The organism is Enterovibrio norvegicus (genome assembly GCF_002876705.1).
In the GTDB taxonomy this organism is placed as follows: Bacteria; Pseudomonadota; Gammaproteobacteria; order Enterobacterales; family Vibrionaceae; genus Enterovibrio; species Enterovibrio norvegicus_B.
On record NZ_MDAG01000012.1, the window covers coordinates 75,627 to 156,963 of the forward strand.

At 47.6% G+C, this 81,337-nt stretch carries 54 protein-coding genes and 7 tRNA genes; 40 read left to right on the plus strand and 21 right to left on the minus strand.

The features are described 5' to 3' along the window. Window positions 1–79: 79 nt before the first annotated feature. Window positions 80–2,284 (minus strand): sensor domain-containing phosphodiesterase, encoded by a 2,205-nt coding sequence (locus BCT27_RS07315; protein WP_102319565.1) that lies wholly within the window; start codon window positions 2,282–2,284, stop codon window positions 80–82. Between the two features lie 480 nt (window positions 2,285–2,764). Between BCT27_RS07315 and BCT27_RS07320 the strand changes: the two genes are divergently transcribed. The 7 genes from BCT27_RS07320 (at window position 2,765) to BCT27_RS07350 (ending at window position 18,848) form a co-directional block, all read left to right on the plus strand. After that, window positions 2,765–3,061: a PTS fructose transporter subunit IIB gene (locus BCT27_RS07320; protein ID WP_017010983.1), complete on the plus strand. Its 297-nt coding sequence runs from the start codon at window positions 2,765–2,767 to the stop codon at window positions 3,059–3,061. 5 nt (window positions 3,062–3,066) lie between these two features. Further along, window positions 3,067–5,547: a phosphoenolpyruvate--protein phosphotransferase gene (gene ptsP, locus BCT27_RS07325; RefSeq protein WP_102395425.1), complete on the plus strand. Its 2,481-nt coding sequence runs from the start codon at window positions 3,067–3,069 to the stop codon at window positions 5,545–5,547. A 63-nt stretch (window positions 5,548–5,610) separates the two neighbouring features. Beyond that, a complete protein-coding gene (locus tag BCT27_RS07330; RefSeq protein ID WP_102395426.1) occupies window positions 5,611–8,016 on the plus strand; it encodes a GH92 family glycosyl hydrolase in 2,406 nt (801 codons plus the stop codon). A 257-nt stretch (window positions 8,017–8,273) separates the two neighbouring features. Further along, a complete protein-coding gene (locus BCT27_RS07335) occupies window positions 8,274–10,982 on the plus strand; it encodes a GH92 family glycosyl hydrolase (RefSeq protein WP_102395427.1) in 2,709 nt (902 codons plus the stop codon). 67 nt (window positions 10,983–11,049) lie between these two features. Further along, window positions 11,050–13,746: a GH92 family glycosyl hydrolase gene (locus BCT27_RS07340; protein ID WP_102395428.1), complete on the plus strand. Its 2,697-nt coding sequence runs from the start codon at window positions 11,050–11,052 to the stop codon at window positions 13,744–13,746. A gap of 86 nt (window positions 13,747–13,832) precedes the next feature. After that, window positions 13,833–16,295, plus strand: a complete 2,463-nt coding sequence (locus BCT27_RS07345; RefSeq protein WP_102395429.1) for a GH92 family glycosyl hydrolase — start codon at window positions 13,833–13,835, stop codon at window positions 16,293–16,295. 54 nt (window positions 16,296–16,349) lie between these two features. Beyond that, window positions 16,350–18,848 carry a GH92 family glycosyl hydrolase gene (locus BCT27_RS07350; protein ID WP_102395430.1) on the plus strand — a complete coding sequence of 833 codons (2,499 nt, stop codon included), beginning with the start codon at window positions 16,350–16,352 and terminating at the stop codon, window positions 18,846–18,848. A gap of 48 nt (window positions 18,849–18,896) precedes the next feature. On the opposite strand, the gene BCT27_RS07355 is transcribed toward BCT27_RS07350, so the two are convergent. The 4 genes from BCT27_RS07355 to BCT27_RS07370 all read right to left on the minus strand — a co-directional run bounded on the left by BCT27_RS07355 (window position 18,897) and on the right by BCT27_RS07370 (window position 22,280). Next, entirely contained in the window at window positions 18,897–19,691 is a 795-nt protein-coding gene (locus BCT27_RS07355) for a hypothetical protein (RefSeq protein WP_102395431.1), read from the minus strand. Between the two features lie 102 nt (window positions 19,692–19,793). After that, complete coding sequence (locus BCT27_RS07360) at window positions 19,794–20,618, minus strand: helix-turn-helix transcriptional regulator (protein ID WP_102391431.1); 825 nt, start codon at window positions 20,616–20,618, stop codon at window positions 19,794–19,796. 200 nt (window positions 20,619–20,818) lie between these two features. After that, on the minus strand, window positions 20,819–21,133 hold the full coding sequence (locus BCT27_RS07365; protein ID WP_017010978.1) for a PTS fructose-like transporter subunit IIB: 315 nt from the start codon (window positions 21,131–21,133) through the stop codon (window positions 20,819–20,821). 94 nt (window positions 21,134–21,227) lie between these two features. Then, window positions 21,228–22,280, minus strand: coding sequence for a PTS fructose transporter subunit EIIC (locus tag BCT27_RS07370; protein ID WP_017010977.1), 1,053 nt, complete (start codon window positions 22,278–22,280; stop codon window positions 21,228–21,230). A 513-nt stretch (window positions 22,281–22,793) separates the two neighbouring features. On the opposite strand from BCT27_RS07370, the gene kdgK reads away from it, so the two are divergent. After that, window positions 22,794–23,720, plus strand: a complete 927-nt coding sequence (kdgK, locus tag BCT27_RS07375; protein ID WP_102395432.1) for a 2-dehydro-3-deoxygluconokinase — start codon at window positions 22,794–22,796, stop codon at window positions 23,718–23,720. A 60-nt stretch (window positions 23,721–23,780) separates the two neighbouring features. Here the strand turns inward: kdgK and BCT27_RS07380 are convergent, their stop codons facing one another. The 3 genes from BCT27_RS07380 to BCT27_RS07390 all read right to left on the minus strand — a co-directional run bounded on the left by BCT27_RS07380 (window position 23,781) and on the right by BCT27_RS07390 (window position 27,615). After that, on the minus strand, window positions 23,781–24,938 hold the full coding sequence (locus BCT27_RS07380; RefSeq protein WP_102395433.1) for a MalY/PatB family protein: 1,158 nt from the start codon (window positions 24,936–24,938) through the stop codon (window positions 23,781–23,783). A 224-nt stretch (window positions 24,939–25,162) separates the two neighbouring features. Further along, on the minus strand, window positions 25,163–26,608 hold the full coding sequence (gene pyk, locus BCT27_RS07385; protein ID WP_102395434.1) for a pyruvate kinase: 1,446 nt from the start codon (window positions 26,606–26,608) through the stop codon (window positions 25,163–25,165). Window positions 26,609–26,760: 152 nt separating this feature from the next. Continuing rightward, window positions 26,761–27,615, minus strand: a complete 855-nt coding sequence (locus tag BCT27_RS07390; RefSeq protein WP_017010967.1) for a MurR/RpiR family transcriptional regulator — start codon at window positions 27,613–27,615, stop codon at window positions 26,761–26,763. Window positions 27,616–27,931: 316 nt separating this feature from the next. Between BCT27_RS07390 and BCT27_RS07395 the strand changes: the two genes are divergently transcribed. The 14 genes from BCT27_RS07395 (at window position 27,932) to BCT27_RS07460 (ending at window position 43,214) form a co-directional block, all read left to right on the plus strand. Next, window positions 27,932–28,774 carry an SDR family oxidoreductase gene (locus tag BCT27_RS07395; protein WP_102395435.1) on the plus strand — a complete coding sequence of 281 codons (843 nt, stop codon included), beginning with the start codon at window positions 27,932–27,934 and terminating at the stop codon, window positions 28,772–28,774. A 777-nt stretch (window positions 28,775–29,551) separates the two neighbouring features. Continuing rightward, the gene (psrA, locus tag BCT27_RS07400; RefSeq protein ID WP_102395458.1) at window positions 29,552–30,229 is read left to right on the plus strand and encodes a TetR family transcriptional repressor PsrA; all 678 of its coding nucleotides are present in this window, start codon (window positions 29,552–29,554) and stop codon (window positions 30,227–30,229) included. Window positions 30,230–30,280: 51 nt separating this feature from the next. Further along, window positions 30,281–32,575: an acyl-CoA dehydrogenase gene (locus BCT27_RS07405; RefSeq protein WP_102395436.1), complete on the plus strand. Its 2,295-nt coding sequence runs from the start codon at window positions 30,281–30,283 to the stop codon at window positions 32,573–32,575. Window positions 32,576–32,728: 153 nt separating this feature from the next. Then, entirely contained in the window at window positions 32,729–33,931 is a 1,203-nt protein-coding gene (fabV, locus tag BCT27_RS07410; RefSeq protein ID WP_102319577.1) for an enoyl-ACP reductase FabV, read from the plus strand. A gap of 283 nt (window positions 33,932–34,214) precedes the next feature. Then, window positions 34,215–34,288, plus strand: a tRNA-Cys gene (locus BCT27_RS07415). Window positions 34,289–34,291: 3 nt separating this feature from the next. Continuing rightward, a tRNA-Gly gene (locus BCT27_RS07420) sits at window positions 34,292–34,367 on the plus strand. 82 nt (window positions 34,368–34,449) lie between these two features. Beyond that, window positions 34,450–34,526 (plus strand) — tRNA-Met (locus BCT27_RS07425). 34 nt (window positions 34,527–34,560) lie between these two features. Next, a tRNA-Gly gene (locus BCT27_RS07430) sits at window positions 34,561–34,636 on the plus strand. A gap of 202 nt (window positions 34,637–34,838) precedes the next feature. Next, window positions 34,839–34,925, plus strand: a tRNA-Leu gene (locus tag BCT27_RS07435). 1,194 nt (window positions 34,926–36,119) lie between these two features. Further along, window positions 36,120–36,584: a RidA family protein gene (locus BCT27_RS07440; protein ID WP_017008306.1), complete on the plus strand. Its 465-nt coding sequence runs from the start codon at window positions 36,120–36,122 to the stop codon at window positions 36,582–36,584. Window positions 36,585–37,349: 765 nt separating this feature from the next. Further along, complete coding sequence (locus tag BCT27_RS07445) at window positions 37,350–40,265, plus strand: pyridoxal phosphate-dependent class III aminotransferase (RefSeq protein ID WP_102395437.1); 2,916 nt, start codon at window positions 37,350–37,352, stop codon at window positions 40,263–40,265. Window positions 40,266–40,354: 89 nt separating this feature from the next. Further along, window positions 40,355–41,599 carry a carboxynorspermidine synthase gene (locus BCT27_RS07450; RefSeq protein WP_102395438.1) on the plus strand — a complete coding sequence of 415 codons (1,245 nt, stop codon included), beginning with the start codon at window positions 40,355–40,357 and terminating at the stop codon, window positions 41,597–41,599. 66 nt (window positions 41,600–41,665) lie between these two features. After that, window positions 41,666–42,799 carry a carboxynorspermidine decarboxylase gene (gene nspC, locus BCT27_RS07455; RefSeq protein ID WP_102395439.1) on the plus strand — a complete coding sequence of 378 codons (1,134 nt, stop codon included), beginning with the start codon at window positions 41,666–41,668 and terminating at the stop codon, window positions 42,797–42,799. A gap of 181 nt (window positions 42,800–42,980) precedes the next feature. Further along, window positions 42,981–43,214 (plus strand): hypothetical protein, encoded by a 234-nt coding sequence (locus tag BCT27_RS07460; RefSeq protein ID WP_102395440.1) that lies wholly within the window; start codon window positions 42,981–42,983, stop codon window positions 43,212–43,214. Between the two features lie 18 nt (window positions 43,215–43,232). On the opposite strand, the gene BCT27_RS07465 is transcribed toward BCT27_RS07460, so the two are convergent. After that, the gene (locus tag BCT27_RS07465) at window positions 43,233–43,934 is read right to left on the minus strand and encodes a DNA alkylation repair protein (protein WP_102395441.1); all 702 of its coding nucleotides are present in this window, start codon (window positions 43,932–43,934) and stop codon (window positions 43,233–43,235) included. A 497-nt stretch (window positions 43,935–44,431) separates the two neighbouring features. Here BCT27_RS07465 and BCT27_RS07470 point away from each other — a divergent pair, with 497 nt between their 5' ends. The 3 genes from BCT27_RS07470 to BCT27_RS07485 all read left to right on the plus strand — a co-directional run bounded on the left by BCT27_RS07470 (window position 44,432) and on the right by BCT27_RS07485 (window position 49,568). After that, window positions 44,432–46,135 carry a chitinase gene (locus BCT27_RS07470; protein ID WP_102395442.1) on the plus strand — a complete coding sequence of 568 codons (1,704 nt, stop codon included), beginning with the start codon at window positions 44,432–44,434 and terminating at the stop codon, window positions 46,133–46,135. 534 nt (window positions 46,136–46,669) lie between these two features. Beyond that, a complete protein-coding gene (locus BCT27_RS07475) occupies window positions 46,670–48,136 on the plus strand; it encodes a chitinase (protein ID WP_102395443.1) in 1,467 nt (488 codons plus the stop codon). Window positions 48,137–48,524: 388 nt separating this feature from the next. After that, window positions 48,525–49,568, plus strand: coding sequence for a GMP reductase (locus BCT27_RS07485; protein WP_102317625.1), 1,044 nt, complete (start codon window positions 48,525–48,527; stop codon window positions 49,566–49,568). Between the two features lie 59 nt (window positions 49,569–49,627). Here the strand turns inward: BCT27_RS07485 and BCT27_RS07490 are convergent, their stop codons facing one another. Then, window positions 49,628–52,072: a calcium-binding protein gene (locus BCT27_RS07490; protein WP_102395445.1), complete on the minus strand. Its 2,445-nt coding sequence runs from the start codon at window positions 52,070–52,072 to the stop codon at window positions 49,628–49,630. A gap of 492 nt (window positions 52,073–52,564) precedes the next feature. Here BCT27_RS07490 and BCT27_RS07495 point away from each other — a divergent pair, with 492 nt between their 5' ends. Then, the gene (locus BCT27_RS07495; RefSeq protein WP_102317627.1) at window positions 52,565–53,296 is read left to right on the plus strand and encodes a helix-turn-helix domain-containing protein; all 732 of its coding nucleotides are present in this window, start codon (window positions 52,565–52,567) and stop codon (window positions 53,294–53,296) included. 78 nt (window positions 53,297–53,374) lie between these two features. Here the strand turns inward: BCT27_RS07495 and BCT27_RS07500 are convergent, their stop codons facing one another. Further along, window positions 53,375–53,866: a thioesterase family protein gene (locus tag BCT27_RS07500; RefSeq protein ID WP_102317628.1), complete on the minus strand. Its 492-nt coding sequence runs from the start codon at window positions 53,864–53,866 to the stop codon at window positions 53,375–53,377. A gap of 211 nt (window positions 53,867–54,077) precedes the next feature. Between BCT27_RS07500 and BCT27_RS07505 the strand changes: the two genes are divergently transcribed. From BCT27_RS07505 to BCT27_RS07525, 5 genes are all read left to right on the plus strand, one after another. Further along, window positions 54,078–54,950 (plus strand): GlxA family transcriptional regulator, encoded by an 873-nt coding sequence (locus BCT27_RS07505; protein ID WP_198597524.1) that lies wholly within the window; start codon window positions 54,078–54,080, stop codon window positions 54,948–54,950. 214 nt (window positions 54,951–55,164) lie between these two features. Next, window positions 55,165–56,055, plus strand: coding sequence for a beta-keto acid cleavage family enzyme (locus BCT27_RS07510; RefSeq protein WP_102317629.1), 891 nt, complete (start codon window positions 55,165–55,167; stop codon window positions 56,053–56,055). Window positions 56,056–56,065: 10 nt separating this feature from the next. After that, entirely contained in the window at window positions 56,066–57,034 is a 969-nt protein-coding gene (locus BCT27_RS07515) for a 3-hydroxyacyl-CoA dehydrogenase NAD-binding domain-containing protein (protein ID WP_198597525.1), read from the plus strand. 124 nt (window positions 57,035–57,158) lie between these two features. Continuing rightward, window positions 57,159–58,841, plus strand: coding sequence for a BCCT family transporter (locus tag BCT27_RS07520; protein ID WP_102395447.1), 1,683 nt, complete (start codon window positions 57,159–57,161; stop codon window positions 58,839–58,841). Between the two features lie 60 nt (window positions 58,842–58,901). After that, the gene (locus BCT27_RS07525) at window positions 58,902–59,912 is read left to right on the plus strand and encodes a GlxA family transcriptional regulator (protein ID WP_102391416.1); all 1,011 of its coding nucleotides are present in this window, start codon (window positions 58,902–58,904) and stop codon (window positions 59,910–59,912) included. A 16-nt stretch (window positions 59,913–59,928) separates the two neighbouring features. Here the strand turns inward: BCT27_RS07525 and BCT27_RS07530 are convergent, their stop codons facing one another. Continuing rightward, window positions 59,929–61,113, minus strand: a complete 1,185-nt coding sequence (locus BCT27_RS07530) for a TauD/TfdA family dioxygenase (RefSeq protein ID WP_102395448.1) — start codon at window positions 61,111–61,113, stop codon at window positions 59,929–59,931. A 369-nt stretch (window positions 61,114–61,482) separates the two neighbouring features. On the opposite strand from BCT27_RS07530, the gene BCT27_RS07535 reads away from it, so the two are divergent. Then, on the plus strand, window positions 61,483–63,576 hold the full coding sequence (locus tag BCT27_RS07535) for a VIT and vWA domain-containing protein (RefSeq protein WP_102395449.1): 2,094 nt from the start codon (window positions 61,483–61,485) through the stop codon (window positions 63,574–63,576). Between the two features lie 109 nt (window positions 63,577–63,685). Here the strand turns inward: BCT27_RS07535 and BCT27_RS07540 are convergent, their stop codons facing one another. The 4 genes from BCT27_RS07540 to BCT27_RS07555 all read right to left on the minus strand — a co-directional run bounded on the left by BCT27_RS07540 (window position 63,686) and on the right by BCT27_RS07555 (window position 67,399). After that, window positions 63,686–64,426 carry an SDR family NAD(P)-dependent oxidoreductase gene (locus BCT27_RS07540; protein WP_102317634.1) on the minus strand — a complete coding sequence of 247 codons (741 nt, stop codon included), beginning with the start codon at window positions 64,424–64,426 and terminating at the stop codon, window positions 63,686–63,688. A 27-nt stretch (window positions 64,427–64,453) separates the two neighbouring features. Next, window positions 64,454–65,143, minus strand: a complete 690-nt coding sequence (locus BCT27_RS07545) for a hypothetical protein (RefSeq protein WP_102395450.1) — start codon at window positions 65,141–65,143, stop codon at window positions 64,454–64,456. Between the two features lie 152 nt (window positions 65,144–65,295). Next, a complete protein-coding gene (locus BCT27_RS07550; RefSeq protein WP_102391412.1) occupies window positions 65,296–65,946 on the minus strand; it encodes a response regulator in 651 nt (216 codons plus the stop codon). 76 nt (window positions 65,947–66,022) lie between these two features. After that, on the minus strand, window positions 66,023–67,399 hold the full coding sequence (locus BCT27_RS07555; protein ID WP_241908527.1) for a cache domain-containing protein: 1,377 nt from the start codon (window positions 67,397–67,399) through the stop codon (window positions 66,023–66,025). Between the two features lie 358 nt (window positions 67,400–67,757). Between BCT27_RS07555 and BCT27_RS07560 the strand changes: the two genes are divergently transcribed. The 3 genes from BCT27_RS07560 (at window position 67,758) to BCT27_RS07570 (ending at window position 70,825) form a co-directional block, all read left to right on the plus strand. Continuing rightward, window positions 67,758–68,810, plus strand: a complete 1,053-nt coding sequence (locus BCT27_RS07560; protein ID WP_102395451.1) for a TRAP transporter substrate-binding protein — start codon at window positions 67,758–67,760, stop codon at window positions 68,808–68,810. Window positions 68,811–68,886: 76 nt separating this feature from the next. Further along, complete coding sequence (locus BCT27_RS07565) at window positions 68,887–69,453, plus strand: TRAP transporter small permease subunit (RefSeq protein WP_102395452.1); 567 nt, start codon at window positions 68,887–68,889, stop codon at window positions 69,451–69,453. Further along, on the plus strand, window positions 69,440–70,825 hold the full coding sequence (locus BCT27_RS07570) for a TRAP transporter large permease (RefSeq protein WP_102317639.1): 1,386 nt from the start codon (window positions 69,440–69,442) through the stop codon (window positions 70,823–70,825). The genes BCT27_RS07565 and BCT27_RS07570 overlap by 14 nt, the downstream gene beginning before the upstream one ends. A 137-nt stretch (window positions 70,826–70,962) precedes the next feature. Here BCT27_RS07570 and BCT27_RS07575 read toward each other — a convergent pair whose 3' ends face one another. The 4 genes from BCT27_RS07575 to ltaE all read right to left on the minus strand — a co-directional run bounded on the left by BCT27_RS07575 (window position 70,963) and on the right by ltaE (window position 76,505). After that, window positions 70,963–73,329 carry a Lon protease family protein gene (locus BCT27_RS07575; protein ID WP_102395453.1) on the minus strand — a complete coding sequence of 789 codons (2,367 nt, stop codon included), beginning with the start codon at window positions 73,327–73,329 and terminating at the stop codon, window positions 70,963–70,965. 224 nt (window positions 73,330–73,553) lie between these two features. Next, entirely contained in the window at window positions 73,554–74,321 is a 768-nt protein-coding gene (locus BCT27_RS07580; RefSeq protein ID WP_102317641.1) for a 3-hydroxybutyrate dehydrogenase, read from the minus strand. Between the two features lie 166 nt (window positions 74,322–74,487). After that, entirely contained in the window at window positions 74,488–75,411 is a 924-nt protein-coding gene (locus BCT27_RS07585; protein WP_102317642.1) for a DUF808 domain-containing protein, read from the minus strand. A gap of 83 nt (window positions 75,412–75,494) precedes the next feature. Beyond that, window positions 75,495–76,505, minus strand: a complete 1,011-nt coding sequence (ltaE, locus tag BCT27_RS07590; protein WP_102391407.1) for a low-specificity L-threonine aldolase — start codon at window positions 76,503–76,505, stop codon at window positions 75,495–75,497. A 173-nt stretch (window positions 76,506–76,678) separates the two neighbouring features. On the opposite strand from ltaE, the gene BCT27_RS07595 reads away from it, so the two are divergent. After that, the gene (locus BCT27_RS07595; protein WP_017008284.1) at window positions 76,679–77,410 is read left to right on the plus strand and encodes a sulfite exporter TauE/SafE family protein; all 732 of its coding nucleotides are present in this window, start codon (window positions 76,679–76,681) and stop codon (window positions 77,408–77,410) included. 109 nt (window positions 77,411–77,519) lie between these two features. Here the strand turns inward: BCT27_RS07595 and BCT27_RS07600 are convergent, their stop codons facing one another. After that, window positions 77,520–78,563 carry an ABC transporter substrate-binding protein gene (locus BCT27_RS07600; protein ID WP_102395454.1) on the minus strand — a complete coding sequence of 348 codons (1,044 nt, stop codon included), beginning with the start codon at window positions 78,561–78,563 and terminating at the stop codon, window positions 77,520–77,522. Window positions 78,564–78,780: 217 nt separating this feature from the next. Between BCT27_RS07600 and BCT27_RS07605 the strand changes: the two genes are divergently transcribed. The 4 genes from BCT27_RS07605 to BCT27_RS07620 all read left to right on the plus strand — a co-directional run bounded on the left by BCT27_RS07605 (window position 78,781) and on the right by BCT27_RS07620 (window position 81,221). Beyond that, on the plus strand, window positions 78,781–80,064 hold the full coding sequence (locus tag BCT27_RS07605; protein ID WP_102317644.1) for an NAD(P)/FAD-dependent oxidoreductase: 1,284 nt from the start codon (window positions 78,781–78,783) through the stop codon (window positions 80,062–80,064). Between the two features lie 234 nt (window positions 80,065–80,298). Further along, on the plus strand, window positions 80,299–80,898 hold the full coding sequence (locus tag BCT27_RS07610) for an alpha-ketoglutarate-dependent dioxygenase AlkB family protein (RefSeq protein ID WP_102395455.1): 600 nt from the start codon (window positions 80,299–80,301) through the stop codon (window positions 80,896–80,898). 170 nt (window positions 80,899–81,068) lie between these two features. Continuing rightward, window positions 81,069–81,142, plus strand: a tRNA-Cys gene (locus BCT27_RS07615). A 3-nt stretch (window positions 81,143–81,145) separates the two neighbouring features. Then, window positions 81,146–81,221: transfer RNA gene (locus tag BCT27_RS07620), tRNA-Gly, on the plus strand. Window positions 81,222–81,337 lie beyond the last annotated feature (116 nt).

Below are 81,337 nucleotides of genomic sequence, written 5' to 3' on the forward strand. Positions count from 1 at the left end.
CGCAATCTCGCAATCTCGCATCTAGGACCTAGGACCTTCCTTTCCGCTCTTTGTCTCTCCGCTCCTTCTTCCCCTCGCTCTATTCTCCATTCAACGCCCCAATATGTTCCCTCAACGGCCTTGGCTTGGCGATGCCAAATCCTTGTGCAAAATCTATCCCTAAATGCGTCAGAATGTGCGCGTGATTTTCGGTCTCGACGTATTCCGCTACCGTGGTCAATTGCATATTTTCAGCCAGCAATTGCACCGATTGAACGATCAATTGGTCGGCATCGTTTGTGGGGAGGTTACGCACAAATTCGCCATCAATTTTCAACACATTGATAGGGATGCGGCGAAGGTAAGAAAAGCTCGCATACCCTGTGCCGAAATCATCTAGCGCTATCTTGCAGCCCGCCTTTCTCAGAGCGTGTACGGTTTCTATGGTGAGCGTTTCATTTTCAATGGCGGAAGATTCGGTGATTTCAAAACACACCTTATAAAGCGGAATCGAAAACTCGTTGGCTTTTTGAATCACAAAATCGGATAACCCCTCGTCGCCTAACGATTTCGCCGTGAGATTGATGGCGCAGCGATCCACCAGGTTCCAATCATTCAGTTGGGTGGCGAGCATTTCAAAGGTGTGGGCGATAACCCATTTGTCTAACTGAGACTCTAATCCGAATTCGTTAATCATGGGGAAGAACTCGTCCGGTTCGAGGGGGTTGGCATTGTCCTGTTTTAAGCGCAATAGCACTTCAAAACTGCTGCTGATAGCGTCAGGATCTTTTAGGTTGCGGTAGGGCTGGCAATACAATTCAAACTGATTTTCTCGCAGTGCTCTTTGCACTGAATTAAGCCTTAGAAACTTATGGGATGACAAATCTGAGTCGTCAAACCAACGAATTTTATGGTCATGAAAAGTGGGTTGGTCGCAGAAGACAGAAATGGTTTCTTCCACCTTGTCTTTATTGCTGAGCTCGCAACAATGCAGCGTGTGAGAAAACAGTGAAATGGAGGTGCCTTGCCAAAAAAATTGAAAGCTATCGCACAGGTCACTAATAGCGACGAGGTCGTCATTCATGTCAGGTTTCAACGGCTCGACATAGATGAGTCCGACAGAAAACGGAGGGCGATAAAAGCGGAGAATACTCGGCTGTGCCGTAAAGAAATGCTTGGTTAATTGGCGCAGGAATTGTGCCTGCCCAGTGTGACCAATACCCGTCAGGTTGAGCATGGTGGTTTTTAAATCTAAATACACCAATACCGGCTCATCAATGTGTGACAGATCCTCTTTCAACTGCGCAAGATTATACAGCCCGGTATAGGGGTCAATTCTCTCCTTCCTTAATCGTTCCTGGTTGAGCATAAAGCTGCGAATGCTGTCGCTACCTTGTATGTAGGCAAGGATTGAAAACAGAATTAACACTTCCAATAAGCCAAGGAAGTTCTCATCTATATTATTGGTTTTGTTTACCCAAATAACCGCTTCGTATACCAACACCAAGGTGACGATGGCACCCACCACCATCGGACGCAAAATACCGAATCGGCCCAGCCCCATGAACACCAAAACCAACAAAAAAAAGCAGATTGAAAAGAGAAGCAGGGAATAAGGGATAAACATCGAAATTCCAACTAACCCCAATGAGAGCGTTAGCCAGAGATAGTAAGTCCATGCCGTGAGGTTTTTTTCGAACAGTTGTCTGTCTAGCCGCATATACGCGTCGGCGTGTTCCCTAAACACGTACACCAAGGCGACATACATTAATGGTGTGATCACCAAGTGTGTGAGTTCGATGCTGATGGATGAAAAGAAAATAAAGGGTGTATCCACCTGGATGAGCGCGGTGGAGGCGACCAAAAACAGCAGAGAAGCATTCAAGACGGGCAGTACGATGGCAAACAAGACGAAATAGATGCTCGCTTTCAGTGGCACGCTGCGTTGCTTGATGCGAAGTGTAATGTAGTTGTAGGCAAAGGTAATGAGTGCCGGGGCGATGGGGAGCATACAGGAAAAAAGTAACACTTCGTTCCAGCGCAAATCAGACGCAAACAGGCCATGAGTCAACATGGCTAAGAAAATGGCAGGGAGCGCAAAGGTGCCGCGGTGGAAGAGTGTTGCCACCATGAATGCATTCACAAAGGAAATGACAAAGAAGCCCGTTTCTTTGATTTCAAAAAAAGATGACAGGTAGTAGCTCGCCCATATCCCCAAAAAGATGATGCATTGAGAGACGAGCGGTTGGTGCAAGAAACGACGAATCATCTTTTCTGTATGAGGGAGTGGGGTGGAGACCAGCATTCGGAGACCTTATCCAAGTTCTATCTCTGCAGCGTAGCAGTTTCCTATGCGTAGATTTGGCTGTCAGCGTCGTTGAACTGAGTAAAATGCGGGGTTTCTTAGATGTGAAATTAGGTGCGTTGAATCCAGCAATAAAACAAACGAAATAGCATTATTTTTAAGACACTGTTTTCATTGCTCTACAGCCTTGTATGCGTGATAAATGGCGGAATGTTTGCATAGATAAACAGGCGTTTATATCGCGAACTCCCCGTGGTTTGCGGCTTTAATCCTTCGTGGCACAACAACCTCCCTATATGTGAACCAAGATCACAACCTTTATTTCTCAACAAGATAGTGAGTCAGTTTTGACTCGGTGACCGAATTCACACAATGAATTTACGGCTACTTTTGTCCAGTAAATGCGAGATATTTCATCTGTCTGGAATCTTGATACTCCCTTAGCATGAGCCTGTCTGAATCAAACGATAAGTAGAGCACATGAACGTCGTCGCTATCACTGCATGCCATACCGGAATTGCCCACTGTTACATGGCAGCAGATCGCCTCATTGAGGCAGCCAAAACGCTCTCCATCAACATCAAAGTTGAAACCCAAGGCGCGATGGGTATTGAGAACAAAATCTCCAAACGCGAGTTTGATTCTGCAGATTTTATATTGTTGGCCACTGAAATTAGCCCGGCAGAAAGCGATCGCTATGAAGGGAAAAATCCCACAATCGTTTCCGTGCAAGACGCCATCAATCACCCCCTATCTCTTTTGAAAAAATTTAAGTGAACACGATGAAAAAAGAAGTCGCATTTACCTGTGAACTGCCAAACGGTATTCACGCTCGCCCAGCAAATCATCTTGAAGCGGTTTGCCGTCAATTTAGCAGCGAAATCACGCTGAAAAACCTACGTAACGAGAACACAGGTTCAGCAAAAAGCGTGCTGTCGCTGGTGGGTACTGACACCCTGTTGAACGACCCGTGTTCATTGATCATCGAAGGTGATGACGCAGAAGCCGCATTTGATGTGCTGGCAACGTACCTGCGTGAAGAATTCCCACATTGTGATGAAGAGCTAGTGGTGATGGATGAGGGTGATGTGACCCTGCCACAATCACTGATGAACCATAACCCAACCCTTATCCGTGCGAAGCGTCTGTCTGCGGGTATCGCGAAGGGTAAACTGATTCGTTACAACGAAATCGAATTGTCAGTGTTCGAGCAAGAAACCGCGTCGCTGAACTTTGAGCAAGCGAAACAGCAAGTCACTGAAACCTTGATTGATAAGGCAGAGTTGGCGAGCGGCCAAGAAAAAGAAATCATCAAGGCGCATTTGGGTATCTTGAACGATGACACCCTGAATGAAAAAGTGTCGGGTTTTGTGTCGAACGGTGATTCTCTGGCGAAAGCGATTCTTCTGACCGTTGCTGCTATCACTGAAACCTTGATGCAATCATCTTCTGCATACCTAAAAGAGCGTGTGTTAGACATTAAAGACATCGCATTGCAATTGCTGATGACGGCGCACCCACACGTTGAAGTATCAACAGACTTCACCTTAACCGAACCGTCTATCGTGATTGCTAACGACCTGACCCCAAGTCAGTTCCTGGGTCTAGATCGTGAATTCCTGCAAGGTTTGATTCTGACGCAAGCAGGCTCAACGTCGCACACTGTGATTTTGGCACGTGCGTTCAACATCCCTGCTGTGTCTGGCGTTGAAATCGACGCATGTGCGAAGCATGAAGGCGAAACCTTGTTTGTCGATGGCGGTTTAGGTGTTGTTGCACTTGCGCCTTCAGAAGCCGTTTCAACCTACTTCGAGCGTGCAATGTGGATTGCTGAGCAAGTAAAAGCGTCTGAAAGCGAATACCTAAACCTGCAAGCGCAAACCAAAGACGGCCACCAGATTGAAATCGCGGCAAACATCGCGTGTACCGTAGAAGCGGAATCGGCGTTTGAGAAAGGCGCGGAAGGCATTGGTCTGTTCCGCACTGAAATGTTGTTCATGGATCGCAGCACGGCACCTGATGAGCAAGAGCAGTTTGATGCGTACAAGCAAGTGCTAGAAGCCGCAGGCGACAAAGCTGTGATCATCCGTACCATGGATATCGGTGGTGACAAGCCGCTGGATTACTTGAACCTGCCACACGAGCACAACCCGTTCTTGGGTTACCGCGCGGTGCGTATCTACCCACAATTCCTTGCGCTGTTCCACACTCAACTTCGTGCGATTTTGCGCGCTGCGCAATACGGTCATACCAAAGTGATGATCCCGATGATTCAAAGCATCGAGGAAATCCGTTGGGTGAAAGCACAGCTAGAGATCGTGAAAGCGGAATTGACGAGCGACAACACGCCATTTGGTGCGATTGAGCTTGGCATCATGGTAGAAATTCCATCGGTGGCGTTCATCATGGATCAGTTCTGCAAAGAAGTGGACTTCTTCAGCATTGGTTCAAACGACATGACCCAATACTTGCTAGCGGTCGATCGTGATAACGACAACGTTGCCAAGCTTTACAACAGCCTTGCACCGTCGTTCCTGCGTCTGCTTCGCGCTGTAGTGTCTGGCGCACAAGCGCACAACAAATGGGTTGGCCTGTGTGGCGAGCTAGGCGCGAACAAGAAAGTACTTCCATTGTTGGTGGGCGCTGGCTTGAACGAGCTAAGCATGGCTGCTCCAAGCATCGCACCAACCAAAGCGGCACTTCGCCAGTTCGACAGCGAAGCGTGTAAAGCGCTGTTCAATGCTGCGTGTGATTGCGCGACGATTGCAGACGTTGAAGTACTGCTAGATGTGTTTGCACAATCTCAAGAAGACAAGCCACTGCTAGACGTGGAATGTGTGCTGTTAGATTGTGACTTCAACAGCAAAGAAGAAGCGATTCAAACGCTGGTGGGCAACCTAGGTGTGCGTGGTCGTACTCACGTTGTGAACGAGCTAGAAGCCGATATCTGGGCACGTGAGTCTGTGTTCACCACAGGTCTTGGCAACGGTTTCGCGATTCCACACACCAAATCAGACAACATTGCGCATTCGTCTATCTCAATCGCTCGCTTGAACAAACCTGTGATTTGGAGTGACGACGAAGATGGTGCGGTCGAATTTGTCATCATGCTGACGCTAAATAAAAACCAAGGCGACCAGCACATGCGCATTTTCTCAGGCCTTGCGCGCAAACTTATCCACGAATCTTTCCGCAACACCCTAAAAACAATGACGACGGAAGCTGAAATCATCAGCTACCTGCAGTCTGAGCTCTCTTTGTAATACCCCATTACGATTTCAGGTGCTGCATCCCCCTGCGGCACCTTTTTTAAAAAAGGTAGAAGAATGAACATCAAGTTAGCGCCTTGTGCACTCGCTATAGCCCTTGCTTTGTCTGTTGTTGGCTGTAATTCGGATTCCAACACATCAGAACCTGGCATTTCTATTCCATCCGTGTCGATTATCGATAAAGCTGTTCTTAAATATGTTGATCCAATGATTGGTACCGCTGCATCGGGCCACACATTCCCAGGTGCGGTTGTTCCTGCGGGTATGGTTCAACTTTCGCCAGATACGTTTATTGGTTCGAAGGCTGACCACGAAGCGGGTCTGAATGATTGGCACTCAGCGTCGGGTTACTGGGATAAATCTGATTATTCCGAGAATGGAGAGATTTTTGATACCGACGTGCCAATTTACGGTTTCTCTCACACCCATTTATCAGGCACGGGCGCGACCGATCTTGGTGACATTCTTGTTCTGCCTTATTCAGACTTGAATGACCACGGAATCAATGCGTTTGATAAATCCAACGAAATCGCTACGGCAGGTTTTTACAAAACCAAACTCAACAACGGCAACATCGACGTCGAACTGACAACAACAAAGCGCGTTGGTTTGCACAAATACACCTTTGCGAAAGGTGCTGATCGCAACGTGAAGTTCGATTTAGGCCACACGCTGCAAAGTAATAACGGCAAATCGCTAAAGAACAAAATCGAAGTGATCGATGAATACACCATTCGCGGACGCAAGTCTTCGACGGGTTGGTTCCAAGGTCAAGATCACCAAGGTCAAGATATCTTCTTCTACGCGAAATTTAGCCAGCCAGTGGCAAGCGCAATGCTAGGCAAAGATGGCAAAGAGCCTGAGACTAACATGCGCCACAATGCGGTGTACCAAGGTGATGATTTAACCGCATTCCTAAACTTTGGCGCGGGTGAGGAAGCGATTGAAATTCGCGTCGGTATTTCTCCGGTGAACTGGCACGGTGCACAGAAGAACCTAGAAGCTGAAACACCGACGTTTGATTTTAACAAAGTGAAATCTGACGCGGAGTTTGCGTGGGCTGAGAAGCTAGCAAAAGTGAATGTAGAAGGTGGTTCTGACGCAGAGAAAACCAACTTCTATACCGGCATGTACCACATGATGATTGCGCCAATTGAATTCTATGACGTTGATGGTCGCTATGTGGATATGCTTGGCACCACTCGCACCTTGGAAGAAGGCGATACGCCGAACTACTCCATCTATTCAACGTGGGATACTTTCCGTGCGGTTCACCCGTTCTGGACCATCATCGACCCGAACCAAGCCACGCTCTACGTTGAAGATTTGATCCGTAAATCAAACGACGAATTCGGTATGTTGCCGAAGTGGGAAGGCCACGGCTCTGAAACGGGCACCATGATAGGTTACCCATCAACCGCCATCCTGGGCGATGCGGTGACCAAAGGCTTGGTTGACGCAGAAGAAGCGCTTGAAGCGTCTGTAAAATCTGCGCATTACCGCCCGCACGATTTCCCACAAATCAACGATGGCATTCTTGGCTCGTTGATGGCGGGTCAATTGAGCTACCACATTGGTGAAACTTGTGTACGCGCACCAAACTGGAACTCGGTGTCTTACTCCCTTGAATTCTCGTTCTACGACTGGACCATTGCCGAAATGGCGAAAGCGGCAGGCGACATGGAAACCTATGACGAGTTCAAAGCACGTTCATATAACTCGCTGACACATTGGGATTCAAGTGTTGGGTTCTTTGTGCCGACTGAACTGAAAGATGGCGATCCTTGTGCGTTTAAATACAGCACCGAAGCATTCAGCCCTTACAAAGCAGATGCGTTCTACTTCACTGAAGGTAACGCTTGGCAGTGGCAGTGGGCGTTCATGCAAGATCTCGACAAACTGACGGAGATCATGGGTGGCACAGAGGGCTTGAACGAGAAGCTAAACAACCTGTTCACTGCGAATGAAAACGAAGGTGATCAACACCAGGATATGACGGGTTACATCGGTCAGTACATTCACGGTAACGAACCATCGCACCACGTGATTTACCTGTATAACCGCACCGAAGAGTCTTACAAGGCGCAGGAATACTTGGATCAGGTTTACGACGAATTCTACAAACCAACGCCAGACGGCATCATTGGTAACGAAGACGTTGGCCAAATGTCAGCGTGGTATTTGATGTCGTCCCTTGGTTTTTACCAAATTTCACCGACTGACCCAACGTACAGCATCGGTCGCCCAATCTTCGACAAAGCTACCATGTCGATTGGCGATGGCAAGTTTACCGTTATTGCTGAAAACAACGGCCCGGACAACATGTACGTGAAATCCGTCACCATCAACGGCAAACCTTTGGATAAATTCAACACCTTTAAACACGAAGAGTTTAAAGCCGGTGGTGAACTTCGCTTTGTGATGACCGCTGATAAGTCAGAGGCCATGAAAGCGAATCTTTAATATTAATATCCCCCCCTAATTAAAATGAGGGGGATTAATTGAAAGCAACAGCTTTCAATTAAATAAAAGTAATACAAACCGCCCAAAAGATATTTAAGCAATGTGGACATGTTTAAGTGTCGGGCGGTTTTTTTATGAAAACGATTCACAAATAAATAATGAGAGCGCGATTCAAAAATTTTATGCCGGTATCGGCAGGGGTTCGATCACGCCAAAAACAATCATCCAATACGTTTCTAACACTATATAGGTCGAAAATGATAAACAAAAAGTCTGTGCTTTCTATGGCGATCGTTTTTGCGTTAGCGGGCTGCAATTCCAGTTCATCGGACAACAGTGGACATATAGGCACCTTGCCGCAGCCTGATCTTTCTGTACTGAATTATGTTGATACGCTTATCGGCACGAAAGGGTTGGGTAACGTGAACCCTTCACCTGTCATGCCGGAAGGCATGATCCAACCGTCACCAGACAACTTCGATCCTAACGGGTGGAATGGCAAAGGTTCTCCCTCTGAGTATGACCCAACCAATGCGCTGCTTTCTGGGTTCACCATGACCCACATTTCTGGTGCGGGTAAAGGCGACCTGAATGATTTCGCCTTCTTGCCATACACAGGCTTTAACACTGACGCACCAACCATCAATAAAGACACTGAAACCGCAGAAGTCGGTTACTACTCGGTGGAATTAAAAGAAACCGGCGTGAAAGCGGAACTGACGGCAACTGATCGCGTGGCGTTCCAGCGCTACACCTTCAAAAAAGGTGAAGACCGTAAAGTCCGTATCGATCTGCAACACGAGTTGCTGGAAACCTACGGCAACCACTCTCGCAACATTTACTACAAGCGTTTGAACGACACCACGGTGGTGGGCGCGCGTACATCAAACGAATGGGGACAATGGCAGACGGTTTTCTTCGTTGCTGAGTTCTCTGAATCTATCGTCGAAGAAAACCTTTACGCGAAACTGGCCTCTGAAAGCACGTTACGCCCAGTCGATGCGACAGAAGTAGGGTTGGCAGACTACCGTGGCTACGCAGAACATCAGCCAATGCCGGGCGAGCCTGAGCCAGATGCGGAGCGTCTCGCTAAGCGTGCAAACGATGTGATGACTCACCTGAACTTCGGTAAAGGTGATGCGCCAATCACGGTCAAAGTGGCGATTTCCGGCACCAGCGTAGAAGGTGCTATCAATAACTTGAACGCGGACACAAACGATTTCAACTTTGATGCTGTGGTAGAGAAAAACCGTATTGCATGGGCTGAAATTTTGGGTGAGTTTGAACTGGAAGGCGGCAAAGAAGCCGATAAAACCATGTTCTACACCTCGCTGTACCGCACCTATGTCGCGCCATTCGTTTACCAAGATGTAGATGGGAAATATCGCGGCATGGACGGCAAAGTGCATCAAGCAGAAGACGGTTTGGTGAACTACTCGGTGTATTCAATGTGGGATACGTTCCGCGCCGCGCACCCGCTAAAAACCATCATTGATAAATCACGTGCTGTGGAATATGCGCATGATTTGCTGAACAAATACAAAACGGGCGGCGTGCTGCCTAAATGGGAACTTCACTCGGATTACACCGGAGAAATGGTCGGGCATCCTGCTGTTTCTGTTATCGCTGACATCATGGTGAAACACCCTGAAGCCTTCACGCAAGATCATTTTGAACTGGCGATTCAAGCGGCGAACGACACCCTCAATTTCTCGTTAGACAAAACAGACAGTTGGGTGCCTTACAAAGATGCATGGTCTGGCGACAAGCGTTTTACCATTATGACGCGCCACAACAATTACCAAGAAGAACTCGGATACATTCCCGCTAATGCCAAATGGGCTGCGGATGCAGGTGACAAACCAGCATACGTGAACGGGATTTCTGAAGATAAATATGACGGGTTGGTGAACGAATCTGTGTCATATGGTTTGGAGAATGCTTACTACGACTGGACAGTCGCGCAGATCGCCAAACTGGCAGGTGATGACGCGTCATTTGAGCGTTATATGGCACGTTCTGAAGCGTTCAAAAACTACTTCGATTACAACCCCGAATTCTACGGCAAGCTCAAAGACAGCAAAGGCAATTCACTTGGCGCGACGGGCTTTATGCGTCCGGTCTACAACCAAAATGGTGAGAAGGTTTTCGCGAACAACCTCAAAGCAGATTGTGTGGATGAAAACCTCGCACTGTCTATCCCGCAAGGCTTGGATTACAACGCCTGCAAAGACCGCAAGAGCCTGACCGAAAACGATGTGTTCTGGCCTTACCGTGCTGAACACCGTGGTGAAGATTTCACGGAAGGTAACACGTGGCAGTGGACGTGGTTTGCACCGCACAGCATCAATGGCCTTGGCAATGTGATGGCAGGTCAGAACACCGTTCGTGCTGAATTCGACACACCAGAAGCGTTGACAGCGGAAGGTAAAGCGGCGCTATTGGCGAACTTGAATGCGCTGTTCAATGCCAACTCGAACGCAGACACCAGCCAGTCTCACGATATGTCCGGCTACATCGGCCAATTCGTGATGGGTAATGAACCTGACCACCACGTGCCAATGATTTACAACTGGACCGCGGAGCCTTGGAAAACGCAGGAAATCGTCGATCGTGCGATGAACGAGTTTTACCACCCAACGCTGGAAGGCCTGATTGGTAACGAAGACGTTGGCCAAATGTCAGCGTGGTACGTGATGAACGCATTGGGCTTCTACCAAGTGACGCCTGCAGATCCGTCTTACACCATCACGCGCCCAATCTTCGATAAAGCAGTGATCCCAGTTGATGGCGGTGCATTCACCATCACGACGGAAAATAACAGCGAAGAAAACATCTACGTGAAATCTGTTGCCATTAATGGCAAGCCTCTAAATAACAATTTCTCATTTAAACACTCAGATCTGAAAGCGGGCGGGCAATTAAGTTTTGTCATGACCGGAAATAAAGAAGACGCATTAAAGTAAAAATAAAAAATCAGGAGATCTATTCGTAGATCTCCTTTCCCTATTTTTAGTGAAATGAAGGTGTAACATGAAATTCAAAAAGAGTTTACTTTGTGTTGCGGTACTAGCAGGAATATTGGGGGCGACGGGTTGTACGACGCTGAACGTCTCTTCCACTGATCAACCTGTTATTGAAATGGGATTAAACGTGCCTGTGGCGTTTGATGACATGGACATTACGCGCTTTGTTAACCCATTTATTGGAACAGGTAACTTAGGTAACACGTATCCGGGGGCGACAACGCCACACGGTATGGTGCAACTGTCGCCGAACAACGGATCGAACGGCTGGGAATATACCTCTGGGTATTACTACAACGATAACCGCGTTTCAGGCTTCTCTCACACTCACCTTTCTGGCGCAGGCGCAGGGGATTTGAACGACATCCTTGTGATGCCAATCAACTCCCGCTCAGACTACATGCTTAACGAGGGCTCTCCGCAGCTGAACCTCGAAGCATCACGCTTTAAGCACCGCAACGAACAAGCCACCGCCGGTTACTATTCTGTTTTCCTCGATGACTATGACATCAAAGCTGAGCTGACCGCGTCAGATCGCGTGGGTGTTCACCGCTATACCTTCCCGCAAGATGAGAAATCCGAAATCATTGTGAATCTGGGTTTCAATATTAACTGGGACTACACGGCAGAATCGCATTTCGAGTGGGATAAAGACGCCAACACCTTATCGGGCCACCGTTTCTCAGACGGTTGGGCAGCGAGCCAAAAAGAATTCTTCGTGATGGAATTCGATAAGCCAATCAAATCGATTCGCTTTGAATATTTCGACCGCGACACCAAATCGTATGTGCCAGCAAAAGCGGGTACAACCGTGTTTACTAATCAATATGCCCGCGCTTATATCGAGTTTGATACGGCAGAATCAGGCCTAGTGGTTGAAGCCAAAGTGGCGCTTTCAAACACCGAAGTGGGCGAGAATGCACAAACGGGCGCGTCGCTGAACATGACGGAAGTGGCGGGTAAAACCTTTGACCAAGTGCGTCAAGACGCCACGGCGAAGTGGGAAGCCGAGCTGGGTAAAATCAAGGTAGAAGGGGATGTGGAATACAAGCAAACTTTCTACACCGCGATGTATCACGCCTTCTTGGGTCAAACCATTCACTCGGACCTTGATGGTCGTTACCGTCAAGTGATGCAAGGCCGTGGCGCATACACAGATGGCACCAATGCCAACGGCGATGTGGTCTCTGAGCCGCTGATCGAAAAAGTCCGTATTGCTGATGCGAACAACGATGGCAAAGCCGATTTCGTTCGCTACGACACCTTCTCTTTATGGGATACCTACCGCTCTGTTCAACCGCTTTCAAGCATCATTGAGCCAAACCGTTTGGCGGATGTCGTGCTTTCCATGCTGTCATATGCAGAAGAAAGCTGGGTCGACCACAACGGCAATACTCGTCATGGTCGTTTGCCGGAATGGACATTCAAGGGCAACGAAACAGGCATGATGATGGGCATGCACTCAACCCCTGTGATTGCAGATGTGTTGACCAAAGGCTCACTGGATGCGCGTATGGATGAGCTGGGATTTACCCAAGCGCAGCAAGACGACATCAAGCAGCGCCTGATCAGCGCCATGATCAAAGACGGTCGCAAGGGCAGTGCGGTTGATTCCATCGACGAGTACGTCACCAAGGGTTACAAAGCGTCGAAGATGCGCATCGGTAAAGGCGACCTATGGGCGCACTCACCGTTCGAAACCAGTTGGACGGCGTCTTACTCGCTAGAGTATGCCTACAACGACTGGACCATTGCGCAAGCAATCAAAACCGTATTGGGTGAAGACGCGCCGGAATACAAAGAATTCGCGGACCGTTCGAACAATTGGATGGCGCAATTCGATGTCAACGGCAAGAAATACAAAGGCTGGTTTAAAGCACGCGACACCAAAGGCAACTTCATTGATGCAGATTGGGTTGACCCTGCAACGGGCCTAGCGGTGGGTAAAGACTGGCGTCCAGACATGTTCAACTATGCGTTTGCAGAGTCGAACGGCTGGCAGTATTCGTTCAGTGTTCAGCATGACATTCATGGTCTGATTGACCTGATGACAGAGTTCGATAAAACCCAGAACCCAGATGCGAAACGCGGTGAGCTATTCACCAAACGCCTAGATGAATACTGGTCAACGTACCCAGACCGCAACGCGGGTGACAACCAGTTCCCAGTGTTTAACACGGGTAACGTAGGGCAGCACGTTCAAGGCAACGAGCCTGATCACCATGTGCCGTACCTGTACAACTATGTTGGGCAGCCATGGAAAGGACAAGCAGCCATCGCTGCAGCGACCAATGTCTGTTACGACAACACGCCTGACGGCATTTGTGGTAACGACGACTTTGGCACCATGTCAGCGTGGTTTGTGTTCCGTGCATTGGGCTTCTACCCAGTCAGTGCATCGACTGGCGTTTATGAAATTGGCACCCCGCTATTTGATAACGCCACCATCAATGTGGGCGAAGGCAAAACCTTCACCGTGACGGCGAAAGATGTCAGCCGCGAAAACATCTTCATTCAATCTGCAACATTGAATGGTGAAGTGTTCGAACGTACCTATCTAACGCAAGAAGACATTATGAATGGCGGCGTGTTGTCATTTGTGATGGGTGAAGAGCCAAATAAACAATGGGGTTCACAACCTGAAAATACACCGCCAGATTTTGGTGTGGGTAAATTCTTGCATGCGGATCACATGCCGAAATAATAACGGCATCTCTACACAAAATAGTTTTACCTCAAATTAAATAATAAAAAATTAAAGGGAGAGTTCTCTCCCTTTTTCTAAAAGGAATGAAAATGAAACATACATTAGCACCGCTAGCGGTGGTGATTGCTATTGCGCTGTCTGGTTGTAATTCAGATTCTAATTCAAACTCCCAAACAGGTTTAGTGGGTGAGGTAGTTAATAAATCACTGATTAAATATGTTGACCCATTTATTGGTACAGGCGCTGATGGCCACACCTTCCCGGGCGCGGTTTACCCTGGTGGCATGGTGCAGCTTTCTCCTGATACGGAAATGGAAGGGTGGGGCTCTGCTGCGGGTTATTTCGACCACGGTAAAAAAGAAGACATTCCTGTTTACGGTTTTTCTCATACCCATCTTTCTGGAACAGGTATCACTGATCTAGGTGATATTCTTATTCTGCCGTTCACTGAAAAAAGCAATGCCACTTATAACACTTTCGATAAAGAAAATGAAAAAGCGGAAGCGGGTTATTATTCTGTCGAATTAAATCGTGGTGATATTAAAGTTGAATTAACCACGTCACCACGCGTGGGTTACCACAAATATACCTTTAAAGAAGGTACCACGCCGTTCCTTAAACTCGACTTAGACCACACGCTAAATAAAAGCTGGGGTAACCGCACTACGATCGGTGATATCGAATTCATTGATGAATACACGGTACGTGGTAAGCGCAGTTCTGATGGCTGGGCGAACAACCAGCACATCTATTTTTACGCCAAATTCAATCAACCTATCGTGAAAGCGACAGGCATGATCGACGGTGCGGAAACTGAAATCTCACTAGAAAATGACGCGATTCAAGCCACCAAGACCATTGCTTACCTAGAGTTTGCGCCGTCAGACAAACCTATTGAGTTAACCCTCGGTCTATCGCCAACCAGCGTTCGTGGTGCGAAGAAAAACCTGGATGCAGAAGTCACCGAATGGGGCTTTGACAAAGTACTCGAGCGTTCACAGCGTGCATGGCACAACGAACTGGCGAAAGTGTCAGTGAAAGGTGGTACGGAAGAGCAAAAAGAGATTTTCTATACCGCGATGTACCATGCCAACATTGCGCCTATGGTGTTCCAAGATGTTGACGGCACATACCGTGCGATGCGCACGCAGGAGCTAAAAGAGGCGGGTGACACGCCAAACTATTCCATCTACTCAATGTGGGATACCTTCCGTGCTTTCCACCCACTGCAAACCATTATCAACCCTGATCGCGCAGAAGAGTATGCGAACGATTTGATCCGTAAATACAAAGACGGCGGCATTCTACCGAAGTGGGAACTGCAAGGTCATTACACGGGTACCATGATTGGTTTCCCTGCGATTTCTATCATTGCAGATGCCATGGCGAAAGGGCTGAATGTGGATGCGCAAGACGCGTTGGAAGCGGCTGAGTTTACAGCTCGTTACCATGAGAAAAGCGAATTTCCTGATTGGACTGAAGACCAAAACATCGGTGCTGCCAATGTTGTTCAGGTCAAAGTGTATGAAGAAAATGGCTTCGTTCACCACGGCTACTGGAACTCTGCATCGTACACCTTGGAATTCGCCTACGGCGACTGGGCGGTATCTGAAATCGCACGTATGGCGGGCGATGTGAGGGTTCAAGACGAGTTTCTTGCACGTGCTGACAACTGGCTACATCACTGGGATGCATCAACGGGATTTTTGCGCCCTAAAAACCACCCAGCAAGTTCCTCACCAAACAAGCCGCCACTGGCGTTCAACCAGCCGATCGATGAAGAGCGTAAAGACGAATGTGTGATGGTCGAATGGCCTGCAGGTTCTGGGACGATGAAAGAACAATGTCCGTTGCTTGATTTCGACCCGTACTACGTTGATGAGTTTGCCTTTACCGAAGGTAACGCGTGGCAGTGGAAATTCCAGCCAATGCATGACTTCGCCCGCCTAAAACAAGAAATCTTTAACGCGGATAAAACGAACGGGAAAGACACCACCCCAGAGAAAGCCTTCCGTGAAGATTTGGATGAGCTGTTCACCGCGCGTTCATCAAACACCGGTGAAGAACTGCCTGATTTGACCGGATACATTGGCCAATACATGCACGGTAACGAGCCGTCGCACCACATCCCTTACCTGTACAACATGACTGACGAGCCTTGGAAAGCCCAAGAATACCTCGACCGCATTATGGCTGAAATGTACACCATCGAGCCGACGGGCTTGATTGGTAACGAAGACGTCGGCCAGATGTCTGCGTGGTACATCATGTCGGCGATGGGATTCTACCAAGTTTCACCTGCAGACCCGTCTTACTCCATTGGTCGTCCGCTGTTTGATGAAGTGGTTATCGATGTTGACGGTGGCAAGTTCACCATCGTTGCAGACAACAACAGCCCGCATAACAAGTACGTGAAATCCGTCACCATCAACGGCAACGAACTCTCTAACGATCTGACCTTTGAGCACAGTGAAATCAAAGCAGGCGGTGAGCTTCGCTTCGTGATGACTGGTGATAAGAAAGAAGCCATGCAGGCAAAAATCTAATTGTTCATAGACCCGATGCCGCCAGTGTGCGGCATCTTTCTCAAGGATTATTCTATGTCTATTTCTCGTGTTTCTAAGGTTGCGCTGTCAGTTTCTGCCGCCCTTTTCTTGTTTGGCTGCAATTCAAGTTCTTCTGATTCAAACCCGAATACCGGCGTTGTTTCGCCAGAAGTGAATGTTCTGAAATATGTTGACCCGTTTATCGGCACGGGCTTCAACGGCCACACCTTCCCAGGTGCAGTGGTGCCGGAAGGTATGGTGCAGTTGTCGCCAGATACTGAGCTCATGGGCTGGCACTCATCGTCGGGTTATCATTACGACAAAGACACCCTGTTTGGCTTCTCGCACACTCACCTGTCTGGTACCGGCATGGGCGGTTTGGGTGACATTCTGTTTCTCCCGTTTACGGAAGAAAATGCCAAGTACATTGAAGACACGGACGATTACCGTAAGGCGATTTCCGTCAAGATGGACAAAGCGTCTGAAGTGGCAGAAGCGGGTTACTACTCCGTGAACATCGCTGAGAACGGCATCAAAGCCGAACTTACTGCCTCTGAGCGCGTGGGCTTCCACCGCTATACCTATCCAGAAGGCCAACCGCAGCGTTTGAAGATCGATTTAAACTCGATCCTTAACAGCGATTGGGGTTCGACCTCACTGCGTAACAAACTGATGGTCAGTGACGATGGTTACACCATCACGGGCGAGCGAGATGCGGCGCATTTCTCCGGCTGGGCGAAGAACCAAAAAATCTTTTTCTACGCCACCTTCGACAAGAAAATCAAAAACGTTCAACTCTTCGTTGGCGGTGCGCCTGCTGATGGCCTGAGTGCCGAGCACATTTCTGAATTGGTTTATGGCGATGATGGTAACCCGGTCAAACGTATCAAAGCCGACGTGACCGCGTATGTAGAGTTTGAGCAGGGAGAGTCACAAGCCCTGAACGCACAGGTGGCGATATCGGCCGTCAGTGCTGAAGGCGCACAAAACAACCACCAAGCAGAAGCGGGTGTATCGTTTGATACGGCGCGTACACAAGCTAGTGAAAAATGGGCAAACGTGCTGAACCTAAGCGTGAAAGGTGGCACTGATTCGCAGAAAGAAATTTTCTACACCGCGCTGTACCACACCAAGATCGCACCGCAGGTTCACCAAGATGTGGATGGAAGCTTCCGCGGCATGGGTAAAGGCTCAATCCGAGAGGGCGAGGGCGAGTATTCCATAGCGTATGGTCAAGCGACAGAAGCGTTACCTAACTTCTCGGTTTACTCCTTGTGGGACACGCACAAAGCCCTGCACCCGCTTAAAACCATCACTGAGCCGACGCGCGCCGTTCAATACGCGAAGAATTTGGTTCAGAAGTACACCGAAAGTGGTTTGCTGCCGAAGTGGGAACACTTAGGAGACGAAACCGGCACCATGGTGGGCTACCCTGCGGTTGCTGTGATTGCAGATGCGATCACCAAGTTCCCAGACGCGTTCACGCAATCTGAAAAAGCCCTCGCGCTGAAAGCCGCAATTGATTCATCCACCTACGACAACTATGACTCGCTGGCAACTGAGTGGGATGTGCCGGTATTGAATCGCACACTGACCAAGCACATCGACTACATCCAGAAAGAGGGGTTTGCCCCAGCGATTCAACGTGATGCTGAGGGTAATCCGATCGACCCTGATCACACCATTGAGTCCGTGTCATACGGCCTGGAAAATGCCTTCTATGACTGGGCCATTGCACAAATTGCGAAAGCGGCTGGGGATACCAGTGCGGAAGCAACCTACCTTGCGCGCTCAAAAGGCTACAAGCATTACTTCGATAACAACCCGATGGAGTACGCCGAATACGGTGTCACCGGATTTATGCGTCCTGTCATGATGGATGGCTCGTTCATGGCACCGTTCGACCCATTTGGTACTGCGCATGAAACGGGGAACTACACCGAGGGGAATGCATGGCAGTGGACCTGGTTTGTGCCCCACGACATTGCTGGTTTGAAAGAGGTGATGGGTGGTGAGGCCGCGTTCAAGACCAACTTGGAAGCGACATTTACGGCTAAAAGCCAAGGCACTGAAACGCCAGATATGTCGGGTTTGATTGGTCAGGTGGCGTTCGGTAACGAACCTTCGCACCACATTCCTTACTTGTACAACTGGACCTCAGAGCCTTGGAAAACCCAAGAGGTCGTCGACCACATTTTGGATGACATGTACCTCGCAGAGCCAAAAGGCATCATCGGTAACGAAGACGTTGGCGCAATGTCAGCGTGGTATGTCATGTCTGCCATGGGTTTCTACCAAGTAAATGCGGCTGATCCTACCTACACCATTGGCCGACCTCTGTTCGATGAAGTGAGCATCCCTGTTGCTGGTGGCGAATTCAAAATCACCGCTGACAACAACGCTGACGATAACTTCTACGTCAAATCGGTGACCATCAACGGCCAACCTCTTGAAGACGGCCTCTTCTTCAAACACGCCGATATCAAAGCAGGTGGAAACCTCCACTTTGTGATGACTGGCGATAAAAACGAAGCGATGACTTTTGTTCGATAAGTGGGTGAGTAAGAATTAATGGTAAGCCGCTCTTAATGAGCGGCTGTATTAAAAACCAAATTTAATCGACCTGCAATCAACTATATGGTCTTGCCTTTTCCAAGAATAACTTACGTTACGTTCTTCTATATCGCTACACTTTAATGAGCCCTCTGAACCGGTCGGGTTTGTTACTATTTTTTTTGACTCATAACTCCAAAGGGACGGCTTTTCCTGTCTTAACGTCGAAACATTAATGATTCCGCATTCACCAGAAATGCTGCTTTGAGTTACCCAATACTCATTTGCACTACTGGTTTTCCAAGTGAAATTTTCTTGCCAAGTATTCGGCCAGATTTTACATTTCTGTGTGTCAAAAGTTCTTTGGATGTTGGTCAGCTGAATGAACAAGGCGTTAGCATCAGATTCTGTTTTAACCTCACATGCTTTGTCTAAAATGCCGATTACTCCTATAGCAAAATCTTTTTGCGAAGTTTCACGTAGATTTTCGAAGTGATTTCTTACACGTTTGTTGTCTTCAGAAAGACTAGAACAGAGAGATTTAGCCTCTTTGATTTTCTCGTCTCTAGTTGCAGAGTTGCTGTTTAAGAACTCATCAATCTCATTGCTCAGAGTCGTTTTCAGGTCTTCAGGATCTAATTCGTAAGATAGTGTCATTTGGACAAAATTGCAGCTCAACTCGTTTTGGCTGTTTTTTGTGCAGTTTGCATATATTGAGTTTTTAGCTTTGCTTTGATCGTGAAGAATTGCTGTATTGGGAAATGGAACATAATCGTATGCCACCGCTTGGCTAGAAACCAACACAGTGAGGAAAGAACTAAATATGAAAAGTTTTGTTCGCATGTGCTTTTATCTCTAAATAATCTAGATGGAAATGTATTGCGGTTAACTCGAAATCTAACAACAACGCTTAAGACTTCCATGAACCGAGCGACTCAGTTTCAATTAAGCTCCTAATCGATATTCACTCGGTGTTCTTCCCGTTTTCTGCTTAAACACGCGACAGAAATAGTTGGTGTCTTTGAAGCCGCAACGGCGGGCAATTTCTTCCACTTTGAAGTTGTATTTCTTCAACATGAACTTGGCACGGTCTAGGCGCACATAGGTCACGTAGTCGGCGTATTTCACGCTGCCTTCTTGGTTAAACAGGCGAGAGACATGTGCGGATGACACGCCAAAGCGGTTCGCGACGGAAATACGGGTGATGTCTTTGTGGAAGTTCTCTTGCACGTAAATACACATGCTGCGATAGAGCTTCTCGCCGCGGCTGACTTTCTCTTGCTGGGGATTTTGCAGTAACGCCAAGCAATACAAGATCAGTGATTTGGCAAGATGCTCGCCCATCACCGTACATTTCTTCTCTTCAGCGATGCAGTTCAATGCGGCCAATACATGCTCAACAGCCATGGAAGAGGGCAATGGGAGCGCCTGCTTGATCACATCGACAAACCCTTCTCCTTCTTTGTAATGCACATAACTGAAGCCCACTTGGTTTTTGCTGAACAAGATGGAAATCATCCGTGAGGATTTTTCCCACGTGGGTTTGCTCCAGGCATTTGAAGGGATGTAAATCATTTGGTTTTCGGTGAGAGAGAGGTTCTCAAAACCTTGGGAAGAGTCGACCACCAAATCATGTTGACCCTCAATAATGATCTCAAGTCGATTAAAGTTAACTTGGTAAGAACCTTCTGGTGGCGTATTTTCGCCACAACAAACACGGACAAGTGGTCCATTAAATTTTTGTAGGGATTCGGTTATTATTTTGTTCATTTTTTCGAAGCCTTATTTTTACCGATGAAAGTATTAATAAAGCGGGGTGAGGGCAAGGTAACTTTGATTTGAAACGACATGAATATGCCGTTTTATGACGTGGGTTAAATTAATGGAACAAGGAAAGAAAGAGGAAAAAAGAATAGAAAAACGGAGTGGTCTTTTTCAATCCCACTCCGCAACATTTCGTTATCGCTTGATTATGCTTGCGCTAGCATGCTTTCAAGTTTTGCGATGATTTCAGGTGCTTGTTTTGCTGCCTGAGCAACGGTAACTCGAACAATCTTTTTACCGTTGAAACGCTCTTCTTGCTTGATAGCGATGTCTTTAGTTAGAACCACTACATCTGCGCCTTCAACGTCTGCTGCAGTCAGTACGTTTTCGATACCGATAGCGCCTTGAGTTTCGATTTTAACGTCCCAGCCTTTTGCTTTTGCAGCGGTTTCCAAAGCTTCAGCAGCCATGTAAGTGTGAGCAACGCCAGATGGACAAGAAGTTACGCCGATAAGTTTCATAATATTTCTCTCTTTTACACTTTTATTGTTTTTTAGTTCTATTTGGAGCGACAACCGAATTGTGGGTAAATCGCTCCGTTTAATTCATTGTTGCTTAGTCGAAAGACAGCTCTAGTTCTTCTGTATTCGCTTTTGTCTCTTCTTCGCGGTCAGCTACTGGTTTCTTCAGGTAGTTGACGACAAGGGCTGTGGTTGCAGAACCTGCGATAACAGCGATGACATACATCATGCGGCCTTCGACAACCGGTAGAACAATCAGACCACCCCATGGTGCGTGGTTAAGAACGCCTGCCATGAAGGCTACAACGTTACCAACGATACCGCCTGCGATGATGGCTGGGATAACACGTGCTGGGTCATTTGCTGCGAATGGGATTGCACCTTCAGTGATACCGATACAGCCCATGATTGCTGCTGCTTTACCTGCTTCACGCTCTTCTGGAGAGTATTTCTTAGGCGCAAGGAACGTTGCCAGTGCCATACCTAGTGGTGGAACACAGATTGCAACACCAACACCACCCATCAACCAAGGTTGAGTACCTACTTGAGTTTGAGCGAATAGGGTTGCTACTTTGTTGATTGGACCACCCATATCGAATGCAGTCATACCACCTAGAACCGCACCCAGTACCGCTTTAGATGTGCCAGCCATTGATTGCAGGCCTTCGTTCATGAATGCCATGAAGCCTGCGATAGGTTGACCGATTACCCATACAACCAGCGCAGAAACGATGAACGTACCGCCGATTGGAATGATGAAGTAAGTTGAAAGCGCTTTAAGCTTGTTAGAAAGAGGAATGCGCTTAAGTTGCAGAACAACGTAACCAGCGATGAAGCCGACGATGATTGCACCTAGGAAACCTGCTTGTACTTGGTTAGCAAGGTAAGCACCAATCATACCCGGAGCAAGTGCTGGGCGGTCTGCGATAGAGTAGGCGATGTAACCGCCAAGAACAGGAACGAACAGGGTGAAACCTGCGATACCCATGTCCCAAATACCTTCAAGGAACACGCCTTCTGGCACTGCGCCTTTACCGCCTAGCATTACTGACAATGCAAGTAGAACACCACCGGCAACAACGAACGGCAACATGTGGCTGGTGCCCGTTAGTAGGTGTCTTTTTAACTCCGAGAAATCAACTTTCATGTGTAAGACCTTTTTTATAGTTTGACGATTGGATTTAGCGAGATAGATATTTTTTCCCTCTCGTTTATGGGGCTGATTATGCGCTGTGAATCCCGCGCTGGATATTGGACAAATAATCTCTTTACTGGAGAATTGTTGCATGTTGAATTGACTGAGAAGGCAATCACATAAACGCGGTTGTTAATGATTTTTAGTGACTTTCCGCACGTTTAAATCGCCAGAATAATCAAGGTAAGTCAGTGAGAATGCGGTTTGTAAAGGAAAGTTGATTTTATTTGTTAAATAAAATGAGCGAGTTAGATAGGCGAAAGTGAGGGCATAAACAAGCAGTGTAAATCACATTTTTACTGGATAAATAAAGACGACCTTCACATATTCTAGATATACCTAAGACCCTATAAATTAATCTCTGATATCGGAGTTTGAGGTCGATTCGGCGATGCCTATTGCGTTGTGTGATGGATACGTGCTTTGTGGCATATTGGGTGTCAACGCGCTAACGATAAAGGAATGATGTTGAACGTTCGAATTGCACTGATCGGCGAATGCATGGTTGAACTCATCAAACAAGATGGTGAAATGATGCAGGGTTTTGGTGGTGATACGCTAAACACAGCGGTCTACCTAAAAAGGCGGCTTTCTGGCATCCCGAATGACGTTGCGTATGTCACAGGGTTAGGGCGCGACCCTTTCAGTGATGAAATGATGGCCGCGTGGCATGTTGAAGGTATCAATACTGATTTGGTTTCACGTTCACAGAGCAAGCTGCCTGGCATGTACAGCGTGCATACTGATGAGGAAGGGGAGCGCGGCTTTCATTATTGGCGTAGCGATTCCGCGGCGCGATATTGGCTTGAGGGAATGGATGTTTCTGCATTGGTAGAAAAGCTCAGTCATTTTAATGTGATTTACTTGAGCGGAATAAGCCTCGCCATTCTGCCAACTAAAAGCCGTGAAACCTTGTTTGAGGGGCTTGCCGCGCTAAAGGAACAAGGCTGCAAACTGGCGTTTGACAACAATTTTCGTCCTCGGTTATGGGCGTCACGGGCAGAAGCCAATGCGTGTCACCAGCAGATGTTAGCACTCACTGACATCGCGTTGCTGACGTTTGACGATGAACAGGCATTGTGGGGGGATGCAGATGTTGAATCCACGCTATCTCGAACCCAACAGTTCGGTGTGCCCGAGATCGTCATTAAGCGAGGGAGAGCCCCTTGCTTGGTCTATTTCGATGGTATTACTGACGCTGTGGAGGTTGAGCCTGTTAGCAAGGTGGTTGATACGACCGCTGCTGGCGATTCGTTCAGCGCGGGGTATTTGGCGAAGCGATTGCAAGGCGGTTTACCCATTGAAGCGGCAAAAGCGGCACATTCACTCGCAGGATGTGTCATTCAGCATCGTGGCGCGATTATTCCACAAAGCGCCATGCCAAAGGTGTAAATCCTGACAAACAAAAACAGCACCCTTGGGTGCTGTTTTTGTTTGGATTCTACGACGGCATTAAAGCGCCGCAACAGCCGCCTTCATTCTTTTTAAGGCTTCATCCAGTGTTTTTCTTGTACAACCAAAGTTAAGGCGTACAAACCTGCGATTGCCAAAATCTAAGCCCGGAGATAAGCCAACGCCTGCGTCTTCAAAGAAACGATGAGGGTTATCGACGGGTAAACCGCTGCAATCAATCCATGCCAAATAGGTGGCTTCGATGTGTTCGAGCTTCAGGCCTGGGATGGCATTGATTTCAGTCATCAGCAGGTTGCGGTGGCTGGCCAAGTACTTAAGTTGCGCTTGCAGCCATGGCTCTCCATGCTCATAAGCCGCTTCTGCTGCGGTGAAGGCCAATACATTCACGCCCGGCACGATGCCGCGCTTCACTTTGCTAAAGCGTTTGCGGATCTCTGCATTTGGAATAATGGCAATGGATGCACCTAACCCCGCGATGTTGAAGGTTTTACTCGGCGCCATCAGTGTGATGCTGCGTTGAGCGGCACTGTCATTGAGGCTTGCAAAAGGAATGTGGGTGAGCGAATCATCAAGGAGCAGGTCGCAGTGAATTTCATCCGAACATACAAACAGATCATGCTTCTCTGCAAAGGCCAGTGTTACTTCTAGCTCCTCACGACGATAAACCGTGCCGCCTGGGTTAAGGGGGTTACACATTTGGAATAGCCCACCTTTCCCGGTTAACTGTGCTTCTGCTGCGTCTAAATCTGGTAACCAACGGCCTTCATTCAATACGACTGGGGCTTTGACCAATGGCCTTTCCGCAAATTTGGCAGATGAAATGAAAGGCGGGTAAATCGGGCTTGGACTGATGATGGTTTGCCCATCGTGAGTCAGCGCTCTCGCGGCAAGGTTTAAACCGCAGACTAAACCCGGCAAGTAAACCACCCATTCCGGTTCGACCTGCCATTGGTATTTTTCCGCCAAGCGGGCAATGAACAGCTCGGTCAGTTTTTCTGATGAATGTGTGTAGCCAAAAATGCCATGAGATACGCGATCTTGAAGGGCTTCAATCACTTCGGGTGGGGATTGGAAATCGCTGTCTGCAACCCACATAGGCAAGATGTCTTGGCCTTTGTATTTATCCCATTTGTCGCTGTCGGTGCGGCTGCGATCGCGTTCTAGGTCGAAGTTGAATGTCGTTTGGCGTGTTGTCATTGGCTCGTCCTGCGGGTTAGCAATAAAACGAGCTTACTGAATTCGATGCAGCAAGGTAATCAAAACCCGTGCATTTCTTGAAATGGAGCCGAATAAATGAGCTGAGGATAAACGAGCAGGGTGTGGGGATGAGCACTGACTTTAAAAGAACAATGCGCTTCTTTTAAGAGGCGCATTGTTCATAGGAGGTTACATGTAACCTTGTATATCCTAAGACTGGGCGATTAGGTCACAGTGATCATACGCATAGTGTTCGTTGTACCGACATATCCAATGATGTCGCCTTGCGTGAAGATCACCACATCCCACGGCTTCAAATAGCCCATTTCTTTCAGCATCTTAATGGCTTTGTGCGCGACCTCTGGGCCTGCGCCTGTGTCACTTTCAAAATACACGGGCGTGACACCACGGTAGAGCGCAGCGCGGCTAAGTGTCGATTCATGCTGAGAAAGGGCAAAGATGGGCTTGCCCGAACTGATACGCGACATCATTAGCGCTGTCTTGCCCGATTCTGTCAGCGACACCATGGCTTTCACTTTCGGCATGTGGTTTGCCGCGTACATACTTGCCATCGATACCGTTTCCTCAATCAGCTCAAACTCTTTGTTTAAACGGTGGTTAGACACGTTAATGGACGGCATTTTTTCTGCACCTACGCACACTTCCGCCATGGCTTTCACGGTTTCTAGCGGGTAGTCGCCTGCCGCTGTTTCTGCTGAAAGCATTACGGCATCTGTGCCGTCGAGTACGGCGTTTGCCACATCCATGACTTCTGCGCGCGTCGGCATGGGCGCTTTGATCATGGATTCCATCATTTGTGTGGCGGTGATAACACAGCGGTTAAGAGCTCGCGCTCGTCGAATGAGTTTTTTCTGCACACCCACTAACTCTGGGTCACCAATTTCTACCCCAAGATCTCCACGTGCCACCATGACACAGTCAGAGGCTTCGATGATGTCATCGATGTTTTCATCAGTAGCGACGGTTTCTGCTCGCTCTACTTTAGCAACAAGGCGGGTTTCTAATCCGGCATCCCTTGCCAGTGAGCGCGCCAATCGCATGTCATCGCCATTACGCGGGAAAGAGATTGCCAAGTAATCCACGCCAATTTGTGCCGCAGTGAGGATGTCTTGTTTGTCTTTGTCTGTCAGGGCAGGGGCCGACAAGCCACCGCCTTTTTTGTTGATCCCTTTGTTGTTCGAAAGCGGACCGCCCACTGTCACTTCGGTGTGCACACAGGTGCCTTTAACGGAAATGACTTTAAGTTGAACACGGCCATCATCGAGCAACAGAATGTCACCATTAGACACGTCTTTTGGCAGCTCTTTGTAATCAAGGCCGACACGCTCTTGATCGCCTTTGCCTAGAGGAAGGTCACTGTCGAGAATGAATTTATCACCCACTGCTAAGGTGATCTTGCCGTTTTCAAATGTTGAGACACGAATTTTAGGGCCTTGAAGATCGCCTAAGATACCAATGTGTTGCCCCAACTTCGCCGCGATAGTTCTCACTTTTTGTGCCCGCGCCACATGGTCTTCAGCGCTGCCGTGTGAGAAGTTCATTCGGACGACATTTGCACCTGCAGCGATGATCTGCTCAAGCATGTCGTCTTTATCTGTCGCTGGGCCAAGAGTGGTGACAATTTTCGTTCGACGCATCGGTTCAGTCATGAATATCTCCAAAGTGAATGCTTAGTTCAAAAAGCAACAGCATCTCGTACTGCCAAAGTGAATTCCGTATTTGTTAATAAAGTGTAGCCGAGGAGGGTGGTGCGCGGAAAAAAGAGAGAAAAAAGGCAGACTTAGTGTCTGCCTCAAAGCGTTTAGGTGAGTGACTCTTTGTTAAATCGCGAGTCCTTTATGGCGTCTTTCACGCGTTTTAGGTTCTCTCGGAACCCTGGCCCTCGTCGCAACGTAAAGCCTGTTGCCAGCACGTCAATCACTGTCATTTGCACAACGCGACTTGCCATTGGCATATAGATATCAGTGTCTTCAGGTACATCTAGGGTGATGGTTAGTGAGCACACTTTATCCAGTGGCGAGCCTTTTTCGGTAATACCAATAACAGTGGCACCGTTTTCTCTTGCAAGGGTTGCGACATCGACCAGTGATTTGGTACGGCCCGTGTGAGAAATAACCACCACAACATCACCGTCTGAACAGTTAATGCAGCTCATGCGTTGCATGACGATGTCATTGAAACAAACGATAGGAATGTTAAAGCGGAAGAATTTGTTTTGCGCATCGTGCGCGACGGATGCTGACGCGCCAAGACCGAAGAATGAAATCTTCTTGGCTTGTGTCAGTAGGTCAACAGCACGGTTAATTTGGTGTGGATCGATGCTGTTTTTAGCAACATCAAGGCACGCCATGGTGGACTCGAAGATTTTGGCGGTATAGGCGTCAGCACTGTCATGTTCTTCAACGTTGCGGTTTACGTAAGGCGTGCCATTAGCAAGGCTTTGCGCAAGGTGAAGTTTAAAGTCAGGGAAACCTTTAGTGTCCAAACGACGGCAAAAACGGTTGACGGTAGGCTCACTTACATCCGCCAATTTCGCCAAGGTAGCAATGCTCGAATGAATCGCTGTTTGTGGCGACGCAATGATCACCTCAGCGACTTTTCTTTCCGATTTGCTGAAATTTTCAATATTTTTTTGTATTTTTTCTAAGGTATTCATCCAGATTACCGCTTTGCGTCCGCTGTATAATTTATCGGCAGGGTCGTTGATGAAATCTGTAAAACGACAGTACCGACTTGAAGTTTAGGATAAAAAAAATCCTCAATAATGTTATAGATAAGTCTAACGTTTGGTGGTTAGTAAGAACATTTTATTGGGGTTTTGACATTAAAAACTTTGTATTCATTCACGCTTTGAGTTGTTTTATTACACAAGTTCGGAGTTTTTTTTCATCAAAAATTAAACTTTCGCCCTCATGTAGCACGTATTCTGTGCTTTTTTCCGATTACTGAAACTGGATTACAGAGAACTTTCGATGAAGAAACCATATAAAACAGTGTCCGTATGCGGATGCGGCTGGCTAGGATTGCCATTGGCCGAATCTCTGGTTCAATCGGGCTATCATGTCTTTGGCTCGAAGCGTGTTCAAACTGACGCCGACGCGCTAAGTGCAAAAGGGATCCAAGGGGTGTGTTTCGATGTGTATGCACCGACTGCTTCCCCTGGTATCGATACTCTGTTTAGTGCTGACGTGCTCGTTGTGAATATCCCACCCGGTAGGCGTGACTTTGAGCGCGCACGTTTTGTTAACGCCATGAAATCTTTGGTAGATACCGCAAAACAACAGGGCGTGAAACAGCTCATTATTGTAAGTACCACCTCTGTCTATGGGGAAGTCACGGGTAACGTAACAGAAGAGACGGTTTGCGTGCCAAGCACAGAATCTGGCAAGGCGCATCGAGAGATTGAAGACCACGTATTAAAGACGTTTCCTGAAACGGGCGTTGTGTTGAGATTTTCTGGACTCATTGGTGCAGAGCGACACCCTGCGAAGCATCTTGCTGGAAGGGAAGGCATTGCCAACGGCAATGACCCTGTGAATTTGATTCATCGTGATGACTGTATTCAAGCGATCTCCCTCATTATTCATCAGCAAATTGGCGGGGAGATTCTGCACCTCAGTGCCGATGCTCACCCAACGCGGGCGGAATTTTATGCTTGGGCTGCGGGGGAGATGGGGTTGCCACTGCCCACCTTCGAGCTGACGGGGGGAGAAGGGAAATGTATTTTGGCTCAAGGGACGCTCGACACGCTAAAGATGACACTGAAGTATCCGTCGCCTTTTGATATGCCATTGCCGGTTGTGAGTGCTGAATAAGGCGCGCATCGTTGCAAGCACGCTCAGTCCTAAACACGTATTTAGGACGGGACAACAGGTAAAAAAAAGCCCGCTTCATAGAAGCGGGCAACATAAATGTTTTGTAACTAGGAGTAAGAAAAAGCAGCAGCATTTAGCGATAAGTTAGAAATCATGTTTGGCGGCCAGCTATACATTTAAAGGCACTTATTCGCTATCTACATATACTCTGACGCCCCGTGTTTTGTTTAGTTCAAAATAAATTCACTTTTTTACGAATTTCTTTTCTCTCTCCTTTTCTATACCGCTTTGATCCCAATCTAAACCCATGCGCTGAATGCGTTCCTTTTTCGGATTGCTGTGTTCGTCTGAGAAGACATGTTGCCTGAGTTGACATCGTCGTGAGTAAAAAGGAGGGGCAAATGGCAGGGAATCGACAGTAAAAGGGGAAAGGTGAGAGGAAAAGACAAAGGAAAACTGTTTTAGAACCAGCAAGATGAAAAAAAGCCCGTACGCAAATTGGCGTTACGGGCTTCAGAAGATCAAAACTTCTTAAGAAAAAGCAGTGGCATTATATGTGACCTGTCGCTGTTGGATTTGTTCCCGCTGTCTTCGATTTTTTTCTCGAAAATGAGCATTTATTTTTTCTTTTAAACGAAAAATGCTTAGATAACAACAGGATAATTTTTGTGACTTTATTTTGAATTTGATTGCGGTCACGCCTCCAATTGTTTTTGGCTTGTTATTAATGCTAACGAGATGTAAAGTTAAACAGGTGTTTAATACAGGTGAATGAAAATGGCAGGGAAAGGCGAAACTAAGGGCAAAATCCTTGATGCGGCAGAACAGCTTTTTGCTGAGCATGGCTTCAAAGACACCTCGCTGCGTACTATCACAAGTAAAGCAGGTGTTAATTTGGCGTCTGTGAACTACCACTTTGGTGACAAAAAGTCTCTAGTTCGCGCTGTCCTCGAAAGATATTTAGAGCAGTTCATGCCTCAGTTAGAGAATGAGCTGAAAGCACTCCTCACTGAAGACAATGTCTCTATGGACGACGTCTTCGCTTGCACAAAAAAACCACTTCTTGAGCTTGATAAGTTTCGCCGTCATGGCGCGTCTGTGTTTATGCAACTTATCGGCAGAGGTTATACCGACGTGCAAGGTCACTTGAGGTGGTTCATTACAACCCGCTACAGCGGTGTTCTCTCTTTGTTTACTAAGGCTGTCTCAAAAGCCAACCCTACACTTAAACCAGAACACATTTTCTGGCGTTTGCACTTCACACTTGGTGCAGCAATTTTCACTATGGCGTCGAATGTGGCACTGAGTGAAATTGCGGAGAACGATTTTGGTCATACGGTCTCAATAGAAGAAATTTTAGACCGATTGATCCCTTATCTTGCTGCAGGTGTAGATGCTTCTGTAAGCAAAGAATTAATGCTAGTGCCGAGTGATTCATCACTGAGTGCGAGCTAAAGAATAATAAGAAAGTAAATTAACGTCTTACGAAACAAAAGGATCTGAATCATGAGCTCTCAACCATCACTAAGAAGACGCTACCTCAGCGATCCGGCGTTTAAGTTTTTCAAAAAAGTCCTTCCTCCACTTTCCGAAACAGAGCGTGAAGCCATGGAAGCGGGGAGCGTTTGGTGGGATGGAGAACTGTTTGCAGGTAACCCTGATTGGCGCACACTGCTTCAATACCCGAAACCACGTCTTTCTGACGAAGAACAAGCGTTCGTTGATAATCAACTCGAAACGCTTCTAGAGATGCTGGATGATTTCGACATTGTTCAGCAGCGCAAAGATTTGCCGCCAGAAGTGTGGGCGTATCTGAAAAAAGAGAAGTTCTTCTCACTGATCATTTCAAAAGAATTTGGTGGTCTCGCGTTCTCGGCCTATGCGAATTCGACGATCGTCTCTAAGATCGCGACACGCAGTTTGAGTGCGGCAGTGACAGTGATGGTACCCAACTCGTTAGGCCCAGGTGAACTTCTGACTCACTATGGTACCGACGCGCAAAAAAACTACTGGTTGCCACGTCTAGCGAACGGCGAAGACGTGCCATGTTTTGCACTGACTGGCCCAGAAGCAGGCTCTGATGCGGGCTCTATCCCTGATAAGGGTGTGGTTTGCATGGGCAAGTTTAATGGTGAAGATGTACTGGGTATCCGCTTGACGTGGAACAAACGTTACATCACGCTTGCGCCGGTTGCCACGGTTCTCGGTTTGGCATTCAAGCTTGACGATCCTGATGGTTTGATTGGCGACACTGAAAACCTCGGCATTACCTGCGCATTGATCCCCGCGGATCACGAAGGCGTTGAAATTGGTGAACGTCACAACCCACTCGGCTTGGCGTTCATGAATGGTCCTACACGTGGTGAAGATGTTTTCATCCCGATGGATTGGGTCATCGGTGGTCAAGACTACGTGGGCAAAGGCTGGCGCATGCTGGTGGAATGTCTGTCAGCAGGTCGTGGTATTTCTCTGCCGGCTCTTGGCACCGCTGTTGGTCATCTGGCAGCTCGCACAACAGGCGCATATTCGTACGTACGTAAGCAATTCGGCATGAACATCGGTAAGTTTGAAGGTGTAGCGGAAGCGCTAGGCCGTATCGGTGGGTATACCTACATGTTGGAAGCAGCCCGTACGCTGACGACTACCTCGCTAGATATGCATGAGAAACCAGGGATCGTGACAGCGATTGCTAAATATCATATGACAGAGCTGGCGCGAACGATTTTGAATGACTCAATGGATATCCATTCAGGTCGTGCTATTCAGCTTGGTCCTCTTAACTACATTGGCCATCACTACTTTGGTATGCCTGTGGCTATCACGGTGGAAGGGGCGAATATACTGACGCGTAACCTCATGATCTTTGGTCAAGGTGCGACACGCTGTCACCCTTATGTTCTTAAGGAAATGGAAGCGGCGGCGAACACTGACGATAACAAAGGCGCAGAAGAATTTGATGCCTTGCTGATCAAGCACATCAGTTTTGCTACGAAGAACGTCTTTAAGTCATTCGGGAATGCGTTTACACGCTCTCGCTTTATCCATTCGCCAGTGTCTGGTGAAACCGCTGACTACTACCGCCAATTGTCACGCATGAGCCGAGCGCTTGCAGTGACTGCGGATGTGTCAATGTTGACGTTAGGTGGTGAACTTAAACGTCGTGAGATGATTTCAGCGCGATTGGGCGATGTGTTGAGTAACCTTTACTTGGCATCGGCTGTGCTTAAGCGTTTTGAAGATGAAGGTCGTCAGCAATCAGACCTTCCACTTGTCCATTACTCGCTCCAGCATTGTTTGAACAAATGTGCGATTGCTTTTGATGGTGCATTCAATAATTTCCCACGTAAAGGCGTTGGCTCTTCTCTACGTGCGCTGCTGTTCCCATTGGGCATGCATTTCAAAGCACCTTCTGATGACGTTGCGGTAGAGATTGCGAACTTATTGATGACACCTGGCGCGCACCGCGAGCGACTCACGCACCTTTGCTATGTCGGCAACAAGGAAACAGATCCTGTTGCAATCATGGAGCGTGCGTTTGAAGCCATGCAATCAATCCGACCGATTGAGAAGAAAATGGCCGTCGCCGCGAAGAATGGTCAAATTGCGAGAAAAGGCCCGCTAGCAGATCGTCTTGCCCAAGCCCTTGAGCAAAACGTGCTGACGGAAGATGAGATTGAGCAAGTGAAAAAGGCTGACGCACTGCGTTCTAAAGCCATTCAAGTTGATAACTTTGACCCGTCTTGGTTTGCACCAGCAGACACTGCATCTGCAGGAAAAGGGAAAAAAGGTAAGGCTGCGTAATTCAATCTCTTACTTTAAAAACGCCGCATTTGCGGCGTTTTTTGTAGCTAACACCTCCAACCACTGCCTCAAACCCACCTTTTACAACAAAATTGAGTGCCAAAACAAGATGAAGTATTTATCCTAAGCCCAACTTTGTAAGGAAGGTTGAATATGATCATCAAACCGAAAATTCGCGGATTTATCTGTACGACGACGCATCCAAAAGGCTGTGAAGCTAACGTTAAAGAGCAAATCGAATACACCAAAGCCCAAGGTCCTATCGCAAACGCACCGAAGCGTGTGCTGGTAATTGGTTCATCAAGCGGCTACGGCATGTCATCGCGCATCGCTGCGGCGTTTGGCGGCGGTGCGGCGACCATCGGTGTCTTCTTTGAAAAACCAGGGACTGAGAAGAAGCCTGGTACAGCGGGTTGGTACAACACTGCTGCATTCGACAAATTTGCAAAAGAAGAAGGTCTCTACAGCAAGAGCTTGAACGGTGATGCTTTCTCTGATGAAGCAAAACGCAAAGCGATTGAACTGATTAAAGAAGATTTGGGCCAAATCGACATGGTGGTTTACTCGTTGGCATCGCCAGTGCGTAAATTGCCTAAAACCGGTGAAGTGGTACGTTCGTCTCTGAAACCGATTGGTGAGACGTACACATCAACAGCGGTTGATACGAATAAAGACGAAATTATCCAAGCAAGCGTAGAGCCTGCAACCCAAGAAGAAATCAAAGACACCATTACCGTTATGGGTGGCGAAGATTGGGAATTGTGGATGCAAGCCTTGTCTGATGCAGATGCATTGGCTGACGGCTGTAAAACAGTGGCATACAGCTATATCGGTACTGAACTAACGTGGCCTATCTACTGGGACGGTGCGCTAGGCCGTGCGAAGATGGATCTGGACCGTGCAGCATCAGCATTAAATGACAAATTGTCTACCACAGGTGGCAGCGCGAATGTGGCCGTACTGAAAAGTGTTGTCACACAAGCGAGCTCAGCAATCCCAGTTATGCCTCTCTATATAGCGATGGTGTTTAAGAAGATGCGTGAGCAGGGCGTTCACGAAGGCTGTATGGAACAAATCTACCGTATGTTCAGCCAGCGTCTCTATAAAGAAGATGGCACAGCGCCTGACGTGGACGATAAGAACCGTCTACGTTTGGATGACTGGGAACTGCGCGATGACATTCAACAGCATTGTCGTGATCTATGGCCTCAAATTACGTCAGAGAACTTGAAAGAACTGACGGATTACGCTGAGTACAAAGAAGAGTTCCTGAAATTGTTCGGTTTTGGTGTCGTAGGCGTAGATTATGACGCAGATGTAAACACAGAAATCGACTTCGACGTTCAAGCTATTTAAGTTTTTCCGTCTCTAAAATGAAAAAAGCCAGTCACTATGTGCTGGCTTTTTTGTTTTTGAAACAACCCTGCTAGATAGTTTTTGATGAAAATTTCCAGTCAAAATTGCTAAAAGTTTGATCAATGTGGCTGATATTTATCATATTTGGTTGATAAAGAAGCAAACGAACAAAAACGACATAATTAATGCGTGACAGCCTCAAAAAGTTAGGTAGAATGCGGCCCATACCAACGAGGAAGACAACTTCTAAGTGAGTATGAACCCCTCGGGGTTGGGAAACAAAGGCGCGTTGGCAGAGTGGCTATGCAGCGGATTGCAAATCCGTGTACCTCGGTTCGACTCCGGGACGCGCCTCCATTTGCGACACTAGCTCAGCTGGTAGAGCGCAACCTTGCCAAGGTTGAGGTCACGAGTTCGAACCTCGTGTGTCGCTCCAAATTTTTGTTCTTGATGTTGTCAGGAATGAAGCCATGTTAGACATGGTAAAGCCTACGCCGTGCTTTGAACGGTTAATCGGACGCGGGATGGAGCAGTCTGGTAGCTCGTCGGGCTCATAACCCGAAGGTCGTTGGTTCAAATCCGGCTCCCGCAACCACATTATGTTATTCGACGTTACGTCGTGTGACTATGCGACACTAGCTCAGCTGGTAGAGCGCAACCTTGCCAAGGTTGAGGTCACGAGTTCGAACCTCGTGTGTCGCTCCAAACACTTCTCTTCGGAGAAACAATTTCCGATTCGTCGGAAATGCAACACGCAAGAAGCCCTTGCCAAGGTTGAGGTCACGCCTAAGCCTTGAAGATCGGGAACCTCGTGTGTCGCTACAAACATTGACTTTCATTTTGATGAAAGTAAGTATGCAGAAATGCATGCGACGATGGTGCCTATCATCGCAATAAAGAATTGCGTGCCCTGGTGGTGGAATTGGTAGACACAAGGGATTTAAAATCCCTCGACGTTCGCGTTGTGCCGGTTCAAGTCCGGCCCGGGGCACCATCTATAACGACGGCTCACAAGCTTGCTTGTGGGCCGTTTTTATTTTCCGCGCTCTACATTCTCATCCATGGTCTTTGACCTTTACGCCTTGTTGCGTTTCAAGACCAGCATCAGTGCTTCTTACAAAACGCTCACCTGAAACCCTCGTACTCTTTTTTAAAAGCCGTATATAGCGTCCTAGATATTACTCTGAGAGGCATTCTTTCTATTCCATCGTAATGGAACTGTGTATCTCGTATCGCTAGACGTTGCTACATGTCGTTATAGCGAGAGAGTGATGTGGTTTTACTTTAAGGGACTGTTGTAAGCCGTTTTGTGTTTATCTTGAGTTTTCTTCCCTTGTCTTCTTGGCGCACAATGAAGACCCTCGTGATTGAATATTCGGTGTACCGATCGTGGTGTTGATAAACATATAGCGAAAGATTCACTGAGAGGTGAGCTGAATTGGTGTTAAAGATGCTTTCTCTCGGCTTAAGCAACACTGACATATTTTTGATGGAGAGCAGCAATGCTTTCCTCCTGCAGATCAATTTACACTGTCGCTCCTTCTACTTTTTTGTCGCTTTCGATTTGAGCCATAGTGAAAAATAGTGCGAGGGAGAGCGGAGGATCGTGTTTTATGATCGCTTAGGATCCTTTTTTCGATCATGTGATAGGTAAGAAAGGATCCTTATTCATTGATCATTGAAGTCGACATTCATTGAGAGAGATGCAGGGAATTTTAACAAATAGATCTGAATATAAGATCGTTCATTACGCTGACCTAGGTAAGGTAAATTAAAACGGTTATTCAAAGACAGCAGATATTTATAAGGCTGCGCTGCACCCTTGGTGCTGCAGTTGTGCTGCATCAGGGCTCTACGAGACTGTATGATAGAACACGCTGTGTAGGTTGGGTTAGTGAGGGGAAATAAGCTGATATTCTGCGTAAAGGATCCTTGGATTCAGCATCGAAACTGATACGAATATTAATTGGAATTCGAATGATAAGGAAAAAATGATCGCAATGAATAATGGCAGACGATCTTTATCTTCGATCTTCGTTTTTGATAAACTAGTTATAAAAGTGAAATAATATTTAACAGATATGTGGCATTAAAGAGAATGTTTGTTATCCTTTGACAGGATGGTGTATTTATTAGCCACCTTCGTAAACTAAAACGTTATCTAAAACGCGGTTGAGAGCCAGTAATTATGGATGCAGAAACAATTGTCATGGAATCTGGTGTGGTATTGCCAAAGTTAACCAATCCGACTGGAGATTTAGGACACGGTTTTCAAACCGGAAATTTACTGTTTATTTCATATAAAGGACCTCACTCCACAACGGGAAAAGTAGGTCAGAATATTTCTGTTGAAGATGCTTATGAGTACTCGAGAGAGATTGGCTTATACTTGTTGTCGGCTATTCAGCATGATTTAGGATCATTAAATAACGTCGCTCGCGTTGTTAAAGTGATAGGTCTGGTTAACAGTGACCCATCATTTATTAACCACCCTAAAGTCATTGAAGGCTGTTCAGATCTTTTTGATGAAATATTCGGTGAAACTGAAAAAGACTCGCGTATTGCTGTGGGGGTGAGTTCGTTACCTGACAATATGCCGGTAGAGATTGAAGCCGTTTTTGAAGTTCGAACGCCGTGTAAAATAGCGTCTTAATATCTGTCCTTCCTTTTTGCTGTGTGTATCTGACTTCTCAGATGCAAAGACGGCTGCGCCCTGCATTTCTCGTATCTCGCTTTCCTATCCTCATAAATAATATATTTAACAGTATGTTAAACCCACTTTGAGCATTAACCATATAAATATAGTGGTTTAATGTCCAAATAGGCAAGGCTGCATACGTTTTAAGGCTGTTAAAACCCCACAACAAAATTGAGTGTTATTTTTTATCAATTGGTTAAAGAATTTTCTTGTGTTCGAAAATCACGCTGTGTTACCTTTCGCAACAATCTCGAACATCAGTTTTTCGGGGCACACGTGACAATCTGTAAATTCACAGAATGTTGCAAGTAGGTACTGGAGGTTTCACTCCAGTAGAAGGGCATTGATAGAGCTGTCCGGCCGAGAGGTTAGGGGCATATTGAGGAACCCAACAGTGATTAAGTTATCCACTCACTTCGCTTTCGTTCTACCACATTCCAGTATTATTACTGAGCCTTGATCATCCCGATCAATTGAGGCTTTAATCTCGCGTTGACCAAACATATGAATGTATTTATGTGCTTAGCTGCGTGCGTTTTCTTTGCCTCTACCACACGTTTGCCTCCGCGTCGTGAACGATCACGCGCATAGGTTAATGCTCTTCAATAAAAGAGCGTGTGTTTCATTTGACACTTTTATCTCCAAGAACTCAGCGTTCATGCCATTTAGGTTGGTCGTTCGAGGAAGATGTTCTTGAAGAAGTCGGATGATAAGACAAGGATGAACATTGTAATTATGAACTACACCACCGACACTTTGGGCGAAAACATTGAAAGCCCAATCCCTGTTTTGCAAGGCCTGCACGATTTAACGCCCGATGAGCTATTACTCAGCCAAGAGCACTATGAGTCTGAAGTCCGTTCTTATCCGCGCCGACTGCCCGTTGCGATTGCTAAAGCATCAGGGGTTCTTGTGGAAGACAGCCGTGGCCAAACGTATCTCGACTGCCTTGCAGGCGCGGGTACACTAACCCTCGGTTATAACCATCCAGAAATTAATCAGGCATTGATTGAGCAGTTAAACGCTGGTATTCCGTATCAAACGCTCGATATCACGACCCCCGCTAAAGACCACTTCATTCGTGAATTGATGGCATTTCTGCCGCAAGATTTCTCTGAAAATACCAAAGTGCAGTTTTGTGGGCCTTCTGGTGCCGATGCGGTCGAAGCCGCTATTAAGTTGGCAAAACAAACCACGGGCCGAAATACCATTGCTGCATTCCACGGTGCTTATCATGGTATGACCAATGGCACGATGGCAATGATGGGTAACCTTGGCACTAAATCACGCCGTCAAGGTTTAATGGCGGATGTACACTTTCTGCCATTTCCTTACGATCTGCGCTGTCCGTTTGGTCTTCAAGGGGAGCAAGGCGCACGCCAAGGGCTTCGCTATATTGAGCGTATGCTGGCAGACGACGAAAGCGGTGTTCAAAAACCTGCAGCCATCATCGTCGAGCCTGTACAAGGCGAGGGTGGGGTGATTCCAGCCCCTGCGTTTTGGCTACAAGAGTTACGCCGTATTACCGAAGAAAATGGCATTTTGCTGATCTTCGATGAAATCCAGTGTGGTATCGGCAAAACTGGCGAGCACTTTGCGTTTGAAGAATCTGGCGTTAAACCCGACATTTTATGCCTATCAAAAGCCGTCGGCGGCGGCTTACCAATGTCATTGTTGGTGTTTGATAAGGAAATTGATACCTGGTTACCAGGTGAGCACACTGGCACGTTCCGTGGCAATCAACTTGCCATGGTTTCAGGTGCGAAAGCGATGGAAATCATTCGTCGCGATAATCTTGCAAATAAGGCCAAAATCACCGGTGACTATCTTCGCCGTGGACTTGAAAAGATCGCACTCACAACCAGCTGCATCGCTGAAGTGCGTGGCAAAGGCCTCATGCTGGGCGTTGAGATTTGCGACCCTGAGGGTGGCAAAAACAAGTTTGGCGAACCGCTTTCTGCGCCTGAATTAACCATCGCCATTCAACGCGCAGCGCTAGAGCGCGGTTTGATCATCGAAAAAGGTGGGCGTGAAGGTTCAGTGCTGCGTTTCTTACCGCCGATCATCATTTCGTTCGAGCAAATCGACTTTGCGCTAAAGGCGTTGCAAGACGCGATTGAATCATTGGTTGAACCGACACAGGCGGTTCAGCCTGCCGATACGTTGCAACAGAACTGGCGTGATCACTTTATCCATACGGGTAAAGATGGCGCAGAGAGTTTTGAAGCGGCGATGAACGCAACCACACAAGCACTGAAGAAGATCTTCGAAAACACCGAATCGCCTTACAGCGGCATTGACCCTACGGTGTTGGCGTCTCAAATTCGTCATGCGAACTTGGGTGAAACACCGCAGTCATTGGACGACGTGATCGAAGAAACCAGCGATCTTATCGCGAAGAACTCGATCATTGTTCAACACCCTCACTGTATTGCTCACCTGCACACACCACCGCTGATCCCTGCTGTTGCAGCAGAAGCCTTTATCACGGCGTTGAACCAATCCATGGATTCGTGGGATCAGGCCAGTGCAGCGACCTTCGTTGAGCAAGAAGTGACAGATTGGTTATGCCAGCGCTTTGGCTTTGATGAAAAAGCTGATGGCGTGTTCACCAGTGGCGGCACGCAAAGTAACTTGATGGGTCTGTTGATGGCGCGAGATAACGCTATCGAGAAGATCTCAGGGACGGATGTTCAAAAAGACGGCTTGCCAGATTACGCGGACAAACTGCGTGTTATTAGCTCGAAAAACTCGCATTTTACCATGCAAAAGTCCGCGTCATTGTTGGGATTAGGTGAGCATGCAGTTATCTGTGTCGATACTTACAGCGACGGCACGATGGACATTGAGTCTGCCGATGCGACATTGGCTGCGTTGAAAGCCGAAGGCTTGATTCCTTTCGCAATAACAGGCACGGCGGGTACGACTGATCACGGTGCGATTGACGATCTAGACGATGTCGCGATGTTGGCGGAAAAACACGGCCTATGGATGCACGTTGATGCGGCCTATGGCGGTGCCTTAATGCTAAGTCGACACCATGCGCGTCTAGAAGGTATTGAACGTGCTGATTCGTTGACCATCGATTTCCACAAAATGTTCTTCCAACCAATCAGTTGTGGTGCAGTGATCCTCAAAGACAAAAACCACTTTGGGTATATTCGCCACCATGCCGACTACCTCAACCGTGAAGAAGACGTTCTGCCGAACTTGGTCGATAAGTCTATTGCGACAACGCGCCGCTTCGACGCACTCAAACTATGGATGACGTTGCAGAACGTAGGGCCGCAAGCGCTCGGTTCTATGGTTGATCACTTGCTAAACCAAACGCAGCTTGTGGCTGACATGGTTAACAACCGATCTCAGTTTGAACTGCTGGCAGCACCGTGTTTGTCGACGGTTCTGTTTAGATATGTGGGCGTGAATCAAGGTCTCGATCTTGATTACCTCAACAAGCAAATCCGATTAGACGCTCTGGTGAAAGGGCGCGCCGTCGTGGGTGAAACCGTGGTGGATGGAAACGTGGCACTGAAGTTCACGCTCCTCAATCCATGTTTGAAACTCAGCGACTTCGATAGTTTGTTGAATGAATTAGAGAGCCTTGCTGACGATGCGGTTAAGCAAGTTCAGGGTTGAATATTGAGTTTGATGTCTTTGCTACATTGCTGAGCAGCAAAGGCATCGCACTGTTTTAAAGACATATTGTCTTATAAGGAATTGAGAACATGGCAATTTTACAGATTGGTGCTGGCGGTGTTGGTTGGGTGATTGCGCATAAAGCAGCACAGAACAATGACGTATTGGGCGATATCACTATCGCATCGCGCACGGTAGCGAAGTGTGATGCGATCATCGCGTCGATCAAAGGACGCAATAACCTCAAAGATCCAAGCCTAAAGCTTGAGTCTCGCGCCGTAGATGCTGACGACGTAGATGCACTGGTTGCACTCATCCAAGACGTGAACCCTGATTTGGTGATCAATGCTGGCCCTCCATGGGTAAACATGGCCATCATGGAAGCGTGCTATCAAGCAGAAATCTCGTACCTTGATACGTCTGTCGCCGTTGACCTTTGCTCTGAAGGTCAGCAAGTACCACAAGCCTACGATTGGCAGTGGGGCTACCGTGAGAAGTTTGAACAAGCCGGTATCACAGGCATTCTCGGTGCGGGCTTTGATCCGGGTGTGGTGAGTGTGTTTGCTGCGTATGCGGTTAAGCACTTGTTCGATGAGATCGATAGCATTGATGTCATGGACGTGAATGCAGGCGACCACGGTAAGAAGTTTGCAACCAACTTTGACCCTGAAACCAACATGCTGGAAATCCAAGGTGATTCTTTCTACTGGGAGAATGGCGAGTGGAAACAAGTGGCGTGTCATACCCGGATGATGGAGTTTGAATTCCCACTTGTTGGCAGCCACAAGGTTTACTCCATGGCGCACGACGAAGTGCGTTCAATGAAAGAGTTTATTCCAGCCAAACGCATCGAGTTTTGGATGGGCTTTGGCGATGCATACCTGAACTACTTCAACTGCATGCGTGATATCGGCCTATTGAGCCCTGATGCGGTCACCTTGCATGACGGCACTGTCGTTGAGCCGCTGAAAGTACTGAAAGCGCTGTTGCCAGATCCAACATCGTTAGCGCCTGGTTACACCGGTAAAACGTGTATCGGTACGTGGGTGCAAGGCACGAAAGACGGCAAAGCGCGCAGCGTGTTCATCTACAACAATGCTGACCATGAAGTGGCTTACAAAGATGTTGAGCATCAGGCAATCGCATACACCACGGGCGTTCCGGCGATCACTGCGGCATTGCTTTACTTCAAGGGTGCATGGAACGGTAAGGGCGTGTTCAATATGGAACAGCTTGACCCAGACCCATTCCTCGAATTGATGCCATCGATTGGCCTCGATTGGGGTGTTGAAGAGTTGGAGCCTCAAGCGCCTGTCATCAATATCCTTAAGTAAATTTGCTAAAGTAATGAAGCCTGCGATGTTTTCGTTAAATATCGCGGGCTTTTTGTGAGAAGAACAATGAATTCATCATCGTTAAAAACACCTTATTTTCTGATTGATGAAGATAAGCTGATTCGAAATCTTGAAATAGCCAAACGCTTAAAAGAACTGTCTGGCGTGAAGCTGGTTCTCGCACTCAAATGTTTTTCTACATGGGGTGTGTTTGACATCATCAAGCCATACCTTGATGGCACCACGAGCAGTGGCCCGTATGAAGTAAAGCTAGGCCATGAAACCTTTGGCGGTGAAACCCATGCTTATAGCGTGGGTTATAGTGAAGATGACGTGCGCGAGGTTGCAGACATTTGTGACAAGCTGATCTTTAACAGCCAATCACAACTTAAAGCGCATCGTCACTTGGTGGAAGGTAAAGCTTCGTTAGGGCTTCGTTTAAATCCTGGTGTGAGTTATGCCGGACAAGATCTTGCGGATCCCGCGCGTCAGTTTTCGCGTCTTGGCGTTCATGCCGATAAGATCGACCCTGAGGTGTTTGCATCGTTGAATGGCGTGATGTTCCACATGAACTGTGAAAACAAAGATGTGGATGCGTTTATCGGTTTATTGGATGCCATTTCGGCTAAGTTTGGCACTTATCTCGATTCACTCGAGTGGGTGAGCCTGGGTGGCGGCGTGTTCTTCACATGGCCGGGTTATGACGTTGAAAAACTCGCTTCTGCACTGAAAACGTTTAGTGAGCGACACGGCGTTCAACTCTATCTTGAACCGGGCGAAGCCATTATTACCCAGACAACGGATCTTGTTGTTACTGTGGTAGATATCGTCGAAAACGACATGCAAACTGCCATCGTAGACAGTGCAACAGAAGCGCACCGTTTAGACACGCTGATCTATAACGAGCCAGCCTCCATCAAGGAGGCCACGGAAAACAGTGAACACACATACGTGATTGGCAGTTGTTCATGCTTGGCGGGTGATCAGTTCTGTGTGGCAAATTTTGATGAGCCGCTGCAGATTGGGCAGCGTCTGCACATTGCTGATAGTGCAGGTTACACCATGGTGAAGTTGAATTGGTTCAATGGTCTGAGAATGCCTTCTATCTATTGCCAACGGAGCAATGGAGAGGTGCAGCTATTGAATGAATTTGACTATCAAGACTTCAAGCGAAGTTTGTCTCAGTGGCCTGTTCGCTAAGAGAGGTCAATTGAGGCCATCATCTAACGATCAGATATTCGTCGAATAAATATAAATATGAGCGCCTAGTGCGCTCTTTTTTATCGATATTTTTGATGTAACTCTGAGTGTTATTCCACGATCATGGCGCTCTTCGACGTATTCAAATATAAAGAAGATGATCATGAATGGAGGATACGACATGGATGCGTTCTTGCTTATGATTGTCATCGTTGCCGCTATTTTAGCGGTGAGAACATGTCGTAGTTATGTCGCTTATCAAGCTCAGCTACGCGAATTCGAAGTCAATCATCAAAAATCATCAGGGCTGCACAAGGCCTACCAGAAAGAAATTGAAGCACTGAAACAAGGCAATGACCTGCACGAGACAGACGTTTCAAGCCAAAATACACATTCGTTGTGTCTGCAAAAATAAGATGTTTCTGCTTTTGGATTAGAGGGAAAGAAAATGCTTTCTCTCTTCGCTATCCAATTTCTCTATCGCGTATCGAAGCATGGTACGAGGTATGAGGGCGATATGTGTCGTTAAAAAAGCGCGTAACCCTTCAACGTCTCTTTTCCCTACATCGCGTAACATCCACCCCGACACTTTGTGAATTAAATCTTCTTTGTCCGTCAGATATTTTTCTGCAAGGGCATAGGTATCTTCAAATTGGTTGAGCCGAATAAACGTAAAAGTCGCCATCATGGCGATGCGTCTTTCCCAAATTGATTCAGAGTCCGAGAGTGAATAGAGCACGGCTCTGTCTTTGTCTGCCAGATACCCACCTACGATATGGTGCGCTGAGCTATCAACCAAATCCCAATTATTAATGCGGTGGGTTTGAGTCAGATAGAAATTGTAAATGGTGGTGCGATCTTCCCCTTTGGCTTTTTTAAACTGTTCAGAAAGCAGGATAACCGCCAATAAGCGTATCTCATGCCATTCGCTTTCTAGCAAGGTACGGATTGTCTCTAAAGAGGCATTGATGTGTGCTTTTGCGCAATTTCGAAGGGTGGGCACGCGCACACCGATAAATCGATCGCCTTCACCGTATTCGCCGGGGCCTGATTTGAAAAAACGCTGTGCGTTTTGAGCAAGTTCTTCATCACCACGTGCTTTTATCGCTTCGATAATGGTGTTGGCATTGTTCATTACTTGTCCTTTTACCCCGCGAATTGAAGAGAGAGTGCGGGGTTAGTTTATTTGAAAAGGGCCCAACGAAATAGTGCGTTCTAACACATATAAAATATGAATGCGTGTGTTTTTATGGCGTGTTATTTCCCTGTTTTCAGTCCATTTTCCACAACAGTTGTAAGTAAATATTTCGCGAAACACTTCACTGAATTTCTCATTAACAGCTTGAAGTCACTCGGATAAATGCCATCCCATTAGAGGGTGGCACATCTACTGGTGGGTGGCTCTCATTTTAATATTCGCACTGTGCATATATTGAGGTGGCTGCGCGGAAATTATAGTCGCTGCTCGTCGTCGTCAATAGGCAACACTCAACAACGCCGTATCGAAGTTTGTGTATTCCTTCGGCAGTTTAGGGCATTGATGCGGCGTTGAGTAAAGCACAGACAGCGCAGTTTACGTGATTTGAATTCCATAGAAATCAAATCTCATTTTTTTGATAAGGAATGTTAACGATGAAACAAACTGCTTTGATCCCGGTGTTGCTCGGCGCAACGTTTGCGGCTCAGGGGGCAACCATGACGCCTCAGCCTGATCCCGAAAATCCAAATGGATTCATTGTTGAGCGCGCAGAAGTGAATGCAGCGGCGGCAGCTCAAACGTCTAACCCTATGTATGGGACGTGGTCTAAGGCTCTAGAGACTCAGCCAAATGCCATCGTAGATGCGATTGATGAAGGGTTAGCGAGTAATCCTATTAACGTAAAACGTGTAGAGCGCGTGTTCTCTCGCCAAGATTGGGATTTCCTGACTCAAATGGCGGCGCCTGAATACACCTATACACGCTTCCTTCAAGCGATTGGTAAGTTCCCCGCTTTTTGTGGTGACTATACCGATGGCCGTGATGCTGATGCCATCTGTAAGAAATCTATCATTACTGCGTTTGCGCACTTCTCTCAAGAAACCGGTGGTCATATTGCCGTCGACAATACTTGGGATAACCCGTTAGGTCTTGAAGAGTGGCAGCAAGCGCTTGTCCATGTCCGTGAAATGGGATGGTCAGAAGGTCAGGAAGGCTACACCACAGGTTGTGGTCAAAATGATTGGCAGAACAAACGCTGGCCTTGCGTGGCGGGCGAAGGTTATTTTGGTCGTGGTGCTAAACAACTTTCTTACCACTTTAACTACGGCGCATTTTCAGAAGTTATGTTTGATGGCAATGCCAACAAATTATTGGGTGAGCCGGGCTTAGTCGCTGATTCTTGGCTGAACCTAGCATCTGCGATTTGGTTCTTCTTAACACCGCAAGCACCAAAACCTGCGATGCTGCACGTGATTGACCGCACTTGGGTTCCTTCTCAGCGCGAGAAAGATGCAGGCATTGGTTATGGCTTTGGTACCACGATCAACATCATCAATGGTGGTATTGAATGTGGCGAGCAGAACAAAGACAAAGGACAGCCGGTTAACCGTATTCGTTACTGGGAAGGTCTCGCGAAACACTATGACATTCCTATTGAAGCTGATGAAGTGAATACTTGCTGGCAGCAATTGCCTTTCGGCAGCTTGAACCTGCAAGGTGCAACCGACGTGCTTTACACCAACTGGGATGGCAACTGGAAGTACTTCTCTGATCGTCCGGGTGGCTATTCATTTGAATGTGAATTGGTTGGCTTCCAAACGGCTTACTCTGCGCTTGTTGAGGGTGACTATGAGAAATGTGTGACGAATTTCTATGGTTCGCATGCAGGTTGGCCAGAAGTCCGTGTCGTTGACAAAATCGATGGCGGTGACACTGGCGGTGGTACGAATCCACCTGCAGACAATGCATGGGATGCCTCCAAAGTTTACAACACCGGTGATCAAGTGGTGGTAAACGGTGTTACCTACGAAGCGAAATACTGGAACCAAGGTGTTAATCCTGAAACCAGTGGCGAATATGGCGCATGGAAAGTGGTATCTGGCACACCACCGACTCCGACACCAGAGCCTACACCTGACCCGGAGCCTACACCTGACCCAGAGCCTACACCAGACCCAACACCGACGCCTGATCCAGAACCAACACCTGATCCAGGAAACTCAACATGGGATGCCAACAAGGTTTACCTTGCGGGTGACCAAGTTGTTGTGGCTGGTATTACCTACAAAGCGAAGTATTGGACACAAGGTGACAACCCAGCATCTGGTGCTCAGTGGGGACCTTGGCAACAGCTTTAATCGTCCATAAATGCATCGCTAAGTCTTGAACAAAAAGCACGGCATATAGCGCGATGCATGAGTAAATGGTGATCACAGAAGCGCGTATTTTACGAAAGTAGGATACGCGCTTTTTTGTACCTGAGACGGTTGAATTCAAGGGGTATCGTCGCCTTTTAGCGAGACAGTTCGCAGTTTTTAATTCGACATGTGTGCATAAAAATGAGTGCATTGTGTTGAGGTTTCTTTTGTCTAACGTGTTTGGCTTCAAAAAATCACGCTACAACAGGTTGGTCTTTATCAAAACCTAACGGGGCATCATACAGTCTTTGCATTTGGCTGGGTGATAGTGGTTCAGTTGTATATCAAGTCATGCATATAGTTGGCTGTCTGCGTTAATAACAAAATCATCAAGAATGACTGGGTAAACGCGTTACTTATAGCGTTAACGGAATAGGCCCAGCTAAAAATGACATCGAGATGATATAGCCATCGCAGCGGCGAATTTGGAAGGGGAGATTTTCTCTTTCCGGCGTATTTGATAAGGAACTTGAAATGAAAAGAACAGCTCTGTTTACGGCACTGTGTGGTGCAAGCTTTATGGCGAATAGCGCCATTTCCATGAATCCCCAGACTGACCCTAATGACGTCAACGGGTTCGTTGTTTCCGCTTCCGAAATGGCGGCAGCAGAAGCGGCGCAAACCTCCGACCCTATGTATGCTATCTGGTCCAAAGCGCTCGAAACCATGCCAAACACCGTGGTTGAAGCCATTGATGCAGGATTGGCGTCAAACCCTGATAACGTAAAGCGTGTTGAACGTGTATTCCCGCGTTCAGATTGGGATTTTCTGACGCACATGGCCGCGCCTGAATACACTTACACCCGTTTCTTGCGTGCAATCGGTAAGTTCCCCGCGTTCTGTGGTGATTACACGGATGGCCGAGATGCCGATGCAATTTGTAAGAAATCTATCATTACCGCCTTTGCCCATTTCTCTCAAGAAACGGGTGGACACATTGCCATCGACAACATTTCAGACAACCCACTTGCGTTGGAGGAATGGCAACAAGCCCTTGTTCACGTTCGTGAAATGGGATGGGCTGAAGGCCAAGAAGGGTATACGACAGGATGTGGTCAAAAAGACTGGCAGAACAGCCGCTGGCCATGTGCGACGGGGCAGGGGTACTTTGGTCGTGGCGCTAAACAGCTTTCTTACCACTTTAACTACGGCATGTTCTCTGAGGTGATGTACGACGGTGATGCCACCAGACTGCTTAATGAACCCGGTTTGGTTGCAGACTCTTGGTTAAACCTCGCTTCTGCGATTTGGTTCTTCCTAACGCCTCAAGCGCCTAAGCCTGCAATGTTGCATGTTATCGACAGAACGTGGACCCCATCTCAACGTGAAAAGGACGCGGGCATTGGTTACGGTTTTGGTACAACCATCAACATCATCAATGGCGGTATTGAATGTGGTCAACAAAACAAAACCAAAGGTCAGCCTGTTAACCGTATTCGCTACTGGGAAGGGCTAGCGGCACATTATCAAATCCCGATTGAAGCAGATGAAACCAATACCTGTTACCAACAATTGCCATTTGGCAGTTTGAACCTTCAAGGTGCAACAGACGTGCTTTACACCAACTGGGACGGTAACTGGAAATACTATGCTGATCGTCCGGGTGGCTACTCATTCGAATGTGAGCTTGTTGGCTTCCAAACCGCGTATTCGGCGTTGGTTCCGGGCGATTACGAGAAGTGTGTGACGAATTTCTATGGCTCACACGCAGGCTGGCCAACCGTGCGTGTGTTACCAGATGCTGAGATGCCAACGACAGGTGCTGGCAATGGAACCGATACGGGTACACCGACTGATCCTAATGCATGGAGCGCTGCAAAGGTTTACAACAAAGATCAGCAAGTGGTCGTGAAGGGCGTAACATATAAAGCACTTTATTGGACCCAGGGCGATGATCCATTGCTGAGTGAAGCGTGGGGCCCATGGGTGCCTGTGCAATAGGCGAAATGTCGCCTAATCAGTAGGAAAAACATCAACTAAGTCGTTTGTTTTTACACTGAAAAAGAAATGATCAAGCTGCGTGTTTCAATCTGGAATGCGCGGTTTTTTTATACAAATTGAGGAGGGGAAGTGCGAGATAAGTGGTTGTAAACAGAGAAGGATTTTTGAATTTATCGAGATGTATTCTGATAAAAGGTATCACAAAAAAATTTCAATTGTCAGTCTTGTGAATAATATTTATGTGCCTATAATGCTGAAAACCGGAGCGTCTGCCAACGCCCCGGTTTTTTTGTGCCTGCTCGATGGTGAATATTCAAGCTATCTGCCAATAGCTAAAATCCATGAGCACTGTCCGAAAGGGCATCGTCTGTAAATAAAGGAAAGACACATGCGTATCGAACAAGACTTGAAGTTGGGTTTCAAAGATGTACTGTTTCGCCCGAAACGTTCTACCCTAAAAAGCCGTTCACAAGTTGAATTAACCCGCGAGTTTACCTTCAAGCATAGCGGTCGTCAATGGTCTGGTGTACCTGTCATTGCAGCAAATATGGATTCAGTCGGTTCATTTAAAATGGGCAAGGTGCTCGCTGAGCACGGTTGTATGACTGCTATCCACAAACACTACACTGTTGAAGATTGGGCAGCGTTCGTTGCTGAAGCTGACACTAAGACGCTAAACAACGTCATGGTTTCAACAGGCACTTCTGACGCTGACTTCCAAAAAACCCAAGATATTATGGCGTTGTCTGATGAACTTATCTTCATCTGTATCGACATTGCCAACGGTTACTCTGAGCACCTTGTTCAGTACGTTGAGCGTGTTCGCGCTGCATTCCCAGACAAAGTGATCAGTGCGGGTAACGTGGTTACTGGTGACATGGTTGAAGAACTTATTCTTGCTGGTGCAGACATCGTGAAAGTGGGCATTGGCCCTGGTTCAGTGTGTACGACTCGCGTGAAAACGGGCGTAGGTTACCCGCAACTTTCTGCAATTATTGAATGTGCAGATGCTGCACACGGCCTAGGTGGTCGTATCATCGGTGACGGTGGCTGTTCATGTGCGGGTGATGTGTCAAAAGCCTTCGGTGGCGGCGCTGATTTCGTGATGCTTGGCGGTATGCTAGCTGGCCACGAGGAAAGCGGCGGTGAAGTGATTGAACAAGACGGTAAACAGTTCATGAAGTTCTACGGCATGTCTTCTGAAAGTGCGATGGCAAAACACTCTGGTGGTGTTGCAAAATACCGCGCTGCAGAAGGTAAAACCGTCTTGTTGCCATACCGTGGCACAGTGAATGATACGATTTCTGACATTCTTGGTGGCGTACGTTCTACATGTACTTATGTTGGTGCAGCACAACTGAAAGAGCTGACAAAACGCACCACGTTCATTCGTGTACAAGAACAAGAGAACAACGTGTTCGGTAAAGAATAAATCCGAAAGCACATATAAGAATGCCACCCAATTGGGTGGCATTTTTTTTGAATTTAATTTTATACGTTGGTGAAGTCGAACATGTCAGCCCTGACGTGGTCTGCATCAAATTGTTTTAGTGTGATGACGGTGTTATCACCCGCAAATGTCAGCACGGTTGACGCGCCCACTTGCTCCGCACTGATTTGAGAGAATCGCGTAACCAAAGAGGCATCGATTTCAATGGTGTCTTGGAAGCGATTGAAATCTTGAATGGTGTCTTTTCCATCATGATCTCTGAACACAAACACATCTCTACCGCTTCCACCGATCAGGTAATCATCGCCATTGTGGCCCATGATACGGTCGTTGCCATCTTGACCTCCTAGTTTATCGTTGCCTGTGCCGCCGAACAGGGTGTCTGCACCTGTTCCGCCCCAGATCACATCGTTGCCTTGGTTGCCGGAGAGTATGTCATTGTCTTCACCGCCTCGGATAACATCGTTACCTGCACCGCCGATGATATTGTCATTACCTTCATTGCCACTGATGTCGTCGTTATCCGCTCCACCATCAATCTTATCGTTGCCTGTGCCCCCGAAAATTCGGTCGTCACCTAAGCTACCGCGTAACGTGTCATCACCGTCACCGCCTGCAATGTGGTCGTTTCCTCTTGCGCCGCCGAAGTTATCATTGCCAGCACCGCCGTGGTAATAATCATCACCCCAGCCGCCATCGCCATAATCGTCGCCTAAACCACCTTGAATGTGATCGTCGCCATCACCGCCCCAGATTCCATCGTTTCCAGAGCCACCTTGGATGATATCGTCACCCGCATCGCCTTTGATGATGTCGTCGTTTGCACCACCGTTGAGGTGATCAGCGCCTTCTCCGCCTAAAATCATGTCGTTGCCAGAACCACCAAGAATGGTGTCGTTTCCGCTGCCGCCAGTGAGGGTGTCATTGCCAGCATTCCCTTGCAGATAATCGTTATGGTCTCCACCATCAATGTTGTCATTCCCGGTACCGCCGTCAATGTAGTCATGGCCGATACCGCCAACGATGGTGTCATTCCCGCCATTACCATAAATTTCGTCACTGCCTGTGCCGCCATTTATGACATCGTTACCATCACAACCATGGACTTCCTGAAGGAATACATTGTCGATCAACGCGCCATAGCCATCCGCGCCGCCTTGTCCACCAAAGCTAATGGTCAAGCTTTCTGTGCCTTGCGGTGCGGAGAATTGTGCATCTATCGATTGGTAAATACCGATTTGAAGCGCATTGCCATAGGTGTGGTTATAGAGAACATTGCCATCTTGGTCGAAAATATTGACGCTAAAGCCGCTGGTTTCGTTGTCTTCGCCTTTAATTCTATTCGCGAAATCGAAGGAGAAATTGAGCGTCGTCGCACCCGAACTTGTCAGGTTTGAAACATTGACAGTTTGCTCAACGGTTTTGCCTTGGGCAAGGTCAAGCTCCATAACGGTATTAGTTTGTGAATTGTTCGGTGTACCAGAGAATTGTCCTTGCTGCATTTCAACAACATTGCTGCCAACACCTTGCCAGCCGACGAGTTGACTATTGTTCACCAGTGCAAAGTCATTGCCAATGTTGTCACCCCAAGCCTCAAAGTTACCATTTAGCAATAAGTTAGGTGCATCACCATAGATGATGTCGTGTCCTGAACCTCCGGTGATGTTGTCATCATCACAGCCACCCGATATGACATCGTTACCATTTCCGCCGTGAACGGTATCATTACCATCGCCAGCCCAAAGGTCATCGTTTCCGTTTCCACCGATGAGTGTGTCTTCGCCAGTAAAGCCTTCCAGTTTATCGTTGCCTTCACCGCCATTCAGGTAATCGTCACCCGTTTGACCGAAAAGCATATCGTCACCGTTGTCGCCATAGATGGTGTCATTACCGTCGCCACCTAAGTGTGTGTCGTTTCCATCACTACCGTGTTGAAGGTCATTGCCGTTCTGACCCCAAAGGTAATCATCACCTTCGCCGCCATTTTGGGTGTCGTTACCATCTCCGCCCCAAAGAATATCGTTGCCTGCATCTCCGTTTAGCGTGTCATCACCGTCGTCGCCAAAAAGAATGTCCTTGTCTGCGCCGCCGTTAATGACATCGTCACCGATGCCACCAAATAAACGGTCTTCTCCAGCACCGCCGAAGAGGTTATCAGTACCGTCTTGTCCATAAACAATGTCGTCACCAAGCCCGCCGTAGAGGAAGTCATCGCCTATGCCACCTTCTAGACGGTCGTCTCCCGCATCGCCATAGAGAAAATCATTACCAAACCCACCACGAACATGGTCATCATCGTCTCCGCCATGAAGCTCGTCGTCATGATCGCCACCAATGACGGTGTCATTGCCTGCGCCACCATCGGCAAAATCAGTATCGCCGTCTGCTCGGATAAAATCGTCACCGTCATGACCATAGATTTCATCCATGCCTGCAGTGCCGATCAGCGTATCGTTCCCATTGGTTCCGTTAATGATGTTTGCCATGTTGGATTCCCTTTGTCTGGATATTTTTTATGGGCGCATGTGTGCGTTTTTTCTAAACACTCTCCAGCCGCGAGGTTTGGGGGAGGCGCGCCATTTTAATAGACCGGACTATGGCAGCCTCTATATTTGGGTGCCGTGTTGAAAACGAGACGTCCAAGCTAGGTGGTCAATTACGCGCAAGAAGATGCAAGAAAGTACTAGTCGAAAATAGAAAAGATATGGGTGAGAGATTGGTTCCAACTCTTTGTGTTTTAGCGGGTTAAGTGTTGCGATGTATTTTGGCGTTGTCTGCAGTACTAAATTAGTTTGATTTAACGTGTTCAGGGAAAGTGGCTTCGATACATGTTGTTTCATATTGCATACCCCAGACGCTAAGCCTCAAACATTCAACAGGATAAAAGACATCGGTCGATGTTCATTCAAGCCAATGAGATAGCACTGGCAAAGCAATACCGGTTGCGCTTTACTGTCTTCTGGTTTCAAGGAGGAAACATGGCTGAATGTGATCAAGTGGTTCAAACGTTAAAGAAGCAGCTCAAAGTACGAGGTGTGAATTATCAAGATGTCGCGAGTGCATTGTCACTCAGCGAGGGCTCGGTAAAGCGGCTTTTTGCGAACGGCGGAAGCTTGAGCCTAGATCGCTTGTCGGCCGTATGTCAGCTCATTGATATGGAAATGGGGGAGTTGTTTAAACTCTCATCCGATAGCAGCCATCAGATTACGGAACTGACGTGGCAGCAAGAGGAAGAGCTGGTGGCTGACAAAGCCTTGCTGTTGGTTGCCGTGTGCATCACGAATGGATACCGCTTTGATCAAATCCTTGAGCAATACAACTTACCTGAAACCGTGTTGATTCAGAAAATGGCGCACCTAGACCGCCTAAATTTGATTGAACTCCAACCGGATAACCGCGTTAAACTCAAAATTTCTCCGTCATTTTCATGGGTAGCGGGTGGCCCGATACAGCAGTTTTTCCAGCAACAAGTGATCAGCGCTTTTTTCCAATCTCGTTTTGCCGGTGAGGAAGAGAAACTGGTGATGTCCACGGGGCTGATGTCGCTCTCAACCAACTACAAATTTCAGCAACGTATTCAACGTTTGGTGAGTGAGTTTTATGATTCATGTAACCAAGACACAGATTTAACGATGCAAGAGCGTCACGGTACTTCAATGGTGGTCGCGATGCGCCGCTGGACCTTTCCTCTTTTTGAAGAGTATGAATAACGCGGTGTCGATACTTGGGAAATTCAACCGTTCATCAACAAAAATCCACTCATCAACAAAAACCGCTTATCAGTGTAATTAGTGCTTAGGGCGCTTCATCGCGATGGCGCTCCCTGCGCTTTTCGGTGTGTCGAGAACGTGGTGAGCAGTTTGTATCTCGTCGATCAATGCTTGGGTGTGTGCTAAGAAAGGCGCTGCCCTGTGTGCTTGCATGTCCATGTGTAACAGCAAGGTTTCCATCGTTGCCAATTCATCATGCGTTTGCGCATGCATCATGGTCATGAACAGCCTTAGTTTCTTGCTATCACTTTCTAATAATTGCCCTTGGATAATGATTGGTTCGGCTTCGGCAACTTCTTTTAAGTAAGTCACCATGCTCTGAAGGGTATAAATCGAAACGTTGTGTTCTTCTCTAAATGCTTCATTCAAACCAATGTGCACCATGAACCCATCAATGGCCTTACTGAAGGCAACCACATAATAGGCATCATTCATGTGCCCGTTGTAGTCTATCCATTCAGGTAAAACAGGGCTTTCGAATAACCGAATCCTATCTGCGTGGTTTGGCATGTTTGATCCTCAGTGAGATAAGCATGATGGCTGGTTCCTATACTAGGCTGTAATAGGCTGACTTTTTGATTGAAGCCGCATATAACTTGACTGTTATCGACAAATCAGCGGGAAGAAGAGGTGAAAGGTGTTTGGTGATCCTTCAAGGTCGAAAATACAAAAGATTCATTTCCTGTTGTTGCCGGGCTTCTCTTTGTTTGGGTTAACGGCCATGTTAGATCCCTTGCGCCATGCTAATCGCACGCAGGGTGAAGCGTTATACGAGTGGCAACTTATCTCCGAAAACGGCGGGTTGATCTCAAGTAGCGACAGCATTGAGATCATGACGCATACCCCGCTGAATGGCATTGAGAAATGTGAAACGCTCATCATCTGCTCTGGCAGTGATCCTGACTTGGCAACGACGCCAGCACTGTTAGGTTTTATTCGTCAGCAGAGCCATTATGGCGCGGATATTGGGTGTCAGGATACAGGCACTTATATTGCGGCCGCGGCTGGGATTTTGGATGGTTATCGGGCAACCATGCACTGGGAAAACCATGAAACGACGCAGGAAGCGTTCCCTAACGTAACGCTCGTGCAAGAGTTGTTGGTCATCGATAGAAAACGTTTTTCTTGCCCTGGGGCGTTATCTGGCTTGGACATGATGCTCTATCTGATCAGAGCGCAGCATGGACAAGAACTGGCAACCCTCGTGGCGGATGAACTTGTCTATACCCACCAAAGAGAACACAGCGAACCTCAGCGTCGTTCCCTACAAATCCGTTTAGATAGCCGCAATCCTCATCTGATCGAAGCTGTTCAACTAATGGAACAAAACATCGAAGAACCGCTGTTAATTGCTGAGTTGGCTGAGGTGATTGGCATTTCTGACAGAGAGTTAGAACGTCTCTTTAAGCGGCACTTGGCACAAACGCCAAAAGCGTTTTATCGTCAACTTAGGTTAGAGAAAGCCCGTTGGATGCTGCAACAAACCAACGACAGCGTCACGTCGGTGGCGACAGCCTGTGGCTTTGTTTCCCTCTCTCATTTCACCCGCTGTTATCAAGATCAATTCTCCAAACGCCCTAGCCGAGAACGTTAGATTTTAGGCAACACACGTGCGTCAACATGTCGGAAATAGATAGCCATGTCTATTTTGCGACACGCCTTCATTTGCGTCTTTTTTAGGTTAGTAAGCATCGGCTTTAGGCAAAAACGTCCGTTTCTAACGTGTAACTCTGAGGGTGCGCGATAAAGAGAACGAGGCATGCCAACGTGCCTCTTGTTTTTATTTAACTAAAAAAAGAGCCCTTACGATGAATCAAGACGTCATTATTACTTGCGCCATTAATGGAGCAGGGGATACCGCGGATAAAAATCCAAATGTGCCGATTACACCAGAACAAATTGCCAATTCAGCGATAGAAGCATGGAATGCAGGTGCTGCAATTGCGCATATTCATGTTCGAGACCCAGAGACAAAACAAGGTTCGAGACGCGTCGAATTGTATGCAGAGGTCTGCGAGCGCCTGCGCGCGTCTGATTGTGACGTTGTCATTAATCTGACAGCAGGCATGGGGGGCGATCTCTACATTGGGCCGGAAGAAAATCCAACGGCATTTTGTCCAGAAACGGATTTGGTGGGCGGGCTTGAACGCCTTGTGCACATTGAAGAACTCAAACCTGAAATCTGTACCCTCGACTGTGGCTCATTAAATTTCGGGGATAACAACCTTGTCTATGTCTCGACGCCTGACATGCTTCGCCGCGGTGCTGCGCGTATTAGAGAACTTGGTGTGACGGTTGAGTTAGAAATTTTTGATACGGGCAATCTTTGGTTTGCCCTTCAAATGATGAAAGAAGGTCTGCTTGATGACAACGCCATGTTCCAGCTGTGTCAGGGCATTCCTTGGGGGGCACCACCGGACTTTACGTTATTAAAAGGGATGGTGGATATGCTGCCAGACCATAGCCAATGGACAGCGTTTGCGCTGGGTCGTAACCAGTTGCCTTGGGCAGCGCAATCCGCTTTGTTAGGCGGCCATGTGCGTGTCGGCTTAGAAGACAATTTGTATCTCGAAAAAGGTGTGTTGGCGACAAATGGTCAACTGGTGGAACGCGCTGTCAATCTAATCGAAAACATGGGGGCGCGTGTTTTAAGCCCAACTGAAGCTCGTGAAAAATTGCGCCTTCGTGGCACGCAATAGGAGGTTGATGATGGCGCGTCCTAATCCGGATCAAGTAACAAAAGTCGGTGTCATTGGCACCGGTGTTATTGGTGGTGCATGGGCTTTGCATTTCCTTCGCATGGGCATGGAGGTGGTCGCTTATGACCCCGGCCCCAATGCAAAAGAAAAGCTTCTGACCATGGTCGACAATATTTGGCCCACCATTGAAAAACTGGGGCTAAGAGAAGGCGCAAGCAAAGACAAATTGCGTTTTGTTGATTCCCTCGAACGCCTCGCCAATCAGGTTGAGGTCATCCAAGAAAGTACACCTGAACGAATGGATGCTAAGCGCAGCTTGTTTGCAGAGCTTGATCGCTTCGTCCCCGCTGACGTGGTGATTATTTCCAGCACCTCTGGGTTTGCTATGACAGACATGGCCCGTGAACTTGAATCTCAGCCAGATAGGTTTGTGGTCGGCCATCCGTTTAATCCTCCGTATCTCGTGCCTTTTTGTGAAGTCTGCGGAGGTGAAAGAACCAGCCAAGAAGTGGTGGATTGGACGGCTGCTTTTTATGAAGCAACGGAAAAGCAAGTTGCCAAAATGGACAAAGAGCTGCCGGGCTTTATTGGTAACCGTTTACAAGAAGCATTATGGCGAGAAGCCCTCCATATGGTCGCGAACAAAGAATGCTCTGTTGAAGATATCGACAAAGCGATTGCCTATGGGCCGGGTTTGCGTTGGGCCATTATGGGGCACTGTTTAACCTTCCATTTAGGCGGTGGGCAAGGGGGCATGGCGCATTTGCTGGATCATTTTGAAGATGCGTTAGAAGAACCTTGGACTCGTCTAAAAGCGCCAAAACTTACACAAGCATTGAAAGATGACATGGTGGCAGGCTGCCTTACGCAAGCCAATGGTGCGTCCATTGATGAGCTGGTGCAAGAGCGCGATGATTGCCTCATCCGAATTATGCAAACGCTGAACGAGTATCGCGTAGAAAAAGGAATTAAACGCTGAGTGTTTTAAGCCAATAAATTAAGGATGACGGCTCTGGCATGGTGCTTAAAGAGGAGGATGTTGAATTGTAAAGCGAGATAGAAAACTCACTCACTAAAAAACCATAGCAAAGGAGGATTTGCTGATGTCGTCCACTCCTCAAGAAGGCTTCGAAGCCGCAGAGACTAGGATGTTCAAAGCCGAAAAGCTTGCCCCATCCGGGCTGTTTAAAGGTATGCATAAGGGGATGACGATATTCTCGTCTCTGATGGTACTCGTTTTCGTGTTTTTTACGGGAGTGAACACGGAATTTGCGGGAGAGATATTTGGCAGTGTTCGTTCTTGGATTGAAGTGACGTTTGGTTGGTATTACATGGTCACCATTGTCTTCTTAATCGCGGTATGTATTTTTATCGTGTTTAGTCGATACGGTAGTGTGCGTTTAGGTGATGATGATAGCAGGCCGGACTTTACCAACTTCGCGTGGTTCTCGATGCTTTTTTCCGCGGGTATCGGTATTGGTATCTTATTCTTCGGGGTTGCAGAGCCCATTTTCTATCTGGATAACAGCGGGGCATTTGGTTATCCGAATAACCCCTACGCCGACATGGCAGGCGCGGGTGCGATCAGTTACGATCGCGCGGTAGATGCACTAAGAGTCACTTTCTTTCATTGGGGTTTTCATGGCTGGGCAGTCTATGTGATTGTCGGCATGTCATTGGCCTACTTTGCTTATCGTAAAAAATTGCCATTAGCCCTGCGCTCTGCACTCTATCCATTCATTGGCGATCGTATTTATGGTCCCATTGGACATATTGTCGATATTTTCGGTGTGCTAGGGTGCGTTTTTGGTGTGGCAACCTCACTGGGATTGGGCGTCAGCCAGATGTCCGTCGGGCTTGAAAGGCTGTTTGGTATTGACCCAGGCATATCGACTCAACTTACCCTGATTGCTTTAATTACGATCATTTCCATTTTATCCGCTCTGTCTGGGGTGGGCCGCGGTATCAGAATCATTTCTCAGTGGAATATTATTGTTTCTATTATTGTCGTTGCGCTGTTTTTGTTTGGTGGGCCGACTGGCTGGGTGTTAGGTGCTTTTGGTTCTGCCGTCGGGGATTATCTCGCCAACTTTGTTCAAATGGGACTTTGGTTTCCTGAAGAAAAAGGCCCTGCGAATTGGCAAAACGGCTGGACTGTTTTTTACTGGGGCTGGTGGTTAGCGTGGGCACCCTTTGTTGGTTTGTTTATTGCGCGAATTTCTCGAGGCCGAACTTTAAGAGAGTTTGTGATTGGCGTGCTCCTCGTGCCGACAACCATTATCTTCGTGTGGCTAGGTATCTTTGGTGGAACCGCACTTTATCAAGAGCTGACAGCCAGTTCAGGAGTCGGCACGGCGGGGATCATTGATCTTGTTAATGCGTGGAACTTGCCTGAGGCGTTGTTCGCTAACGCTGATGGGATCTTTGGTAACGGCGTTCTCGGTTGGATCGTGTCTGCCATGATGGTCTTTCTTCTCATGAGTTGGTTCGTCACCTCTTCGGACTCTGGCATCGTCGTGTTAACAACCATTCTGTCTTTAGGGAATGAAGATCCACCAAAAACATTCCGTGTTTTTTGGGGTGTAGTTGTTGGGTTAGTTGCTGCAGCCCTGTTAGTCGCAGGGGGGTTGAGCGCGCTGCAAACAGCCAATATTGCAGCGGCCTTGCCGCTAAGCTTGGTGATCATTGTGATGACGCTCGGTGTGCTTAAATCGCTCTTCAACGATGTGAGTGGTTTGGGGAAAGGAACCAGTGGCGGTAATGAAACACCGTTAGCCAAAGACTAAAATTGGCTAAGCTATGAAGATACGGCCAAAAAATTAGGCCGTATCTTCCTAGGAGACGCGATGCAAACCTCGCTACTTAACCCTTCTCCCCAAGAGGCGCAAAAACCATTAATTGCTGATGATGATGGGGTCTTCACCCTCTCTTTTTTGTTGTTGCCTGAATACGCGATGGTGTCACTGCTCTCTGCCATCGAGCCATTACGCATAGCAAACCGTTTGGCAGGTAAAACCTTATTTCGCTGGCAATGCTTTAGTGAAGATGGCGAGCCTGTTTTAGCCAGCAATGGTTTGGCACTTCAAGATTCCATCTCAATAAATACCAGTGAAAAGCCTCGCAACCTTTTTGTGAATGCGAGCTTCCACCCAGAAAAGCACATGTCAGAACTCGCCATAAAATGGCTACGTGATCTGCATCGGCTCGGGGTCATGATCGGCGCGCTCGATACAGGCTGTTACTTACTGGCCAAGGCCAAGCTTTTAGATGGCTATCCAATCACCTTGCATTGGGAAGCGAAGCCCTCCTTTCAAGAGCGTTATCCTGAATTTGAAATCAGTGATGAGCTATTTGAAATTCAAGGCAAACGCATTACGTGTGCCGGTGGCACTGCCGCAACCGACATGATGCTGTATTTAATCGAAACCTATTTTGAGCCAGAGCTCGCGATCCTCGTGTGCGAACAATTAATTAAAAGTTCTGCGAGAAGCCAAACTGATCATCAACGAGCCAGCCAAGCCGAAAAACTCAAATTACATCACCCTAAAATGGTAAAAGCCTTAGCGTTAATGGCCGATAACATCGAAATCCCGTTAGCCACATCGGATTTAGCAGATCATCTTGCTATTTCTGTTCGGCATCTGGAAAGGCTGTTCTTACAATATTTAGCCTGTTCTCCGTCTGCGTATTATGTGCAAATGCGAGTGGAGCACGCACGGTATCTGCTGTCTGACTCTGGGCTCAGCATCGCGGATATCGCCTTAGCGTGTGGCTTTAGCTCTACCGCCCATTTTAGCCGCCGTTATCGTGCACTTTATGGCACGACGGCCAGCCAATACCGCTCGGGTATTCAATGATTGAATCTCGGCGAAATTAAAGCGCGTCCCTTTCAAGCACCCTAATCCGAGACAAGAGCTCATCTCTGTCGATATAGCAGCCTTGTAAGTGTCTTGAGCCTGTTTTTAGGTCAAACGCATTACGAGCGTGTAAGACGCGGCGATTATCAAAGACGATAAGATCTCCGCCATTAAGGCGATGGAAAAACTGAAACCTTTCCTCTCTCGTTAATCGAATAAAACAGCGATACGCTTTGTAGAGCGCAAGGGTTTGGTGCGCGGGTACATCAATGGGGCCCCTGAGAAAGTTAGCAAGGCGAACTTCCACAACCTGATTGTTTTCATCCACCACGATGGCTTTGCCGCGAAAGCGATAATCACTGTGTTTGTCCTTGTTGTAAAAGGCCATGGGTATGCTGGATAGGCTCTTAAATTCTTCGGGGTAATGCTCACGCATATGTTCGGCTATCTTAAATCCATCAACCAAAATGGATTCACCCCCTGCGGCATCATTGATTAAACAATGCAGAAATTGCAGGCCGGGCTGGAGCTCTCGTGTAGGTAAGTCGGTATGCAGCGGCAAGCGTAAATCGGTATATGCCGAACTGTTTGCATCCGCTTTTGCCTGCACATTAAAAATGGTGCCAAAGTTTGTTTCTCTGATAAACGAGATCCGATTCGCGACGTTAATCAGTGTATTTGGCGCGGTATCGACATCTTTAATCAGCGCGATTCCATAGTCCCTTAAATCTTTTAGCCAGGATAAAAGGTGTTGATCACTTTGCATGATGTTGAGGTAAATGTTCGTCGGCAGCGCTTGGTTGATGGCTTCTTTGTCCCAAACTTTCGCTTGCCATTGTTTGGCGGCGAGTGCGCTTTCGCTGTAACAATGGCTGAATAACCAACCGGGATGATATTGGCTGCCGTGATCAGCATGATCCCACGTGATAACGAGTCTATTGTCTTCAGAGAGATAGGCTTCTTGCGGTTTAATGGTTTCGGGGACATCACAAATCTCAAAGACTTGCTCGCGAGTGAGCGTTGCGATGCATTCTGCACAATGACAATTGTCCCTTAACCACAGGTAGTGGTATTCACTCTTATGCCCGTTATCCCATTCGATCAAAAGCGACTCGCTGCCTAAATCAACACGAACAGGAAGATGTTTGATTGGATAAGGCGTAAAGGATGCAATTTCTGTATGCGTATCAGCGCTTGTCATCGTACTTTCCCCGTGAATATCCCAATAAAAAAGAGGGTGATGCGTTGAGTCATCTTATTACGAGGATTCAGGCTTTTCGTGATACCCAGTCGACATCATTTTGCACCAATCCGACATGTTTTATGGGGCGATAAATTTTTCGAAAACGACGCAGCTAACGCACACCAATACATCGAATCGGCGAGAAGGTGTCACCTCATGCGACGTAGCGTCACGCATATTGTCACTTTAGATACGACGCTTTTGACTTGCACTGTCTTGTTGCAAGCTTCTGAAAACGCAGAGAGTTGCTGGTGCAAATAACGCCAACATCAACGTCCTGCAGATGAGAGAACGAATCTCAAAGAAGCAACGCAATGGAGGCACACGATGCTAAACCAACAGCAAATGACGCAAAGATTCTCGACGTGGGGAATGGTATTTCTCACGTTTGTATTAGGCTGGTTTGCACCCGCTGCAATGGCGAGTGGTTTGTTGAAACCGACGAACAGCCAACACCAAGACCTCACTATTGAAACCCACCACGTGGATGTCGTGATTGAAGACGGCTATGCGACAACATCCATCGAACAAATCTTCTATAACCCAAATAATGACATGCTTGAAGCGCGCTACTCGTTTCCTGTGCCGCAAGAAGCTGTCGTGGGTGAGTTTATTTACTGGATAAACGGCACGCCAGTGATTGCCGAATCGGTGGCGAAAGACAAAGCTAAAAAGATTTATGAAGAGCAAAAAGCGCAAGGCAATGCGACGGCATTGACTGAAAAAGACGGATACAAAACGTTTGAGATGCGCGTCTTCCCTGTTCAGCCTCAACAGCGTGTGAAGGTGAGATTGGTTTACCTGCAAGATGCGCTGATCGACCACGGTATTGGCAGGTATGTTTATCCCATGGAAGAGGGCGGCGTTGATGAAGCGCGCGACAGTTTTTGGACGCGCAATGATGCAGTTGAGCAAGACTTCTCGTTTAACGTCACGCTGAAATCCGCGTATCCCTTTGATGGTGTGCGTTTACCGTCGCACCCTAACGCGACACTCACACAAGAAGCATCAGGCGAGCACACGATTTGGAAGGCGCAAGTGGCGAACCAAACGTCAGCCGCGATTGAAGAGGAAGGCGTGACAGCATCCCCTTCTGCACCCGCGTACCGTTTGGACCAAGACATCGTGGTTTATTGGCGCCTACAAGATGGACTACCCGGTCGCTTGGACATGGTTGCGTACCGTGACCCTGAAGAATCAAAGCGCGGTACAGTGAAACTTACCTTTACGCCAGGTGATGATTTGGGGCCGGTAATACAAGGGCGTGATTGGGTCTTCGTATTAGACAAATCAGGGTCGATGTCGGGCAAGTACAACACCTTGGCGGAAGGGGTTCGACAGGGGCTGAACAAACTGCCACAGCAAGACCGTTTTCGTATTGTGATGTTTGATAGCGCAACGTATGACCTGACCAATGGCTTTATCTCTGCCAGCAAGACAAACGTTGAAAAAGCCCTGAGTGAAATTTCAGCCATGCAACCGAGCAACGGCACCAATCTTTATGAAGGTTTGGGCGCAGCGGTACGTAAGCTCGATGCCGATCGTCCAACGGGTATCGTGCTGGTGACGGATGGTGTGGCGAATGTGGGTGTGACGGAGAAGCGTAAATTCTTCCAAATGATGGAGAAATACGATGTCCGTCTGTTTACCTTCATCATGGGGAACAGTGCGAATACACCGCTGTTGGTACCGATGACTAAGCTATCAAATGGCGTTGCAACGTCTGTCTCGAATGCAGATGACATGATGGGGCATTTACTCAACATCTCGAGCAAGTTAACGCACCAAGCGTATCGTGACATTCAATTGGATATCGACGGTGTGAAGGTGAAAGACCTGACGCCAGAAGCCATCAGTAGCTTGTACCGTGGTGAGCAACTGACGGTGTTCGGCCATTACTTCAAAGCGGGAACGGCGGACGTGACCTTGAGCATGAAAGTGAATGGCGAGACGCGTCGATACACCACCAAGGTATCGCTGCCAGAGAAAACGCTGCGTAACCCAGAGCTTGAAAGAATGTGGGCATTCTCAGCGATTCGAGATTTAGAAGCGCAGATGGATTACCTAGAGCAGAAAGACGCAGACAAAGAACAAGCGATAGAAGACATCGCCGTAGAGTATGGTCTTCTAACGGATTACACCTCGTTGCTGGTGGTTGAAGAAAATGTGTTTCAACAGATTGGCGTTGATCGAAATAACCAAGCTCGCGTGCAGAAAGAACAGCAAGCACGACAAACACGCCAAGCTCAGAATGTACAACCAACACAAGCCGACACAAGTCAGCCAATGTTCACCCAACCTGCACCCACGCATTCGCGTAGTGGCGGTGGAAGCAGTGGTGGCAGCATGAACATCTTCTTGTTCGTTTTGTTTGGGTTGGCAGGTGTTAGCCGTTGGATGTTGCAAACGCGAAAGGCTTAATGGCTTCTTTTATTGGCAGCAGTTATAGAAGTACCGGACAAATAACATGATAAGAAAAAGACTGCCTCGGCAGTCTTTTTTTGCGTGTGTGAGATATGAAATGCAGAGGCTATGTCAGGCTCAGACCACCATCCATCACTAAGGTATGACCGACGATGTAATTCGCTTGCTCGGAGCTAAGCCAAGCGATGGCATTAGCAATTTCTTCTACCGTCGCGAATCGCCCATTGGGTACTTGGCTTGCCACCGTGTTTTTTAATTCGTCGCCCATTTCAGCTTGTGCTTGCTCCCAACGAGGCGTCCATGTCACACCCGGCGCAACGGCATTGACTCGAATACCTTTACGAATGGCTTCTACCGCAATTGAACGGGTGAGCCCTTCAATGCCATGCTTGGCTGCAGAAAACATCGCGGCGTTTGGTGTAGGCCTTATCCCATTGACCGAACTGATGTTGACGATGGAGCCGCCGTTTACAACGAGGTTCAATTCGTATTTCAGGCAGAGTGCATGGATCCAAAAGTCGCCGATGAGGGTGTTGTAAAGGGCGTCGATAGGCACATCGGCGTAATCGCCGCGCGATTCTAACGGGGGTGATGCATTGTTGACCACAATGTCGAGATGCCCATAGTTTTCTCGGATATACCCGAAATAGCGGTCTACCTGATGAACATCTTTCAAATCGACAGGGAGATAATCGACGGCAGACAGTTCAGGGTGAGTAGCCAGTACTTTGTTCCATGTATCTTCATTCCTTGAACAAGTCAGTACTTTGAAACCTGAACGATGGTAATGCGTCACTGTTTGAAGGCCGATACCACTGCTGCCTCCGGTCACAAGAACAATTTTCATTATCTCTCCGGGGTCGTTTGGGACGAACTACCGATGCGAGAAAATGTCATCCAACATCAGCTTTTTTGTTCCACGTAATTGTCGTTGGCTTTCTTTTCCATTGTGAAATTGCTGTTCTGCAAGCCTCACCAAAATATCGAAGAAGTAGGGTGTGCTACCTCTCTGATTATTCATGGTTTTAAGCATAGCATCGCAAAAAATCTCTGGGTCGCTGTCAATCAGGTTTGATGCGATTTTGCCAAGCTGTTGGCAACTATAAACAGTACGCTCTCTGTCTATTTCATGCGCATCATTGATGCAGGTCGCCCATTCGTCGTTACGCAAGGTATCCCATATGATGTTCGAGGCGTTCAGTCTTGCTTCAAACGGCGTATTTGCAAGCGTCCGCAAAAAATAGCGATGTTTGGATTTGCGAACCCATTGTCTGACGCGTTCCGATGAAATGATTGCCTTGGTGAGGAGAGGCAAAGAGCACAAATATAAAAAGAAGGTGATGGCGAGCGTAGCAACAAAAAAGATATCGTCCGTCAGATCAAAGAGGTAACACGAAAGGGTGGTGACGGAAGCGAAAAAGATAAAGGCAAATGAAATGCCGATGCGGGCATACCATTTCACTGAATTGAGGAAATTTGGCGTTTTTTTGCTTAACGTTTCAAGGGAAATACCTGCGTATGTGATTTTTGGGTATTCCGGAATAAGAAAATGCTCTTGGTGCATGCCTGAAACCAATAGAAAAGTATGTAGACACTAAGATACGCTGTTCATAGGAAAATTCGCGGTCATGGCTCAAAAAGTAGGCAAATAACGTCATGATTTTCATGCTAAATACCGCACGCCATAGTGTATTAATTGTGGTGATACACACGCTTTTACTGGTTTTCTTGTTGGTTTATCCAGTCATGCTCAATGGCATATTTCACTAACCCGGCAGTAGATGTTACGCCCAACTTCTTTTTCACCCGAAGACGGTGGGTTTCGACAGTGCGAACACTGATGTCCAGTTCTCTGGCTATGGTTTTGTTGCATGCGCCATTCGCGATAAGAATGAGCACATCTTTTTCCCTTGGTGTTGGTTGAGAGTCATCGTGCTCTTTGTTCTCGAGCTCATTCATGCCTTCGAGCAAGGTTTCTGATACGCCAGCGCTAAAATAAGATCCGCCACCCGCGATAATATCGAGGGCTTGCACCAACTCTTGTGAGGAAACATCTTTCAAAACATAGCCTTTGGCACCACCGCGCATGGCCGCCATGATGTACTCTTTGTTACTGTGCATGCTTAAGATCACCACTTTTACCTCAGGGGCAGCCTCTCGAAGTGTATTTAATACTTCTAACCCTGTTTTCTTTGGCATGGAAATGTCGGTGAGCAAAATGTCTGGTCTGAGCGCCAAGGTTTTTTCAATCGCACATTCGCCGTCACTGGCGGTTCCAACAATCGAAAACTGTGGTTGGCGAGACAGGCGGTCTTTTAGCCCGTCTTGCAATAGGACGTGATCGTCCGCGAGCAACAATGTGGTCATGGTATTTCTCCTTTCGAATGTCATTGCACACCAAAATCAGAGGTTTTTAGCATCTAAAATCAAACGTCTCTGGCATTTACTTGGTTGGCAAAATTGCGCGGACTTCCGTGCCCTGCTGTAACAAACTATTGATGACGAAGTGTCCATCGAGGTTTTCGATTCGTTCACGCATGTTCTTTAGCCCCATTGATTGTGCATTAACGCGAAGCCTATGTTCTTCGAAGCCGATGCCGTCATCTGCGATGGTAAGCACAATTTCGCCTTCTTCTTCCTGCAAAATGATATCAACCGCTTTGGCTTGCGAGTGCTTCTCAGCGTTATGCAGCGCTTCTTGCGCGACGCGATAAAGGGTGATTTCTGCGGCTTTGGATACGTGGGACATGCTTAAGTGGTGCTCGAAAATCACTGTCATGCCGGAACGCGTGGTGACTTCTTTGGCCAAATCTTCAAGGGCGGGAAGCAACCCAAGATCATCCAGTAGCGTAGGGCGTAAATCTTTCGATATTCGGCGAAGCTCAGTGACGGCCTCATTTAAACTGGCTTGGCCTAAACCAAGGTGTTCGCTAATTTCTTCACGGTTCTTTGCCTCTTTTAGACTGTCTAGGCGGTACTTTACTGAGACCAAAATCTGATTGATGCCATCATGCAGCTCACGCGCAACCCGCGTACGCTCTTCTTCTTGTGAATCGATTAACTGGCGATTGAGCGCCTGTAACTTGTTATCGGCGAGTTCCTGCGCATTGACGTGAATAGTGGCGGCAAGGCTGGCCATGATGCCAATGGTGATAACGAGAGTAATGCCTAAGCCGATAAAGGTTTTACTGATGATTTCGTCGATTTTGTTGTGAAGCGACATGACTTGGGTATCAATGTCATCGATATACACGCCAGTGCCGACCATCCAACCCCATTTTTCTAATCCAATGGCATAACTCAGCTTCTTCACCGGCTCTTTTCGTGAGGGCTTGTGCCAGTAGTATTCAACAAAGCCGCCGCCTTGTTGTGCTGCTGTGATTAACCCTTGGAGAAGCTTAAAGCCGTGTGTGTCTTCAACATCCCAAATGTTTTGACCCACCATTTCTGGTTGATAGGGGAGAACAAGATTGGTGCCGTCATAGGTATAGGCGAAGAAGTATCCGTCTTCGCCGTATGTGAGTTTGTTGAGCACGTCGATGACAGCTTGTTTGGCGTTTTCATCATGGGGAGAGGCTGCATTGTAGATAGGAGAGACGGATGCGCGCGCGAGCTCGACGTATTTCAGAAGCTCTTGTTTTTTGGAAGCAAGGGTCTCGGTACGAATGAGGTCAGCTTGGTTGGTGGACAGGGATTCAGATTGCACGGTAACCAGCCCGATGATCAACGCGAACATCAGCAATAAAGGCACCATGGCGAGCACCAGTATTTTGGCGCGTAGTCGTGTATTTATGCCGGAAAGGTTGCTCAAAATATTCATACGTTTCTCTTTTGTCGCCTTTCTCTTTCTCACACCATCGCTATGTTTTTCGTCACACTTTGCGCCGGGATTTACGTCCGTAGTTTGCGTATTCGGTCAAGCATTCTCAGTAACCCCCAATGAGCAACACAATAAACATTCAATGAGATAAGTAACGCGCCTACGTAGTTTTACGGAAATGATGTACGTAAAGCGTGCGAGATGGCGTCCGTTATCTACCTGATTTTCATCTCTGAGGTGCACGTATAGGCTGGACGATAACAAATATTTAACAGGTTCAGTGTGCTCTAAACCTCAACCCCTAAGTCGGTAACACCATACATTCAAAACAGTGATACCGCGCACCAAGGAGTGGACAATGAAACGGCCGATTTCTACAACGCTAAAAGTACTCACCGTCGCTACTGCGTGTTTTTCTGGCGCAGCCCTCGCAGACAAAGTGTTACTTAAAACCCCCATTGCATTTGGTACTCACCTTCCCGCTTTAGGTACCCCGATTAAGTGGGTATCAGAACGCATTACACCGGTATCCGGTAACACCATCAAAATGAAAGTCTATGAACCAGGCAAATTGGTGGCGCCGCTTGAAATTTTGGATGCAGTCTCGAGCGGTAAAGTGAATTCTGGCTATGCGACGGCGGGGTATTGGCAAGGAAAAATGCCAGCAGCTGCACTTTTCTCCGCAGTGCCATTTGGCCCTGAAGCGCCGGAATACATGGCGTGGCTTTTCTACGGTAACGGCTTAGATCTTTACCAGGGAATGTATGACCAAGCGGGCTATAACGTAAAAGTATTGCCGTGCGCCATCATCTCGCCTGAAACGTCAGGTTGGTTTAAAAAGCCAATCGAAAAACCGGAAGATCTGAAAGGGATCACCATGCGTTTCTTCGGGCTCGGTGGTCAGGTGATGGAAAAGCTGGGTGTGGGTACCGTTCAACTTCCGGGCGGTGAAATCTTTGGTGCGCTTGAGAAAGGGGCGATTGATGCCACTGAGTTTTCTCAACCTGCGATTGACCAGCGCCTTGGTTTTCACAAAATCGTGAAATATAACTACTTCCCAGGTTGGCACCAGCAAGCCACTGTTTTTGAGCTTTTGATCAACAAAGACACATGGAACAAAATGGATGGCAACCAACAAGCTGCAGTAGAGACCCTGTGCTTGGCGTCGATGACTAACTCGATTGCGGAAGGCGAAGCGATGCAGTTTGAAGCGATGCAAAAAGCGCAAGAGCAGGGCGTCGAACTGCGTTACTGGAACGACAATATGCTGAACCTGTTTGAAACTACATGGTTAGATGTAGTGGACGAGCAAAAACAAGATCCGTACTTCAAAAAAGTGTGGGATGACATGTCAACGTTCCGTGCTAACTACCAAGTCTGGGAATCAAAAGGGTTTCTACCTCGACAATAATCTCTCGAGTTTGGGCAGCATTCGTTGCCCCTTTTTTATCTCATTACATTGATATTTAAGGAACAGGGAACGAATTATGGCCCAGCCTTCCTATTCGCCTTCTGCCTCCCCGCTTGCTGACAGCATCGAGCATGTTGTGCGATCCCTCGGGCGTTTTTTTGCGTGGAGTTATCTCATTCTTATTGTCGTGATCATCACGCAGGTTGTATTGCGAAAAGTGTTCAGCAATGGGCAGATAGCATTAGAAGAACTGCAATGGCATTTGTATGCGGTTGGGGTGCTCTTTGGTCTGTCATACGCGGAAATCACGGGTACGCATGTGCGCGTCGATATTTTCTATCACCGATTTTCTGAGCGGGCCAAAGCGTGGGTAGAAATCATCACTGTCGCCTTCTTTGTTTGGCCATTTATGTACGTCATTTTTATCCATTCACTCGATTTTGTGTATGAAGCATGGCGAGTGGATGAGCGTTCGAACGCGCCGTCGGGTCTGCCATGGCGATGGGTTATCAAATCCGCCATCCCTTTTAGCGCGGCACTGTTAGCGTTTGCGAGCTTAGCCAGAGTGTTGAGAGCCATCGCATTGTTACGGGGTAATGGTGCGTCAGTGTCAACGAAGGGAGGTTCGCATGGAAGCGAATGAAATTCTGATTCTTGCCATGTTTGGCAGTTTTATTCTTCTCCTGTTTATTGGCATTCCCGTTGCGTGGGTATTGGGCGGCGTGGGTGTGGCGTTTGCCATTATTGGTTATTACAGCGATATCTATTTTGATACGTGGACAGGGCTAGATTTCACCACGCTTGGTTTGGTGGTTAACCGTCTATTTAAGATCATGGACAACTGGATATTGGTGGCACTTCCCATGTTTATATTTATGGGGAACATGTTGGATAAATCTGGCGTTGCCGATCGTCTAATGCATGCCATGCAAGCCTTATTCGGGCGTGTACATGGTGGGTTGGCGATCACCGTCATGGCCATAGGGATCATTTTGGCAGCGTCGACAGGCATCATTGGGGCATCTGTTGTATTGCTCGCGACCATGTCTTTACCTGCCATGATGAAACAGGGTTATCACCTTCCATTGGCACTTGGCACCATCGCGTCGGCGGGGACGTTGGGTATATTGCTACCGCCTTCGATCATGCTCGTCATTATGGCGGATCAGCTCGCGTTGTCTGTGGGTGATCTCTTTATGGGAGCCATGGTGCCAGGCTTGATGCTGGGTGCCATTTACATTATCTACCTGCTGATAGTGGGGTTGGTTAAGCCGCAATCTATTCCATTGCCTGATGATGCAAAACCCGTGGATTGGGGGGTGATCAAAGATGTTGCGAAAGCCATTGTACCGACATTCGCACTTATCTTTGCGGTGTTAGGCTCAATTTTTGCCGGTATAGCCACGCCGACCGAAGCGTCGGGAGTGGGGGCATTTGGTGCTATTTTACTGGCGGTTTTTTATCAGCGTTTTTCGTTGTCAGTGTTGCGAGAAGTGCTCATCGATAGCTACAAAACCACCGCATACATCTTTGCCATCTTCATTGGCGCGACCTGCTTTGCGTTAGTGCTGCGAGAGCTAGGCGGCGATGAGTTCATCGAACAAGCCTTCGAAGCGCTACCCTTTGGCCCGTATGGGGTGGTGGCGTTTATCTTGCTGGTGATTTTCCTGCTGGGCTTCTTCCTTGACTGGATTGAAATCACCTTGATTGTGCTGCCGTTACTTGCCCCCGTGGTGCTGGGCTTAGACTTGGACATTGGCACCTATCCTGGATTGGATAATGCGGAGCTTGTGTGGTTTGTGATGCTGGTGGCGATGGCGCTTCAAACGAGTTTCTTAACCCCGCCTGTGGGTTTTGCGTTGTTCTATTTGAAAGGAGTATGTCCACCAGAAGTCAGGCTCATAGATATCTATAAAGGCGTGTTGCCGTTCATCATTCTTCAGTTGATTGCGTTAGTGGTTTTGGTCTTCTGGCCGAATTTAATCTTGTGGCTACCGTCTGTGGCGTATGGCTAGAACCTGTTGACCTTTGATGATGGTGAAATTTGAAGAAAGAAAAAGCCGACAATTGTCGGCTTTTTAGTGTTTGCGATAAACCGTATTAGGCGTTCACTCACTCAATCTTGTGTTGATTTTTAACTCGTTGTTTTTTGCTAGTTATCATCGCGCAGTGCAGCAATGCATTCATATGCTTTTTGCAGCACAGTGCCAGATTTGAATTTACCTTTCGCATCCAATTTGCCTGCAGGCATGCCGGTGAACAATTCGAGTGCTTCACTCACATGGCTAATGGCGTAGATGTGGAATTGGCCCTTCTCAACGGCATGGATAACATCTTTGCGAAGCATCAAGTTGTGCACGTTAGAGGCAGGAATGATCACGCCTTGCGTGGATTTTGGGCCTTTGATGGTACAAGCATCAAAGAAGCCTTCAATTTTCTCGTTCACCCCACCAATTGGCTGTGTTTCACCGAATTGGTTCATTGAGCCCGTGATTGCAAGATCTTGGCGAAGCGGAATGCCTGAGATAGCCGAAATCACGGTGCAGAACTCGGCCATAGATGCACTGTCACCGTCCACACCACCATACGATTGTTCGAAGGTGAGCGTGGTCGTGAGTGGGATCTTGGCTTTCTTACCCAGCAGTGATGACAGGTACGCGGTTAAGATCATCACACCTTTTGAGTGGATGTTGCCGCCCAGTTTTACGCTTCGCTCGATATCAAGGACGCCGCCGTCACCGAACGAAGTGGTCGCAGTGATACGGTTTGGCGCGCCGAACGCGTAATCTTGTGTGGCAAGCACTGAAAGGGCGTTGATTTGTCCGATTGACGTGCCCTTTGTTTGCAGCAATGTCGTGCCGTTGGTAAAGCCTTCCATCACGTGATCGCGCAGACGACTCACACGCATATCACGGCTTGCGAGGGCTTTCTCTACGTGTGAGGCGCGAATGATATTGGCGTTACTAACACGTGCTTGATAGTTTGATTCACGCAGTAGGTTCGCAATGTCCGCCGAGTGAAGTGACAGCTTGTCTTGATCACCCGATTGGCGCGAGCTGTGCTCAATGATTCGGCCAATCGCGCCTTGGTCACAGTGCAGCAGATTGTTGTCATGACAGATGCTTGAAATGAATTTCGCGTACTTCATTTCGCTGTCGTCATTGCGTGGCATGTCATCTTCAAAGTCAGCGGTGACACGGAACAACTCACTGAATTCTGCATCATAGTGTTGAAGCAGTTGATAGGTTTTGTAATCACCGAACAGAACGATTTTCACATCAAGTGGAATTGGCTCTGGCTCAAGCGAAATCGTGCCGCTCAACGTCACTTCTCTTTCCAGTGAGCTTAAGCTGACCTTACGAGAACTCAGCGCACGTTTCAGGCCATCCCATACATATGGGCGTTCAAGCACTTTGACGGCGTCGATGAGCAAGACACCGCCATTTGCACGATGAATGCTACCAGCACGGATCAGCGAGAAATCGGTGAATACTGTGCCTTTGTAAGTGGCGTTTTCCACATAACCAAAGATGTTGTGGTAAGTCGGGCTGTCTTCAACAATGACAGGCGGCACATCTTCGTCTTGCGCGACGAGCACATTGACTTGGTAACGACGCGGCAATTTTTTATCGAGAGCGGCGTAGGCGAGTGCAGCTTGGTCTTCGCTTTCTTCAAGGAAGATATCAAGGTTTTCGAGAATGTCAGCCTGCATGCCTTTTAGGTACTTTTTCACCTGCGGCAAATCTTGGTAGCTGTCGATCATTGGCTTGATGAGACGTGCGACCACTTCAATCGCGATCTCTTCATCGAGCTTTTGTTGCTGCTCTGCGTACTGCTCTTCCCATTCGGTCAGTTTGCGCACAAGGCCTCGGAGCTGAATTTCAAGCTCACGGATCACCTTGTCGAAATTGGCTTGCTCATCATCGGAGAGCGCATCGAACGTTTCTTCGGAATGAGGTTCTTCACCGTTTAAGGCGATGAATTGGTAATCGCCCGCCGTGGTGATCGACAAACTCACGCTCTGCGCTTTTGCGTCATTCGTCAGAGTTTGCAATGCGCCTTCTTGCTGTTCGGTTAGCTGACCTTTCAGCACATCCGCACGGGTAAAGTACATCTCGTTGTCAAATGCGAGGGGCAGGGCTTTCCCTAATTTCCCCATCAACTTTTCGATGTCTTTTTTCAGTGCGATCCCCCGACCTGCTGGGACTTGCAAAACGGTCGGGCAACGAGAATCTTGGAAATTCGCGACATAACACCAATCGAAAATTTGGTGGCTGTATTCCCAGTGACGTTTTAGGTAGCGCATCATCATGGTGCGCTTACCGAGTCCGTTCTGGCCGACAGCGTAAATGTTGTAGCCCTTTTCTTTTATCGACATCGCAAATTCGACGGCTTGACGTGCACGATCCTGACCCACGATTTCGTCGAGGGGCTCAAGATGCTTGGTAGATGAAACGTCGAGTTTGTTCAGTTGTGAGGTGCGATAGAGCCTGTCACTGGTTAAAGAAGTCTGTGTCATGGCGCTCTCCTTTCGCTATGTTCAATATTTTCAGTGTAGCGCTCTTAACTTACTGATTTTGAGATAAACAGGCAAAGGAATGTTGGCAATGTGGGCTGGCGCACTTTATTCGGTATATTCTAGTGAACAACTGCACAAATATTGGCCAATCAAAAGCACAAAAAACGGCGTAAAAGCCGTTTTTGAGTGGGTATGTATCGAATTTGTCTCACGCGTGTTTCGCGTTAATGCGCGGTCCAGCCTCCATCAATAGTGATGGCTTGCGCGGTAATATTTTTGGCACTTGGGGAGCAAAGGAACAAGGCGGTATCTGCAAGTTCGTTCAATGCAATAAACGCTTTTTTCGGCATCGGCTTGAGCATGATGTTGTTGATGACTTCTTCTTCGCTGATGTTGTGGTTTCTGGCTTGTGCGGCAATTTGGTTTTCAACCAGCGGCGTTTTGACATAGGAAGGGCAGAGTGTATTGATGGTGACATCATGATCTGCACTTTCTAGGGCGATGGTTTTTGAAAAGCCGAGAATGCCGTGTTTTGCTGAAACATACGCAGATTTATACGGTGAGGCCACAAGGCTATGGATCGAGCCAACATTGATGATTCGCCCGAAACCTTGCGCGTACATGTCTGGCAAGAATGCTTTGGTGAGCATGGCAGGGCCCGTGAGCAAAATGTCGATGATTAAACGCCATTTCTCTTCGGGGAATGCCTCTAACGCGGAAACGAATTGGATGCCTGCATTGTTGATAAGCACATCGACGGGCTTGACGACACGTGACGGCGCTGACGCAATCTGCGCGGAATGGGTGACATCCAATTCGAGGCCATAAACCTCGGTATTGTGGGTTTCTTTCAGCGAGGCAACTGCGCTCTCAAGGGCTTCTTTATTGATGTCAGAAAGCGTGACACAGTAGCCTTCGTTTGCGAACCCTTGTGCCATACCAAATCCGATACCACTCGCGCCACCTGTAATAAGGACGTGCTTTGCTGCCATGTGAGTTCTCCTTAACGCACCCAGAAATATGATGGTTGTTCTGCTTACGCAGAGCAATTAGCTGTATTCACAAACCTTGTTAGCTACAGTCATAAACTATGCGCGTATCGGAAAAACGGCAATGCGTAGTAGTACGCAGCAGTCAATAAAGTGATCGGATCGGCGATTATTTTGCGTTGGGTTTGAGTTTGCTAAGCACAGACACAACACCGACCACAATCACACCAGCAATCAGCCCTATGATGCCGTTAAGCAGGGTAGGGATCACCGCCGAAATGATGTCGCCGAGTGCTGGAATCAGCGCAGTTTCTCTTGCTGCTTCACCAATCCATTCAGACAAAATGTGTACGCCGTGGGACAGAATGCCACCGCCAACCAAGAACATGGCGATGGTGCCGACGATGGACAAGGTCTTCATTAGGTAAGGGGCAAAGACCAACAAACCACGACCAACAGACTGAGCAAGAGCGGTGCTTTTCTGGCTGAGGTACAAACCTGCGTCATCAATTTTTACGATCACTGCAACCAAGCCGTACACACCAATGGTCATCAGGAAGGCAATACCAAACAGGGTCACGACTTGCGTTAAGAAGGGGCTTTCTGACACCACCCCCAATGTGATCACGATGATCTCAGCAGACAAGATGAAGTCTGTCCGGATCGCGCCTTTGATTTTCTCTGCTTCAAACTGAGCAGCGTTGATGGTCGCGGTATTGAAGTCAGTGCTTTGCGCTTCTGGCTTTTTGTCGTGCTTGTGGAAGAAGGTATGCAGCACTTTTTCTGCCCCTTCAAAGCAGAGAAATAAACCGCCCAGCATGAGAAGAGGCGTGATGAGCCACGGCGCAATCGCGCTGATCGCGAGCGCTGCAGGCACCAATATCAGCTTATTGAAAAATGAGCCTTTGGCCACCGCCCACACAACGGGAAGTTCTCTGTCGGCTTTCACACCTGACACTTGCTCTGCGTTCAAAGCAAGGTCATCACCAAGTACACCTGCGGTTTTCTTGGCAGCAACTTTACTCATGACGGAAACATCATCGAGTATGGTGGCAATATCATCGAGCAGTGTGAGAAGGCTAGCGCCGGCCATGTTAATTCCTTATATGACAGATACAAAAAGAGGCGGAAATCCGCCTCATAATTTACGTCATTTCTTCGATTGAGAAGTCTGAATTAAAGCTGTTTTTCAATCGCCGAAAGTAACGTATCAATGTCTGTACGAGAGACATTTTTATGCGTAACGAAGCGCATGGCTTTGTGAGAAGGTGAAACCAAAATACCTTGCTCTTTCAACGCATCAGCAATGGCACGAATGTCGATGTGTGATGATACATCCGCGTAGACAATGTTGGTTTGCACCGGATAAATAAAGGTATTGAAACCAGGAATCGCCCCTAATTTCTCCGAGAGGTAACGTGCATTGTCGTGGTCATCTTTCAAGCGTTCAACATTCTCAGTGAGCGCCATCATGCCAGCCGCCGCCAAAATACCCGCTTGGCGCATGCCACCACCAACCATTTTACGTAAGCGACGCGCGCGTTGAATGTAAGCAGCGTCACCCAACAGCAAAGAGCCGACAGGTGCACCCAAACCTTTCGATAGGCAAATGGTCATTGAATCGAAATGCTGGCTGATTTCTTTGATATCGACGTCCAATGCCACTGAGGCGTTATACACACGTGCGCCATCAAGATGCAGTTTTAGGTTATGCGTGTTAGCAAAATCGCGGGCTTGTGCCAAATAACTCATCGGTAGCACTTTACCGCCGATGGTATTTTCCAAGCTCAGGAGGGTAGTGCGCGCAAAATGTACGTCATCGGGTTTTACGGCTGCAGCCAGCTTTTCAAAGCACAAGGTGCCGTCTTTGTTGTTCTCAATCGGTTGAGGTTGTACCGACCCTAGAACGGCAGCGCCACCTGCTTCATATTTGTAATTGTGTGCTTGTTGACCGCACAAATATTCGTCGCCACGCTCACAGTGTGCCAAAATACCCAACAAGTTTGCTTGAGTGCCTGATGCGGTAAATACGGCCGCTTCAAATCCATGTCTCTCTGCAGCCCATCGCTCTAGTTCGTTGACGGTCGGATCATCACCGTACACGTCATCACCAACAGGTGCATTTGCCATCGCGTTACGCATTTTTTCATCGGGTTGTGTCACTGTGTCTGAGCGCAAATCAATCATTTCTTCACTGTCCTGATTACTACTGTACCCAAGCAATTTGAGGTTGCTTGAGTATGATGATCGAATGTTCAGAGTACTCTTGATTGATAGAAAAGTAATTACAAAACATAACGAATACAATACCTGTCCTTCACTTGAGTCAAGTCGCGAGTGAGAGTGAGTTGGGAGTAACAATGGAACTGTCTTGGCTGTTTATCTCGTTAGCGTGTTTAGTAACAGGCTTCTCAAAGTTTTCTATTGGCGGGCTGGGTTTGGTTATCTTGCCGTTGATGATGTTAGCGTTTCCTGGGCCGGAAGCGCTCGGTGTGATTTTGCCTTTCTATTTGCTAACAGATCTGATTGCGGTAATGACATATCGCAAGAATATTAACTGGAAGGTATTGGCGAAGTTATTGCCTTTTGGCGCCATTGGCATAGCGGCAGGCACCTATGTGTTGGGGACGGTAGACCCAAGCACTTTCATGACCTTTCTCGGGATTCTGATTTTTGCCTTGTTGGGCTTATCTTTGTGGTTGGATTACCACCCTCTACCCATTTTTACACACCCTTGGGCCGCGAGCTTTGCAGGTTCGCTATGTGGTTTTGTTGGGGTAATTGCCAACGGCGCAGGACCGTTAATGGGCTTGTTCTTGCTTGAACAGAAAATGGAAAAGTCCGCCTATGTCGCGACGCGAGTATGGGCGTTCTTGAGCCTGAATCTCATGAAGTTGGCGGGATTATTGAGCCTTGGGTTAATCAATACAGAAACGTTGAAAGCAAGCGCCGTGGGTATCCCAGCGCTGTTTCTTGGTATGTGGATTGGCTACAAGGTGTTTGCACGCATATCGCCCGAACAACTAAAAGTCATTGTGCGAAGCATGATATCGCTAAGCGCTGCGCATCTTCTGTTCTTCAAATCGAATTAGCGTTGTGCGCGAAATGCTTGAGAGATAACCTTTAACTGACTCTCCAATAACAGAAACCCGCAGCCTAGGCCGCGGGTTTTCTTTTTACGATCAATGCATCGCTGTCGAGTTAGCTTTTCAGCAACTGCCAGTAGCGGTTGTAAATGCTGACTGCGTCGCCAACATCATTAGTAAATTCGCCTTTTTCTACGTCCTCATCAGACGGGAAAATGGTGTTGTTTTCGGTGTATTCAGCAGAGAGTTTTTCTTTCGCGCGTTTGCTTGGTGCTGGGTAGCCAAGCTCTTCAACCATGGCCGCTTGGTTTTCAGGACGGTACATAAAGTCGATGAACTTGTGCGCCAGTTCCTTCTTCTCTGCGTTTTTAGGAATGATGAAGTTGTCCATCCAAAGGATTGAGCCTTCTTCTGGATAAACAAAATGGATGCTGTCCATTTCTTCCTGTGCCATATAGGCATTACCATTCCACTGCTGACCAATACCCACTTCGCCTGTCACAAAGGGAACATGCGGAGCGTCTGAGTTGTAGACGACAATGCCTGGGCGTAGTTCAACCAACAGCTCATAGGCTTCTCTGATTTCAGCTTCGTTCTTGGTGTTGATGCTGTAGCCTTTGGCTTTTAGCGCCATACCAAATACATCACGCACATCATCAAGCAACATCAGTTGGCCTGCGAAGTCTTCATTCCACAAATCGGCCCACTTTGTCACGTTACTGCCATCAACAATGTCATCGTTGTAGCTAATCGCGGTCACACCCCATACATAGGGCAATGAGTAGTCGTTGTTTACGTCAAACGGCTGCGCCATCAATCCAGGAATGATGTCTTTCACGTGAGGGATTTGTGACTTGTCGATTTTCGCCAACATGCCTTCATCACTCATACGTTGAATGAAGTAGGTTGATGCAAAAGCAAGATCGTAGCCCTTTCCATCAAGCAGCTTCAGCTTGGTATACATAGATTCGTTGTTTTCAAACGTCGAATAGTTCACCGTTACATCATATTCTTTCTCGAACGCTTGAATCACGTTCATGGGCATATATTCTGCCCAGTTATAGATGTTTAGTACTTCGCTGTTTGCAGAAACGCCGAAAGATACAGATGCGGAAAGTGCGATGCTTACCGCTTTCACCCCTTTAAGATATTGGTTCATATGTGTTGTCCTTAAATGGCTATACCAAGCCGAAATTCGAACGCGCATCATCAAAAGAAACACTCTGACTGTCAATCAATTAACCCCTTAATAAGTAACAAAGTGTGCGCGAGGTATTGATCGCATTATCTCCTTGCCTGTTGTGGGGCTTAGTGCGAATATTCGCCATCATTTTTTTCATTCAACCCTTTCCATATAAGCAGGATTTAGTCACAAGATGGCGAAAGAAAACGGGTATATCGATAGCTACTACCAAGCAACGGCGAATGTACTGGCTGAACAACCAGAGCTAACCAACGACATTCAAGCTGATGTTTGTATTATTGGTGCGGGTTTGACCGGCACAAATGCCGCGATTGAATTGCGTAAACAAGGCATGAGCGTTGTGGTTCTTGAAAGTCAGCGTATTGCGTTTGGCGGTTCAGGGCGTAATGGTGGACAAGCGCTGGTAGGTTACTGCCTAGGCTTGCGTGAAGTTGATGAAACCTACGGGCCTGAATGGGGCAAGCAATTGTGGGATTTGTCAGTCGAATCTATCGATATCATTCGTGAGCGCATCAGTGAATTCAACATCGATTGTGATTTCCAAGAAGGCTACATTGAGCTTGCGTTGAACAAAGGCCAAGAAGAAGAACTGAAATCTTGGCATGAACTCAAGCACGGACGTTACAACTACCCGGTTGCTGAGTGGTGGGATGCAGACAAGATTGATCAGGTTGCCAACACGCGTCGTTACCTAGGCGGTTTGTTTGACCCAAACAGTGGCCATGTCCATACGCTGAATTACACACTAGGCTTGGCGCAAGCGGCGATTTCTGTGGGTGCTGAGATCTACGAAAACAGCCCAGTGATCAAAATTGAGAAAGGCGCGGGCTTTAACACGGTGAAAACGGCCAAAGGCAGCGTGAAGGCAACACAAGTGCTGCTTGCGTGTAATGCCTATCTTGATGGCCTTCACCGTCGTGCCCAATCTAAAGTGCTTCCTGTTGCATCTTATATTGCGGTGACTGAGCAATTAGGCGATCGCAACCCGATCACCAATAACATGGCAATGTCTGATCTGAATAACTGTTTGGATTATCTGCGTCCAACGGCCGATGGCCGAATTCTGTTCGGCGGTGTGAACCACCCATTCAATGGTGAGTACCCAGACAGCCAAGAGCGTCTGCGTCAACGCATGTTGAAAGTGTTCCCACAATTGGGTGATGTGAAAATGGAATACCACTGGGGTGGTTTGTTCGCGGTAACGCGCAGTTACATGCCTGAAATCGCGCATTTAGGGAATGATATTTATACCGCTCATGGTTATACCGGTCATGGCGTGGGTCTAACAAACATTGCTGGCCGTGTTGTGGCAGAAGCCATGGCGGGACAAGCAGGGCGCTTTGATGTGTTCTCTCGCGTGAAACATGGTTGGATCCCAACGCCTGAAGTATTGCGTAAACCTGCATTGGCGATGGCGATCTGGAAAGCCAAGATGGAAGATGCACTTGCGAAATAAGTGATGCGTTGATATCGCTTAGATACACAGAAGGGTAGCGTTGCTACCCTTCTGTCGTTTTAGCCCATGATTGTAGTCGTAGTCGTAGTCGTAGTCGCAGGTGCTGGGGGCGTGTTGATCGCATGAACGATGAGTATCGTAAAAATGAACCAATGAAATGTCTTAGGGATCGATCTTGTTTGTTTTCCTTTCACTCAGTTAGAGTGATTGAAAACATAAAGAGGACAACAATGAATGCTGCAAGGCGACATGTTTGATGAAACCGGATGGATCAACATTCCGGATGGAGCGTTGTTCTGGCAACCGAATTTCTTCTCTGAGGAAGAAGCGGCTGAGATATTCTCTGGTCTTATGTCTACGCTTCCTTGGCAACAACAACCGATCTCAATGTTTGGGAGAGAGGTGCTTCAACCCCGCCTTCAAGCATCTTTCGGTGATAAGTCTTATGGTTATTCTGGGCTCAAACTGGCTGCCGCCAAAATGCCTTCATCATTAGACCTACTGAAAAAAAGATGCGAAGCACAAGCAGATACGCCTTTCAACTCTGTGCTCGCCAATCTTTATCGAGATGGGCAAGATTACATGGGGTGGCATCAAGATAATGAAGTTGAGCTTGGCAAAGAACCTGCGATCGCGTCGTTGAGTTTTGGTGAAACGCGCCGCTTTGTGCTTAAACACCTCAAGAGTGGAGAAAAAAGGGAATTTGAATTGAATTCCGGCGCATTGCTGATAATGGCGGGTAAAATCCAGACTTATTGGCACCACTCGATCCCGAAAACCGCGAAAATGAAAGGGCCGAGAATTAATCTGACCTTCAGAAACATCATTTTTTAGCGATATTCGAGGTGATTTTTAAGACGATATGGTCGATTTATATCGCTTTTGCCGCGATTTTAAGCGAACGAACTTTTATTTAATGATTTGTGTTGACTAGATCACGCGAATCCGTAAAATGCCGACCCATACCGCAGCGGAAGACAACTTCTAAAGCGGAAGGAAACAAAGGCGCGTTGGCAGAGTGGCTATGCAGCGGATTGCAAATCCGTGTACCTCGGTTCGACTCCGGGACGCGCCTCCATTTGCGACACTAGCTCAGCTGGTAGAGCGCAACCTTGCCAAGGTTGAGGTCACGAGTTCGAACCTCGTGTGTCGCTCCAAATTCTTCTCTTCGGAGAAACAGCTTTCGATTCGTCGGAAGTTAAACACGCAAGGAACTCTTGCCAAGGTTGAGGTCACGCCTAAGCCTTGAAGATCGGGAACCTCGTGTGTCGCT

Coding starts and splice junctions, on each gene's coding strand:
- BCT27_RS07610 (WP_102395455.1), top strand. CDS start 80,299: ATGCTGCAAGGCGACATGTTTGATGAAACCGGATGGATCAACATTCCG.
- BCT27_RS07490 (WP_102395445.1), bottom strand. CDS start 52,072: ATGGCAAACATCATTAACGGAACCAATGGGAACGATACGCTGATCGGC.
- BCT27_RS07335 (WP_102395427.1), top strand. CDS start 8,274: ATGATAAACAAAAAGTCTGTGCTTTCTATGGCGATCGTTTTTGCGTTA.
- BCT27_RS07345 (WP_102395429.1), top strand. CDS start 13,833: ATGAAAATGAAACATACATTAGCACCGCTAGCGGTGGTGATTGCTATT.
- BCT27_RS07495 (WP_102317627.1), top strand. CDS start 52,565: ATGGCTGAATGTGATCAAGTGGTTCAAACGTTAAAGAAGCAGCTCAAA.
- BCT27_RS07570 (WP_102317639.1), top strand. CDS start 69,440: ATGGAAGCGAATGAAATTCTGATTCTTGCCATGTTTGGCAGTTTTATT.
- BCT27_RS07380 (WP_102395433.1), bottom strand. CDS start 24,938: ATGACAACACGCCAAACGACATTCAACTTCGACCTAGAACGCGATCGC.
- BCT27_RS07365 (WP_017010978.1), bottom strand. CDS start 21,133: ATGAAACTTATCGGCGTAACTTCTTGTCCATCTGGCGTTGCTCACACT.
- BCT27_RS07575 (WP_102395453.1), bottom strand. CDS start 73,329: ATGACACAGACTTCTTTAACCAGTGACAGGCTCTATCGCACCTCACAA.
- BCT27_RS07530 (WP_102395448.1), bottom strand. CDS start 61,113: ATGACAAGCGCTGATACGCATACAGAAATTGCATCCTTTACGCCTTAT.
- BCT27_RS07440 (WP_017008306.1), top strand. CDS start 36,120: ATGGATGCAGAAACAATTGTCATGGAATCTGGTGTGGTATTGCCAAAG.
- BCT27_RS07515 (WP_198597525.1), top strand. CDS start 56,066: ATGGCGCGTCCTAATCCGGATCAAGTAACAAAAGTCGGTGTCATTGGC.
- BCT27_RS07450 (WP_102395438.1), top strand. CDS start 40,355: ATGGCAATTTTACAGATTGGTGCTGGCGGTGTTGGTTGGGTGATTGCG.
- fabV (WP_102319577.1), top strand. CDS start 32,729: ATGATCATCAAACCGAAAATTCGCGGATTTATCTGTACGACGACGCAT.
- BCT27_RS07395 (WP_102395435.1), top strand. CDS start 27,932: ATGAAGAAACCATATAAAACAGTGTCCGTATGCGGATGCGGCTGGCTA.
- BCT27_RS07465 (WP_102395441.1), bottom strand. CDS start 43,934: ATGAACAATGCCAACACCATTATCGAAGCGATAAAAGCACGTGGTGAT.
- BCT27_RS07505 (WP_198597524.1), top strand. CDS start 54,078: ATGTTAGATCCCTTGCGCCATGCTAATCGCACGCAGGGTGAAGCGTTA.
- BCT27_RS07470 (WP_102395442.1), top strand. CDS start 44,432: ATGAAACAAACTGCTTTGATCCCGGTGTTGCTCGGCGCAACGTTTGCG.
- BCT27_RS07340 (WP_102395428.1), top strand. CDS start 11,050: ATGAAATTCAAAAAGAGTTTACTTTGTGTTGCGGTACTAGCAGGAATA.
- BCT27_RS07600 (WP_102395454.1), bottom strand. CDS start 78,563: ATGAACCAATATCTTAAAGGGGTGAAAGCGGTAAGCATCGCACTTTCC.
- BCT27_RS07360 (WP_102391431.1), bottom strand. CDS start 20,618: ATGAACAAAATAATAACCGAATCCCTACAAAAATTTAATGGACCACTT.
- ptsP (WP_102395425.1), top strand. CDS start 3,067: ATGAAAAAAGAAGTCGCATTTACCTGTGAACTGCCAAACGGTATTCAC.
- BCT27_RS07555 (WP_241908527.1), bottom strand. CDS start 67,399: ATGAATATTTTGAGCAACCTTTCCGGCATAAATACACGACTACGCGCC.
- kdgK (WP_102395432.1), top strand. CDS start 22,794: ATGTTGAACGTTCGAATTGCACTGATCGGCGAATGCATGGTTGAACTC.
- psrA (WP_102395458.1), top strand. CDS start 29,552: ATGGCAGGGAAAGGCGAAACTAAGGGCAAAATCCTTGATGCGGCAGAA.
- BCT27_RS07315 (WP_102319565.1), bottom strand. CDS start 2,284: ATGCTGGTCTCCACCCCACTCCCTCATACAGAAAAGATGATTCGTCGT.
- BCT27_RS07485 (WP_102317625.1), top strand. CDS start 48,525: ATGCGTATCGAACAAGACTTGAAGTTGGGTTTCAAAGATGTACTGTTT.
- BCT27_RS07330 (WP_102395426.1), top strand. CDS start 5,611: ATGAACATCAAGTTAGCGCCTTGTGCACTCGCTATAGCCCTTGCTTTG.
- nspC (WP_102395439.1), top strand. CDS start 41,666: ATGAATTCATCATCGTTAAAAACACCTTATTTTCTGATTGATGAAGAT.
- ltaE (WP_102391407.1), bottom strand. CDS start 76,505: ATGATTGATTTGCGCTCAGACACAGTGACACAACCCGATGAAAAAATG.
- BCT27_RS07355 (WP_102395431.1), bottom strand. CDS start 19,691: ATGCGAACAAAACTTTTCATATTTAGTTCTTTCCTCACTGTGTTGGTT.
- BCT27_RS07535 (WP_102395449.1), top strand. CDS start 61,483: ATGCTAAACCAACAGCAAATGACGCAAAGATTCTCGACGTGGGGAATG.
- BCT27_RS07595 (WP_017008284.1), top strand. CDS start 76,679: ATGGAACTGTCTTGGCTGTTTATCTCGTTAGCGTGTTTAGTAACAGGC.
- BCT27_RS07605 (WP_102317644.1), top strand. CDS start 78,781: ATGGCGAAAGAAAACGGGTATATCGATAGCTACTACCAAGCAACGGCG.
- BCT27_RS07580 (WP_102317641.1), bottom strand. CDS start 74,321: ATGGCAGCAAAGCACGTCCTTATTACAGGTGGCGCGAGTGGTATCGGA.
- BCT27_RS07390 (WP_017010967.1), bottom strand. CDS start 27,615: ATGAATACCTTAGAAAAAATACAAAAAAATATTGAAAATTTCAGCAAA.
- BCT27_RS07475 (WP_102395443.1), top strand. CDS start 46,670: ATGAAAAGAACAGCTCTGTTTACGGCACTGTGTGGTGCAAGCTTTATG.
- pyk (WP_102395434.1), bottom strand. CDS start 26,608: ATGACTGAACCGATGCGTCGAACGAAAATTGTCACCACTCTTGGCCCA.
- BCT27_RS07405 (WP_102395436.1), top strand. CDS start 30,281: ATGAGCTCTCAACCATCACTAAGAAGACGCTACCTCAGCGATCCGGCG.
- BCT27_RS07510 (WP_102317629.1), top strand. CDS start 55,165: ATGAATCAAGACGTCATTATTACTTGCGCCATTAATGGAGCAGGGGAT.
- BCT27_RS07540 (WP_102317634.1), bottom strand. CDS start 64,426: ATGAAAATTGTTCTTGTGACCGGAGGCAGCAGTGGTATCGGCCTTCAA.
- BCT27_RS07560 (WP_102395451.1), top strand. CDS start 67,758: ATGAAACGGCCGATTTCTACAACGCTAAAAGTACTCACCGTCGCTACT.
- BCT27_RS07500 (WP_102317628.1), bottom strand. CDS start 53,866: ATGCCAAACCACGCAGATAGGATTCGGTTATTCGAAAGCCCTGTTTTA.
- BCT27_RS07585 (WP_102317642.1), bottom strand. CDS start 75,411: ATGGCCGGCGCTAGCCTTCTCACACTGCTCGATGATATTGCCACCATA.
- BCT27_RS07460 (WP_102395440.1), top strand. CDS start 42,981: ATGGATGCGTTCTTGCTTATGATTGTCATCGTTGCCGCTATTTTAGCG.
- BCT27_RS07370 (WP_017010977.1), bottom strand. CDS start 22,280: ATGAAAGTTGATTTCTCGGAGTTAAAAAGACACCTACTAACGGGCACC.
- BCT27_RS07445 (WP_102395437.1), top strand. CDS start 37,350: ATGAACATTGTAATTATGAACTACACCACCGACACTTTGGGCGAAAAC.
- BCT27_RS07545 (WP_102395450.1), bottom strand. CDS start 65,143: ATGCACCAAGAGCATTTTCTTATTCCGGAATACCCAAAAATCACATAC.
- BCT27_RS07525 (WP_102391416.1), top strand. CDS start 58,902: ATGCAAACCTCGCTACTTAACCCTTCTCCCCAAGAGGCGCAAAAACCA.
- BCT27_RS07565 (WP_102395452.1), top strand. CDS start 68,887: ATGGCCCAGCCTTCCTATTCGCCTTCTGCCTCCCCGCTTGCTGACAGC.
- BCT27_RS07320 (WP_017010983.1), top strand. CDS start 2,765: ATGAACGTCGTCGCTATCACTGCATGCCATACCGGAATTGCCCACTGT.
- BCT27_RS07550 (WP_102391412.1), bottom strand. CDS start 65,946: ATGACCACATTGTTGCTCGCGGACGATCACGTCCTATTGCAAGACGGG.
- BCT27_RS07520 (WP_102395447.1), top strand. CDS start 57,159: ATGTCGTCCACTCCTCAAGAAGGCTTCGAAGCCGCAGAGACTAGGATG.
- BCT27_RS07350 (WP_102395430.1), top strand. CDS start 16,350: ATGTCTATTTCTCGTGTTTCTAAGGTTGCGCTGTCAGTTTCTGCCGCC.